This window comes from Psychromonas aquatilis, assembly GCF_038155185.1.
Classification (GTDB): Bacteria; Pseudomonadota; Gammaproteobacteria; order Enterobacterales; family Psychromonadaceae; genus Psychromonas; species Psychromonas aquatilis.
Window position 1 is genome coordinate 1 of sequence record NZ_JBAKAZ010000007.1, and the last position, 100,875, is coordinate 100,875.

Here is a 100,875-nt window from a genome sequence, read left to right on the forward strand (position 1 = left end):
TTTATTACACCTACAAGGGAGGCTGAAGCCACCGCCCCGAAGTAGCAGTTTCAATTTCTGGGGGCGGTGACTTTAGTCTCCCTGCCTGCGTCAAAATCGAAGTACATTACAGAATTCATCGAGGAAAATGCGACAAAGGGACTAGTGAAGTGCGTTCTTTTATTTATTGCACCTACAAGGGAGGCTAAAAAAGGAGTCGCAGAGTACCTTCGCTCATGAGACTCGCGCGAAATGGCAGTCACAATCACTAGTAATAATTTCAACGGAGGCAACAACTTAGGTTTGCTAATCGCTTAAAAGGCTAATTTTATTTTAGCTTTTCTTTTATATTAGTCTTGTTGAGCGAGTTGTCTTTTTAAAAGTAGAATTTGTTTGATTAGTTTAGATTTCTCTAACTTTGCTAGTTCAGTTACTTGCATATCTTTATCAATTAACTGTTGAATTTCATCTTGGTCATCTGTAACTGATTGCGTTTGAGTAAGTGAAGATACTTTTTCTTTTAACTGTTTGTTTTCACTTTTGTATTGCTGCAACTGTTTATTTAGATCATCAGACTTGGTTTTACCTGCAAAGATAAGCTGTTCAAGGGTTTGGTTTAAAGGTTGGTTTTTAGCAACTTGCTTTAATTGATCGCCTGCTTTGACGGATAAATTGAAGGTATACAGTTTTTTACCATTATCGCTGTCTCGTGACTTTTTACTGCGCCATGCTTTAAACATTTTGTTGCGTAATTCACGACCTTCTGCTGTCTGTTCTAACAGTGAACAACATTGCTTGAATTGGGCTTCATCAAGCTCCTTAATATTTACATTCATCTCTTTTATCAAGGGCAGGAGTGTTGATGCTTTAGATGATAAATAGTTGGTAACCCATTGGCTATTTTTTTGGTTCCATTCAAAGCCAGCAGGGGTGTCAACGGTGATCATATTAATATCCTTGTGAGTATGAATTCATACTTAAAGTAACACAGTGGTACTCAATTGTCATGCCACTGTGTTTTGCTAAGAATATTAACAATATTATGAATTATTTAGCAGCGTTGTTCATATACCATTCTTTAAACTCTTGTTGTTGTTCTGGCGTAGCAGATTGGTAAAATTGGATCAGTGAGTTTGTTTTCATTTTAGTAACAGATTGAATGTCCGGTGCGTTACTAACGACTAGATTATTATCTATATTATATTGTGCTACTAATGCACCGATATCGCTGTAAGGTAGAAAACCTTTACCAATTAGCTCTTCTGGATTGTCAACGGTATATGACTTTTGTTCATTTTTAACATACCAATTTAGGCCTTTACTGATTTCATTTTTGGCTTGTGAGTAGCTGTTTAATTCTTCTGTGGTTAGGGTAGTTTTTCCGGCAACATCAATATTGAATATAAAAGGTCTACTTTCTAAAATTGGTTTATCTCTAAAAGTTCTGCTATATCTTGCTACTATTTGTTGCTCGCCATCTTTTGTTGTTAATGCACCATCTTCAAAAAAAGAACTTTCAACCTCTGTTCCATTAATTGACAGTATTTGAATGTCATTAGTTGTAATTATTTCACCTGAAAAAGCTAAAGGGCTAATCGCTAAAGTTAATAATAATCCTGAAAATTTCATTTTATCTTCCTAATATCTGATCTATATGAGCGTTTAATAATAATCGCCATTAATATGACAGATTATTCACTGTTTTGGTATGTTAAGTGTTAATTTATAGGAAGTTTATTGCAATATGAGTAATACAGGAAATGAAGAAAGTGTAGTTTAAAAGCCTAATATTGTCTATTAGGCTTTATAGATAGTTTACTAAAAGCGCTTATTCTGGGTAAGCTTCTACCATCTCTTGTGCTTTTTTAACCATCTCTGCACTACCACAAATAAATGGAACACGTTGATGTAGTTCAGTTGGCTTTATTTCCATAATTCTTTGGGTGCCTGTAGTAGCAATGCCGCCTGATTGCTCCGCTAAAAAGGCAATAGGATTGCTTTCATATAACAATCTTAATTTCCCATTTGGCGCTTGTGCCGTAGAAGGGTACATAAAGATACCCCCTTTTAATAAGTTACGGTGGAAGTCAGCTACTAACGAACCAATATAACGTGATGTATAAGGGCGTTTATCTTCAGGTACAATCTCTTGACAATGTTTGATGTACTTTTTAATTCCAACTGGGAATTTTAAGTAGTTTCCTTCGTTGATAGAGTAACATGTACCGGTTTTAGGTGATTGCATGCTTTCATGTGATAAATAGAATACACCTAATGAAGGATCACAAGTAAAGCCGTGTACGCCGTTACCCGTTGTATAAACAAGCATAGTTGATGAACCGTAAATCACATAACCAGCAGCAACTTGCTCTGTACCAGGCTGTAAAAAGTCTTCAAGGATAACAGGGCTACCCACTGGACTGATACGCTTATAAATTGAGAAAATAGTCCCAACTGATACATTTACATCAATGTTTGTTGATCCATCAAGTGGATCCATTAATACGATGTACTTACTATTGACGTTACGTTTTGTATCAAATGACACAAAATCATCTTCTTCTTCAGATGCAATACCACATACTTCACCACGTGCTTCCAATGCTTGTTTAAAAGTATCGTTTGCATATAAATCTAGTTTTTGTTGTGTTTCACCTTGAATATTTTCTACGCCTGTTGCGCCGATTATATTAGCGATACCCGCTTTATTAATTTCCCTATTAACAATTTTAGAAGCTAATCGAATAGCACCCAATAAGCCAGATAAGTCACCGCTAGCCTCTGGAAAATCGTGTTGCTTTTCAATAATGAATTCGCCTAAAGTAATCATATTCTCTCCAATTTAGTATTGAAATTATTATAATGAAAATAATATTAATTGCTCACGTAAAGATGTGAGCTACCTCTATTTTATGAATTAAGCATATTGTATTACAAATCACATTGAAAAAGAAAGTTAATGTAACAGTGATACTGGCTTTAGATAAAGATACTTTACAAGTAGCCTAGTATCATTGACAGTTATTTTATGTTTGAGCTATCTAATATGTGAGAAAGAAGAGGTTATGATCGTTTATAACCGAAAGGGAATGCTTTTTTGCTGTTTAATTTATAATCTAATGAAAAACAGGCAGATAAATGATTATTTTATCTGCCTGTTATGTTTACCTTTTTTTTCTGGCTTTATTTTTTGCTTTTCGCACTACTGAAGGTTTATTTTCCTCTTTTCGTTTTGCAATCAGTTGATTGCGTTCTTGTGTTGCTTTATATCTACTTTTTTTGAAGCTTTTACCATCTTGTTGTGTTTCCGTTGCACTATCAAACTCGTATCCAGGGTAAATAATGCGTTCGAACTTACGGTTTATCAGTGACTCTATATTATCTAAAAACTGCTCGTCTTTAGGGCTCACTAACGAGACGGCATGACCGGTTTTTCCTGCACGGCCAGTACGACCGATACGGTGTACATAATCTTCTGCTAAGAAAGGTAAATGGTAGTTAACAACATGTGGCAAATCGGGAATATCTAGACCACGTGCCGCAACATCTGTCGCCACTAAAACGCGCACAGCACCTTCTGCAAATTGTTGAATCGCTTTATTACGTGCGCCTTGTGTTTTATCACCATGACAAAGTGCTGCTTTTATCCCATCAAGTTTTAACTCTTGCGCTAATAAGTTGGCACTTTCTTTGGTTCCAGCAAAGACCAACACTTGTTTCCAGTTTTTAACACCGATTAATTCTGATAATAACTCTTTTTTACGAGATTCACTGACCCAGTAAACTTGCTGTTTTACTTTCCCAGAAGTCGAGTTTTGTTTTGCTGTTTCTATGTTTTTTGGTGTATGCAGTATAGTGTTTGCAAGTGTTTTAACTTTATTTGAAAAAGTAGCAGAAAACATCAAGGTTTGGTGTTTCTGTTTGATAATCTCAACTATTTTTTGAATATCAGTTAAAAAACCCATATCAAGCATGCGATCTGCTTCATCTAATACAAGATGTTTTAAATGCGCGAGATCGACATGTCTTGCATTAACGTGCTCAATTAAACGCCCCGGAGTGGCAACCAATACATCGACGCCATTTTTTAACATAATTGTTTGCGGTGATGAGTTAGCACCACCAGTCACTACGCCTGATGTTAATGGTAAGAATTGACTGTATTGTTTTACGTTGTCAGCTACCTGTAATGCAAGCTCTCGTGTGGGTGTTAAAATTAACACTTTAATGGTACGAGATGTGCCAACATTTTCAGGTTGGTTTTTAGCTAATAAGTCTAACAGCGGTAATGTGAATGCAGCTGTTTTACCTGTACCTGTCTGCGCACTTGCTAATAGATCATGTCCCGCTTTAATAATTGGAATAGCTTGTTGTTGGATTGGGGTTAATTTTGAATAACCACACGCTTTAACTGCTTTTAAAAGATTGGCAGATAAACCTGCTGAATCAACACTCATAATTTACCCTAACTAATTAGATTGAAAATAATCGCGAAGTATAACAAAGTATCAATGTTATGGTATGTATAAAGTAAGATATTTGTTTGTGCATGTTAGTATTTTTTTATGGTATTTTAGCGGTGTTATAGGTTGTTATGGAAATAACACCTAATTACTTAACACGCTTTTTGGCGCTTCTTTAAAGATAGGTGAAATTATGGCCACTCGAAATAATTGTATTATTGCTTCTGAGCTTGATAAAAAAGTACAAAGCAAACAAACTTTTGTGTTAAACATCGTTGCTAATTGGTGCTCTGATTGTACTAAACAGCAAGAAAGTATGCCTTATTTTAAGAATATGTTGATTGAAAAAGAGGTAGCTGTGTATGAGCTTGTGGCACAGTATGAAAAGGGCGATTTTATTGATCAGCGTACTAAATCCTTAGTAGAAGCGTTAGGCGGGCATGGTTATCCTCGTACTATTTTGTTTGTTAATGGTGAAGCAGTCAGTGCAGATAATATTGAAGTCATTGATAAAGCAGAACTTTGTGCATTAGCTGATAATTTTTTAGCGATGCTTTAGCCTTATAAAGCACCTATTCCTACCTAGTAGATTGCTCAGTCAGATAAGCAAAGGCTGAGCTCTTCCGTCAGTTTTTTACTTAACACTAAGATAATCGTTAAGTAAAAACCGGGTATCACGTTAGTGGGCAATAAGCGCACTCATCCTAATTATAAAGCCAATGGATATATCAACTTCAATGTCAGCAAGCCAAACTTCAATTATCAAGCATGCAGAAAACACATCCCTTATTGATCTCGTTGCTAAAACATCTGCTATTAGTACTAAACAAGTCGAGACGGTTATTCAGTTATTAAATGACGGTAATACTGTCCCTTTTATTGCACGTTATAGAAAGCAATTAACCCAATCGCTCGATGATACGCAATTAAGGCTGATAGAAGAAAAAGTACAGTATTTTAGAGAGTTAATTGCACGCAAAGCGAGTATTTTAAAGGCTATTGAAAAACAGGGTAAATTGACCTCAGCCATTAACAACGAAATACAATCCATTGAAGATAAAGTGACTCTTGAACATAGCTATGCGCCTTTTAAAACCACTCGTATTAGTAAGTCACAGCAAGCGATTGAAGCCGGATTGTTACCTTTATCAGAACAACTGTGGAAATCTCCTAGATTACCTTTACAGCAAGTTGCTAAGCATTATGTGATTAAGGCAAAAGGCATTGAAAACACAGAGCAGGCTTTAACCGATGCCTTGGCTATTCAAGTAGAAAAAATCAGTCAAGAAGTCTCATTAATCGGATTATTAAAGAAGCATCTACAGGAGCAAGCTACATTAACATCTCGGGTTATCAAAACCAAAGTGAGTGAAGCGACTAAGTTTAAAGATTATTTCGATTTTTCTGCTCGATTAACGCGACTTCCGGCACATCGAATACTTGCTATGTTACGAGGTAAGTCGGAAGGGTATTTACGACTTAAAATAGAGCCAGATCCTTATAATAACGATAAGAAACAATATAGTTATTGCCAGACTTTGATGGCAAAATATCTTAATATTTATCTTGATAAACATGACCATGACTCTTGGCATCGACAAGTTATCGATCATGCTTGGCGAATGAAGATTTTACCGAGCTTGGAAAGACAAATGTTAGTTCATTTAAAAACCTTAGCTGATGCTGAAGCCATCAATCAGTTTGCTAATAATTTAAATGCGCTGTTAATGGCGCCACCTGCCGGCGAAAAAGTGATACTTGGTCTCGATCCTGGCTTTAAAAGTGGTTGTAAACTGGCGGTTATTAGTGGTGGCGGTGAGTTATTATCAACGGCGACTATTTACCCTCATCAACCACAAATGCAATCTGATAAAGCCAGCCAAATTGTGATCAATCTGCTTAAAAGATTTCATGTTAAGTTAATTGCCATTGGAAACGGCACGGCTTCTCGAGAGAGTGAGCATTTTATTAATAACTTGTTAACGGCTGCAGAACTAGATATTGATGCTATCTCTGTAAGTGAAGCAGGTGCCTCGGTTTATTCGGCTTCAAAGTTAGCAGCGAATGAGTTTCCTGATTTAGATGTGACATTGCGTGGCGCGGTGTCGATAGCACGTCGTCTTCAAGATCCGTTATCAGAGTTAGTTAAAATTGATGCAAAAGCGATTGGTGTTGGTTTATATCAACATGATGTGCAGCAAACCTTATTAGCTGAAAAGTTACAAGGTATTGTTGAAGATTGTGTTAATAAAGTAGGGGTTGATTTAAATACCGCCTCTCCCTACTTACTTGCACATGTTGCAGGTTTAAATCAGCAATTAGCCACTAATATTGTTGAATACCGTCATAAAAATGGACGCTTTACGGCGCGAAATGATTTATTAGCGGTTCCTCGATTAGGTGCTAAGTCTTTTCAACAAGCCGCTGGATTTTTAACGGTTAAAAATGGTAGTAACTGTTTGGATCAAACGATATTACATCCAGAGCAATATGCGCTAGCGAAAAAGGTCATCACGTTTAATCAACAATCGGTAGACGAAGTCGTCAACAACCCAGCTAAGATAAAGCTGACACTCCCAAAGGTTAATGATTCTAATATAAAACATGAGATGCTTGAGGTGATCAATATCTTGCAACAAGAAAGGCGCGATCCAAGGTCTGCTTTTATTTCTGCAAGTTTTGATCAAAATATTAATAAAATAACTGATTTAGAGCCAGGTCTTAGTTTGCAAGGTGTGGTGACTAATGTGGCGAATTTTGGGGCGTTTGTTGACCTAGGTGTCCACCAAGATGGGTTAGTACATATTTCTATGTTAAGTGATGGGTTTGTCGATGACCCCCATAAAATCGTTAAAGTGAATCAAATTGTCAACGTTAAGGTAGAGAGTGTCGATATTGAACGAAAACGTATTGCGTTAACGATGAAAAATGTAGTTCAGCCAAATTGATAATAGAGCAATAATATGAAATTAAATAAACGTTTATTGGTATTGTCTGAAATGGTTACTAAACCTTACCAGTTGGTTTGGGATTGCTGTTGTGATCATGGTTTATTAGGAATCAAAATATTATCGGATGGTCTAGTTAAACAGGTAAATTTTGTTGACCTAGTACCTGAGATCATCACTAATTTAGATAATAAATTGTCACGGTTTGGGCATAAGCTACCTGTTGATTGCCAATGGCAAACTTTTTGCCAAGATGTTGCTCTATTATCCTTAGATAACACACTTGAAAAGAGTCACGCTGATACTAAAGAATTGGTCATTATTAGTGGGGTTGGTGGTGAATTAATGCTATCGATGTTAAGCCGTCTTATGGAGCCCTATTCAGGAAAAAATATCGACTTTTTGTTATGTCCTGTGAATCATACCTATCAACTGCGTGAGGGCTTGATTAAGCTAAACTTTAAGTTGATTGAAGAAAGGTTGGTGACTGATAATGACCGCAGTTACGAATTACTACTGATTAATCAAACTGCACAGCAACCGTTGAGCTTGTTGGGAGAATGCTTATGGGTTAATGAGTCAGAGAGTCAATTGTATTTGCAAAAACTGATTGAGCATTATCAGCGTAGAGAGTCTGATCAAACAAGCACTGATTGTGTTAATCACGCTGTGTTAACTGCCTATCAAAACCTCTATCAATCACGTTATGCATAAAGCACATTGTTAATAGGGTGTTGAGCTATTGTTTGATCAATAAAAAAGCCACATAAAAAATTATGTGGCTTTTTGCTATGTGGTTCTTGCTATGTAACTTTCTACATAGATAAGTCAGTTTTATGCGCTAAGGCAATAAGACTAGATACCTAGAGCTTGACCACCACCGATTTGAACTGTTTCAGCTGTGATGAATGATGCATCTTTACTTACTAAGAAAGAGATAACACCAGAAACATCTTCAGGTTGTCCTAAACGACCTAGCATGATGCTGTCTTTCCAAGAAGCAAATACTTCAGGTTTAGTGTCTTTGATTTGTTGGTGGAATGGTGTATCGATAGTACCTGGAGATACTGCATTAACACGGATACCAGCTGGTGCAAGTTCTTTAGCAAGTGCACGTGTGAAAGTATGTACCGCTGCTTTAGATGTGCCGTAAATACCAGCGCCTGGGCCACCTGCATTCCATGCTGCATTTGAAGTGTAGTTGATGATTGAACCACCTTCCGTTTTTTTCATGAATGGGATTGCTGCACGAGAAACGAAGAATGCGCTATCTAGGTTTAATGCCATTACAAAACGGTAGAACTCAGTTGTCATTGTTTCAACTGGGCTACGACCACCTAAGCCACCAGCATTGTTGATTACAACGTCGATTTGACCGTATTTTTCACCGATAGCTGTTACGTTTGAAGTTACTTCTTCGTCTTTAGTTACGTCAAAACCGTAGTATTCAGCTTCGATACCTTCAGCAGCAAGTTCTTTTACGCGTTCTGCACCCACTTCATCTTCGATACCGTTAAGAACAACAGTATAACCATCTTGACCAAGACGTTTAGCTACAGCGAAACCAATTCCACCAGTTGCACCAGTGATTAAAGCAATTTTTTTAGACATGTTTATATTCCATTGAATCGTTAATTGATAGATATGCCATAAGGCATGCCGAGGGTTATCAATGTGAGCTAGCTAAAAACTAATCAAACCAGAGAACACCCTTAAATGAATCATATTTAAAATTAAATAAAGGATTAACTAAATTACAACCTTATTGTATTACAAATAATACAGTTGTGAATATTTTTATCAACTGACTTTAGCTAATAAATTCTGTTAATGGTGCCGATTAAAACACATGTAATTGATGTAAATATAAACAAAACCATCTATCAAATAGATTGTTTTTTATTTTTAATAGTTAATTAATTTTAATTTATCATATTGATTTTAAGTGTTTTTATTTGTTTTTAGTTCACTGGATTAATAATTTTTATCACATTTCTATTTGTTTTCTTTTTCAACAGAAAATATGAGAATAGTAGTTGAAATAATTGTGATCTAAGCCACAAGATATTGGTTTTTATTTATTATAGTCATTACATTAATATTACAAAAAGGGTGGGTTTTAGTCTTGGAGCAGTGGACGCATTAACAAAACTACATATTTGTATCAATTTTGTTTATGATGCGCTGTTTTTATTAACCCATGATTAAACCTTATTCAGGATCACCCTATGCAGCTATTAAAACGAGTCATTCATGATGCGATTACTCATCAACAGATAACACCAGAGCATCCACAATGTTTCACTCGGATAGCAACAAGGGCGATTGTTATTAGAGCTCAAAAAATATTATTGATGTATACCCAGCGCTATAACGATTATTCATTACCCGGTGGTGGGGTTGACCAAGGTGAATCACTGGAAGAGGGATTGAAACGTGAATTAAGTGAAGAGACGGGCGCTTATGATATCAATAATATTAAAGCATTTGGTCTTTATGAAGAGTTTAGACCTTACCGACACGATAAATATTATACTCATTGCAATGTGATGCATATGCTGTCGTATTGCTATACATGTGATATTGCAGAACAATTAGCAGCGATGAAACTAGAAGATTATGAGATAAAAAATGGTATGCGAGTTAGTTGGGTTGATATTGATGAGGCCATTAATCATAACTTACAGACGATGAGTCATGATCCTAAGCAAGGTTTATCTATTGAGCGAGAAACCTATTTATTAAAACAAATAAAGAACAAGTTATTTAATTAACCCCATGTCCTATTAACAAATAACCCGCTTTGAATGACGGGTTATTTTTTTATATTTTATGGGTTCATTTTAAAATAACTAATAGGAGCCTTCAATAACGTGTTTAGCAAATATCACCTTATTACGACCTGTTGACTTAGCAGTATAGAGCGCTTCATCAGCATGCTTTAATACTTCATCTATTGATTCACTTTGATATCTTCTTGCTGCGACGCCGATAGATATCGTAATTTTAATTTCTTGTTCACTATTTGCTAAGTAAGTAATGCTATTTTCCATCTCGGCACGTAATTTTTCTGCCGCAAGATAAGCTTCATCTGCATTGACATCTGGTAATAACACAACGAACTCCTCTCCACCTAAACGTGCTTTTAATGCAGCTTCACTGAGCGATGATTGCATGGTCTTTGCAATCATTTTCAGGACATTATCTCCCACATCATGCCCATACTGGTCATTAATATGCTTAAAGTGGTCGGCATCAATCATGAATAAGTAGAGTGATTTTTCTGATGCAAACTCAGGCTCTGCTCGTTTAAAGAAGTGACGTCGATTACTCATATTGGTTAATTCATCTGTATTGGCAATATAAGCGAGCTTTCTCTCTAATATTATTCTGTCTGTAATGTTGAAAGAAGATGTTCGAGCGACAGCAAAATGCCCATTACCGGAAATAGAAGTCGCTGAGGTAGAGACAAAAAACGTATGATTTTGTTTACATTGAATCTCCAATACAACACCTTCAATTTTACTCTGGCTCTTAAGGCTTATTAGGAAATTAGTAAATGTTTCTTTACTTTTTGGGGTAAGAAACGAAGCAAAGTTCTTACCTAATACTTCTTCTTTCGTATAACCCAACCATTCTAGCTCTGTTTTATTGATTTTAATGATGGTGCCGTTCTTATCTAGGCTATGGTAACCACAGGGCGCATTTTCATATAAATCGGTTAACTGATCTTTGATTAAAGCATCATAAGTATATTTACGGCGTTTTTGTTCTTGTAGTATTAATAGTAATAATAAAATGGCGGCTGTGAATACAAACAAAGCGGTTAAGATAACCCTCCCTGCTGGCGCATAGAAAAATGACGCTTCCTCAATAACCCCGTTGGGCAGGAAAATAATCAGCTTCCAATCATTAATTTTTTTGGATTTGTCTAAAATATGAAATCGTTTTTGTTCATCCTTGGTTTTTTGACTAATGCTATTAGTGCCAAAGGGTTTAATTGATACATGTCTAAATAAGCCTTTGTCTGTTTTAAATAGGCCACTTTCATTGTCTCTAACTGTTTCCCATGCCTCTGGATAAAGGTCTTCAAATTTATATTCTACATCAGGTAAACTTCCTCCCCATTCATTGGATCTTTGATGGTTACTGATCCAATAACCTTGAGGGTCAATAAGCATCCCTTGACCTTCGATTCTTAATTTCATTTTTGCTCTAAAGTCATTTAATAGGTCGGTAGCTAAATAATTAATGACAAAATAACCCGCGGGTTTGTTATGACTATCATTAATAAGCGTTACAAAACGGATCACGGGTTTGTAGGGGATTTCAATCTGACCATGTTCTTCATTTAATTCTATTGCAGAAATAAATACTTCACCCACTTTTAAGGTTTTTGACTCCTTATAATAATTTCTTTTTTGCTTATCTTGTAAGCCTTCTTGTGGGATGACTCTTGCTTGTCCATCATCATAATCGACACGTATTCGCTCAAGGCCATCTAAGCTGAGTAATCTTACTTGATTAAACCGAGTGAAAGTACTGGATAAATTTTTGAATAAAACACTCAAATGTTCGCGATTTTGTTGCGATGGTTTCTCTATAAAACGAGCGAATAACGGAGATTTTGTGGTCATCTCCATCACTCTTAATTGAGTTTGTATTTCTGTTTGTAATGATTGTTTTGTGGAGGCGATGAAAACCTCTTCATGCAGCATGATCTTTTTTTCTAGGTTGTTAGTGTAGTTTTTAAATACAGTATAGATAGAAGCAGCTAATATCACGGCAATAAAAGTGTAAAAGGCCAAAAAGCGTTTTGTTACCCTTTGCCAGTTCAGTTTATTATTAACAACGGGGATATCACTTAATTGTTTTTGATGCATTGAATACTCTTTAAACAGCCTAGTTCTGGCGTTTTATAATAGCGTGTTTAGTTGAAGTAGAGAAGTTATTAAGAGCTTGGTATTGAATGCTTACAGACTGCTAATACTTAAGAGGTATTTATTTTTCAATTGTTTCTGTCTTTTACAGTAGATCTACCCAAATTAATAAATCTGGGTAGATTAAGAGCAGACTAGTACTTTTGTCATTAACTTTGTTTAACTAGCTCTGGTAGAAATTCACCATCGTTATGAGGATAAACAATGTATTCGCCGTGATATTTCACTTTTGATTTATAGTCTGTGACTTTATGTAACAGTAATGTATTAGCATAAGCACTTCGTAAAGCCACTGCAAAATCACCACGAATGTATAAACTAATTGGCTTAATTAATACACCGTTTTCAAAATGTGAATCGAATTGTGAGTTACAAATAATTAATGATGATTTCCCTGCACTGTGTCGATTAAGCTTATCTTTTACTTCAAGGTCTGTGTTAACGACCCAATCAGCTTCGTTTAAGTCATTGCATAATGCAGTGAGTTGATCTTTTAAGATTATTTTGTTTTTTAACGCTTGATCAAAAACATGTTGGTAATTTTCTTTAATCGTATTAAATGTTTCTACTAAATTAGCATTTTTACCTAAACTACGTGCTTTACGTTGCCATAATTGTAACGTAGGGACGACATCAGCTTCAAAACGCTTTTTTTTGATTGAGTTAGTTGTCCATGCAGCTAAAAAATGTGTTTCACTAAGTGGATTACGAGGAATTTTACCCTTTGCTTGCGCTTCACTTAAATCGATTAAAGCTGTGCTGACAACTTGGTAAATAGAGGTAGAGAAAGTAGCCATATTGATCCTGATCTAAAAAAATAAGGCATAGTCTAACAGTTAAACACTATAAGTTAATTGAATAATTAAGATTGCTTGAAGATTAGAAGCAAATAATTCTAAATTCAATTAGATTGCTATTTGAAAGCTTCATAAAAACAGTAAAGTTAATTACACTCAATGTAAACTATCTACCGAGTCAAATGGATATGCAAGTGAATGAAGCAATAGCGGGTAATAAAAATATTTCCCTAGTATTAGGCAGTGGCGGCGCAAGAGGGCTTGCTCATATTGGCGTAATTAAATGGCTACTAGAGCATGATTACCATATACAGTCTATTTCTGCTTGCTCAATTGGTGCGTTGATTGGTGGCGTTTATGCAGCAGGTAAACTTGACGATTTTGAACAATGGATATGTGGCTTAAGTAAGTTAGATGTTATTGCCTTGATGGATATTTCTTGGGCAAAGAGTGGTTTATTAAGAGGGGATAAAATCATTAATACCCTAAAAGACTTGCTTGGAGAGCAAACTATCGAGTCATTACCGCTCAACTTTACGGCGGTTGCTACGGACATTAAACATGAAAAAGAAGTTTGGATAAATTCTGGGTGTTTATTTGATGCGATCCGGGCTTCAATTTCTTTACCGCTGTTTTTTACACCTGTAGAGCACAATGGTTTGCAATTAATCGATGGCGGGGTGTTAAACCCAGTGCCTATTGCGCCGACATTTGGTGACAAAACTGATTTTACTATTGCAGTTAATTTGGGGGGCGTTGTAAAAGATGAAACTAAAAGCCCCGTTAAATTAACGGAGGCGGTGGATTCTCCATTATCATTGCCTCTACACCATAAAATTGCACTTTATATTAAGAAGTTAAGTACTAACTTAAATATAAAAAATGCAAAACCTGCTTTGTTAGATGCTTACGATGTAGCAGATCAGTCTTTTGATGCCATGCAAAGTAGTATTGCGCGTTTAAAGTTAGCTGCTTACCCAGCTGATTATAATATTGTTATTGCGAGAAATGCCTGTGGTACATTAGAATTCAACCGGGCTGAGGAGCTCATCGCATTAGGTTATAGCCAAGCACATAAAGTGTTAAAACATAGAAAAGATTAAGAGAAAATATGAACGTAATTAGTAGTACTGAAGCTTGGGTTAAAAGTGTGATCGTAAAATACAATATTTGTCCGTTTGCAAAGCGTGAAATGGACCGTGGCAGTATTCGTTATATCGAAGAAAAATCGCCAGAAGTAGAGCAAGTGCTTGAGGCGTTAATGAAAGAATGCCAGTTTCTTGACGAGAATGAGGAAACTGAAACGACTTTATTAATACTTAGCGAAGCATGTACTGACTTTGAAGATTTTTTAGATCTGGTGTATCTATCTAATCATTTTTTACAAATGAATCGTTATGAAGGGGTTTACCAATTAGCGCATTTTCATCCTCAATATTGTTTTGAAGGTGACGCGCAAGAGGCCGCGTCGAATTATACTAATCGTTCTCCTTTTCCAACCTTACACATTATCAGAGAAAGCAGTATGGAAAGAGCGATTGAAGCGCACCCTGATATAGATGGAATACCCGACAGAAATATCGCTTTTCTGAATAAAAAAGGCAGTGCTTTTTTCACTGATTTATTGGCTAGCTGTTATTTAAATAAGTAGACAGATGCTGGTATTTAACCGTTAGAAATTGCGACTGTAGGCTTGCGACAGCGCTGATAGCAGTGTTTTTGTATAGTTAATACGCAATTAAGAATGTTAAAGCCATATCTTGCTTTAAACAAGTCGACAAAATTCATCAAGAAAGCTAAATTGTAGCCTTTTTCATGTTTATCAATCTAACTTTTTCGATTATCTATTGACTGTTTTAAACACAGTGCAATTATCGACTTCAATACTGTTTCATTTATAATAACCGACTACAACCCATTTTCGTTATCAAGGATTTTTCATGGCACAACAAGCTTATCAGTTATTACGTATTATTATTATCGATAGCTTTTGGAAAGGACAAATTAACGAACTTGATTTATCTGGCCATACCCAACTTGAAGGGACTAATGGCGCAGGTAAAACCTCATTAATGCGTTTGTTACCTCTTTTTTATGGTATGCGCCCAAGTGAAATTGTCAGTAAAGTCGATCAAGCTAAAAACTTTGCCGATTATTATCTTCCTCGTGACTCAAGTATGTTGGTTTATGAGTACCAACGACCAAATGCACAAACCTGTATGGTCTTAGCAAGCTCTGATGGTAGGGGCGTGCAGTTTAAATTTATTGATAGTGGATTTGACAGTGGCTTGTTCATCGGTGAGGACAAAGTGCCTCTTCGTGTATCTGAAGTTGAGCGCGTTTATCGAAACCTAGGCGTTGAGTGTTCTGTTTATTTAGGGGTTGATAAATACCGTCAAGTTATTCAAAACCTACGTAGCGGACGTAAAGTAAAAGAGATCCGTCAACTACAAAATCGCTTTGCTTTTACAGATTTAGCGGCACCGCATTTAGATAAAGTGGTTAACGGAACGATCGAGAAAAATTTAGACTTTGATGCTGTAAAACAGATGCTGGTGGCTATTGCAGGCGATCACTTGGCACGAAGTGTTGGCCAAGAAAAAGAACAAATTACTCTGAATAAAGAAGATATTAGTATCTGGCTTGCGGATATTCAGGCGAGCCGTTCAATTCAACGCGTTAGTGATAAAATAGCGCTGTGGCAAAGTGATTTTACACAGTTAGATAACTTATTGATTAAGCTGCAACACTTACATGCTGAAACCTTGGTTCACCATCAAAAGATTAATGATTTACAAACTGAACGTAAGCAACAAAAGCTGCAGCTGAGAGAAGAAATAACTGCGCTCGATAAACAATTAAAAGAGCAGAGCGAGCAGCTACAAACAGAAATTAGTCAATTATCCGCACAAATAGAAGCGGATCAAAGTCGTATTGATCTATTAGATGAAGACAAATTAAAGTTCGATGAAAATGATGCCGCAAGTTTCCAGCTGCAAGCCGATAATGCAGGGCGTTATCAGCAAGAACTGAATGAAGTGAATAGCATTATTGAAGCATTTGAAGGTAACTTGAATAAAGTACAAGCTAAATTTGATTCATTATTACAAACGCTGACACTGCAAAAAGTAAAAGATGAAGCCAATAATCGCGATCAAGTGGCTAATATCAAAGAAACGACTAATACACAGTTATCAGTGATTGCTGAAACTTACCAAGGCCAACTAAGTAAGCTCAACGAACAGCTTAATGAAAGTTATCTCAAGCTTAATATGAATTTACAAACGTTCCAAAGCCAATTGAAAATGGTGACGTTAGAGCAACAGAGCATAAAAGTTGAAAGCGAGCTGCAGGCTGAGATTGATCAAAACAGAAACAATATGTCTGATGCAAAAGATTCGCTTAATGATTTATTGCAAGTGATCAGCTCTGATAATCAGCAATTGAATCATCTTGAAAAACAACGCACTGCACTGTTAGAGCAACACAGTAAAAATAATCGCATTTTAGAGCAAACTAAAAAGTCACAACAGCAGATCCAGTTACAGCTATTGCCTGAAGTGGATTCATTGCATCATTTTCTGGTTAATGAAGCAGATGCCGAAGGCTGGAAAGACAATATAGGAAAGGTTTTATCTGCTGAGCAATTAGCACGTAAAGACTTACACCCAGAATGGATCGCGCAAGGCAATAACACCAGTAGTTTATTTGGGTTAAAGATCAATTTAGATCAACTTCAAGATAACGATCTGCAGTTAAATGAAAATGAGCTGCGTGAAAAACTCGATATCGAAGACGCTAAAATACAGCAGTTGAATACTAAAAATGAATCGTTAACTAGTCAGGTTGCTGAATTAACAAAACAAATAAATCAACAAACCTTATTGATTTCAGAACATAAACAACGTTTGCAAAACATTGAGTTAAAACGCGATCAGTTTAAAACGCAACAGGAAAACTTAGCCGTTAAAAAGCAGCAGTTTTTAAAACAAGCCGCTTCTGGCTTTGAGGAAAAGATTAAAAGCTTAAACAGTGAAATTAAACAGCAGCAGTCGGCCTTAGATGCGTTCAAAGAGTTACAACAAGAACAACGCCTTGAATTAAATAACCAAATGCTAGATCAACGTATGGTTGTTGAATCTGACCGAGATAGTCAGTTAGAGCAGTTGTCAGCACAATTTGCAGCGATTCAAGAAAGTGCCAAAAAACGTCAAAAAGATTATAAGCATCAACGTAACCAAGCCTTAGAGAAATTAGATCCCGATGGTGAAGTGGATAAACGCATTAAAGAACGTGCTGTTTTAAATGAAAAACTAGCTGAATGTGCTGTTTGGGCACGTAAAGCACGAGAATATCAAGTGTTTATGAATGAACGTTATATTCATCGTGATAAATTAGTTGAGAAAAATCAGAACCTTGAAGTTCAAAAGCGCAGTCTTGAAAATAGCTTAACGGATTTAAAAGTTGATAAAAAAAGCGCCATTAATGAAAAACAAAAACACCTTAAAAAAGTAGTTCAGCAAATAAATGACAATGATGATTTGTTATTACAGCTGGCTAAAGTTAAGCGTGAGTGCGAGCAATTTGGTATCGAGGCGTTAACCGCTGACAGTGAACCAAGCAATAGTGCTGACTTAACGGTTACTTTTTGTGGTGATTGGTTAAAACAGTTCAGTGTTATTGAAAAACGCTTAATGAGCCAGATTACACAGTTTACTACTTCTTTTGCTAAACATAATGCCAACAGTGAGCTATATGAAAACTGGGTAAAATTGGTGTCTGATAATGATGTTTACAAAGGTGCACGCAGCTTATTTAAATATCAAAACCCAATTGCAGATTTGTTGAGCAGTGCCAGCCAAAAACAAAAGAATACATATCAGCTAGTGACGGTTAATGCGAATATGATCAATGAGTTTTATCAACATATTGAACATTTCGGACGACGCATCAAAGCGATTGGTAAGCAACTTTCACATAATGTGACTAATTTAGCGCATTTTGAAGCATTGGCTGACATCAATGTTAATACGGTGATGAAGCAAGAAGAGTTAGATTATTGGGGACCTTTACAACAATTCGCAAAATTATTTGAAAAGTATCGTGATGATTTGCGTGATGGTGTGGGTGATATTCCAGATGATTTAATTGTGGCAATGCAGCAATTATCACGTTACTTACCAAGTGATGGCTTTGCATTAGCGCATCATCAATTATTTGATATCGAGTTTACTATTTCAGAGAAAGGGCAATTAAAACATGCTCGTAATGCTCGACAATTGAAAAAAATAAGCTCTACAGGTTTATCTTATTTGGCCATGTTATCTTTATATGCTGGTATCTTAGGGATGTTAAGAGGTGAAAGTGAGCTTAAATCACAAATCATTTTACCGGTTGATGAATTAGGCGAATTAGCCGCTGAAAATATTGATCTGCTATTGAGTATGTTCAATGATAATGCGATCACCATGTTATCGGCTTCACCTTCAACAGATCGTCATATCTTATCCTTATATCAACGACATTATAAAATTAAAGATAAAAAGATATTCCATGCGCATATTCCAACGTCTCGCTTAGATGAGTTGTTGTCGCAGCGAGCGCAAGTCGCAACAAACTTAACGCCTGTATCTGATTCAGATGATACACAAACCGAACAAGAAGATGATGTTATTGAAGTGGAGAATGTAAATGTTTAAACAGACAGTACAAAACCTATTAACTGGTAACATCATTTGTGAAACCGCTTTTTCTGATGAGTTTTTATTTTTACAAGCTCAGTCTAACCAAGATCAAGTGGCGGATTTCTTATCGAACTTAGACCGTCAATTAACGTATTTAGACAGTGCGGATGCCTATTATTGTACTTTTAAAGAGGTCGATAGTAGCAACACTTTAGAAATAAGTGCTTTGTTTACCGATATCAGAAGTATGTTTCGCCCGATGGTGGAATTCTTAGAGTTAATTTTAACGGCAAGTCACAGTGATTTACCTATTCACGCAAAATCGATTATTAACATTAATGAATTATTTGATCCCTTTGAACACGATCAAACATTGCGTGAGCAGTTACGTCATTTGACGTCTATTCGTCCTTTCAAAACTAATAAATTAGAAAGCCGTGAACAACTTGTATTTGTTTTTAATAAGTTAGAAGAGCTAGGTTATTTTGTTCGTAAAAATGCCGGTAGTAGCCGTTATTTCGCCACTGCGCGCTTTGATCTTATTTATTTATTGATTGAATTCCTTAATGATTCAGAGCGCATTGAATTGCCAGATACAGTAGAGCAACAACAAGAAGAGTTATTGTTTTAATGGCCGGTTATGATGCAAAAGATGTCGCTGAGTTATTACGTCAGCTAGGTACCCATGACCAGTTACTGGCAGAAGCTTATGTTTTTGGCTCAGTGCAAGGTGATGGCGATGACGCAAGAAAAATTGCAGCCTTACATAAAAAGGCGTTATTAAGACCCGATGATGAGCCAGGTGACTTTCGTGTTAGTGCTGAACTAAAACGGATGCTTAACCGCTTGATGCGTAAACAAAGCAGTTACCGTCAGTTGACTGATATGAGCAAGGTCATCGATATTTTAGAAGAGACGGTTAATGATTATCGTGTTTCCATTATTGCAGACCAACAAGAAGACGCTGAATATTATTTAGATCAGTTAGATGATCTTTTATATGAGGCTAAAGATAACTTAAATGTGAGTTTGGATAATATGCATTACGCTATTTCCAGTCAGTTTGGTTTTGTATCGACGATTAGCGCCAAAGTCAGAGAAAATGAGCGCGCTTTGGCCTATGCGCAAAAATTATTGACAGAATTACAACAAATTGACCCTGAAACTTGCTATGAATGGATGAACTGGGCGTGTCCAGTTGAGTTGGCGAGAAAGATCAGTGGTTTTATTTATTGGTTTAACCAAACCTTACCAAGATTACGTTTCATCATCGATAATATGCGTTTGAGCTTATTTAAACTGCGTCGAGATGAAAAACAAGCAAGCCTTTTACGTAATATGGCTCGTTACTTACAAAAGCATCCTGAGTTCGAAATTGGTGAGGGGATATTTGAAGATAAAAATCTTCCCGATACACTTCGTTTTGCTGCGCCTATGAAGCTTAAATCCTACGTGGATGTGAGACAAACATCTGACGAACATAGCCTTATTGCAATAGTGCAATCTTTACGTAAGTTAAATAATCAAAGTAGTCGCGCGGTACGCGAGAAATCTGCCGTAGACCTAGTAGAAAATGAAGCAATGAGCTTTAATTATGATTACTTTGAAGAACAAACAGAACGCCTATTTGAATTAGCGATCACTAGTAATGAACCTATTTCAGCGATCAGTTTTTGGCAAAGTTCGTTAAATGATTGGCATACTCTGCAACAGCATATTGAACCTATCGCTTGGGTTGAGTTAGTGTTCAGTAGTTATTGTAAACTTACTAATGCGCAACAAGCCTTAATTGATATAAACCCGAAAGGAAAGCAGTTACCTGGTATTTCCCATAACTGGTCCTATAGTGATATTGTCATCAAACTAAATTAACATGCCCGGTCATCTTTAGTGTGAGATAGGGTTTGTTAAGTAAATTAATTTGACCTGATGACTATAATTAGAACTACCAATATAAGTAAAGTATCGAGTAATACCAATTATATTAAATAAGTGATCTAAATTTTGCGCAGAAAAAATGACTGAGTTCAAGGCGTAATTTGAGTTAAATAGTTGTTCTATTTGCGAAAATTACAACGAAGAAATAAGTTATTTTAACAAGTAAAATAGATCAGTTAATTAGTGTGATTGGTATAATAGTATAGAAAAACCTCAATACTGTTTAAACATACAGTTTTTGGGTTAGGTAAGTAATAGTATCCATTTTTAAGGAATTTTTATGAAGCGTGTTTCATTGTATAGCATGGCCAATTGTCCTCATTGTAAGACCGCAAAACAGTACTTACAGCAGAACAAAATTACGTTTAGAGAGGTTGATGTTAAAAGTCCAGCAGGTCAAAAAGAATTTGCTAAGACAGGATACCGTGGCGTGCCAATTTTAAAAATAGGTGATCAGTTTTTAAATGGATTTAGTGTTAAAGGATTTAATGCTTTGTATAAGGGTTAAAATTTTAAAATAATAAGTGGTGTCACTATATGGTATCACTTATAGTTTGTTAGGTTGTTGATACACAAAGATTGCTAGCGAACCCGTTTAGGTTTACAGTGAGAGGGCGTTTTATATATTAATATTGATAACCAAAAAACATTTATTCAGTATCTACAATACTTGATAACTTTATTTTAATGGAGGTTAATTATGAGTCTCATTAAATCTACTCCTTTTCTTCCTGCTGAAGTTATTTCATTGCCTACAGAAAGTCATAATCATGCGCATGATCACCATCAATTAGTGATTGCAACTAGTGGCCACTCAGAATTCAGTATTGAAGGTTTGCAAAGCCTGATCATACCGGGTCAAGGTTGTGTGGTTACCACCTCATCAGAGCATGCATTTAATGGCCTTGGAAATTCCGAGATATTAACACTTAACTTGCCTTCGGAAGATGCATTTGATGTCTATACTAATGAATGTTTTAACTCCATCTTTACTCAAAACCAATTTTTTAAATTAGATGTACAATTTCAAAATTTACTGACGTTATTGGTGAAAGAGATTCGCGTATTACCTGCTGATCCTCTTGTTGCTGAAGCCTGTAAAAATACCATTATCGCATTACTTAAACGTCATATGTATACCGACTTACCTACTAAAATGTTGAAAAGAGTGCGTATTAATATGGACATTATCGATGCTTATATCCATAAACATATTGCTTCTAAAATTACTATTTCTCAATTAGCAGGTTGCGTATTTTTAGGGGAAAGTCAGTTTCACTCTTTATTTAAACAACAAATGAGTATTACTCCTCATCAATACATTTTAAAACTGCGCTTTAATTTTGCTAAAGCACAGCTTGAAAACAATGCGCTGACCTTATCTGAAATTGCCACTCGAAGTGGTTTTGCTAACCAAAGTAGTTTTACTCACGCCTTCACCAAACTCCAAGGTATTTCTCCTTCTAAATATCGATCATAAATAATGTGATCTTAATCACATTAAAATTTTAATCGTACTTTTTGACAAATAAATCGTAGTTTTTGATAAGAATTTAATTTGATTTATTACTACTATCGATTTTTAGTCATATTTACTTAACATAAATGTAACGTCGTTACCGTCTTTAGGAGAAATGTTATGCCTTCATTTAACGCAGTAGAGGTATTATCAAGTCACTTTATTGAATCAGATTTATCCACGCTTTGGTCACATATATCTCCATTGTATATGGCTGATGAATCAACTTGGTTAAAACAGCTACTTCCATTGGCAACCGCTTCAAAGGATGAGCGCGATAAGATTGAGCAAAGTGCAACAGAATTAATTGAACGTGTACGCAAAGATAAAAATGCGATACATATGATTGATGCTTTATTAGTGGAATACAGTTTAGATACAAAAGAGGGGATCCTCTTGATGTGTTTAGCTGAAGCATTAATGCGCGTACCGGATAAAGCGACGGCCGATGCATTAATTAAAGACAAGTTAAGTGTGGCTGATTGGAAATCGCATTTACAAAAATCAGATTCTTTGTTTGTTAATGCGTCTACTTGGGGATTATTACTGACAGGTAAGATTGTTAATATAGAAAAAACTAGCAAAAAATCGCCTATTAGTGCGATTAATGGGTTAGTTAATAAATTATCTGAGCCTGTGATCCGTAAAGCAATGAATCAAGCGATGAAAATAATGGGTCATCAATTTGTACTTGGCCGAGATATTAATGAAGCGCAAAAAAATGGTTCAGAGTTCACAAGCAAAGGATGTAGTTATTCCTTCGATATGCTTGGTGAATCGGCATTAACAAAAGTAGATGCTAAAAAGTATTTTGATGACTATATGTCGGCAATTATTTCCGTTGGAGAAAAGACCTTAAATAAAGGGCAGAAATTCAATGCAGCTACTGTATCAATCAAACTATCTGCACTGCACCCACGTTATGAAGTCGCTAATACTGATCGTGTGATGACAGAGATGTTCGATACGGTTTTATTGTTAATTGAAAAAGCACGTAGCCTGAATGTTGGTCTAACCATTGATGCTGAAGAGGCTGACCGTTTAGAGCTTTCTTTAAAGCTATTTGAGAAATTATATCGACACCCAAGTGTTAAAGGATGGGGTAAATTTGGCATAGTTGTACAAACATACAGTAAACGTGCATTACCTGTATTAGTTTGGTTAGCTGCTTTATCTAAAGAGTGTGGCGATGTTATCCCGTTACGTTTAGTAAAAGGAGCATACTGGGATACTGAAATTAAATTATCTCAGCAAAATGGTTTTGCTGCGTACCCTGTATATACGCGAAAAGAATCAACTGATGTTTCATACTTAGCCTGTGCGCGATTCTTACTCTGTGCTCATATTGAAGGATTAATTTACCCTCAATTTGCGACACACAATGCTCATACTGTTGCCGCAATTTCAGCGGTTGCTGAGCATAAATCCTATGAGTTTCAACGTTTACATGGCATGGGTGATGCTCTATACCATCATGTGATGGAGTTATTTGGCAGTAATGTACGTATCTATGCGCCAGTGGGTAATCATAAGGATTTATTACCGTATTTAGTAAGACGATTATTAGAAAATGGTGCCAATAGCTCTTTTGTTCATCGATTAGTTGATGCGGAGTGCCCAATTTATGAATTAACTGAGCATCCTGTTGATACATTATTAAAACGCCCAACGTTGCATAATAGTTTAATTGTTTTACCAACAGCTATTTTTGCTGATAGAAAAAACAGTTACAGCATCAATATTGATATTGAAAGCGAACTGCATCCTTTAGAAAAACAGATCCATGCTTTTGATGGACAATTTTGGGAAGCAGGTCCAGTCGTCGCCGGAGAACATTACACAGAAGCCTCTGATGACAGTGTGGTACAACAATGCCTAGCACCATATGATCGTCGCATCAGAGTTGGGTCTGTTATATTCTCTACGCCGGAAATGATTGAGACTGCTTTAGATAGCGCAGAAGCTTTTTATCCGCAGTGGAATGATACTGCTGTAGAGCAACGTGCACAGTGTTTATATAACTTAGCTGACTTACTTGAAAAGAATATGCCTGAGTTGATCGCGTTATGTCATCACGAAGCGGGTAAAACTATTCATGACTGTATTGATGAGGTACGAGAAGCAGTTGATTTTTGTCGTTACTACGGCCAACAAGCGATTTATAACCAATCATTTAGTGAAGCTAATGTGAGTTTTGATAACATCATTCAGGAAGTAAGCCGTCAAGGGAAAGGGGTGTTTGTTTGTATCAGTCCTTGGAACTTCCCGTTAGCGATATTTCTTGGTCAAATCAGTGCTGCCTTAGTAACGGGTAATACCGTGATTGCCAAGCCTGCAGAACAAACCTCAATTATTGCTTCGCGTGCTGTGATCTTAATGTTAGAAGCTGGCTTCCCTAAAGAAGCGATTCATTTACTATTGGGTAGTGGTGCGAAGATCGGATCTTTATTAACTTCGGATCCACGTGTTTCGGGTGTTGTATTTACTGGATCAACTAATACCGCGCAGGTGATCAATCAACAATTAGCTAAACGTGAAAAGCTGCCGGCTACTTTTGTTGCAGAAACGGGTGGTCAGAATGCCATGATTGTTGATAGTACTGCATTACCTGAACAGGTTGTACGTGATGTTATTCGCTCTGCTTTTGCCTCTGCTGGTCAGCGATGTTCAGCGTTACGTGTGTTATTTATACAAAGTGATATTGCTGAGCGTGTGATTGAATTAATTAAAGGTGCAATGCAAGAATTAAGGGTTGGTTTACCTTATTTACATAGCACAGATGTCGGGCCGGTTATCGATAAAACTGCAAAAGATAAACTGGCGGCGCATATTTTAAAAATGAAGACTGAGCATAAATTAATAGCACAAGTTGATCTTGAAGAGGTATGCCAACATGGGGATTTCATTGCACCAACTGCGATTGAAATTGCACACCTTGGACTGTTAACGGAAGAGCAGTTTGGGCCAATATTGCATATTATTCGTTATGAGGCTGCTGATTTAGAATCAGTGATTGGTCAGATCAATCAAAGTGGTTTTGGTTTAACCATGGGCGTACATAGTCGTAATGAAACAACTTATACGCGGATAGCTAATGCAAGTCGAGTTGGTAACTGTTATATCAATCGTGACCAAGTAGGGGCTGTGGTAGGTGTTCAACCATTTGGTGGTCAAGGATTATCAGGTACCGGTCCTAAAGCTGGTGGACCTCGATACCTTGCAAGGTTTACCAAGCAAGTTTTGAGTTCTGTGGTAATGGACACAGACACTACAGACCCTATTGATCTAGATACAATTTAAAGGAGTTAAACATGCCACATACAACAAATAAATCATCAGCAGCTGTTATAGATAAAGCCGTTTCAGCATGGTTAACTTGGAATGATATCGAAATTGATGAACGCTTGGAATTGATTAACCAATGGAGTGAACTGTTAAAGCTACAACATAGCTTAGGTTTGCTACCCGCTCAAATGGTTGATTTTCATGCTGAGCATGCTCCACCGTTACTTTCAATGGGTGAAGAAATGCCTGGACCGACAGGTGAAAGTAATGTGTTAAGTACAGCAGGACGGGGGCCATTTGTGATAATCGCAGAGCCCGATGCTTCTATTAATGGTTTTATTGCTTTACTGAGTTGTGCGCTGATTGCTGGTAATAGTGTTATTGTTGCTCCTTTACCAGAGCATCAAGACATTATTAGTACGTTACAGCAGGTTTGTGATTTTTCTGATGTTGTTATGCCATTACTGACTGAAGATGCTGATAAATTACGTAATGAGATAATCAAAGATGGTGCGGTCGCTGGTGTTGGCTTTGTAGGAACGCAAGTGGAAGCGATGGAAATTAACCGTACTTTAGCGAACAGAGAAGGGCAAATCGCAGCCTTTATTGCAGAGACGGATCCGGATGAGTTAACAACAGTACGTGATCAACAGTTGGTATTACGCTTTATTACTGAAAAAACACTGACAACAAATGTAACGGCTGTTGGCGGTAATGCAACACTGTTAGCATTAGGTTGTGGGGACGTTTAGTCATTGAGCTTTATGTAGCTACAAAAAAGCCATGAGTGATTGCTCATGGCTTTTTTATTGAAAAACTGTTTATTGACCTTTATTCAGGTAATACAGCATTGTGATAAACATTTTGTACATCATCACAATCTTCTAACATATCTAAAAACTTCTCAAATTTTTCAACATGTTCTTCAGTGATCTCTGTATCTGTTTGTGGAACGTAAGTGATTTCTTCCACTTCCAGTTCAACGTCAGGGTAAGTTTCATGTAAAGCCACTTTCGTGTTGTTAAATTCAGTGTGTGGGCAGAATACTGAGATTTTGCCGTCTTCACTCACAACATCAGTTACATCAATATCAGCCATCATTAATTCTTCTAATACAGCTTCATCATCTTCGCCTTCAAAAACAAAAACAGCTTGATGTTCAAACATGTGTGCTACAGTACCTGGAGAACCAATTTTAGCACCTGTTTTATTGAAACAGTTACGTACTTCAGTCCACGTACGATTACCATTATCTGTTAAACAGTCAACAATCACAGAACATCCACCTGGGCCAAAACCTTCGTAACTTGCACGTTCATAATCTTCACCGCCGCCGCCTTTTGCTTTATCGATGGCACGTTCTATTACATGTGTTGGTACTTGGTCTTTTTTAGCACTATCGATTAAACGACGTAGAGTAAGGTTACCATCAGGGTCAAAACCACCATTTTTCGCTGCTACGTAAATCTCTTTACCGTATTTAGAATAAACTTTAGTTTTTGCGCCAGCTGTTTTCGCCATCGACTCTTTTCTGTTTTGATATGCTCTTCCCATCTGAATGCTCTCTTTTTTTAAATTATTACACGGAAAAATTAATGCACAGAATTTTAGCCTTTAATTAGGGCAGGTACTAGGGGGAGTTGTTATTTTTATCTAGTTAATGGGTATTATTTACTTTCTATTGACAAAATAGGGCATTTTAAGACAAAAATAAACGCTAATATGGAAATTGATATTGATTTTAAAGGGCTAAGTGAAGAAGTATTTATCAAAAAATAAATGACTAAGTGGTGCCGCTTAGTCATATTAGGTGGCGAATTAATAGGTTATTTCACCACCTTTATTTGTTTTATTTAACTGCTGCGATAACTGATATTTCTACTAATAAAACATCACGAGCCATACTCGCTTCTACACAAGCTCGTGCAGGTGCATGACCTTCTGGGATCCAAGCATCCCAAACTGCATTCATACCAGCAAAGTGTAATGCCATATCTTTAACGTAAATCGTTGCAGATAGAATGTGCTCGCGTGAGCTACCAGCTTCAATCAATAACTGATCTACTTTATCTAGCATTGTTTGTGTTTGCTCTGTGATGTCTTTAGTTGCATCTTCACAAACTTGACCACATAAATATACAGTTCCGTTATGTTTAACAACTCGACTCATTCTTTGCTTAGTTTGCTGGCGTTCTATCATATTATCTCTCTATATTAAGGTTAAGTGATTAAAAAATTTATTGTAACGCCTGTTTTAAAAAAGGCGAGCTTTTTACTGTTCAATAATTTGTATCTTTTTGAATTTCTGTTAATAAAATAAAAAGTTTACTTAAAGTGCATTTATCGTTTATTACTTAAATTAGTCGATTCCTGTAATCCAAGCTTATTTTGTTGTTAAGCTTTAGAAAACAAACCTTTTTTCAAAGCGCCGATAAGTTATTTGAAGACGGCTTGTCTGATTGCGCTATAATTATTTAATTTTAAGGTTTTGTTATGTCTAACGCTTCGCTATCGCAGAATAAACTTAAGTATCTGTCTGCTTATTCGCAGAAGGTACAAGACCAAGTGAGTACTATGCTTGCAATGGATAGTTTAGGTGAGTTTATTATTAAAAAGTATCCTAATGTACATAATATTAAAAATGACAAGTTACTGAGGCAATATGTGTTGGACTTAAAACAACGTCATCTAAAAAAATCAGCGCCATTGAGTAAAGTTATTTATGATAAGAAGATCCATGTTGTTAATAATGCGTTGGGGTTACATACTTTTGTGTCACGTGTACAAGGCAGTAAATTAAAAAGTAAAAATGAAATCCGAATAAGTGAGATGTTTAAACAGGCTCCTGAAGCTTTTTTAGAGATGATAGTCGTGCATGAATTATCACATATTAAAGAAAAGAATCATGACAAAGCATTTTATCAACTATGCGAACATATGTTGCCAGAATATCATCAACGTGAATTTGAAATGCGTTTGTACTTAACGCAACTAGAGTTTAAAGGGGCAATATATTAACTCTAGTCAACATTAAACGTACTTATTGTGCTGGTAAATATTATGTATTTTTATAAGTTGTTTGGTTATGTTTCGAACCCTATTTTTGCTCTGATAGGAACTGCATACCTTGCTCAATAGAGATTAGAGGTTGGTAACCAAAGTCTTGTCTAGCAGCGCTAATATCAAAGTAATGGCTTGTAGATAGCTGTTTAGCGACAAATCGGGTCATTATTGGTTCATCGGTTTTACGGGTAATGCCATACCAACACTCTAATAAGCCACCAGCAATATATGCGATTGTACTTGGCACTCTCACTGTAACAGGAGGGAGGTTTTGTGTGGCTAATATTTGATTAAGCATATCCGCCATTAGAATCGGTTGATCGTTACTTAAAAAATACGCTTTGCCGGCACATTTAGGTTTATCATGAAATAACTCATTGGCGGCTAAAATATGTGCATGGACAGCATTATCAATATAGATAGTGTCGACTAATTTATCGGTTTTACCCACTAACTTTAGTTTTCCCGCTTTAGCACGAGAAATCACTCTCGGTATTAGATGTTGGTCACCAGGGCCCCAGATTAAATGTGGTCTCAGTGCAACAGTTTGTAAGGATTGTGAATTTGCACTTAAAATATGCTGTTCTGCAATCGCTTTAGATAGTCCATAATAATTCAAGAATTTTTTTGCGTAGGGCTGTGTTTCATTGATACCGGATTCATCTGTGCCATCGAAGGTAACACTTGGTGTACTGGTATAAATTAACTTTTTAACCTTATTCTCTTCACAGGCGGTAATTACATTATTAGCACCGGTGACATTCGCATCAAAATAACTTTGCTTAGTGCCCCAAACACCTGCTTTTGATGCAACATGAAAAACTAGATCAGCTCCTTTCATCGCTTTAGTAAGCGCAGTAACATCTTTTAAGTCACCTTGTACCTGTGTAACGCCTAGTCGTTCAAGGTGTGGATAATAGCTACGTGAAAAGCCAATCACTTCAATCTCTACTGCACGCAAAAAGCGACAAAGCGCCGTCCCTAAAAATCCACCAGCACCGGTTACAAACACACATTTAGTATGCTCACTTAATACGTTTAAGGCATCTCGTTGCTGTGCTAGTAAATCGTTTGAGTGTAGAACATTAGTAGGGTTTAGTTTAGACATGTTGTTGTGCCCATTGCGCTAATTTTTCACGAAATATTTTGGCATTATGTCGAATATCCATGGGAAACTTTTTATGGATAAAGAACAGTGAAATACCTTGGGTTTGAGTATGTTGTTCAGCAAGCTCTGTTAACTGTGAAAAAAGGCTGGTTTGGCTGATATTCGATTGTGGCTCAATACAAATAGCCGGCGTGACTTTTTCGTTTATTAACACATTTACCAGGGCACTTCGTTTAACGCTTTTGTGTGTATTAATAATACGTTCACAAGGGATCGAGTAATAAGCTTTTGGCTCTTTTAAGTGCGTGGACAAAACCTGATGCGCTTTACGGCCACACATCCAAAGTTTGCCATGCTCATCTAAATAACCTAAATCCCCCATACGGTGGCGCTTAATAGGCCCATCTTGAATTTTGGCTTGTTCAGTTGCTTGCTCTCTGCGGTAGTAAGCTTGGCTCACTTGTGCTGCTTTCACTACTATTTCACCAATTTCAAAAGGGGCTAATGCTAAGCTATCATCCCACTGAGTAATCACCTGATCTGTGATAGCAATGATTTTAATATCTACATTCTTGACCGCTTCACCAACACAAATGCCACCACCTTGGTCAGTAATGGAGGTTGTTTTTAATAGCTGTTTACTGCCTATTTTACTGATAGGTAAGGATTCTGTTGCACCATATGAGTTAATTACTTGTGCATCTTGCGTTAGCATTTCACTAAATAATTTGATTGAGCTAATGGTAGCCGGTGCACCAGCTGAAATCACACGTTTTAAACTAGGCAAGCTAAGTTGTTTTTGTTTACCTGCTTGACCTAATAAAGACAATAATGCGGGATTAGCAAATAGATTAGTACATTGGTAACGTTCAATGGCAGCAAAAATATAATCAGGATTGGCTTTTATAGGTTGGCTCGCATCCATATCAGGGACAATAGAAGCCATGCCTAGTGCTGGTCCAAACAAAGAAAATAAAGGGAAAGTAGCTAAGTCAGCTTCACCAGACTTTATACGATAGTCTTTTTGTAATACTTTGATTTGTGCTTCGAACATATGATGGGTGTATTCAACACCTTTTGGAATGCCTGTGCTGCCACTTGTAAATAAGATCGCTGCTAATTGATCTATCTTTAGTTGTTCTATCTTAAAACGTTTAGTACGTGGGTATTTTTTTAAAATAGTATTAAGTTGCTTACCGCCAAAGCAAGCAGGTCCATCGACATTAATAATGTATTTTAAGGACTGTTTACCCCATGAGAATAAAAGTCGCGCTAGGTGTGCTTTAGGAATACCAATAAAGGCATCCGGTTGAGACTCTTCAAAACATTGTTTAAGGTTTTTTACACCCATACCTGGGTCAACTAAGATGGGAATGATGCCGGCTTTAAATAAGGCAAATGTTAAACAGAAAAAAGCAATGCTCGGTTTAACCATTAATACGGCTTTATCACCAGGCTTTAGACCATACTCAGTCAATGCATGAGCTATATCGTCACTGCTATGGTGTAACTCTGAGAAAGTCATTTCTTGATAGGTTAGTTGTGAAAATGCTTTTTTCTGGACACTAACGGCTAACTTTTTAGGTGTTTTTTTAGCGGCTGTTTGCAGATGGCGACATAGGTTACCATCTGCTTGTTTACTGGTTGTTGGTGTTACGTTGTTTTTGCCCATTTATGGATGTTTACTCATAAAGGATTGCACTAGATTGATCACTTCGTTGCTTGCATCTTCAAGAATATAGTGACCACAATCGGCAAATTCATTTACTTCTGCATGTGGCATTTTTTGCTTCCACACATCTAAAAAGCTTTTATCAAATACAAAGTCTTTTAGACCCCAGCAAATAAGCGTTGGGACATCTTGAAACTGTGGTAGGCTTTGATCAATGCTTTCAACTAATTGATAGTTTCTATCCGTTGGCGAAAGCGGAATATCTTGCACAAAACGTAATGTTGAAATACGATTTTTCCAAGAATTAAAAGGGGCTACGTAAGCTTTTCTAACCGCTTTAGACATAGGTTTACGTTTAACACCGACATAAGAGGCAATAGATGAAAATGCATTAAAGCCACGAACTAAAACCGTGCCTAAATAAGTATTTCTACATATCCATAAAGGCAGTGGAAACTTTTTTGTTGAAGGCAAGTTAAAAGATCCGGTATTTAAAATAACTAAGCGTTTTATGCGTTCTGGATATCGCGCTGCGTACCCCATACCAATCATTCCACCCCAATCATGAACCACTAATGTAATATTCTCTTTAATTTGCAAGTGGTCCAGTAATGACTCAAGATCATTAATTCGTTGGTTTAATGTATAATCATACTGATCATCACCGGGTTTTTCTGAAAAACCACAACCAATGTGGTCAGGGACAATACATTGATATTCGTGGCTTAACTCGGTCACCAGATTACGGTAGTAAAAAGACCAACTTGGGTTGCCGTGCACCATGACAACGGGTTCACCTTTACCTTCATTTAAGTAATGGTATTGATGACCGTTTAAGTCTAAAAAATTTCTTCTAAATGGAAACAAAATATCCAGGCTCATACTACCACTCCAATCCAAGCATTATACAATTCAAACCACTACCTATTCCTAGGAAGCTCACTTTATTTCCTTTTTTCAGGAAGTCTTGTTCATCAGCAATAGCTGCTGTGATAGGCAAGGATACTGTCCCCATGTTGCCTAATTTTTGGAAAGTAGGGAATTCTTTCTGCGGGTCAATATTAAGCGCAGTAAGCACCTGTTTTTGATTAGCTGAACCAACCTGGTGACAAATCACTTTATTAACATTATCAACTGACCAGTGCATTTTTGTTAAGAAATCAGACCATGTATCACGTGCCAGTGCGACGCCTTCTTTTAATAAAGGCACTGCATTGGTACGCATAAATTCTTTATGTAATTTCAAACCAACTTCTTGGAGGCCCCAATGGCATAGGTCATGGTGTTGTGGTGCTGAAAGTTGACTTGCGCCTAATAATTTATGTTGTTTGTCAGTATTTAAATCTAAAGAGCCGTCAGTTAACAAGACTGCAACAGCGCCTGAACCGCCGGTTAATGTTGCTAGAGACTGTGAGAAGTTTTGAATACTTGGATTAGAAATCATATTATCGATTGTGATATCAACAATGTGGCGTGCAGACTCACATGAAACAACTAAGCCCGCTTTAATTTGTCCTAGCTCAATACGATTCGCTATATCTAATATACCTGACAATACACCTAAGCAAGCATTACTTATATCGTAGACTGCAGCGTGACTTTTTACGCCGATTTCAGCGGCTATACGACAAGCGGTTGCCGGTTCGTGTTGGTCACGACAGACTCCGGTATAGATCACCGCGCCAATATCATCAATATTGACATTCGCTTCCTCGATTGATTTTTTTGCGGCTTCAATAGCACCATCAGAAAGGCGATGATTTTTAGGCCACCATCTTCTTTCTTCGATACCTGTAAGCGCTGCAAGTTGTCCTGTAGGAATACGTAACTTTTGATATAAGGGGGTAAGGCGAGATTCTAAGTCTTTACTTGAAACCACTTCAGGGGCTAATTGATAAGCCATACTATTGATATAAACGCGGGAATATTTCATTAAGCTGTAATTTTTCTCGTTAACTTTTAAAAAGGCATACTTAAACCTTAAACCGGAAGCTTAGATTAACGTAAATTCACCTTTTAAAAAAGGTGAATCCTATACGCATGATTAAATAGTTGATAAATTTATTAAAAATGATTATTTATTAAACTTTTAAGGGTTTATTTTTATTGATATAAGCAATCCATTGTCGAGGGATTTTAATCTTTTCATTAATTTCTTTTGAAATAGGCAAACTTTCATTATTGATTTTACTCGCGATCACTTCTGCTAATAAAGGCGCACTGCATAAACCTCGAGAGCCTAACCCTGTAAATAAATAAATATTCGGCAAGTCAGTGACGGTTTTAGTACCCATTTGATAATCACTTTTCAGTGTTTGATAATCAGTTAAAGCGCCGACGTAAGGAAAGTGATCTCTGGTGGTACAGCGGATCCCGATATGTGCTTGGTCAGTTGTGTTAATACTGTCTACCCAAGATTGCTTAACACACTTTTTAAGTTTATTGGTATTGTCTGCCTGTTCAGATTCTCGGTATTGTGTATTTTCGTCGTGGCGTTTAAAGGTTGCCCCCATACAATGCTGCCCATCAATGCCCGGTGTCAGGTAACCTTCATGGCAAAGTGTGATATTTAATTGTTGTAAGTTTTGATTGGTTGGAATATGACTTACCTGTCCTCTCGCGGCAGATAATGGTACTGCTTTACATTGTTCAAACTTAATACTATCAAAACCTGCGGCGATTACGACAGTATGGTGGTTATGGGTAGTAGGTGTTTCGTCGCAAGTTGTTAATTGCCATTGTTTCGATGTCTGCTGGTAGTTAACGCTTTCTATTTGTTGATTGTATTGGATCGTTACCTGTTTAAAGGTTTGTAACTGTTGCAATAACGATTGTATTAATTGGCGAGGGCTCAACCAACCGGCCGTTGGATAATACAGGGCAGGTGTATTGATTGGTATTCCTGCTAATTGATCCGTTGTTTCGGGAGTAACCCATTGTAATAATTGATCTGGCAGTGAGGCCTTCATTATTTTTTGTAACTTAGTGGTGGCGCTTTGGTCATAGGCTAATTGTAATAAGCCATTAAAGTTATGCGCAAAAGGGTACTTTGTATTAAGTTGTTGATAGAAGTTTAGTGCAAATAAATAAGCATTAGTAAACAGTTGGCTTAATGGGCTATGCTGCTCATTGACTAAGGGGTAAAGTGCACCTTGTAAGTTTCCTGATGCGCCTACGCCTAAGGTTTTGTCTTTACAGTACACTGTAACCTTATAATTTCGCTTTGCTAATGAAAGGGCAGCCGTTAATGCCGCAATACCGCCGCCTACAATAGCAATTTCTTTTATTGTGCTGGTTTGTGTGCTGGGTTTGTTCACCTTACCCACTAACATTTCACGTTTTTTACCATAACCTTTACGCTTGCTCATGATAAAGCCTGCTTCTATTAATGCTCTTCTTACAAAACCTGCTGCTGTAAATGTTGCTAATGTGGCATCTGATTTAGTCAGTTGATACATCTTCTTAAATAAAGGTAAATGCCACATATCAGGATTTTTATGCGGGTTGAAGCCGTCTAAATACCATGCATCTACTATTTCAGGTTGCGATGCGTTTAGCTGTTCAATTTGTTCATTCACATCACCAAACCATAAATCTAAAACAATGTGACCTTCATTTAATATTAAGCGATGACAACCCGTTAATGAAATAGGGTACTGCGCAATCAGTTGGTCAATCGTTTGTTTAAATTGTGGGAATTTTTGTAACGCTATAATTAAGTCATTTTTAGCTAATGGGTACTGTTCGAAGCTAATAAAATGTAAATGTTGAAGGTTAGCGTGTGGATTTTTTTGTTGAAATAGACAAAATTGAGACACGGTATTGATAAAATTAAGCCCAGTGCCAAATCCTGTTTCTGCGATACAAAAAGTATTTGTAGGATAAGTTAACCAGCGATTTTCTAGCGTATTACCCTCACAAAAAACGTATTGTGACTCCTTAACTCCTTGATTATTATTGAAATAAATATCATCAAATTGCGTAGAAAACGGCTCTGACTGATCTGACCAGTCGAGTTTTGCATGGGTAATAATATTGTTTTTAGGTTGATACAAGTTATATTCCTTAATATATTTCAATATATTTTATAGCACTTAGAGTTATTTAAGAATAATATTCCATTCTAAGTTAAAATATAATAATTAGTCCCTCAAGCAATAAAGGCTTAACAATGAAAAGAGCAGTAATTACAGGTATCGGTATTGTTTCTAGTATTGGTAACAATAAAGAAGAAGTTTTAGCTTCACTCAAAAGTGGCAAGTCAGGCATCACATTTTCTGAGCAATTTAAAGAAATTGGTATGCGCAGCCAAGTTTGGGGTGATTTAAAAATGACACCTTCTGAACATATCGATCGTAAAGTAATGCGTTTTATGGGTGATGCAGCTGCATACACTTACCTTTCAATGCAAGAAGCGATTGAAGATGCTAAATTATCTGATGAGATGGTTTCAAACCCTCGTACAGGTTTAGTGGCAGGTTCAGGCGGTGGTTCTTCAAAAAACCAAGTTGATGCATGTAATATCATGGTAGAAAAAGGTGTTCGTCGTGTTGGTCCTTATATGGTTCCTCGTACGATGGCGAGTACAACGTCTGCATGTGTTGCAACGCCTTTTAAAATAAAAGGTATTAACTACTCAATGAGTTCTGCTTGTGCAACAAGTTCACACTGTATTGGTCATGCACTTGAACAAATCCAGTTAGGTAAACAAGATATTGTTTTTGCTGGTGGCGGTGAAGAACTAGATTGGACAATGGCTTGTGAATTTGACGCAATGGGCGCATTATCAAGCAAATACAATGAAACACCTGAAAAAGCTTCTCGTACTTATGATGCGAAGCGTGATGGATTTGTTATTTCTGGTGGCGGCGGTATGGTTGTCGTTGAAGAATTAGAGCACGCACTTGCTCGTGGCGCAAAAATCTATGCTGAAATTGTTGGTTATGGCGCAACGTCAGACGGTTACGATATGGTTGCTCCATCTGGTGAAGGTGCTGTTCGTTGTATGGAACAAGCATTATCTACTGTTGAAGGTAAAGTAGATTACTTAAATACACATGGTACATCGACGCCTGTTGGTGATGTGAAAGAATTAGAAGCGATTAATGCAGTATTTGGTGATGATGCACCAAAAATCAGTGCAACTAAATCGCAAACTGGTCATGCACTAGGTGCAGCTGGTGTTCATGAAGCAATTTACAGCATGTTAATGATGGAAAATGATTTCATCTCTGCATCTTGTAACATTGAAGAAGTGGATGAGAAAGCAACAAATCTACCTATCGTTAAAAATACACCTGAAGCCGCTAAACTTGATACTGTGATGTCAAATAGCTTTGGTTTTGGTGGTACGAATGCAACATTAGTATTCCAACGTTATAAATAAGCGTTACTGTGTATTCGTTAAAAAGGAGCCTTGGCTCCTTTTTTTGGTTATAAAATAAAGTGTGAACTTAACCTATGAAAATTTATGTAGATGAGAATATGCCTTATGGCAAAGAATTTTTTGGTTTATTCGGTGAGGTTATTTCTTTTGCAGGACGTGATTTATCTGCAGAAGCGGTTAAAGATGCGGATATTCTACTCGTTAGGTCGATTACCAACGTTAATTCAAGATTACTCGCGCTCAATGAGAACATTAAATTTGTGGGTACAGCAACGATTGGTACTGATCACATCGATTTAGATTATTTAAAACAACGTAATATTGGTTTTAGTTCATCCCCTGGTTGCAATAAAGTATCTGTTGCTGAGTATGTGTTAAGCTCATTGCTTGTATTAGCTGAAAAGCAGCAATTTAACCTAACGGATAAATGTGTTGCGATTGTTGGCGCGGGAAATACAGGGAGTGCAGTGCATAAAGTGCTAACGGGCTTAGGTGTTAATTGTATTTTATATGATCCTCCTTTAGTAGCTGCAGGCGATCAGCGTACATTTTGTGAATTTAATGACGTTCTTGAATCTGACATTATTAGTCTTCATGTACCAAAAGTTACATCGGGTGAATACAAAACGACTCATCTTTTTGGTCATGAGGTGTTGGCTCAACTAAGCTCAGAGCAAATTTTAATTAATGCTTGTCGTGGAGAAGTCATTGATAACCAAGCGCTGTTAACCTTAGCCAAAGCTAATAAAGCACCTTGTCTGGTATTAGATGTCTGGGAAAATGAACCTAATATTGAAACACAACTATTACCTTACGTTACATTAGCGACACCACATATAGCAGGCTATAGTATCGATGGCCGAGTACGTGGCACAGAAATGCTTTATCAAGCATTATGTCAGTTCCTTGGCGAAGAGCCTGTTCTATCCAGCCGTCAGTTAATGGCGAAACCAAGTATTAGTGAGATTACAGTCGATGCACCATTAACAAGTGACTTGGTAAAGTCTTTAATTCACGTTATTTACGATGTACGAAGAGACGATGCGTTATTTAGAGAGAAAGTGAATAATGCCAATGGATTTGATCATATGAGAAAAAATTATCCTGAACGCAGGGAACTTTCGACTGTTACGATTAATCTATCAGATAAAAATTATAAGATGGTAAACCCAATTAATTTAAGCAAGATTGGTTTTAACATTCACATTAAATAAAAGGCTTAAAATGAATAAAGAATATAATGTTGCGCTCGTTGGTGAAATAGATGGTTGTATAGAAACCACGTTAGAAGTATTACTAAAGCGTGACTTTGCAATTAATAATGTTTTTCCAGTGAGTACAACTGAATGTGAAACTAACTCTGTTATGTACTCAGGGAAGCCTGTTGATGTGCAAGAGATTGAAACATTTGATTGGCAACAAGCGGACATTGCACTATTTTTATCAGACCGTGCTATTGCAGAGCAATGGATTCCGATCGCTAAGGAACATTGTGTTGTTATCGACATTAGTGGTTACTACTTAGAAGCTGCCGATGTTCCTTTAGTGCAAACAGGGATTAATGATGATGATATTTCACGTTATGTTGAATCAAATATTATCGCAATTCCAAGTCCTGAAACAGCACAGCTAACGCTTGCAATTAAACAGATTCACCAAGAAGTTGGTATTAAACGCGTTACTGTTGCAGGCTATCAATCGGTCTCATCGATAGGTAAGAAAGGCGTAACAGCATTAGCGGGTGAAACGGCAAGGTTACTGAATGCTAAAGAGCCTGAACAATATCAGTTTGGTCAACAAATTGCATTTAACGTTGTACCACAACTTGATGATTTTAACGTAGATGGTATTACTTTTTCTGAATTACGTTTGGCAGCAGAGACAAGACGTTTGTTAAATGATCCTGAAATGGTTGTTTCGACTACACAAGTGGTTGTGCCGATGTTTTATGGATGTTCACAAGCGGTTCATGTTGTAACCCATTATCCAGTTGAATTAGAAGAGGTGGCAAACGCATTACACCACAGTGATAATATTGTGCTTTCTGAATCTGTTGATGCCTATGCAAATATGATTGATGACGTGGTGGGTAATGTTGAAGTGCATGTTGGTCGTTTACGTAGGGATACCTGTGACGCGGCTGGTATTAATTTATGGGTAAGTGCAGATAATGTGTATTACGGTGTTGCCACTAATGCAGTACTTGTTATGGAAAAGTTAGCATATACTTATTTATAAATTATCTACTTAAGTGTTAAAGTAGGTAATAGATAATTGATTATCTACTTTAATACAATGAGTTAGTTAAAACATTGTAGTTAATAGTTTATATAATAGTTTTCCGCATAATACTTTGCTATTCCCTTACAAGGATCGTTTATGAATCGCATTTTGCTTAGTTTTGTTTGCTGTACTGCGTTAATCAGTACTGTTAATGTTTATAGCGATACATCATCTGCAGACAATCAATTTCAACATTATGTTACCAAGCAAACATACGGTCCTATTACTACCTACGAAACATTGTGGTCAGTGTCTAATAAACTGCGCCCTAATAAAGACGTTTCTGTATATCAAACACTCCTTGCTATCTACAAAACGAATCCATCAGCGTTTTTAAATGGCGATATTAATAAAATAATCATTAATTCAGTGATTGATATTCCCTCAACAGCTTTCATAGCAGAGCAACGAAATGCTGAAGCACTTAAGTTATTAAATATTGGTCCTAATAAAGTATCTCATCTTAGTAATGTAAAAGCACAAGCTGACTTAAACATAAAAGATCAAGATAATAGTGAGCAGTTAGCCTTAGAGCCTACAACACAGAATACAGATGAGCTTCCTGTTGATAATGTAACGACAGTAGCACCAACTGACGCTAAATATTACCTTCCTGACATAGCGACTATTCAACAAGCAAGATCTCAAGATGAGGCAGAAGATACAGATCAGGGAATGATATATCTTTCTGACTTGCCTTCTATTAATGAAAAATCCGACACTCAGGAACAGACAAGTGCATTAGATAAAGAAAATGATGTCGAAGAGTTAAATACAACAAGTGTACCTGAATCATCTATTATTGATGAAGCTTCTACAACAGAATTATTAAATGAAGAAGATCAAACAGGAGCTAATTCTGAAGAGGTTTTAGTCGTCGCTGAAGACAAAGTCTCTGTGAATGATCAAGCTAACCTAGTAGAAGGTAATACTAAGGTTACAGATGTTGAGAATGAGCAAACTGATCTTACAGAAGACGAAGCGTCATCAACTGCAGATCTTCAAGTCAATTTAACAGTAGGCGAAGATACGACGAATCTAGATGCGCACGTCGATTTATCGGAAACTCAACAAACAACAGAATTGGATAAGAAAGAAGCACTGGTTACAGACGTAGAGCAAGAGGTTGAAACTGATCCATCACTTGCTGAAGAGAACGTTTTTAATAATGTAGGTCAATCTGTTCAATCAGAAGAAGTTAATGATGCTAAACAGGTTAATGAAAATACAGCAAGTCAAGAGAACGATGACATTGTTGATTTAAATACGGGTGATGAGACGGGTAATAATCAAAGCATCGCTGAAGAATCTGTTAAAACAAGTGAAACTGAACAAACAACTGATTCTGTTGCGCAAGCACTTATTGAAGAGATGGAAGTTGAGCAGAAAGAGTCTAACTCACTCCCAGCCCCTTTTAGCGAAGCAGAGCTGCAAAATCAAGCGCAAACAGAAAAGACGCAATCTGATATCGATAAAGAATTAGCGTTGCTATATGAGCAATTAAATACAGTTACAGAAGCAAATAAAGTATTAAAACAACGCTTACAACCTTTAAGTGAGCAAATAACACTTTTGTCTAATCAACTTAACAAAGGTGCAAGTGTTGAAGATGAACTGCAAAGTTTGGTTGAAGAGTATAAAGCAAAAATAGAAAGTTTTGAGCAATCTCCATATAGCGGTGAAGGCTTTCACAATGCAATTTTTCGTTATATTACAGATTCTCCTATTGCTTTAATTTCTGCCATTTTAGTGCCATTGATTCTGTTGACAGCGATTTTTTTATTCTTGTTACGTCGAAAAAACAATCAAGATAGTCTACAGGCTGAAGATCCTAACAAATCTGAAATAGCGGGCAGCGAGCTAGACGGCTTAGATGAATTAGATGATTTTGATATCTTGCTATCTGAGCTTACTGTTTTAAAAAATGATGATGAAATAGAGGTAATTAAAGACAAGCTTGAAGCGATAGATAATGATCTAGAAGATTTCGTTGCGAAAACAATTGTCTTATCGGATATTGAAGAATACTTAGATTCTGAGGATAGGTTAAGCGCAAGTAAAGAATCAGTTGATGAACATCTTGTAGAAGCGACCGACTCATCTGAACATGTACACGGTCTACCTGAAGCACTTGATACAGAAAATGAGCAACAAACTGACAAAGTTGATTCGTTAACAATAGGTGACGAGCAAGAACAGACGAATAAAAAAGTCGTAGAAGAAAATACGCACAGGGCTGAGGCTGAAAATAGTCAAGTTGAAGAAGCTGGTGGAGGTCAAGTAGTCACTGATGGCCCTCACGATAAAGCTTTAGAAGCCGGTGGATCTAAAGTTATTACTGATGATCCGCAGGATAAAGCTTCAGAAGTTGATGGAAATACAGTTGTCATTGATGATCCTCAGGATAAAGCTTCAGAAGCTGATAGAAGTACAGTTATCACTGATGATTCCCTGCATGAAGCTAAAGAAGCTGCTGAAAGTAAAGTTGTCATTGATGATCCTCAGGATAAAGGACAACAAGATCATGCTAGTACAGATGACGATAAAACAGATCAAGATTATATAGCGATAGATTATCTTTTATCAAATAACGACGGTAATGAAGTGTCAGAAGAGGAGTTTGATTTAGATTTTGGATTAGATGAATTTCCAGATGTCATTAATGCAACAGACTTTGATACTGACGCTGACCGTATCTCTGCGCAATTAGATTTAGCAAGAGCGTATTTAGAGATAGACGAGAAAAAAAATGCAAAAGCGATCCTCGTTAAACTATTAGATGCAGACGAAGATAAATTACAAGAAGTGCATAGGTTATTAGAAAGAATAGGTTAGTCAGCCTATCTACACTGCATCTATTATATTTTACAATATAATATTTGTATCATTGAGTACCTAAAACCAGCATTGCTGGTTTTTTTAAATGGAAAAAGAAAATGCGTCCAGTTATTTTAGATGTTGAAGGTTATTGCTTAACCAATGAAGAAAAACAGTACTTAGCGCATCCTTTTGTCGCAGGTGTTATTTTATTTACAAGAAACTTTGATAATGTTGTGCAATTAAAAGAATTGGTTGCTGAGATACGGTTTTATGCACAAAATCAGCTTATTATTAGTGTCGACCATGAAGGTGGAAGGGTACAAAGGTTTAGAGAAGGTTTCGTTAATCTACCTTCGAGTGGGTCATTAGTTACTCATTCAGAATCAAAGGAAGAAGCATTAACGTTAGCAAAAGCCAGTGCTTTTGTGATGGCCAGTGAGCTCATTGCTTGTGATATTGATTTGAGTTTTGCGCCTGTTTTAGACATCAATGGCATCTCTGATGTGATTAAAGAAAGGGCATTCAGCGCTAACCCAATGGAAGTCGAGACATTAGCCTGTGCATACATTGATGGAATGCGCTTAGCCGGCATGGCAAGTACTGGAAAACATTTCCCAGGTCACGGTAGCGTTAAAGCAGATTCTCACGTTGATTTACCAGTTGATGCTAGAAGTTTTGAAGATATTACAAAAAACGATATGCAACCCTTTGAAGCACTTATTAAGCAGCAAAAATTAAATGCGATTATGCCTTCGCATGTTGTTTATTCAGAATGTGATGCTTTACCTTGCGGGTTTTCAGCGTATTGGTTAAAGACTGTTTTAAAACAACAATTGGGTTTTAAAGGGGCGATTATTAGTGATGATATTTCGATGCATGGAGCCAGTTTTGTAGGCAATCATTTGTCTAGAGCAGAAAGTGCTATTGAAGCTGGATGTGACTTGATTTTGGCTTGTAATGATACACCTTCTGCGATGACCATCTTAGATGGGTTACAGCAACCTGCTGTTAGCAATGAAGCGATTATTTCAAGCTTATTACATCGTAAAGGCGCTTTAGCTTTACCCTTAAATAAGAACCCTATCTACTTACAAAGTAAGCAGTTATTACTAGAGTTTGTAGAGCGAGTCTAATTAGTGCGGTGCAGTGCTTGCACAATTAAGCAATTTACATAAACTGGTAGTACAGCTACGTTAACAAATAATAATTATAAGGTGGAATGTTTCATATGATCATTTATTTACACGGTTTCGATGCAACAAGTCCTGGCAACCATGAAAAAGTGATGCAGTTAAAGTTTATTGATCAAGACGTGCGTTTTGTCCATTACAGCACAATCCACCCGAAACTTGATATGAGCCATATCCTTAAAGAAGTACATAGCCATATTCGAACCAGCGACGATAAGAATCCCCTAATCTGCGGCGTTGGTTTAGGCGGTTATTGGAGTGAACGTATTGGTTTTTTATGCGGTATAAAACAAGTTATTTTTAACCCTAATTTGCATCCGGAAGATAATATGGTGGGGCGCATTGAATGGCCTGAAGAATATTTTGATATTGGTAGTAAATGTAGCGAAGACTTTAGAGAGAATAATAAGCATCAATGTTTATGTATCCTGTCTACTGTTGATGATGTGATCGATAGTAAACTGAGTAATTATGAGTTAACTGATTATTACCCAATTATCTTTGATGATAAGCAAGGGCATAAATTTAGAGATATTGCTGTGCATTTACCGACGATTAAAAAATTTAAAGCGGAAGGTAAAATATAAAAACTGTGTTTTCATTGTTAATAAAGATCAGCTAATAGATTTTATTTATCTGATCTTTACCTCTCTTAAATAACCAATATTGAATATTTACTTGTTTAGCTTCTCATTTTAAATAAATTTTCGTGACTAAGGTCTCCTTTTTTTATATTCTTCTACTCCAACAAATGAGATCTAGATCAAGTTTTTTATAAAGTATATTTATCTTATACTCAAGCAACCTATTAATGTTATGTTTTGATCGTTTGAAATAACTACTTTTCAGCGTTGAAGCAATAGAATTGATACTGCAATGAGTAAGATTGATTAAATTATTATTAGTGTCTTTTGTAAAAAAACTTAATAACAGAGGTAATCATGAAAAAGGTAGTCATAGTTGGTGGTGGCGCAGGTGGTTTAGAGTTAGCGACTAAATTAGGTAATAAATTAGGTCGTAAAAATAAAGCACATATCACATTAGTTGATAAAAATAGTACGCATTTATGGAAACCCTTGTTACATGAAGTAGCAGCGGGATCGTTAGATGATGGTATTGATGCTGTTAGTTACCGTGCTCATGCAACAAATCATTCTTTTCATTTTAAATTAGGTGCGATGCGCAACTTAGATCGTGTTGCCAAAACCATTTCTATTGACCCTATCTATGACGAAGAAGGCTGTATGATACTGCCTGAAAGTAAGCTCGAATACGATATTTTGGTGATGGCATTGGGAAGTGTTAGCAATGACTTCAACACTAAAGGTGTGAGCGAACACTGTATCTTTTTAGACAGTCCTGACCAGGCAAAAAAATTCCACCATAGAATGCTCAATAAATATTTGCAGCTAGGTGTGAAAGAAACGAATTCAGTGAATGTTTCTATTATAGGTGCGGGTGCAACAGGCGTAGAGCTATCTGCAGAGCTATATAATTCACTTAAACAAGTGTCCAGTTATGGTTTTTCTCACATAAAAAGTGCCGATTTACATGTTAATTTGATTGAAGCAGGTAGTACTATATTGCCAGCACTTCCTGAGCGTATCTCTGCCTCTGCTCATCAAGAGTTATTAAAATTAGGGGTTGATATCCGTACTAACACCATGGTGACGGAAGCAAATGAAAAGGGCTTAATAACTAAATCTGGTGAGCTAATTAAAGCGGATTTAATTGTTTGGGCTGCTGGTATAAAAGCGCCTGATTATCTTAAAGAATTAGCAGGTTTAGAAACGAATAGAATCAACCAACTGGTTGTAAAACCTACATTACAAACAACTCAAGATGATGATATTTACGCAATCGGCGATTGTGCAAGTTGCGCATTGCCTGTAGGTGGCTTTGTTCCTCCACGTGCCCAATCTGCTCACCAAATGGCTAGTTTGGTTGGTAAAAACATTATGGCGACATTAAAAGAAAAACCATTATCAGAATATAAATATACTGACTATGGCTCACTTGTATCATTGAGTAATTACAGTACTGTTGGGAGTTTGATGGGTAACCTGATGCGTGGTTCAATGATGGTTGAAGGGCGTTTAGCTAAAGTTGTGTATGTGTCGTTATACAGAATGCATCAAGTTGCATTACATGGTTATATTCGTACTGGATTAATGACGATTGTAGAAAAAATTAATCGCGTGTTACGACCAAGATTAAAACTGCATTAAGATATAGTAAATTAAGTTAGTAAATTCAATGCCTCATTTATGAGGCATTTTTATATCTACATATTCACTATGAGGTGTTTCGCGAGGCTCCTTATTAATTAAAATTTTTTAACGATGCAAATAAGTCGCTCATCATTGTAAATAACGCACTAGTTTTTAATATCATTACTTATTACTTAGTCGCAGTAATTGATTTGAAACTATCTTTAAATCGTTGGCTTTTGACAATATAGATTAGGCTCCATAGTGTAATAACGAGCTGTATAGAAGCTGTTAATGAATAATGAAAATGAATAGTTGATAAATAATAAACCTGCAAGATACAATCTAAGATAACCGCTGCCCAGATCATAAATAAACAAAATGGCCAGCACTTGTGCGCCCATTTATCTTCTGCATGTCTTCTTCCATAAATAGCAAAAACAATGATCGCTAAACAACCAATCAGTAAACCTTGATAAAAATGTAATTTATTGGGATAGAATATGCTAAGTAATTGATTCCCTGTTTGTTGAGAAACCAATGAGATGCTCAATAATGCCCAAGTTCTGGCTAAAAATAATAAAATTAAGATCAGTAGAGTAGGGGCTTTTAAATTACCTGACTCGGTGTAATTATCTAAAGGGTAAATATTTTTTGTCATGAGGGACTCTAGAGGTAAACACCTCAGCATCATTAAGAAAACCGAGGTGTTGCTAATTGGAAATATATTTTAATAATACATCACTATTGAATTTGGCAAACAGTACAATAGATGTATTGGTTTTTAGGGTCATTGATTCGCGTCATGAAATCAGTTTGTTGTTGTAACTTTTCAAACATTGAAAATAAAGCGGGTTGCTGAATAATGCCTGTTGGTAAGTAGCTGATCGATGCTGACAATACTCTATGAACAAATAATTGTTTGGGGGTCATTTCTGGTTGTATTGACACTGTATCGAATTTATCTAACTCAGCTAGCTGAGCAGCAAGTGCAATGGCATCTTGTAAATTCCCAAGCCCATCTACTAAGCCATTTTCAATAGCGTCAATACCAGTCCATACACGCCCTTGAGCAACATTATCAACCTCTTCCTTAGTCATATCTCTCCCTTCAGAAACCACACTGAGAAAGTTCTCATAACCACTTTCAATGCCTATTTGAAAAATTTCTGCTAATTCAGGTGTTAAAGGCTGTGTAATACCGATATTTGCAAGTTCATTGGTTGAAACTCCATCTTGATAGACACCAATCTTATTTAATGACTTATCAATGGTTGCGAACATACCAAAAATACCTATTGAACCCGTTAATGTAGTCGGTGAGGCAATAATTTTATCTGCAGCTGAAGCAATCCAGTAACCGCCTGAAGCTGTTACAGAGCCCATAGAAACAATCACTTTTTTATTGGCTGTTTTTAAAGCAAGTACCTGTTGGCGAATATTTTCAGAAGCAAACGCACTGCCTCCAGGTGTATCCAAACGTAACACAACAGCTTTAATCCGTTTGTTGTTAATTGCTTGTTTAATTAATTTATTAAAGTTTTTGTCACTAATAGCGACGCCTTGCGCATAGCCTGACACAATTTCGCCTGAGCCATGGATAACGGCAACTTGATCATTCACCCCTGTTTCTTGATAACGAGAAGGGATGGTGCTGCTATAGAAATGATAATTAATGATATGAGATGTTTTATTTTGCTCTTGTTGTGGTGATTTCAAGTTTTCAATAAAGCTATCAACATAGGCTAATCTATCTACTAAACCGACAGATTTTGCATACTTGCTGGCATCACCAGATGCATTTAGTAAGTTTTTCTTAAGTGTTGCTAGATCAGGATTGATCGAATCAATATTGATCAACGGATTTTTATCACGGTTAGCTATTACACGTTCTATGTAACTCTGCCATATTTGATCAAGCCAATGTTGATTAGCTTGTTTACTATAATCAGACATTGAAGTTTCAGTGAACGGTTCAACAAAGGATTTATAGGTACCGACTTTAAAAATATGGGGAGTGATCAATAACGAGTCTAATAAATCTTTAAAGTATAATCGATTAACTGCATAACCCTGTAAAGCAACCATGCCATTAGGCGCTAACGTAATGTCGTCAGCAAAACTGGCTAGGTAATATTGTGACTGACTATAATTATCAGAATAGACAGAAACAGATTTTCCTTCATCTTTAAATTCGCTGATCGCTTCCCCAATATCAGTAAGCTGATTTAAACTGGCAGGCTGAAGGTTAGTGAGATTAATAGCAAGCGCTGAAATGTTATCATCTTTCTGTGCATGTTTGATGGTATTAATAACCTGTTCAACTTCATATTCCTGTGTTGTGTTAGGGTTGCTAGCTGTTAGTTGTTTAGATAACGCTTGTGATAAATCAATGGGTTGTTTTTGTTCTACAAGCCGACCATTAAAATTAATTAATAACGTTGAGTTATTTTCAACAATAATCGGGGTTTCTTCAGTGGTCACTGAGAAGTAAAAGAACAAAATAACGGCAATAAATATAACATTAACGATTAACAAACGAATGAAATTGATTAGTTTCGCGGCTTTTACAAAAACATTTTTAATAAAACCAAATAGGCGGCCCATGACAATCCTTATACGGTGTTGATTTATAGAAATTTTGGATAAAAAAAAGCACCAATTACTTTTTCAATAATTGGTGCCTTAAATGATAATCAATTTTTGCTTTAGAAGCTTGAAGTATCTACAAATAAACCTACTTTCAAATCTTCAGCTGTGTAGATAACTTTACCGTCTACTTCAACCACACCATCAGCAATACCCATTACTAATTTACGCATGATTAAACGTTTCATAGTAATACGGTAAGTTACTTTTTTAGCCGTTGGTAAAACTTGACCAGTAAATTTAACATTACCTACACCTAGTGCACGACCTTTGCCTGGACCGCCGCTCCAACCAAGGAAGAAGCCAACAAGCTGCCACATAGCGTCCAACCCTAAACAGCCAGGCATTACTGGATCATTTGGGAAGTGACATTCAAAGAACCACAATGCTTTATCGATATCTAATTCTGCAATTAACTCACCTTTACCATGCTCGCCACCGTCTTCAGTGATAGAAATGATACGGTCTAGCATTAACATATTGTCAACTGGAAGTTGGCAGTTACCTTCACCAAATAACTCACCTTGACCACATTTGATTAATTCTTCTTTGTTGTAAGAGTTTTTACCCAACTCTTTTTGGGATACGATTTTAGTCATAATTTCTTTTCTTAAAAATTTGAGAAGGTGAAGTATTAAACAAAAAAATAACTTAATACTACGGAATACTAAGCGGCACACTTTATATGACGCGGTTTAAACAATCAAGAATTATAAAATACATGATTTTTTAAGACGCTTTACCCTTAGCTAAATAATGCATTTTTTAGACGAGACAACAAATTAAAATCCGAGTCATCTGCTTCATCTTTATTTGTTTCTTCAATTCTAGCATTAATCGTTGTAATCACTTGTTTAAAGCTTTTGCCCAATAAAATCGGGAAAGCTTGGTGACAATGAGCAATAGGGTAAACAACAATTTTCCCTGTTTCTATTAACGCTAATGTTGCTTGGTTTAAGGTTAAGTTTAGGATATTCGCACTTGGCATCAAAACTTTAACTGGATCAGATAGCAAACCTAATTCAAATAAACGTGTTACCGATTCAATTTTTTGATTAATCCCGCCAATAGGTAATACATTACCATGTTGATCTAATGAACCAGTGACAAATACATTTTGTTGAACAGGGGATTGTGAATAACAAGAAATAACAGCGATTAAGATAGCTAAAGAAGCACTATCACCATCACTTTCTTGATATGACTGCTCAAAGACTAAATTACATGAATAGGGGAAAGCAGCAATATGACTGAAAAAATGATTCAAATAACCCTGAACGATTAAGGTACTTTTTGCATGAATATTACCCGCTAACTCTACTTTACGCTCTACGTCGATAATTTCACCATCGCCAATCATGTCACTTGCTGAAATTCTAAAGATTTCACCAAATTCGCATGGGTAACCTAACAATTCAACGACAGATAACCCATTGATTTGACCAATCTTCTCGCCAGATAATTGTAGATTAATCTGGCCTTCAAGTATTGATTGCTCACTGTATTTTTTTGCTAAAGATTGTGCTTTATCAATTTCATCAAAATAACAAAGTAAATCATTGTCACTGACTTCATTATTTTCTGTATAAAGATTGGCATATTGTAGCATCTGCTCAATGAATTCAGGTGAGAATAGTAGTTGCTGTTGATGTTGGCATTGCATGCTTAAGTGATTAAATAAAGCCAGTAAAGCTTGTTCATCTAATGGCTTTATATTCAATTCTTGACATTGTTTGTGGCAATAGTTGATTAATGCATTAATGTTACTTTGTGATACGTGCACTTGGCTTGGTAGCTCACAAAACAATGAAGATACTTGTGTATATTCAGGATCAATCTGAATTAATTCTTCTAATTGCATACGACTTGCCACTAAAATTATTTTAGTGTTGATGAAGCAAGATGAAAGGTTTGGTAACGCTATTTTTATTTTTTCTGCGTTGACTAAATCACTGGCTTGTAAATAACCACGTTGTAACAATGATTTCAAACTAAACCAAAGACTAGGATCAACTAATAAAGGGCTAATATTAAGTGTTAGCACACCATCATTGCGTTTAATCAATTCACCTTCTTGAATACTCAATGTGTGATTTTGAGCTTCAGAAATACGACCAAACAGTGATTCTTTATCATAACTTAATAAGTAAGCGCTATTGCTTGGCTCTGGCATTATTTGTTGTAGCAATTTTTGTGCACTTTGCCAATGTCGGCTGTTAATCAGTAATAATGAAGTTGGTAGTTTTAAATAATGGTCAATAATAGCAACAGCTTCAGGGAACAGTGTTAACAGCTCTGGTTCCTGTGTTTTTTTATATGCTGCAATAAGTGGTGCAAAATCACTTGTGCATTGCTGTTTTATTAAAGGTTGTAAATTGTCCGCGACCAGTTCAGGTTTATTAGCGACATCGTTTGAAGTTGTAGAAGAAATATTGTTGGTCAAAGTGTCTGCTCTAGTTAAAGTAAAAGGAGGCAATTTAACATAGTCCTCCCTATAAAGTTAACAAGAATATGCTTATAGTTTATAACCTTTCACTTTTTGTTGTTGATATTTCGTTTCGCAGCCCTGACAGCGTTGTTTAGTCGGGCATACGAGTAACTCGTCAATGGTCAGTGGAGCTTCACAATCTGAGCACAAACCATAGAGTCCTAACTCTATTCCTTGCAGTGCCGCATCAATGCTTTGAATTTGTTGTTTGTATAAACTAAGGGAGTGGCTTTCACTTAACATTAAATTATCGATTAATACGTCAGCATTCATATAATCCACTTGATCAACTAAATCGTTCAAGTACTTTTTTGAAGAAACGGCTAATCTTGTTTTCACTTTCTCTTTGATTTTTGAAAGCTCTATTAATAATTGTTGTTGTAAAAGAACTTGTTGTTCAGATGTAATCATTTGCATAACAGGCCTCATAAATTTTTTGTTTATTTATCATAATACTTACCACTCTACAGTTAATGATTTATATCAAGTTTGTTTTATTTGAATGACTTATTCAGTCCTATGATGCTAAATTAATTCATTATTTTACGGTTGGCAGAAGGGGACAGGACTCATTTAATTCTTGGAGAGTTTTAGATAATTAAGCAAATATAAGCGTTAATAATAAAAGACTTTTATAAGTAAATTAAAAAGGATAGTTTTTGATTATATAACTCTGTTATAATTAAACGTTATAAGCACTCAATAAATATAAGCTGATAAATTTATGAAATTGCAACAATTACGATATATTGTCGAAGTCCTCAATCATAACTTGAATGTCTCTGCTACTGCTGAAAATCTTTTTACCTCTCAGCCGGGCATTAGTAAACAAGTTAGAATGTTAGAAGATGAACTGGGTATTCAAATTTTTGAGCGCAGTGGTAAGCACTTAACTAAAGTGACGCCAGCGGGACAAGAAATTATCCGTTATTCAACGGAAATACTAGGTAAAGTAGAGAGTATTAAAGCTGTTGCTAATCAATATACCATGCCAGATCAAGGTACATTAAATATTGCCACAACGCATACGCAAGCGCGTTATGCATTACCTGAGATCATCAATGGCTTTATTAAGCGCTACCCTAAAGTGTCTCTACATATGCATCAAGGGACACCAACTCAGATAAGTGAATCTGTAGTTAAAGGTAAGACAGACTTTGCAATAGCAACGGAAGCGTTACATCTTTATCAAGATTTAATCATGCTGCCTTGTTATCACTGGAATCGCTCGGTAATTGTTCCTAAAGATCACCCTCTGGCTAAAGTTGATAAGCTAACGATAGATGATATAGCACAGCATCCTATTGTGACTTATATTTTTGGCTTTACAGGGCGTTCAGAACTTGATGAAGCATTTAATGCATCAGGTTATAAACCAAATGTTGTGTTCACCGCAACAGATGCAGATGTAATTAAAACGTATGTCCGATTAGGCTTAGGTGTGGGGGTTATTGCAACAATGGCCATTAATGATAATGATGATTTCTGTGTATTGGATGCGAGTCATATTTTCAAATCCAGTTTAACCAGTATTGGCTTTAGAAAAGGCTCTTTCTTAAGAGATTATATGTATGATTTCATGGTGCGCTTTGCACCGCATTTAACACGACCTTTAGTGGAAAAAGCAATTCAACTAAAATATACCGCAGAAGTAAATAAGTTATTTGAAGGGATTGAGTTACCTGTCAGATAATCATGTCATTGCTTAACTTATATTAGCTATCATCATGTTATACAGATGGTTGTTATGTTACTCATTATTCTGATTAACCTGGTAAAATAGTGTAATAAATATTTGTTTTTAAAGTAAGCGATGAATCATTTCACTTCAAATGCTATCGCGTTTTCTCACTATTGTGCTCAGTTATACCAGCTATATTAACAACTAAGTGGTGTTATTGCTGGTCTTCGCAAGCCTATTAGTGTTATATGAATAAAAAGGTGTTATGTGAATAAAAAGCCACTCATAAGAATGGCTTTTATTTGATTCAGAGTGATGAGTTTGTTCCTTATTGCTATGCTGTAGCTTCATCCACTAGGTACAAAATAGACTGATAAGGAATGCCACTGTGATGTGAAAGGCCTATTTCACAGGTGCGACTATTACTAAATCCTCGTTTACAATCCTCAGGTACTTGATCCTTAAGTGTGTGTACTGCTGCGGCATTTAATTCGGGCGTGGTAAACCCTTTATCTCCTGCCCACCCACAGCATTGAATATGTTCAGGCACAATCACTTCCTCAGCACAAGACTTAGCTAATGTGAGCATGCTATTTTCTAAGCCCATTCGTTGTGCGCTACAAGTAATATGTAACATTACTGTTTCTTTTATCGGTGCAAACTGTAAATGCGGTGATAAATATTTAAGTACAAACCCAGTCGGCTCTAATAGTTCCATAGAGTGTGTAAACTTATCAATACTTTGTTTTGCACAGGGACTAGTATCCATTAAGATTGGCCATTTCCCTTGTTCACTCGCTTGCCATAGTGCGGCTTCTAACTGCTGTGATTTTTGTAATGCAAGTTCACTCATGCCTTTACTGTCATAGGGCATACCACAACATTGATCAGCTAAAGCATCTGGAACGATAATCTCAAAACCTGCTTTTTTAATTAATGATTCCGTAATTTCAGTTAATGATCGGCTGTCATTATTATCGGCTTGTTGCCCCATTGTACGAGCGGCGCATGATGGAAAATAAACGACTTTTTTACTGTCTTTATTTTGGCTAAAAGTGCTGCTCACTTTATGTTTGTTGGCGGTCGGCATTTCTGGAATCCACTGCGGTGTTTTCCCTGCACTTAAGCTACGTACCTTATTCGACACTGTTGAAATTGCTTTTTTACCTAAGGCTTTTTGAGCAACATTGCTTACTTTTAGTCCTATTTTTGCCATTTTAGTCGTTGTTCTAAAATGCTCTGCAGTCCAAGATGCGATTGGAGTAAATTTCTTATATTTACTGGTGCGTAATTGTTTAACTAAATCACCTGTATTGATGCCAACAGGGCAACGTTCAGAACATAACCCTGTTGCAGCGCAGGTATCAATTCCCTGATATTCAAAAACATCTCGTAATACCTTAGCATTTTCCGTTTCATTATTATTCTCTCTGCGTTGTAGTTCTCGATATAAGACAATACGTTGGCGAGGAGATAAGCTGAGTGTTCTTGAAGGGCAAACGGGCTCACAAAAACCACATTCAATACAGCGGTCAATTAAGTCATCAGCTTTAGGCATTGGCTTTAAGCTTTTAAGGTGTGACTTTGGGTCATCATTAATAATGACACCTGGATTTAGTATGCCATGCGGGTCAAACAATGCTTTAATTTTTTGCATTAAATCATAACCATCTTTACCCCATTCTAGTTCAACATAAGGTGCCATATTACGGCCTGTTCCATGCTCTGCTTTTAATGATCCTTGGTATTTAACGGCTACTAATTGTGCTACAGCATCCATAAAGTCACCATAACGCTTTATTTCTTCTTGCGCATCGAAACTTTGAGTAAATACAAAATGTAAATTACCTTCCAGTGCATGTCCGAAAATAATGGCTTCATTGTAATTGAATTGCTCAAATAGTGCTTGTAAGTCATGTACCCCTGCGGCTAAATGTTCAACTGGAAAAGCGACATCTTCTATAATCACGGTGGTACCGACTTCTCTTACTGCGCCAACGGCAGGGAACATGCCTTTGCGAATGCCCCATAAGGTAGCCACAGTATTGGCATCGGTAGTAAAAGAGACTGACTCAATAACATTAAACTTAGCAATTGTTTGCATAATAGCCTGACATTGTTGATCTAATTGCGCAGTATCACTTGCTCTAGACTCAATTAATAGTGTCCCTGCTTGTAAATCTAATGTTTTAAGGAAACTTGGCATACCTGGTTTATCGGCAACTGAACGCATTGCTCGACCATCCATCATCTCAACTGCCGAAACAGGCTGTCTTGTTAATGCGGTTACCGCTTTACTTGCTTCATCAATGTTATTAAAAACAATTAAAGCTGATGCTTTGTGAGGATGCTCTACAACAGTGTTATAGGTAATTTCAGCAATAAAACCGAGCGTTCCCTCAGATCCGATCATTAAATGTTCAATCACTTCAATAGGGTCTGCATAATCGACTAATGAATTGAGTGAATAGCCAGTGGTATTTTTAAGGCGATATTTATGATTAATACGCTGTGTTAATTCAGCATTGTTGGTGACATCGGCGCATAAACTTTCAATGCCTGCAATTAACTCGGATTTATTTAATTTAAAATCCGCAATACTATCCTTATCAGCTGTATCAAGTAATGTGCCATCTGAAAAAACTAACTTCATACTATCAATAGTTCGGTAGGAATTTTGTGCTGTTCCACAACACATACCACTCGCATTATTTGCTGCAATACCACCGATTTTACAAGCGTTGATAGAAGCAGGGTCAGGTCCTATTTTACGCCCGAATGAAGCAAGGTATTTATTAGCATCGGCTCCAATCACTCCTGGTTGCAGTGTGATTTTATGTCCATCATCATGGATTTTATGACCACGCCAATCATCGGTTAATGTAATTAATACCGAATCTGATACTGCTTGACCTGATAAACTGGTACCCGCCGCACGGAATGTACAGGCAATGTTTAGCTCGCCGCATAATTTAATGGCAAAGATCACTTCATCAATGTTTTTTAATCGTAATACCATTTTCGGGATTAAACGGTAGAAGCTAGCGTCAGTACCATAGGCAAGTGTTAATGCTTGATCGGTAAATATTCTATTTTGGTCAATCTGTTGCAACAACAATGATTCTAATTTTTGGTAGGGGGTTTGACTGTTTTTCATTATAGTTCCTCAAGATAATTAGCAACGAATTGACTTATAATATAGCTGCGAGAACGAATTAATTATTCAATGTCGATGACAACAAGCCAACTGATAATTAAGACAATAATCGTTACATGGTATTTTAATGTTTTATTGTTTACTTAAGTTCGCCCCACAAAGTTAACCTTAGTATTCCAGATAAGGTAGGTCGTTGTGAGCAGTTAAAGTAGATGCGCGGGTTAATACTTAACCCGCTTAAAAATGTAATTTATTAGTTTATTTTTTTAATTTATGATTTCTAAATGTAATATTATCAAGTCATGGTTAACCACCTTGGGCTGACATTAAACTGTCACTTACATTAAAACCATAAATGATAACTAAGCCAATAATGCCAGTGACAGCAACATAATAGAATGTAGGGATAATAGTCTTACGTAGAATGATTCCCTCGCGGCCTAATAAGCCAACTGTCGCGGAGGCAGCAACCACATTATGAATGGCAATCATATTGCCCGCTGCAGCACCAACGGCTTGTAGAGAAACGATCGCGGTACTTGATACTGCTAACGTTTGTGCGACTTCAAACTGGAATTGGCTAAACATCATATTCGAAATAGTGTTTGAACCTGCGATAAATGCACCTAAGGCTCCGATGAAAGCACTAAGTGCTGGAAATAAATCACCCACGAGATTTCCTGCAAAATTAGCGGTAGTCACTGGCATACTTGCTAATTCAGCTCCATTAATACCGGAGTTAATAAAAATGCGTACCATTGGAATTGCAAAGATTAAGACGAATCCAGCACCCAGTAATGTTTTGCTTGATTCTTTAAATGCACAGCCTAGTGGTCTAAGGCTATTAGATTGTAATAACACCGCGAGTAGGGCGACAAACACTAAAATCCCGCCGGGTAAATAAAGAGGCTCAATCGCTGAGCTTATTCCTGTTTCTCCTAAAATATTAGTAAATGATAAGCTAACACTTCTTAAGAAGTCTTTAAATTCGACACTAATACGGCTAAACACTAATATAATGGCTAGTAATAAATAAGGTAACCAGGCCAAGGCCAAACTTATTTCCTTTTTCTGTTTTGTCTTTTTAAAGTCATCTTTTAAATTCATCTTGAGTGAGCCTAACCATTCCTTAGGCCATTGATATTGTGCTTCAAAGTCCCACACTTTTTTAGGAACAAGAAATCCTTTTTTAGCCGCAGTAACAACAATAGTAAGGCTGATTAGCCCGCCCATTAAAGATGGAAATTCAGGGCCAAGGAAAGCACCTGTTAAAGCGTAAGGTACTGTAAATGCTAAACCAGCGAAAAGCGCAAAAGGTAATATGTTTAAGCCTTCTGTCCAATTTTTGTTCTTACCAAAAAATCGCGTTAACATCATTGCCATTAATACTGGTATCAATGTCCCCACAATGCCATGAATAATAGCGACATTACTGGTTATTTCTTGTAAGTAATGCTCCCACGTAGCGCCACTTGAAGCTAATGTTTCTGAGATATTGTGAGTATCAAGACCTTTATTAACACCGACTATGATCGGGGTACCGACAGCACCAAATGAAACCGGCGTTGATTGAATCATCATACCAATTACTACCGCGGCTAGGGCAGGAAAACCAATAGCAACTAACAGTGGGGCAGCGATAGCGGCTGGGGTACCAAATCCAGATGCACCTTCAATAAAGGAACCAAAACACCAAGCGATAATGATCGCTTGAATACGTCGATCTGGTGAGATGTTGATGAAACCATTGCGAATAACATTGATGGCACCGGTATGTTTTAAGGTATTGAGTAAAAAAATAGCACCGAATACAATCCATAATACCGACACTGTTATCATTAATCCCTGTAGAGAAGAGGCAATAATACGTGTTGACGACATGTCCCAAACAAAGAAAGCAATGATGGCTGTTAATAAGAAAGCGACGGGCATTGCTTTTTTAGCTGGCCAATTGAGGCCGACTAATAAGATGGCTGCCATTACGATTGGTGAAAATGCAATTAATGCAAGTAACGTACTATTCATTCCTTTTCCTTTCCTTTTGAATACGATGGTTATGCCCTCATGACTAAACACACAGGCATTGCTTAATTTCTCTTTATTGTTAATCACTTGTTAATGGTTTGTGACGATACTCCTTTGCTTTTTCTCTATATATAGAGATAATGATAAACATTATTTCCAAAACAGGTGCAATGATGGTAAAAGCTGATGATTTGATTCTATTCGTACAAGTGGTCGACCATGGGTCTTTTAGTAAAGTGGCTGAATTAAATTCCCTTACAAATTCAGTAGTTAGCAAACATATCGCAAGATTAGAAGAAGAGCTTGGGGTACAACTTTTATATCGAACAACACGAAAATTAACCCTCAGTGAAGCTGGTAAGTTACTTTATCAAGGTGCTAAAAATGTGAAGCAGGCAGCAGTTGAGGCGATTGACGGGATATATGGGTATGCTGAAAGCATGGTGGGTAATATTAAAATGTCCGTCCCAACCATTTCAGGAGACCTTTTATTAGCGAATACTGTTGCTGAGTTTTGTAATATGCATCCAGGGCTTACAGTTGAAATGTCGATGGAGAATTCTTTTGTAGACTTGATAGAAGGTGGTTATGATTTAGTGATAAGAACAGGGGAAATGAGTGATTCAAATTTAATTGCTCGTCATTTAATTGACTCCCAATGGGTTATTTGTGTTTCTCCCGCTTATATTGAGCGTTTTGGCAGGCCTGTTTCCCCATTAGAATTAGTTAATCACAATTGTTTACAATACGCCTATCAAACAACAGGGGCATCGGGTTGGGAATTTAAGGGCGAAAATGGTAATTACATCATTCAAGTTGCAGGAAACTTCTCAACGAATAATGCAGGCTCATTACGACAAATCGCATTAGGCGGTAACGGGATTGCTTATGTACCGAGGTGTTTGGTTTATCAAGATATTTTGCAAGGCGATTTAATTGATATTTTTCCAGATCAGGTTGGTAAGAAGTTAGGCATTTATGCGGTATATCCATTTACACGCCAAGCCCCGCTTAAAATTCGTTTGTTAATTGATCATATACGTGAAAGCTATGCAGCCATTGGGGAATCATTTAGTGCTCGAGTTTAATTAAGGAATTTATATTTTTAATTAAATAGCGCGTTAATATAATGAACTGAGCGACGACATTTATTTTCATCAGTGTCGGTATTCCCTATCTGTTGAACTGGGGCTGCTTTTTAAAAGTGATCGGTCATCATAAGTGAGGGATAGAGATAATTATTTTGTTGGATTCTGCTTATCAATACTTGCTAATTAATGTTTGCTGATCTTAACGATGAAGCTAAGAGTCAAAGATCAGTGATTTATGGTTGTAAAAGTTTAATAGCTAAGTAGATTTAAAAGCAGTAAATACAATAAGTCTTAATGATTGGCCTTATTGTATTTACTTTGTTATTTTTTAACTGAAAGAGACTGGTTATCTTTTACGTTAAGGCTGCCAAGACCGGCAATATTTTACTTACTTTATCAAAACATTCTTGGTATTCATTTTCTACTATTGAGTCCGCGACAATACCGCCACCTGCCCAACAATAAATATGACCTTGAGTACAAACTAATGTTCTAATGGTGATACTACTGTCCATATCACCATTCCCATTGATGTAGGCGATGCTACCGCAGTAAATTTCACGGAAATATTTTTCTAATTCATAAATAATTTCCATGGATCTTATTTTAGGGGCGCCTGTGATCGAGCCTCCTGGAAAACAAGCCCTCAGTAAATCTTCACATGTATATTCAGGAGCAAGTTCTCCCGTCACTGTGCTCACTAAATGGTGAACAGCAGGGAAGCTTTCTATATTAAATAGTTTGGGTACTTTGACAGTGCCTGGTTTAGATACTTTACCGATATCATTACGTAGTAAGTCCACTATCATTAAGTTTTCTGCTTGGTCTTTTTCAGAATTTGACAGTTGTTGTTTATTGAGTAAATCTTGATGCTCATCTAGACCACGGGGCATAGTCCCTTTAATAGGTTTAGTTTGGATGACACCTTTGTCCAGCTGTAAAAAACGTTCAGGAGATAAAGAGATAATCGCTTGATTAGGTAAGCGAATAAAGGCGGCAAAAGGTGCTTTATTTTCCTCAAGTAATGTTAAGTATGCGTTGTATTCATTGCCTGTATATGTAGCTTGAAAGCGTTGTGCTAAGTTAACTTGGTAACAATCACCACTTAAAATATACTCTTGAATTTTTTTGAATGAATCGCGGTACTCTTGTTCAGTGTAATTTGCAAGCCACTGTTCAGATAAACGAAAGGCCTTCTCATTTTCAATCTGACCATGACCTAGGTCTATTAACCATTGTAATCGCTTAGTATAAAGTAAATTGATATCTTCAGTTTGATGCTTACAACGTTGTTGTACTAGATAGTATTGTTCAGTTTCAACATTAAATAGAATGGCCCAATCGTAAAAACCACAGTAGTAGGGTGCTAAACCTAAACCATTATTGCTTTCCTGATGGTTGATGTTTTCAAACTTTTCACCCATTTCATAATGATAAGTTGCCATTACACCACCTACAAACGGAAACTGTTCAATTTGTTGGTCATGAAAGAATTGTTTACGGATCCTACTTTGCGCTTTTAGAGGATCATTTTCCATGACCTTAGTGATGTCTGTTAATCGATCATGGAAAAGGGTTTGTCGGTCAATATCGGTCAAGGTGGCAATAGGATCGGCAGTGTAAATTGACCAATTACTATCCACATGTTGAGTGTTAGATGATTCCAAAAGAAATGACCATTCTAAACCAGAAAGCTGCTGCTTAATGATACTGATTATCGCTTCGCTAAGATCGAGGGGTTTTATGATGATGTTCGCTGATTTATAAGTCATTTTTTCGTATTTATGCAACATTTTTATAACAAAAAATTAGGTGTATAAGGCGTTCAATATTACCATTGTTTTATGGAAAACGGTTTACTATTTATTGGGAGCGACTGATGACAGTCATTAAAGAGTTAGATTTTATTAATAGTGTAAAAAATTCACTTCAATTTATTTCGTATTATCACCCGTTAGATTTTATCCAAGCAATGGATAAAGCTTACCAAGCAGAAAAAAATCCAGCCGCAAAAGATGCGATTGCACAAATTTTAATTAATTCACGTATGTCAGCAGAAGGGAAACGTCCTATCTGTCAAGATACTGGTATTGTGACTGTATTTGTAAAAATTGGCATGAAAGTTAGTTTTGATTCTGAGTTAACGGTTCAAGAATTAGTTGATGAAGGCGTCCGTCAGGCATACAACGAACAAACAAACCCACTACGTGCTTCAATTGTTGCCGATCCAGCGGGTGCTCGTAAAAATACCAAAGACAATACACCTTCTGTTGTACATGTAGAGATGGTAAAAGGCGATAAAGTAGAAGTAATGGTTGCGGCTAAAGGTGGCGGCTCTGAAAACAAATCTAAAATGGCAATGTTAAACCCATCTGATTCAATCGAAGATTGGATTGAAAAAACAGTACCGACAATGGGAGCGGGTTGGTGTCCACCAGGTATGCTTGGCATAGGCATTGGCGGTACGGCAGAAAAAGCGGCGGTGATGGCAAAAGAATCATTGATGGAGCCAGTTGATATCTATGAGCTGCAAGAAAAAGAGAAAAATGCACCTGATAGTTTATCGACAGATGAAAAACTACGCTTAGAAATATTTAAACGTGTTAATAACTTAGGAATAGGCGCACAGGGGCTTGGCGGGTTAACAACTGTATTAGATATAAAAATAAAAAGTTGCCCAACACATGCTGCATCAAAACCTGTTGTAATGATTCCAAACTGTGCCGCAACCCGACATGCCCACTTTACACTTGATGGTACTGGCGAAGCGACATTAACACCACCATCATTAGATCAATGGCCAGAAATTACACGTGAAGTAGGTGAAAACGTTAAACGTGTTAACGTTAATGATTTATCTAAAGCCGATATGAGCGATTGGAAAAGTGGCGACACATTGCTTTTATCAGGAAAAATACTGACTGGACGCGATGCGGCGCATAAGCGTATTCAAGAATTAATAAAAAGTGGTGAAGGTCTTCCGGAAGGCGTTGATTTCAAAGATCGATTCATTTATTACGTAGGTCCTGTAGATGCAGTGCGTGATGAAGTGGTAGGTCCAGCGGGTCCAACAACGGCAACACGTATGGATAAATTTACTGATTTCATGCTCGAAGAAACAGGTTTACTTGGAATGATTGGTAAATCAGAGCGTGGTCAACAAACGGTTGATTCAATTGCTAAACATCAATCTGTGTATTTGATGGCTGTCGGTGGCGCTGCTTACCTTGTTGCTAAAGCGATTAAGAAGTCTCGTGTTGTTGCTTTTGCTGACTTGGGAATGGAAGCTATTTATGAGTTTGATGTTGAAGATATGCCTGTTACCGTTGCTGTTGATAGCAAAGGAAATAACGTTCATCAACAAGGTCCAGCGATTTGGAAAGCGAAAATTGCTGAATTAGACAGCAAAATGTCAGAATAATGCTTAAAGTGATTGCTTGAAAAAGTAGTAGTGGTATAAAAGCACCTATAGAATTTTTTCACAATCAATAAAGGAATAAATATGTTTGAACAAGTGAGTATGGCACCTGCAGATCCTATCTTAGGTTTAACAGATGCATTCAAAAAAGACAGTCGTGAAGATAAAATCAACTTAGGTGTTGGTATTTACAAAAATGAAATGGGACAAACCCCTATTTTAGCGACTGTTAAAGAAGCTGAAAAACGTCTACTTGCTGAAGAAACCACCAAAAGCTACCTAACCATTGAAGGGATTGCTGCATTTGGTGAAGCAGTTCAAACATTATTATTTGGTCAAGATGCAGAAATCATTGAGTCTAAACGAGCTCGTACTGCACAAGTTCCTGGTGGAACAGGTGCATTACGTACCGGTGCTGACTTTGCTGTTAAAAAACTAGGCATTAAAAAAATCTGGGTAAGTAATCCAACATGGGCGAACCATGGCAATGTTTTTAAAACGTCTGGTTTAGAAGTAGTGACTTATGATTATTACAATGCAGAGACAAAAGATCTTGATTTTGATGCAATGCTAGCTTCATTACAGTCAGTTGAAGCGGGTGACATGGTCTTATTCCATGGTTGTTGTCATAACCCAACGGGTATTGACCCAACTCAAGAGCAATGGGAGATCTTAGCAAAATTAATCGCTGAAACAGGTGCAATTCCGTTCTTTGATTTTGCTTATCAAGGTTTTGGTAAAGGCGTTCAAGAAGATGCACAGGGTTTACGTGTATTTGCTGAGCATAATACTGAGCTATTAATTGCTAACTCATTCTCTAAAAACTTTGGTTTATATAATGAGCGTGTAGGTGGTATTACGCTTGTTGCTAAAGACAGTGATATTGCAGATGCTGCATTTAGTCAAATTAAAGCTGGTATTCGTTCTAACTACTCTAACCCACCTGCACATGGTGCGGCAGTGGTAGCAACGATACTAAATGACAAAGCACTTTATGCACAATGGGAAGAAGAAGTAGCAGTAATGCGTAACCGTATCCAAGAGATGCGTGACCTATTTGTTGCAACTCTAAAAGAAAAGGGCGTAGAAGGGGACTTTAGCTTTATTAGTCGTCAACTAGGTATGTTTTCTTTCTCAGGACTAACGGTTGAACAAGTAAACACACTGAAAGAAGAGTTTGGTGTTTATATTGTTGGTTCAGGCCGTATTTCTGTTGCTGGTATGACTAAAAACAACATGCAACCATTATGTGATGCGCTAGCAAAAGTAATATAATTTAATGATTTGTATAATAACCTCAGCAATTGCTGGGGTTATTTTATTTTTAGCCGACAATATTAACTGTCAATGAAAAGATTTTAATTAGTTTATTGATTTTGTTATTTTATGGAGTAATAAAATCAATAGTCTACTTGCATCGAACTGCTTTAGTTTACGTTCGTTTTTTAAATAGTAACTTGGATAATAAAAATAAAATATTATGAGCATAAAAATAAATCAAAGCCGTTCATTTTTAACTAAATTGAAAAAGCTGCCAATCTCTGCTGAAAATGTAAATTGTTTATTTTCAACGAAAGCATTTAAAGAAGAACTATTTAAGAAAATAAGTACCGCGACTAAAAGAATCTACATTACTGCTCTTTATTTAGAAGCAGATCAAGCGGGTGAAGAGGTATTAGAAGCCTTATACACTGCCAAAGCAAAGAATCCCCAATTAGATATTTATGTTGTTATTGATTTTCATCGTGCTCAACGTGGTTTAATTGGTGCAGATAAAGGTGGTGATACTAATACTACTTGGTATCAAAAAGTTGCTTCAATCAAAGGCCAAGGTATCCATATCTTGGGCTTGCCTGTGAAAAAGAAAGAACTTTTTGGTGTACAACACCTTAAAGGCTTTATCTTTGATGATACGGTTTTTTATAGCGGCGCTAGTATTAATAATATTTATTTACATCAACTAGATCGATATCGCTTTGATCGTTATTGGTTAATTAAAGATAGCGCGCTAGCGGATTCGATGGTTGATTATTTACAAAATATTATTATTGCCAGTGATGCTGTTGTTAATTTGAATGTGCCGTTAGTACCAAAATTTAGTGCCCTTAAAAAACCGCATAGGCAGCTCAGCAGTAAATTAAAAAATGTGGGTTATAAATTTAATTCAATGGAGACACATGGTTTATCTGTACGTCCTTTAACTGGTATTGGCACTAAAAATAATAAATTAAACAAAGTTATTCGTGCAATATTCCAATCTACACAAGAAAGTGTGGTTATTTTTACGCCTTATTTCAATTTACCTAAAGCTATCGCAAGGGATGTTTCTGCTTTATTAAAACGTCAAGTTGATGTCACGATTGTTGTCGGTGATAAAACTGCGAATGACTTCTATATACCAGAAGATAAACCTTACAGAACCATTGGTGCATTACCTTACCTGTACGAGGTGAACTTACGTAACTTTGCGAGAAGACACAACGCTTCTGTATTACAAGGGAATCTTAAAATTCATTTGTGGAAGCATGAAACTAATAGTTTTCATCTAAAAGGGATTTATTCTGATAACCGATTTTCATTATTAACCGGGCATAACTTAAATCCAAGGGCTTGGCGACTTGATTTAGAGAATGCCTTATTAATAGATGATCCTAATAAAGAACTATGTTCTTTGATTGACCAGGAATTATCTAATTTACTCGCACACACTCAGTTAATCGAAAGCTATAAAGATATCGATGAAATCGTAAGCTACCCTAATAAAGTTAAACGCTTTTTATCTCGATTAAGAAAAGTGAAAGCAGATAGGATCATTAAAGGCATCATTTAATACAGTACATCAACAGCGTTTTACTTAGCCTTGTTCTTTTATATGAGAAAAATAAAAGGGTAGGTTATGTTTAACGCCCTCTAATCAGCGCTTTATAGTAGTTCATGATTAAAAATAACCTCCAAAAACATATAAAACGCAGATAATTTAATCACTTAGAAATAAATTAACATTTAATGATTGAATTCTTATTAGGCTTACGTATAATTCTTCGCATCAAGTGTTAAGACTTGATGCAGTGACAATGGTAGGCCTCTTGGTTTCTCGCATTGACAACTTATTAACCAGGTCAGAGCCGGAAGGCAGCAGCCATAGTAAGTGAATCAAGTGCCGAGAGTTTGCTGGGAGGTCTGCCACCCACCCCTCTATTAAACCTCATTATTAGCTTCCAAAGGCCTAATTATGAAAGAATATAATTCCCGTTTTGACACATCTCTAAAACCTGCTCATTTTATGCCAAAGTATTGGTTAACTTGGTTATCTTTAGGTTTTCTATTTATTTTTAGTTTTATTCCTGTTAAGCCAAGAGATGCCTTTGCAGCCTGGGTTGCCAACAGATTATACAATGCAAAATTTTTAAATAAGCGTAAAAAGATTGCATTTACTAACATCGGACTGTGTTTCCCTGATTATACAGAACAACAAAAAGATGCTTTGATGCGTGAAAACCTTCGCTCTGTTGCACAAATTGCACTATCACTGGGTGAAATTGCCTTTCGTAGTCAATCATTCCTAGTGAAAAGAATTAATTTTATCGGGGAAGAATACGTTAAGGAAGCTGAAGCGAATGGACAAGCTATTATTTTTCTAGCACCGCATTGTTATGGTGTTGATTTTGCGGGTGTTGCAGCGATCTCTGCAAGAGGTTACCCGTTATCAAGTATGTTTAATGATTACAAAAACCCAATCTTTGATTGGTTTGTAACAAACTACAGAACACGCTTTAGTCGCTTGCACGAAAAAGGCACATTGTATCACCGTAGTGAAGGCTTAAAACCGTGCATTAAGAGTTTACGAGATAAAGCACATTTTTATTACTTACCCGATGAAGACCATGGGCGAGATAAAAGTTTATTCTCACCTTTTTATGCAACACAAAAAGCAACGCTCCCTGTGATAGGTCGTCTCGCTAAGTTGGGTCGTGCAGTGATTATACCGACTTATACTTCTTATAATGCTGAAACAGGCAAGGTTGATGTGATCTGTCATGCTCCATTAGCAGGTATCCCAAGTGCTACAGAACAGCAGGATACGGATATAATGAATGCTGCGATTGAAAAAGTTGTTGATGAAAATAGGGCGCAGTATATGTGGACATTGAAGTTATTTAAGACACGTCCGGAAGAGGATTTAAAAATCTATTAGTTTTGATAGGTTTAATAAAGGCAGCATTAGCTGCCTTTTTTTATGCCTAACGTTTTTCTTGTGCATTAAAACGTTGTCCAGTTATATCTACACTCTCATCACCTAATAAGTAAAGGTAAATTGGCAAGATTTCATCAGCTGTTTTTAAAACTTGAGGATCTTCTTTAGGATAAGCATTTGCACGCATAACGGTTCGTGTAGCCCCAGGATTGATGGCATTAAAGCGCATAGCGCTGCTTTGATACTCATCAGCAATGGTTTGCATCATTCCTTCTGTAGCAAACTTAGAAACGCCATAGGCTCCCCACAATGCTCTGCCTTTAAAACCAACACTTGAAGTAGTAAAAATAGTACTAGCTGCTTCTGCTTGCTCTAGCAATGGCATTAAATGCTTTGTTAATAAAAACGTTGCATTAACATTGGTTTGCATCACTTCATTCCAAGTTTCATTGTCAATGTCTGTGAAAGGGCATATCTCACCTAAATAACTGGCATTATGAACCAGGCCATCTAGCTTTTTATGTTCAGACATTAACTTTTCAGCAAGTGCTTTATACTGTTGTTCATTTGCGGTATTTAAATCCATGCTAATAATTGCTGGAGTCACGTTATTCAAAGCACTAATTTTTTCAGAAACGGCTTGAAGTTTTGTTAGTGTACGTCCTAATAGGATCACTTTAGCGCCAAGCGATGCGCATTTGATAGCTAAAGATTTACCGATACCATCGCCAGCACCAGTAATTAAAATTGTTTTATTAATTAATAAATTCTCAGGGGCTGTATAGTTCATTTGCTCTTCTCATATTATAAAAAAAGGGCATAATAGCTTTTTTTTGAAAAAAAACTCAAACTCTTTTGTAGGTTGAGACATTTTTTGTCATTATGAGCGCAATATTTTACTACGAGGAGTTATTTTGGAGTTTTTATCTGAATATGGGTTATTTTTAGCCAAAGCCGTCACTGTTGTTATTACTATCGTTGCTATTTTGATTGCAATTATTGCTTTAACAAGTAAACAAAAAGCGAAAAAGGGTGAGTTAGAAATCACAGATGTTTCTGAGCAAATTAAAGACAACAAAAAGTCTATTGCGCAGCAATTACTAACAGAATCTCAATTAAAATTAAAAAATAAAGAAGAAAAGAAATTACAAAAACAAAAAGCAAAAGAAGAAAAAGCAGCTGCTAAAAATAACACTCAAAAAAAATCAACACCGCAATTATATGTCATTGATTTTAATGGTAGTATAGATGCAAAAGAAGTTTCTTCATTACGTGAAGAAGTGACGGCAATTATCAGTGTAGCCAATGAAAATGATGAAGTCTTTGTTCGTCTAGAAAGTGGCGGTGGTATGGTACATGGGTATGGCTTAGCAGCATCACAATTACAACGCTTAAAAGACAACAATATTTCATTGACTATCTCTGTCGATAAAGTGGCTGCAAGCGGTGGTTATATGATGGCTTGTGTCGCAGATAAAATTATTGCTGCACCTTTTTCTATCATTGGTTCAGTTGGCGTCATTGCACAAATACCTAACTTTAATAAACTATTGAAAAAACACGATGTTGAGTTTGAACAATTAACAGCTGGACAATACAAACGTACATTAACGATGTTTGGTGAAAATGATGACTTAGGTCGTGAAAAATTCAAGCAAGAGCTGGAAGAAACACACCAATTATTCAAACAATTTGTTAGCTCGCATCGACCACAACTTGATATTGATAAGATTGCCACGGGTGAGCACTGGTACGGTACTCAAGCATTGGATTTACAATTGATCGATAAAATTCAAACAAGTGATGATTACCTTCTTGATCACTTTGAAGGTAAACACATTGTGCAAGTTCGTTATCAGAAAGCTAAAAAGTTAGCTGACAAAATTGGTAAAAGTGTTGCGGCAAGTGTAGAAACAAGTTTATTAACAGTTTTACAAGGTAATGTATCAAGATTTTTTAAGTAATTATTTGATATTAAATACTAATAAAAGCCGTCTATTTCGAGTCGGCTTTTTTATTTAATTTTATAAAAACTAAAAAATAGGTTGCTATTAGGTAAAACTTTGGATTATATAAAAAAGAGAAATTCATTGGGAAACACAATTTTCATTCTAGTCTGACTATATATTAGGTAACAAAGCAATATGAGCAAATCTCTGGTTATCGTTGAATCACCTGCAAAAGCGAAAACAATTAATAAGTATTTAGGCAAAGACTTCATTGTCAAATCGAGTGTCGGTCATGTGCGTGATCTACCAACGAGTGGCAGTGCAAAAAAAACAATTGATGCAAAAAAGAAAAAATCGTTAGCGGGTTTAACACCTGCACAAAAAGCGAAAGAAACAGCAAAACGTACCCAAGCTGCATTAGTGACAAGAATGGGGATAGACCCAAATAATAACTGGGCAGCAAATTATGAAATATTACCTGGGAAAGAAAAAGTTGTTGATGAATTAAAAAAATTAGCTGCTGATGCTCCTACTATCTATCTCGCAACCGATTTGGATAGAGAGGGTGAAGCAATTGCTTGGCACTTAAGAGAAATTCTTGGTGGTGATGACAATAAATATCAGCGTGTTGTATTTAATGAAATTACTGAAACAGCAATTCAAGAGGCATTTAAACATCCCACTGAACTGAACATTGATGGTGTTAATGCACAGCAGACACGTCGCTTTTTAGATCGTCTTGTTGGTTTTATGGTATCGCCATTATTATGGAAGAAAGTGGCTCGCGGTTTATCTGCAGGCCGTGTTCAATCTGTTGCGGTTAAATTATTAGTTGAGCGTGAACGTTTGATTAAAGCATTCAATCCTGTTGAGTTCTGGGATTTACATGCACAAACTATTTCGCAAGATAAAACCGAGTTACGATTAGAAGTATTCAAACATAACAATAAAACTTTTTCACCGGTAACGGAAGAAGAAACTAATGTTGCTGTAGAAGCGTTAAAATTAGAAACTTTTACCCTTGAGTCTAGAGAAGATAAACCTACAAGTAGTAAAGCGAGTGCGCCTTTCATCACCTCTACTCTACAACAGGCTGCTAGTACACGTTTAGGGTTTGGTGTTAAAAAGACAATGATGTTAGCGCAACGTTTATATGAAGCGGGTTACATCACATACATGCGTACTGACTCTACTAACTTGAGTAAAGACGCTGTTGAATCTGCACGTGATTTTATCGGGAAAGAGTTTGGTAGTAATTATTTACCAAAACAAGCGGTATCATATAGTAGCAAAGCTGGTGCACAAGAAGCCCATGAAGCAATCCGTCCATCGGATGTAAATCAACGTGCAGAAATCATTGATGTCGTTGATAAAGATGCAAAACGCTTATATGAATTAATTTGGCGTCAGTTCTTAGCATGTCAAATGTTACCTGCATTATATGATTCATCGACATTGGTGATTAAAGCTGGCGACTACAAATTACGTGCTAAAGGCCGTACATTACGTTTTGCTGGTTGGACAAAAGCACAACCTGTGACTAAGAGTAAAGCGGATGAAGTTCAACTACCTGATTTAAAAGTAGGCGAAGCATTAACGCTTGTTGATTTAGAACCTCTACAACATTTCACTAAACCGCCTGCACGTTTTACCGAAGCAGCGTTAGTAAAAGAGTTAGAAAAGCAAGGTATTGGTCGTCCTTCAACTTATGCAAGCATCATCTCAACGATTCAAGATCGTGGTTATGTGAAGGTTGATAAACGTCGTTTCTTCGCGGTTAAAATGGGTGAAATTGTTACCGATCGTTTAAGTGAAAACTTCACTAACTTAATGAGTTATGATTTCACTAAAGCAATGGAAGAAACATTAGATTCAATTGCAGAAGGCAAAGCAAATTGGCATTCAGAATTAGATTCTTTCTATAAAAACTTAACAACGCAACTTGATAAAGCTGATTTACCAGTAGAAGAAGGCGGCATGCGTTTAAATGATCCTGTGATCATTGACGATGTAACTTGTCCAACTTGTGATCGTCCAATGGGTATTCGTACTGCAAGTACTGGCGTATTCTTAGGATGTTCTGGTTACGCCTTACCACCTAAAGAGCGCTGTAAAACGACTATCAACTTAGTTGATGGTGAAGAAGTTGAAGACATTCTAAGCTCTGAAGATTTAGAAACTGCTGCATTAATGGCTAAACATCGCTGTCCAAAATGTGACACTGCCATGGATAGTTATTTAATCGACGAAACGCGTAAATTACATGTTTGTGGTAATAATCCACTTTGTGATGGGCATATCGTTGAAAAAGGCGAGTTTAAAATCAAAGGTTACGACGGGCCTGTTGTTGAATGTGACAAATGTGGTTCTGACATGCAGCTTAAAGATGGTCGTTTTGGTAAGTATATGGACTGTACTAACGACGACTGTAAAAATACGCGTAAAATTTTAAGTAATGGTGAAGTTGCTCCGCCTAAAGAAGATCCAGTTCATTTACCGGAATTAGAGTGTGAACAAAGCGATGCTCACTTTATTTTGCGTGATGGCGCATCGGGTATCTTTTTAGCAGCAAGTACTTTTCCGCGTTCTCGAGAAACTCGTGCCCCTAAAGTCGCTGAGTTAGCACAGTTTAAAGATAGAATTTCACCAAAATTCTATTATTTAGCTGATGCGCCGCAAAAAGACCCTGATGGTAATTTAGCAGTGGTTCGTTATAGCCGTAAAAATAAAGAACAATACGTGATGACGGAAATTGATAAAAAGGCAACAGGTTGGACTGCAAAATATATCGACAATAAATGGGTAGAAGAAATACCAAAGAAAAAAGTCGCTAAGAAGAAAGCAACTAAAGCAAAAAAATAAATCGACAAATATAAAAATGGCAGTATTTACTGCCATTTTTTATACCTCGTATTTATTGCATGATTTTTGGACAAACGGCAACTTAGTTAAGTGCTTGTTAGTTTAAATCGTTTCACATTTGTATATACTAGCATTTTTTAAAAAGGATGATTTTTGAATGCGAATTGCTTTAGGTATTGAATATGATGGTGCTAATTATTATGGTTGGCAAAGACAAAAAGAAGTTAACTCAGTTCAAGAAGAATTAGAAAAAGCATTATCTAATATCGCTAACCATCCTGTGACAGTAAATTGTGCTGGTAGAACCGATTCAGGTGTTCACGGTACAGGTCAAGTGGTACATTTTGATACTGATTCTGAACGTCAGATCGGCGCATGGACCTTAGGTGTTAATGCAAAATTGCCTGACGATATTTCCGTTCGATGGGTCAAGCAAGTCGATGATTCTTTTCATGCCCGTTTTAGTGCAACAGCACGACGTTACCGATATATTATTTACAATGGCGTTTATAGACCTGGCATATTAAGCAAAGGATTAAGTCACTATCACTGTGATCTAGATGCATCGTTAATGCACGAGGCTGGCCAACACTTAGTCGGCACAAAAGATTTTACGTCTTTTAGAGCATTACATTGTCAAGCAAATAGTCCAGTGAGAACAATTCATTATTTAGACGTTACTCGTCGTAGTGATTTCATTATCATCGATATTAAAGCGAACGCGTTTCTTCATCATATGGTTCGTAATATTGCAGGTAGTTTAATTGAAATAGGGCAGGGTAAACAGCCGACTGATTGGATCGTAACGCTGCTTGATTATAAAGACAGAGCAAAGGCCGCTGCAACAGCTAAGCCAGGTGGTTTATATTTGGTTGAAGTTGATTACCCTGAACAATTCGAATTACCGAGGCCTGCATGCGGTCCTTTATTTTTAGACATTTAAGTAGAGTTAATCCGTCATGACAACAAACACATTATTTACAGCCAACAATTTAGATACTTGGTTAGCACACCTTGAGCAATTGCACCCTAATGCAATAGAGCTAGGACTAGGAAGAATAACAACCGTTGGCGAGCGCTTAAATTTAATCGAGCTCGATGCCACTGTGATCACAGTGGCGGGTACTAATGGTAAAGGCACCACTTGTGCTTTTTTAGAGCAAATATTGGTTGATGCAGGTTATAAAGTTGGTGTTTATAGCTCTCCGCATATACATCGTTATAACGAACGCCTTAGAATTAACTTTAAAGAACTGAGTGATCAACGTCATTGCGATGCCTTTGCGATGATTGAAGAAACACGTAAAGACGTTTCATTGAGCTATTTCGAATATGCAACACTCGGCTGCCTGTATTTATTACAACAAGAAAAATGCGATTTTATCTTACTTGAAGTCGGTTTAGGCGGACGTTTAGATGCGACCAATATGGTTGAATCAGACCTGAGTGTGGTTACAACTATTGGTATTGATCATATTGACTGGTTAGGTAGCGATAGAGAAAAGATTGGCTTTGAAAAAGCGGGCGTATTTAGAGCAAATAAACCAGCTATTTGTGGTGATTTAGATGTGCCAGACTCAGTTATAGAGCATGCTAATAATATTTCAGCACAATTAAAATTGGTCAACAAAGACTACCGATATGAGCGTATCGAACAAGACCAATGGCGTTGGATTGGACAAAAAACACTGTCGCCTATTAAACAAACATTGATGCCGATTCAAAATGCTGCCACTGCACTCGCGGTAATTGAATCACTTGATCTTGATATTAATGCACAACGTCTTATTGATTCTATTGAACAAGCCTCGCTAGCTGGTAGACTGCAACCGATGACTGGCTACCCATGCGATGTTTACATTGATGTTGCACACAACCCGCAATCTGCTGAATATTTAGCATCACAATTACAGCGAATAAAAACAACTAAAGGTGAGAGTTGTAAAGTGCATGCTGTTGTTGGTATGTTATCTGATAAAGATATGACTGCTACATTATCTGCAATCAATCATAAAATTTCAGATTATCGATTTGTCAGCTTAGATTGTTACCGTGGAGCAAGCGCAGATTTATTATTTGAAGCTTATCAAAAAAGTGAAAATAATAGTCATAATGTCGTTAAATTCTTAAATGTGGAAAGTGCTTTTGAGGATGCCATCAAAGATGCTGATACATCTGATATAGTTATCGTATTTGGTTCTTTTCATACTGTTTCTGATATTTTAAAAAAATAACAAAGGTATATTGTGACTCCTCAACTCAAAAATCGTCTCGTTGGTCTTATCATTTTAGTAGCGCTTGTGGTTATCTTTTTGCCGTCGATTATTGATGGTAAAAAGACCTCTTACCAACAGGAGTTTGTTAGCACCCCGATCACACCTGAACTAAAACAACACAGTAACGATTTTCCTGAGCAAATAGAGCTGCATAGCCAAGATCTCGTGGTTGAAAACGAACCTGCACCAGAAGTTGAAAGCAAAGTTGTCGTTATCGATAAACAACAAGATAAACCGGTTGAATGGAAAGTTGAAACGGTTGCGCCTGCGGTTGATGTTAAACCTGTACCTACGCCTAAACCTAAATCAGTTAAAAAGCCAGTGGTGACTAAACAAAATCCTGCTTGGACCATTCAAATGGGCGCGTTCAAGAATAAAGCAAATATTAATGCCTTAATCAAAAACTTAAATAAAGCAGGGTATAGCGTCCATACAACCCCTAAATTAGTGATTGATGGTCAACTGACGCGCGTGTTTGTTGGGCCTGATGTGTCTAAGGCTAACTTAGAAGCTAAGCTTTCTAGATTAAAGGCGTTAACACAGTTAAACGGAAAAGTTGTGCCATTTGACCCTAGTAAGCATTAGTTTTTAAAGCGTTTTAAAATATTCTCTGATAGAATGCGTGCGTTAAATTATCATTACTTAATTTTAGGAATTGTATGAATTGGTTTGATTACACGATCCTCGCTGTTATTGGCTTGTCTGCATTAATCAGTGTAATGCGAGGTTTCACCAAAGAAGCAGTGTCTCTTGCTACTTGGTTTGCTGCATTTTTCGTTGCTAGTAATTTTTACCCTGAAGTGACACAATTCTTGACCGGTATCGAAGATAGTAAGTTACGAAACAGTGCTGCTATTGCCATCTTATTTATTGCCACATTATTAGCCGGCGGCTTAATCAATTATATTATCAATCGCCTTATCGCAGTAACCGGTTTGTCTGGAACTGATCGATTATTAGGCGCTATTTTTGGTGCCATTCGTGGGATACTTATTGTCAGTGCTTTATTGTTTTTCATTGATTATATGACCTCATTCAATGAGCAAATATGGTGGAAGGAAGCACAATTACCACCTCATTTTTCTTTTATAATTTCATGGTTTTTCGAACATTTAGAAAGTTCATCAACTTTTTTAAAAGATTTACAAACAACAGTTATTTAATCGTAAATTAGAAATAAATAATCCTAATTTTAAAGCACAACAAGTGTTTTTTTAATGAACAATCTTAAAATGGAAAGGCGTTAATTTATGTGTGGAATAGTCGGTATAGTTGGTTCAACTCCTGTTAATCAAAGTATTTATGATGCTTTGACCGTCTTGCAACATCGTGGTCAAGATGCAGCAGGTATTGTGACAACTTACAATGGTAACTTTAAACAACGTAAAGCAAATGGTTTAGTGAAAGATGTATTTGAAACTAAACACATGCAACGTTTAAAAGGTAATAGTGGTATTGGCCACGTCCGTTACCCTACGGCTGGTAGCTCAAGCGCTGCTGAAGCTCAACCGTTCTACGTTAATTCACCTTGGGGTATATCGCTAGCCCATAATGGTAATTTAACGAATTCAAAAGAGTTACGTGAAGCGTTAATTAAATCACGTCGCCACATTAATACAACGTCAGATTCTGAGCTATTACTGAATACTTTTGCTGCGGAACTGGCAAAAAGTAAATTAGATAAGTTATCGCCACAAGATATTTTTGACGCAGTTAAAGCTGTTCATAAACAGATCAGTGGTGCTTATGCAGTGACATCATTGATTATCAATCATGGTCTAGTTGCTTTTCGTGACCCTGATGGGATTCGTCCATTGGTATTAGGTTCTCGCAAAACTGAAGAGGGTGATACAGAATATATTGTTGCTTCAGAAAGCGTAGGTTTAGATACTATTGGCTTTAAATTCATTCGTGATGTTGAACCAGGCGAAGCTGTTTACATTACTGAAGACAGACAATTACATACTCAACAGTGTGCTGAAAATACGACATTGACGCCTTGTATTTTTGAATACGTTTACTTTGCACGCCCTGATTCAACGCTAAATGGTATTTCAGTTTATGAAGCGCGTTTAGAAATGGGCCGTAAACTAGGTGCTAAAATAAAACGTGAATGGTCTGATGTTGAAATTGATGCGGTTATCCCTATTCCAGAAACATCAAATGATATCGCATTAGAAATCTCAGTTGAATTAGGTTTGCCATATCGTCAAGGATTTGTAAAAAATCGTTACATTGGTCGTACTTTTATTATGCCTGGTCAAACTCAGCGTCGTAAATCAGTACGTCGTAAATTAAATCCAATTACAGCTGAATTCAAAGGCAAAAATGTATTGCTTGTTGATGATTCAATTGTACGTGGTACAACATCAGAACAGATTATTGAAATGGTGAGAGAAGCCGGTGCGAAAAAAGTATACTTAGCATCTGCAGCACCAGAAGTACGTTACCCAAATGTACACGGTATTGATATGCCAACACCAGAAGAGCTAATCGCTCATGGTCGTAATGCAGAGCAAATCAGTGATTGTATCGGTACTGACAAACTTATATTCCAAGATCTTCAAGATTTAAAAGATGCGGTTTGCAAACAAAATCCGGCGATTAAAGATTTTGAATGTTCTGTTTTTGATGGCAACTATGCAACACCGAACATCAATAAAGAATACTTTGATTATCTAGCTAGCTTACGTAGCGAAGATGCAAAGAAAATTCAAACGCAAAAAGAAGAAATTGCAAATTTAGAAATGTATAACGAAGCCTAAATTATTTCTATATTAAAAAGCACAATTTAGGTTGTGCTTTTTTGTTTTAGTTAAGCAATTTATACCAATCACACTAATTAACTGATCTATTTTACTTGTTAAAATAACTTATTTCTTCGTTGTAATTTTCGCAAATAGAACAACTATTTAACTCAAATTACGCCTTGAACTCAGTCATTTTTTCTGCGCAAAATTTAGATCACTTATTTAATATAATTGGTATTATTTAACGCTTTGTAAAATTTTTATTAAATTTAAAGCCAAAAAAAACCAGCAATTAAGCTGGTTTTTTTATTAATACTCAGGACACACTTTAAAATTCTGCTGTGCCGGGTGCTCTTGGGAATGCAATTACATCACGGATGTTTTGTACACCTGTCACATAAGATACTAATCGCTCAAATCCTAAACCAAAACCTGCATGTGGAACCGTTCCATATTTGCGTAAATCACGGTACCAGCTGTAGTCTTCTTTATCTAATCCCATTTCATCAAGACGTTTGTCTAATGCAGCAAGATCTTCTTCACGTTGACTACCACCAATGATTTCACCGATCCCAGGTGCTAAAACATCCATTGCAGCAACAGTTTTACCGTCTCCATTAAGTTTCATGTAGAAAGCTTTAATGTCTTTAGGGTAGTTTTGTAAAATGATCGGTGCGCCAACATGCTCTTCAGCAAGGTAACGTTCGTGCTCAGATTGTAAATCAACACCCCATTCAACAGGGTATTCAAAGGTCTTATCACAGTTTTGAAGAATATCGATTGCTTCAGTGTAATCCATACGTACAAATTTCGAACTAACCATTTTTTGTAAACGCGTGATAGCTTCTTTATCAACACGTTGAGCAAAGAATGCCATGTCATCTGCACGTTCTGTTAATACTGCATTGAAAACATATTTAAGCATATCTTCAGCAAGTTGTGCTGCGTCAGCTAGATCAGCAAATGCAATTTCAGGCTCTACCATCCAAAACTCAGCTAAATGGCGCGTTGTGTGTGAGTTTTCCGCACGGAATGTTGGGCCGAAAGTATAAACATTAGTTAATGCACAAGCGTAAGTTTCTGCATTTAATTGGCCTGATACCGTTAGGAATGTTTCTTTACCAAAAAAGTCTTTTTTGTAATCGATTTTTCCAGCGTCTGTACGTGGCAAGTTCTCTAAGTCTAATGTACTCACTTGGAACATTTCACCGGCACCTTCACAGTCACTACCCGTGATAATTGGCGTACTGATCCAATTAAAGCCACGTTCATAAAAGAAATTATGGATTGCATGTGATAAACAGTTTCGTACACGTGTCACGGCACCAAACATATTTGTACGTGGGCGTAAATGTGCATGCTCACGCATATATTCGATACTATGACGTTTCGCTGACATTGGGTAAGTTTCAGGATCTTCTACAAAACCTAATACTTCAACTTTAGTTGCTTGAATTTCAAATTGCTGTCCTTTTCCTGGGCTTTCTACTAATTCACCCGTTACAGCGACACTACAACCTGCTGATAAGCGTAATACATCAGATGTATAGTTAGTTAATTCAGCAGCGACAACTGCTTGGATAGGATCAAAGCATGAACCATCATAAATATTTAAAAAAGAGATGCCTGCTTTTGAATCACGACGTGTACGTATCCAGCCTTTAACCGTTACTTGGCTGCCTAATGCAAATTTGCTGTTGAAAATATCAACAATGGGTGTTTTTGACATCTTTAATGGTGCTCCATGATCACAGTAATAACTGTATTTACTCTAAAAATAATAATAGCTGCATATATTACCTTGGCTAGTTTCAGATACAAGCCTATAAACTTACTTAATAACAGTTATATAGCATTGTTTGCTTAATTAAGGGACTCACATACAGAATATATGGCATCTGTTAATTTGCTTAATTGCTCTGCTGTGGCGATATACGGCGGCATAATATAAATAAGTTTGCCAAAAGGGCGGATCCAAACACCAAGTTCCACAAATTTTCGTTGTACAGAAACCATATCAACTTCTTGGTTCAACTCCACGACACCAATCGCACCTAATACTCTAATCTCTTTTACGGAGTTTAATTTTGTACACCTTGCCAACTCTTGATGCATTTGATTACTAATAGTGGAAACAGCCTGTTGCCAATCATAGGATAACAATTTCTGTAAATTGGCACTGGCTACGGCACAAGCTAAAGGATTACCCATAAAAGTAGGCCCATGCATAAATACACCGGCTTTGCCTTCACTGATAGTGTTCGCAACTTTATTGGTAGTCAAGGTTGCTGCAAAACTCATATATCCTCCGGTAATTGCTTTACCGAGACATAAAATATCGGGTGAAATATTGGCGTGTTCGCAGGCGAATAACTTGCCCGTTCTACCAAACCCGGTTGCAATTTCATCTGCGATTAACAGAACATTGTATTTATTACATAATTGTCGTGCTGAGGTTAAATATTGAGGGTGGTAAAAGTGCATACCGCCGGCGCCTTGAACAATCGGTTCAAGTACCAAGGCAGCTATCTGCTCTGCATTATTTTTTAGCAGTTCTTCTAAATCTTGGATAGCACTATCGTTCCAAGCTTGCTCATATTTAATCTTTGGTTGCTCTGTGAATAGATTTTTAGCCACAAAATCTTGATATAGTTCATGCATTGAACCTTCAGGATCGGTCACGCTCATCGCGGCAAAAGTATCACCGTGGTAGCCTTTTTTAAGTGCAACAAATTTAGTTTTGCTTTTACCTAGCGACTGCCAGTATTGCAGTGCCATTTTTAAAGCAACTTCTACAGCAACACTCCCTGAATCACTAAAAAAGACTTTATCTAATCCAGAAGGTGTTATTTCCACTAAGGTTTTAGCCAAGGTAACAGCGGGTTGATGGGTTAAACCACCAAACATGACATGAGACATTTTTGACAACTGATCTGTAGCAGCTTTATTTAATTCAGGAACATTGTAACCAAACAAACACGCCCACCATGAGGACATACCATCAACTAACGACTCACCTGATTGTAAATTAATCATGCAACCAGATGCACTCTCTACGGGATAACAAGGAATCGGCTTAGACATAGAAGTATAAGGGTGCCAAATGTGCTGCTTATCAAAATTAATATCACTGTTCAGTGTTTTACTATCTTTATTGCTCATTAAATAATCACTTGTAAAGTTAAATGGTGTTTATAAGTTGACAGTGTAAACTTGAATATTAAACTAACCAAATATTTTTTAACTGGGCGTGGACAAAATGGACAATACATTAAGCAATACATCATCAATACGACATGACTGGACAGTGAAAGAAGTAAATGACTTATTTGCAATGCCATTTATGGACTTAATGTTCAAAGCACAAACTGTACACCGTCAACACTTTCCTCATAATGAAGTGCAAGTGAGTACGTTGTTATCGATAAAAACCGGGGCTTGCCCAGAAGATTGTAAATATTGTCCACAAAGTGCGCGTTATGATACTGGTCTTGAAAAAGAAACATTAATGGAAGTTGAAAAGGTCATTAAAGCGGCGAAAGAAGCCAAAGCAACCGGATCAACCCGTTTCTGTATGGGCGCTGCTTGGAAGAACCCAAAGCAACGTGATATGCCATATCTAGTAGAAATGATTAAAGAAGTGAAATCATTAGGGCTGGAATCATGCATGACATTAGGCTCTTTAGATGATCAACAAGCGCAACAGTTGTCTAATGCTGGGCTAGATTATTACAACCATAACCTCGATACGTCACCTGAATATTATGGTGAAATCATTACCACTCGTTCATATCAAGAACGACTAGATACCTTAGATAACGTACGCAGTGCCGGCATGAAGGTATGTAGTGGAGGCATTGTTGGTTTAGGTGAAGAGGGCAAAGACCGTTCAGGTTTATTAGTGCAACTTGCTAACATGCCTGTACAACCAGAAAGTGTTCCTATCAATAAATTGGTTAAAGTAAAAGGCACGCCACTGGATAATGTGGAAGACTTAGATAATTTCGAATTTATTAAAACCATTGCTATTGCACGTATTCTCATGCCTAAGTCACATGTACGTTTGTCAGCTGGCCGTGAAGATATGTCAGAACAAACACAAGCATTGTGTTTTATGGCTGGCGCTAATTCTATTTTTTATGGTTGTAAATTATTGACGACAGCTAACCCAGATGAAAACTCAGATATGCTTTTATTTAAAAAGTTAGGTATCAATAAAGAAGAGATTCATAACTCGCCATACGAAACTGAAAAACAAGTTGATGCAGCGATTATTCGTCATGCAGAAAAAGATGAACTGTTTTACGATGCGACAAGTAAACTTAATTAATGGCTTTTTCTTTTATTGAACCTGCACTGCAGCAACGTCAATCTGAGCATTTATATAGAAAATTAAATACTGTGCAAAGTAAACAATCACGATATGTTTATATCAATGGAAAGCAGTATCTTAATTTTTCCAGTAATGATTACCTTGGTCTGGCCTCAGATCCCGAGATGATCAAAGCTTGGCAAAAAGGGGCGGAACTGTATGGTGTTGGCAGTGGTGGTTCATATTTAGTCACTGGCTATCACCAAGTTCATCATGATCTAACACAGCAATTAAAAGAATGGTTAGGATTAACGGATCTTTGTTTTTTTAGCTCAGGTTATTCAGCCAATCAAGCGATGGTCTCACTGTTACTAAATAAACATGATTTATTGATTCAAGATAAATTAAATCATGCTTCCTTAATGGAAGCGGGGCAGCACAGTACAGCTAAAATGTCTCGCTTTAAGCATAATGATCTTAATCATTTATCTCACTTGTTGGAAAAACAATCACAGATTGACAATAAATTAGTGATCACCGAAGGCGTATTTAGTATGGATGGCGATAATTCACCGGTCACTCATATTAATAGGCTTTGTAAGCAACATGATGCTTGGTTAATGGTTGATGATGCGCATGGAATTGGTGTGTTAGGCGAACAAGGTAAAGGTAGTTTAAATGCACAAGGTATGGACAATACCGATTGTGAAATTTATATGGGCACCTTTGGTAAAGCATTAGGTGTGGGAGGGGCTTTTGTCTCTGGCAGTCCACAACTTATTGACTATATAACAAACTTTTCTAAGCACTATATATATACAACGGGTTTATCTCCAGCCATGGCTTACTGCATCGGTGAAGCGGCAAAAATGGCTCAACAACAGCAATGGAGAAGAGATCATTTAATGGCATTAATTGATCAGTTCAAACAGCTTGCTGGGCAATTCGAGATTCCATTAATGCCGTCCAATACGCCGATACAGCCGGTTTTAATCGGTAACAGTGAGACAGCATTAAATGTGGCTAAGTGCCTTAAAGAAAAAGGGATTTGGGTGACGGCGATACGTCCGCCTACGGTGCCTGAAAATAGTGCTCGTCTACGTATCACTTTAACAGTAAATCATACTAAGCAAGATATAACGTATTTAGCTCAACAGTTGCAAAGGGCAGTTAATGCAAATTCAAATTGATAAACAAGCAGTAAAAACCTCATTTTCTAAAGCTGCGACTTATTATGATAAGTTTGCAGATTTACAACGTGAGATTGGCTTTGAGCTGATGTCTTTACTGCCCAAACAAAGTAAACAAGCTAATAGTGTGCTGGATTTAGGTTGTGGTACTGGTTATTTTTCTTATCAACTCAACTTGTTTTGTAATGATGCAAATTTAACTTGCTTAGATTTATCGCCTGCGATGTTGTTACAAGCAAAAACGAGAGTGATTACAAATGCGCAATTCTTACAAGCAGATATTGATCAGCTTCCGGCGATGGATAGAGAATTTGATCTGATTTTTTCTAACCTAGTGTTGCAATGGAGTAGCCGTCTAGATTTGTGTTTACTTAATTTAAAACCGCTTTTTAATCAGCAGACGACTTTTGCATTTTCTACATTATTAGAAGGCTCACTTTTTGAACTTAAAAATGCTTGGAAAAGTATTGATAACGAACAGCATGTTAATCAGTTTTTAACATTAAGTGAGGTTGAAAAAGGAATAAAAAAAGCTGGTTTTACAAAGGCTAGGCTAGTGACTGAAACACGCGTTAAAAAGTTCAGTAATGTTATTGCGATTATGAAGGCATTAAAAGGAATAGGTGCGAATCATGTTCATCGTGATAGCAATAATACTAGCACCAATAAACAATTATTATCGAGATTAACTCAAGCTTATCAACCTTATCTTGATGAGGACGGCCAATATAACTTAACCTACCAAGTATGTTATGCGGTAATTGAGTCTTAAATAGGATCTTAAATGAGCAACAAAATTAAATTAAACCAAGCTATCTATTTTATTACCGGTACGGATACTGATATCGGTAAAACCGTTTGTACTAAAGCATTACTGCAAGCAGCAAATAAGCAACATAAAGCGACGCTTGGCTATAAACCTATTTCTGCAGGATGTGAAGTAACTATTGATGGGTTACGTAATGAAGATGCGCTTATCTTACAACAACACAGTAGTATCCAATTACCTTATTCAATGATTAACCCTGTTGCTTATCAACAACCTATTGCACCACATATTGCTGCAGCTGAGATTGAACAAGCCATTGATATTAATTTAATCGATAAAGGGCTTTCGCAGCTAAAACAACATAATCCTGATTTATTGTTAATTGAAGGAGCAGGCGGCTGGCATTTACCCATTAATAATAAACAGCTACTTTCAACATGGGTTGTTGAGCAAAAAATACCCCTTATTGTGATTGTAGGGTTAAAGTTAGGCTGTTTAAATCATGCATTATTGACCATCGAGTCAATTCGTCATTCAGGCGGCGTGATAGCAGGGTGGATTGCTAACCATTCACAGCAAAATATGCCTTATGTTAATGAAAACATAGCGACTTTAAAATCATTTATTGCAGAGCCTTTATTAGCTGAGATCCCTTACATGGATAATATTGATCAGCAAAATTTAGCAGATTTATGTGATATTGAATTTTAAAAACAACGAAGCGCTTATCTACCCTCAGTATTATCTAACAACATTTATAGATAATACTGAGGCTCATTATGTCTGACGTTATTGAAAGATTTAGAGTAATTTATTGAATATTGCTCTTAGTAAGCCATTTTTTCCAGGGTAAAGGCATCATAGGAACCACTATTAATAAAATACCCAGGGCGGTTAATAGATCTGGTACTTCATTAAACCACATGATGCCAAATAGCGTAACAAATGCTAGCCCAGAGTACTCTGCTAATGCAATATTACTGACATCAGATTTTTTATATGCAATAACAACTAAAGCATGATATCCCAGCACAAATATATTTATGGCTACTATCCACAATAGGTGCGTAAGCGTAATCGGTTGCCACTCTGGTATTGCTAATATTAAGGCTAAAGGCAGTGTCATCAAGGTTGTCCAAAATAAAGTCGATATTAGGTGTTGTCCTTCAGGTATACGACGTATGAACACATTACAAAAAGCCATCGTTAGGGCACTACCAAGCGCTACAATCGCGGCCCAATGAAATTGTTCAGGCCTTAATACAATTAATACACCAATGAATCCAATTGATGTTGCAATATATTTGCTGAGCGGCGGCGTCTCTTTTAATACTAAGATTGACATCGGTAGCATCATCAAAGGCGCAACATAAAACATAGCATTAGCAGTGGCAAGAGTTAAATGAGTGATGGCGACCATTGCACAGGCGCTTCCCCCGACAATAAATTGAGCTCGCCAGAAGGTGATTTTATCGTAACCATCCTTATAATGTTTTTTGGGGAGCCTTATCCATAAGGGAAAAATAAACAATAAACTTATCAATTGGCGAATAAACACATATTGAAAGGTAGGTACTTCCCCGTTTAATACTTTTAATGACACATCTGAAAGAGATGCAAGTAAATTAGCTAATACTAATAATAAAATTGCTTGAGATACTGACTGCTGTGGCATAGAGGTTCCGAAGGGAGGTTAAGGGCAAAATTGGGCGGGGCATTATACCTAAAATTCATCAATGACCTAACTTTAATAAATACGATTTATTACTCTTTTCCCTACAACTATTTATAAACTGCTATTAATCCATCTTATTACCACTAAATCGACTAATATTTACTATATGAAGAAAATAACCATGTTTATTTGTATTACTTAATGCGAGTTTGCAATTGAATTTTATAATTAAAATAAGTCATACATAAAGTGAATGTTAGTTAAAGTAGATTATAAAGGTACTGTTGCTGATGGTAATTAAATTACCTTTTCAATAATCTATTCTATTGTTCATTTGTTGTACGAATGATTGGCTTGTAAGTGGGTATGGTCATAATTTGTTTAGCTTTTATACGACTATTATGTCGGTTTGATCATGTTTTTTAATGATTTACTCCTAAAAATGAGAGCTTGTTTAGGTTTTAAATCAATCATAGGGACTTCAGGATTTAAGTTAAGTTATTCTTGATGGCAGAGATTAACGAACCGCTCATTAGTATTATTAATAGCACTACTGAGCAACCTGTAAAATATATGATTATAATCATTAAATAGTATAATTAAGGATTAAGATGAATAACGGTAAATTAAAATTATTTTTATCAGCATCTATCGCAGCAGCACTAACTGCTTGTGTAACAACTGATGAGCCTTTGGGTCCAATTAATTTAGCAGGCACTCAAGCACCTTTAGCAGTTGTTGAAGCAACTTCAAGTACACATGATGGTAATGGTCCAAATAACTTAATTGATGGAGACTTATCGACACGTTGGTCTGCAAGTGGTGATAACGCTTATGCTGTACTTGATTATGGTCAAGTGTCAGAGTTTGATGCGGTCCGTATTGCCTTCTCTAAAGGTAATGAACGCTCAAGTACCTTTGATATTTTAGTTAGTGAAGATGGTAATACATGGACAACCGTATTAGAAGGTAGCACATCATCAGGATTGATTAACTCTATTGAACGTTTTCCATTTGCTTCTGTGAAAGCACGTTATATTAAATATGTTGGTCACGGTAACACTAAAAATATGTGGAACAGCGTGACAGAGTTTTACGGTGTGAATTGTGCTGTTAATACTTGTTTAGCAAATGAATTTGCAACAGATGAAGTGATTGCAGCTGATCAAGCAGCAAGTGCAGCAGCTAAAGAAAAACAAAAAGCAGAAAAAGCGAGAATGGCTGCGTTACGCCTTGGTGATTTCGGCACGCCTGTTGAATTGAAATGTGAACCAACAGTATCTGATTGTAGTAAATCTGTGTGGTGGGATGTACCACTAAAACCACCTGTTATCCCTGAAGTGCCAAAAGCAGGTAATAAACCGGGTCAAAACTTTGATTTAACAACTTGGTACCTATCTCAACCATTTGACCATGATAAAAACGGCAAGCCAGATGACGTTTCTGAATGGTACTTAAACCAAGGATATGAACAACCTGAATTATTCTACACTGGCGATGATGGCGGCCTGGTTATTAAAACCTTCATTAAAGGGACTCGTACTTCTAAAAATACTAAATACACACGTACGGAAATGCGTGAGATGCTTCGCCGTGGTGATAAATCTATCCCAACAAAAGGTGTTAACAAAAACAACTGGGTATTTAGTAGTGCGCCAGAAGCTGACTTAAAAGCAGCAGGCGGTATTGATGGTGTGTTAGATGTTACAATGAAAGTAGACCATACAACGTCTACAGGTGAAGCAGGTCAAGTCGGTCGCTTTATTATCGGTCAAATTCATGATCAAGATGATGAGCCAATCCGTCTTTACTACCGTAAGTTACCAAACAAAGACACTGGTTCTGTGTACTTTGCACACGAAAATACATTAGAAGGTTCAGATAACTACTACGATTTAGTGGGTGACTTAAGTGGTGAAGTAACAGATGGTATCGCATTAGGGGAAGTTTTCTCATACCAAATTAAAGTTGTTGGTAATGAAATGACGGTAACTGTAAAACGTGATGGTAAAGAAGATGCTGTTCAAGTTGTTGATATGAGTGAAAGTGGTTATGACCAAGGTGGTCGTTACATGTACTTCAAAGTTGGGGCATACAACCAAAATAATACTGGTGATGCAGATGACTATGTACAAGCAACTTTCTACAAAATCAAAACATCTCATGACCAATACAATAAATAATATTGGTTAATTAAATTTATTGATGTCATGTCTAAATCCGCTACGTTTTGTAGCGGATTTTTTTGTTACAGCTCTTCTTTATTTTAGACTCATTCAGAAAGTTCTTACCTATTTTTCTTCTTAGATAATTTTACTAATTACGACCATTAACATCTGATTAATAGTTAACTTGTTTAATATCCTCTATACTTGCCAGCTATTTTTGTTTTCAATGTTAATTGAATATCTTATTCATCTAAAAACAGCTAAATATGGAAGCTATTTATGCAAAAAGGCAAATTTGTTAGCGGTAATATTTTTAAACATATTATTGTGATGTCATCTACTAATGCGATTGGTCTAACAGCGTTATTTCTAGTCGATCTTGCTGATTTGTATTTCATAAGTTTACTGGGTGAAACTGAACTTGCGGCAGCGGTTGGTTATGCAGGCACAATTGCATTCTTTACGACTTCAATCAGTATTGGTTTATCAATTGCAATGACGGCATTGGTTTCAAAAGCAATTGGTGAAGAAAACAAAGAAAAAGCACGACGATTAGTGATCAATATCTTAGTGACAGGCTTTTTAATTTCTTCTCTTGTGGCAGGTTTAACTTGGATATTTTCACCTGAACTGGTGTCATTAATTGGCGCAACAGGTGAAACACATGACCTTGCAGTCGGTTATCTGAAAATCTTATTACCATCATTACCGATCCTATGTATTGCAATGAATGCGGGCGCAGCATTGCGTTCAGTAGGGGATGCAAAAAGGGCTATGTATTCAACATTAGCCGGCGGTGGTGTTAACGCAATTCTCGATCCTATTTTTATTTTCACATTTGGCCTTGGCTTACATGGTGCCGCAATTGCCTCGGTTATTGCCCGTTTTGCTGTGGCTTTTGTCGCTTTTTATGGCGTTATTCGTATTCATGAATTATTAGGGGTATTTAAGCTTAAAGCCTGGTTAGACGACCAAAAAGAGATCATGAATGTTGCCATTCCTGCGATGACCACTAATATTGCGACACCATTAGGTAATGCTTACGTGACTATGATGATAGCCTCTTTTGGTGATGGTTTTGTCGCGGGCTGGGCTGTGGTCGGTCGCTTGTTACCGGTTGCATTTGGGATGATATTTGCTATTTCTGGCGCGGTTGGCCCAATTATAGGGCAAAACTTTGGCGCGCTATTATTTGATAGAGTTCGATTAGCGAATAAACGCGCGCTTGAGTTCACCGCATGCTATGTTGCAGTTGTTGCACTGGTTATTTATTTGTTATGCGATCAAATCGTATCAAGCTTTAATGTACAGGGAGATGCAGCAACCATGATTACATTCTATTGTACTTGGTTATGTATTACCTTTATTTTTAATGGCTTAATATTTATTGCTAATGGGACGTTTAATAATCTTGGACATCCAACAACTTCAACCTTGATGAATATTGGTAAAGCGACGTTAGGCACCATACCTTTTGTTTATTTTGGAGGAGAGTGGTTCGGTGCTCTAGGAGTTGTTTCAGGACAAGCCGTCGGCGCGATTATTTTTGGGTTAATTGCATGGGCTTGGTCACAACACATTTTAAGGAAGCTCGGCAGAAATATCACAATTCACACTGAGCAAGAAGAGGTGAACTTAACGTCATCTTTACCATTAACGCCATTTTGTTCAAGTAAAGCTTATATGTGTGCAGATAGCGAAGAGAGTTTGATAGAACAGCAATACACAGAAACAGTTAACAAATAACTCATTTAGGTTATCAATTTATATTGATAACCTAAAATAATTTTAACTACTTAAATAAAGAGGTGAGATTAATGGTTTGATCATAACTTTTAGTGAAAAGTGGAGACGTTATTTCAAAGTGTAACGGTAGCTCTGGATTCATTAATAATGCAAATACATTGCTAAATAAATCGTTAGGTTTAACCACTAATGGCAGTGTAATTAAACTTTCACCTTGTTCGATTTCTTGACTATTTAAACTACCATTAAACAAATCACTTCCATTTGACGACACTAAATAGTCAACATCGTCTAACGGTAGGCTAAAATCGTTTTTATTATCGACTGCTAATGTCAGGACAATATCTAATTTATCAAAATCAGCGTTGATCACTTCTAAATCTGCGATAGATACTTGTGGAACATATAAGGTGGCAGATTGTTCGAAAGGAATGGCAACCCCCATGGTATTAACACTCCCTTTTATTTGATAATCAACTTTATCTTGAGTTAATAAAAGCTGTTGCATAGCAGTTAGAGTATCTTGGGTTAAACCAAGCGATAAAGTGACATCTTTATCTGAGTTTGCTGGAAGTGTTCCGATTTGCTCTGTTTGACCTGATAATAATTGCTCATTATTTAATGCTAATTGATAAGAAATATCGTCAATAGGCATGGCAAAACTATTATTGTTAGTCACATTAAAAGTAGGATTTATTTCAATTAAATCAGTTGAAACTTCACCCACCGAAATAGATTTATAATTTACTGTTGGTTGCTGCACGTAATCTTTTGCAAAGTCTTGTATCGAACTACAAGCAGACAAGACTGCAATGGAAGAAACAATTAATACATTTTTAAACATGATATTCCTAATTAAAACAATGGGGTTTACTGTAAAGGATATTAAAAAATAATACCCTTGTATCCGCATGTTACATTTAAAGCCAAACTATACATAGTGACTTTTTAGATTTTATAACGTGAAAGTTATGAGTACGCTTATGCTTTATTATTAGCTTGGTTAAAGTGCTCAATGAAGGTTGAAATTCGCTGTGCATTTACACCTCTGTCTCCACGCCCAATACGTGAAACACTGCGTATATCGATTATGCTTCCTGTTTGCCTTGCTTTTACCCTGATAACAATATCGTCGGCAAAATTAAAATAAGGGGTATGTGCTGTTCCTTCATAATGTAAAGTAACAGGATTTTCTACGACCATCGTCCAACCCATTGATTTTGCAATATGCATGGCTTTTGTAAAAGCATCTGTTGGAGAAAGAGGAGATTGAATTGATTTTATATGAGGAAAGGCGATCACTTGTTGTTTCGCAATATCATCACCACCATAAACAAGTGTATTAATTGCACCTTCTCTGTCATCAGTTAACTGCTTGAACTCTGGCGGGGTTACTGTATCGGTACTAATATCGTGGATCGGAGGATATTTAACCGTATGAGTAATTTTACCGATTAAATTTGGCCCCAGAATCGCAATACCTAAAATTAAAGAAATGATTGCTTTAATATAGCTTTGCTTAGTTGATAAAGCATAAATAACAGCAACTAATGCCACTAAAACAACCATATAGCCAACTAAATCATTGTATTGTCGACTTGCTTTAAAACCAACAATGGGTTCCCATAACCCAAGTGATGATCCAAATACCATCAATAAAGAGGTGCATAAGGCAATAACAGCTAAGACTAACGCGTATTTACCTAAATCAATTTTTTTCATAGGTGCTCCATGGTTTGTTTTATATCAATAATGTATTTTATCTGGACTGTTTGTCACTTCGTTGTGTGAGTTAAAACTTACTAGAGAAGATTGATCGTTTAAATGTATTGTTTGCTGAAGAGTAAATATGAAGAAAATGGACCAATCTAGTGTCATTGAAAAACAGTAGACTGGTCTATATAGCCATTAAGAAGGGTTATTTACCGATTAATTTTTTTAGTAAATCTAGAAAACTAACCGTTGCAGCATCAGCGGCAGCCGCTTCACTTTCAGCTTTAATAGCTTGTTTATCTTCTGGAATAGCTCTTACTAAAGTAGCTACTTTGTCACCCTCAAAAATAAAACCACTGGATTCACCTTCTTGCTCATTGTACTTATCAATTAGCAAATCAAGTAAGTTAATTAGCACGCTGACTTTATTGAGAGAACCAATATTATCAAGGACAGCACCATCACCCAATTCCAACACTCGTCTATGTGCTTTAAATTGACCTGTACGTTCGCTTAATTGTTGCCAAGTTAATGTGTTAACAGTGGTTTTTATTGAAACGTCATTACGCCAGTAAATTGCATCTCGGCCAATCACTAACCCACGATGAAACATAGTAAAAGAGGTGCGAGCTGCCATCATTACATATTCATCATCAGGTATATCTAATACAGCACGTGCATAATGTTCAATCTCTGTTGAAACCATTGGATTCATTTCAAAGCCATTTTCACCGTGGTAATAGGTTAAAATTCCAATCACCTCGTCTAGCATATCCATTTGTAACTCCTTGATAAAATTATGAGTTATATCTTACTAGAATTAACTTTGATAAACAGTATAAAAGTCCTGCAATTATCTCATTTTCAAGTTATTTATAAGCGATAACAACTTAATAAGGTTTATTTAATTAAGCTTGACTGTCCTTTGCTTGTTCACCTGCATAGTATAGAATTGCAAACAAATAATAAAACCGCCAAGTACGATTTCTTAACACATTCAAAATGATATAAAAATAAATGACTCAAATAACAATAGCGACACACAATGGTAACTTTCATGCTGATGATGTATTCAGCATTGCAGCTCTTAAATATATATTTCCTGAATTTAATTTGGTGAGAACGCGTAATTTAGAAATAATCAATAACGCAGATTTAGTGATTGATGTCGGTGGTGAGTACGATCCAGAAAAAGGACGTTTTGACCATCATCAACGTGGCGGAGCTGGGCAACGAGAAAATGGTATTCCTTACTCTTCATTCGGCTTAATTTGGCAGAAGTATGGTTTAGAAATCTGCGAAAATGATGAAAACGTAGCTCAGTCTATTGATAATGGACTAGTATCAACGATTGACGCTATTGACTGTGGTCATGTTGAAGGTGTTTCTCAAGGTATTAGCTTGAGCCAGACTATTTCTATGTTTAATCCAACTTGGCAAGAAGAAAGTAATTTTGACCGCTGCTTTGATGAAGCTGTTGAGTTTGCTTCACGTGTGCTAGCGCGTTTTATTGCAGCCGCTAGCGGTGGCATAAATGCTAAAGCTTTAGTTGCAGAGGCGATTGAAAAAGCACAAGACCCACGCGTGATTGTTTTAGATAAATACATTCCTTGGAAAAGAACTGTCCATGCCTTATCTGAGCAAGCTTTATACATGGTTTACCCATCTACAACAGGTCAATGGCGAATTCAAACAGTGCCGGTTGAACCAGGATCATTCGAAGATCGTAAATCATTACCAGCACCATGGGCTGGGTTATCAGATCAAGCTTTAAAAGACGTTACTCAATTAGATGATGCGATGTTCTGTCATAATGGTTTATTTATTGCTGGAGCAGAATCTTTCGAAAGTACAATGAAAATGGCTGCAATGGCATTAGCCTATCAGGGTTAACATTAACTGATCATTGAATTAAGTGGTTATACCAATCTAAGTAAAAATATGATCTAATTTATTTATCTATTGTGATTAAAGCGACTCAGATAGAGCATATAAAAAAGACAGATTTTAAAGTATTTGCCCGTAAGCAAACTTCATTACAAATGAAAGTGGGTTTACTGGCTTTAGGACATTTTCAAGATGGCCATTCACGAATCCAAATTGCTCAATTCCTAAAAGTGAGTAGACTTAGCGTTAATAAGTGGGTGAGTAACTAAGCTGAGTAGTATTGACGTTCGCTTCGGGGCGGTGACTTTAGTCTCCCTGCTTGCATCAAAGTAATACCAATTATATTAAATAAGTGATCTAAATTTTACGCGTAATTTGAGTTAAATAGTTGTTCTATTTGCGAAAATTACAACGAAGAAATAAGTTATTTTAGCAAGTAAAATAGATCAGTTAATTAGTGTGATTGGTATAAAAACCAAAGCAAATTTCATCTAAGTAAAATGCAACAAGATAAAGGGGCGAAGTGCTTTGTTTTATTAACAGCATCTACAAGATAGGCTGAGAAAGGAGTCGTAATAAATCGGTGAGTATCCATCTAAGGAAAGGGGGGAAAGTATGTGCTTTAGGGATTGGATGAAACTGACCAGTTAATTTTACAGATTGGTATTATCACCCCTTATCATTGAAAAGTCGAAAAAAATCGAAGTGCAAAGCTTCGATTTTTTATTTTGATGACGTCGTTAAACAGAGTGAATCGCGATCTTATTTTTAACGATAAAATGCTTCAACAGTGCCTTTTTTAGTAAGCAATAATGGCTGGCCACGACGATCTAGTGCTTTATGGTCTGCAACTTTAACCCAACCTTCACTAATACAATATTCTTCTACATCAAAACGTTCTTTGCCGTTTAAGCGAATACCAATCTCATATTCAAAAATTTCTTCTACATGGAAAGGGCTACGAGGATTACCTGAAAAGCGATCTGGTAAAGTGGGTTTAGTAGTAGTGTCGTTCATGCTAATAACCTGTAATAAATAAAAGTGGGTCATTGTAAGCAATATAATAAATCTGCTCAAGCATCGAGAGATAATTATTAATTAATTTTGTAATAAACGCCGATTAAGAATTAAATTGCGCTAGTTTAGCGCGCTTTTGCACTTTAATCGCTCATGCATACTGAATTTTATTGAGATAGGATTGGTGTTTAACTTTACCTTGGTAACGTAAAGGCGTTGTACTAACTAAACGTTTAAACTCTCTTAAAAAATGTGGTTGATCAGTGAATCCTAAATCAAATGCTAAATCAGAGAAGCTTACATTATCGCTTTGGTTTATCTTATATACCGCTGATTGACAGCGAATGATACGGCTATATACCTTAGGTGAAACCCCCATATCATCTTGGAATTTTCGTTGCAAAGTTCTAGTCGTGAATCCTGTTGACGCTTCCAAATCTTTAATTTTGATATTACCTTGATTTAGGCAGATTTGCTTAACAACGAAAGCAGTTAAGTCTGAGTGTTTTCGTTGTTGTTTTTTAGCCATGAATGTCTCAAACGCCATAATTTGTGAAGCGAAATTTTTTTCCCTTGTTATCTCATCAACTAATTGATTTGAAGTAGGTATCAAATCTAAAAGACTGTAATGCTTGTTAACCAACTCACTGGCCGCAAGGTTTAGAAAATCTGGCATTACACTAGGTTTATAACGAATCCCAAAATAACGGTGTTTCCTTGTTAAATTAATATCAACTGCTTCTAATGGTGTGCCAAAAACCTCTGCAGTAGGGTGTTCTTTATGACAGTCAAATAAGACATCAATACAGCCATCAGGAATGGCAAAAGGTGTTTGTTTAACATCGCCAGCTTCAAAGGCATAAAAATGAGAAATTACTGGATGAGATGAATTTGCTAACGAGAATTTTTTAGCTGCATTCATCACCAACCAAGGTTGCTTGTGATGGATTTGGCTTAGGTTTGTTTTTATTGTATTCGCTATCATTTCAAGTATCCACTTAGTTAACTTCATCAATAATACTCAGCAAAATAGATGCCAAATAGTTCATAAAATAAACATTTGTAAATGTCGCAAAAATACAATACCCAGTATCAGCGAGGGGATAGTATCGATTTCAGAGCAGCTAGACACATTCAACGCAAGCTAGCTGAGTAATAAATTGACTACTATTTAAAGGAACTAATATGTCAGAGAATACAAAAATTGATTTTATCTACCTATCTGAGCAGGACATGATTAAAGCGGGCGTAACTGATATGGAAAGTTGTGTCGACACCATGGAAGACATGTTCAAACTGCTTTACAAGGGCGACTACCGTATGGCCGGAGAGAATAACGACTCTCATGGGGCTATGATTACTTTTCCAGAAAAACCTGAATTCAACACTATGCCAGCCCATACCGCGGATCGCCGTTTAATGGCGATGCCAGCTTACCTTGGTGGAGATTACCAAACTTGTGGCGTGAAATGGTACGGTTCGAACATTGCTAATAGAGAAAAAGGCTTGCCGCGCTCAATCCTAATGTTCATCCTGAACGACGTACATACTGGGGCTCCATTAGCCTACATGTCCGCTAATTTGTTATCAGCTTATCGTACCGGAGCCGTACCTGGTGTAGGGGCTCGTCACTTGGCACGAAAAAATTCAAAAGTAATCGGCTTATTAGGTCCTGGCGTGATGGGAAAAACCTCAATCGCCGCTTTTATGGCTGTTTGTCCTGATATCGATACGGTGAAAGTGAAGGGACGTGGACAAAAAAGTCTCAATGAATTCATGGACTGGATTGCTAAAACCTATCCTCAAATAACTAATGTTAAAGCTGTCGATTCATTAGAAGAAGTGGTGAGAGGTTCAGATATCGTTACCTACTGTAACTCAGGTGAAACAGGTGATGTTTCAAGCTACCCAGAAGTTAAACGTGAATGGGTTAAGGAAGGTGCATTTTTATCAATGCCAGCATATTGCCGATTAGATGAGGATATGGAAAAGCCTGAAATAAGAAAAGTTTTGGATAACCCTGGTCTGTATGAAGCTTGGTTTGAAGAAGTACCTAAACCTGCACATCAATACATTCCAATTATTGGTGTACGTTTTCTAGATATGCTTGAACAAGGTTTATTGGCAAAAAATGAACTTGAAGATCTAGGAAAGATTACAGCAGGTGAAGCCTTTGGACGTAAAGATGATAAAGAAATTATTATTCTTTCTGTCGGTGGATTACCTGTCGAAGATGTGGCATGGGCAACTAAGGTCTATCGCAACGCACTTAAAAATAATATCGGGGTTCCATTAAATCTTTGGGAAACACCTGTACTGCGCTAGGCAATGTCCATTACCTTTGATCAATTTAAAAGAGAGTTAAAAAATGACAAAAATTATAAAAGTAAAAACAGGTTCAGCGACGGAAAAAATTGGTAGTTATTCTCGTGTTGTGGTAGTAGATAATTGGATTTACGTTTCAAATACGGCAGGCAGAAACCCTGAAACCAAGGTCATACCTGATGATCTCATTGAACAAACTGAGCAGGTTTTTAGTAATATCGAAAAAGCACTCATTGCCGTTGACTCTGGACTCGACGATGTTGTGATGTCACGTGTATTTATTCAAAACCCAGAAGATATACACACCACAATGGAATATATAGGCAAAAAATTTAAAGGAATTGATCCCGCTACCACTGTGACCTGTCCTCCACTTGGTTCAATGACCTACAAAGTTGAAGTCGAATTGACCGCTTTTCGTGGTGCTGCAAAAGCAGAAACATCATTAATTAATATTTAAGTCATTGAAGAAGTTCACTTTCTACTAAGTAACTAAGGATATGGAATGACAATTACTGTACAAAAAATTCAAACTGAAAATAAACTACCGAATACAACATCCGTTGTGATTATCGGTGGCGGTATTGTTGGGGTGTCTGCAGCATTAACGCTAGCAGAACGTAATATACCAGTTGTTCTAATCGAAAAAGGGCATATTGCTGGAGAACAATCATCAAGGAACTTAGGGTGGATCCGTAAAACTAGCCGTCATTATGAAGATGTGCCATTAGCACTTGCTGCCGATAAATTATGGCAAGATATGCCGCAACGTATCGGCCACGATCTTGGTTATAAACGCTGTGGCATTATGTTTCTAGCAGAAAATGCTGAGCAAATGTCAAATCATAGTCAATGGTTAAATTCAGTTAAGTCACTCAATTTAGATTCAAGATTACTGACTGCTGAAGAGGTAAAAGACTTGGTTCCTGGTGGTCAAAAAAAATGGGTGGGCGGTGTTTATACTCCCTCTGACGGTAAAGCCGAACCTGCAATTGCTGCCACTGAAATAGCGAAAGCTGCAATTAAAAAAGGTGCCATTATTATTCAGCATTGTGCAGTAAGAAAGCTCAATCTAAGCGAAGGTAAAGTAACAGGCGTTATCACTGAGCACGGAGAAATAAAGTGTAATAAAGCGTTATTAACAGGTGGTGCTTGGTCTAGACGTTTCTTAAACAATCACGGAATATCTTTGCCTACTTTACCACTGGTGTGTTCTGTTTTAAGAACAAAAGAGATGCAAGGTCCTACTAATATATCAGTAGGCGGCCCTGATTTCTCATTTAGAAAGCACCAAAACGGCGGTTATATATTAACCCAACGTGGTGCATTGGATGCCCCGATTACTTTAGATCACTTAACAATTGGCTGGCGCTATTTAAAACAATTAAAAACCCAAAGAGGTTTCTTAAGGGTATCTGTTGGCAGTGACTTTATCAAAGATTTAAAGATAAAAAGGCACTGGAAAGCAAACGAAATATCGCCCTTTGAGCAGGTTCGTACTTCAAATCCTAATAGTAATCCTGCGTTAATTAAAGAAGCGATAGATAATACGCGCAAAGCTTGGCCAATTTTTGACAATGCAGAAATAGATGAAACTTGGGCTGGAATCATAGATGTGACGCCAGACTCAAATCCTGTTATTGACCATATAAAAAAAATACCTGGATTAACAATTGCGACAGGTTTTTCTGGGCATGGTTTTGGTACGGGGCCTGCAGCAGGGCATTTGGCAGCAGACCTTGTTTCCAACCATACGCCGATCATCAATCCATCACCCTATAAATTTGAACGCTGGTAATCAATCACTTACATCATTTATAAAAGGAATTAAAATATGAACGATTTAGCAGAGTCAGCCTATCTAGGCGGTAAAAGTAAGCACAAGATGTCTAAAAAAAACACAAAGATGTCATTTACGGCAATGATTTGTATCTGTATTGGACTTGTTATTGCACAAGGGGCTATGATTTCAGCTACGCAAGGAGTTGGATTTGGGGCAACATCATTTATTGCCGCAATGATCGTGGCTTTTATTATTTCTCAGTTTAATGCAATGAGTTTTGCTGAGTTGTCTTTAATGTTTCCACATGAAGGTACTTTAGCGACTTATACTCAAAAAGCAATTGGCCATTTTCCTGCGATTGTTTCGGTATTTGCAGGTTATGTGGTCGTGGGTGTTTTGGCTATTCCAGTTGAAATGTTCCTTGTTGATGCCATGCTTGGACAGTTATTACCGGGGTTATTACCAGAAAAATTATTACCTTTTATTATCTTATTGGTCTTGACGGTTACTAATTTAATTGGCGCAGATATATTTTCTAAAGTACAAAACATATTAGCGTTTATTTTAGTAAGTGGTTTAGTATTGATTAGTGTATTGGCAGTAACAGGGTTTAGTCTTCCACATTCTGAATTAACAGGTACTGAAGTAGATTGGAGCTTTAATGGTGTATTAGATGGCAGTTTCATTGGACTTGTAGCTTTAGCAATGTGGTTAATGGTAGGGGTTGAATATATCTGCCCAATGATCAAAGAAGTGGAAAACCCTGAAAAAAATATTCCTAAAGCCATGCACCTTTCAATCTTCTTAATTTTTACTATTTTCTTATTATTTGTTGTTGGTGCTAGTTATTATTTAGATACGGAAACGATATTAGGCTCACCAATTCCATATTTAGATTACTCAAATGCAGTGTTTGGACAAAGCGGTTTACTGATTGCGACGATTTTAGGTATTGCTGCGACGTGTAGTACTATGAATACCGTTCTTGCCTCAGTACCTAGAATGTTGCACGGTATGGCAGAACAAAAACAAGCTTTTCCACAATTAAAAGCGTTAAATAAATACAATGTACCTTGGGTTGCTGTTGTAATGTTAACCGTTTTAATCTCTATACCTTATTTTACACTGGGCATTGACTCTCTAATTATGCTAGTTATCGCTGCAACAACGAGTTGGTTATTAGCTTACGTAGTTGCGCATATCGATGTGATGGTCTTACGTAAACGCCTACCAAACCATAGACGTCCATATCGCTCGCCACTTTTTCCAATCCCACAAGTATTGGGAGTTATAGCAATGTTGTATGTCGCATTAAACAATTCACCATCACCTGAAATGACACAAATGGTTTTTCTTATCAATGGGAGCATCTTAGTGACATTGAGTATTATTGGTGCATTATGGGTTAAGTTATATATGAAACGTGGTTTATTTACACCTGATATGAATTAAACATCTCCTAGATCAAAAATCCCTCTGTCGTATGAGAGGGGGATTTTTTATGTTTAAAAGCGTTTATTTAACAACACTATCTATACGATGTTAAAACGTTTTATCTGTGTGGTACTCAGTGTGAGTGATTAAAGGGAGAAAATATAATAGAAACAGCAGGCTGATAAAAACCATTAATTCTTATTAGCGGTGCTGATCTATGGTGTCTTTTAGGCGCATGTTTGTGACTAATATATTTTGGTTTTCTAACGACCTTTTTATATCTTTTTTTGTTTTTTTGGTGATGCCAATTTTGGCCCTTTTGATGCGATGATTGCGCATGATGTCTATTATCTTGTTTAGCACTAGCCGTCGAAGAAAAGGTTAGCATTATTGAAAATAGGGCGGTTATTAATAAAGTTAGTTTATATTTCATATCATTTTTCCTATTCAAGGTTAATTATACCAATCACACTAATTAACTGATCTATTTTACTTGCTAAAATAACTTATTTCTTCGTTGTAATTTTCGCAAATAGAACAACTATTTAACTCAAATTACGCCTTAAACTAAGTCATTTTTTCTGCGCAAAATTTAGATCACTTATTTAATATAATTGGTATTAATCATTTATAAAACATAGAACAACAGTAAATACGTGTACTTTTATCAAAAAAGCGATTTACTACTTAACTGCTATATCGCTTGTAGCTTATGTTTTAGATCGTTATTGACGTTACTTTATAATGATTACAGTGTTGTTTTTACTTTATGTTTTGGTTTATTTGAGTGCTTAACTGGCTTTTTTTTTACAACAACCACTTGTTTTTTTGATACTACTTTATGCTTGGGTTGTTGTTTAATTACGACAGTTTTTTTATTAACCACCTTTTTATGTTGTGGTTGCTTAACAACGACTGTTTTTTTCTGCTGTGGTTGTTTTACTACAACTACTTTTTTTGTTTGATTAGGCGAATTTTCAGATTTATGGTTAGGGGTTGCCTGTGCTGTAAAGGTCAAGCAACCCGCTAAAATAACACTCATAACAATAAAAAATTTGTTTTTCATCTTTAACCTCTTGGTGATTTCTTCTTAAATAAACTATTTTTCAATTCAGTGTGTAAACTATAGGTTATAAATGTGGAGAAAGTATGGAGAGAAAAAGAAGGTTAAAAACTGCTTTAGAAATAGGGCTTTAACAACTTCACCTATCACTATCTAGCGTAACAAAATACAAATTTGAGTTAAATATTTTATTATTAAATTAATTAACAATAGACGGCCATCGCGTTTTACAATTTGTTACTTGCTTATGATTAGAACTAACTTTAGATTTAACTGACCTTTAATCAATTTACGAGAGCTAAATTATGATAAGTATTCATACAGATGCCGCGACGCTAGACAATGCTTTCGATATTGCAATGTTAACAAATGAGCTTGGTTACATTACCAATGAAAAACAAACAGAAGAATGGTTAAAATTAATTAAGCTTTCAACTGATCATGCAGCCATCGTAGCCGTTACCAACCAGGGGAAGTTATGTGGCTGGGCCGTGGTCGAAAAAAGAATCTCTTTAGAAACAGGTAGTAAAGCTGAAATTTCTGGTTTAGTCACTGGATCCAATTTCCGACGTTTAGGTGTAGGAGCTCAACTTGTTGAAGCATGCCAAAGGTGGGCCCTCAAACATAATCTTAACAAACTAGTGGTAGCGAGTAATATTGAGCGAAATGAATCTCATATCTTTTATCAAAAAAGTGGATTCTCATTAGTAAAAACATCCCATAAGTATGAGAAAGTACTAACATAATATTAAATAAATTTTTTTAACACTATACTAATTTATATCATTACTTTTTCTCAGAAGATGTATTAACTAAATAAAGCTTAGTTTATTCACGTTGCTTTGTAGTGATTTAAATTATTTTTTAAACCTACCTTATTAATTGTAAGGTAATTCTTTATATTGCTAAAAGAATATATTGCAAAAATTAAAGTCCAGAGAAATAGGGGGCTAGTACGTACGATTATTTTTAAAAAAATTATTATAAATATGTTAATAATCATCCACTGTTCCGAAAATAGTATTTTAGAAAATTCAATTAGATAGCAATATCTTTCATTCAATAATAGTTTATAAGATTTGAATAAGTATCTTAACTCACTGGTTATTAAGTTTAATAGTTCATTAATAAATAATATTTATCAAAAATTAATTCAGTAACATCTCTAAAGTTTATATAAAATAATTTTAATAAAATAAAATATGAAATTATTTCTATAAAAAAGATAACCAGGAGTTGCACTTTATTAATTTTTATAATTAAAAAAATATAAAGTCCTATAAGTATTTTATTTTTAATATCTATAAAGAAACGAAAATTATCAGCTAATACATCCTTTTAAACAGGCTGTGTACTTTAGGAATTAAGGTAAATACTCAAATAGTTTTATAGAATGCAGCACAGAGCGTTGTCTTTTTATTCAAAAAACAATAAAGCTAATTTTAAATCAGTAAGTTAGGTTGGGTAAATGTAGTAATGAATAAAGCTTAATCTAGCCAGAATTAAATAAAAAATAGGGTAAAAGTAGAATGTTTATCAGAAAGGAAACATTTTTGTGTATTAATCATAGAAAACTTATTCATTTATGCTCAATTTTGACGCTTAAAGCCACTTTAATAATTGAACAGAGCCATTTATTAAATGATAGCGAGCTAAAATAACGGTATTTGATTTGGTTTAAACTAATATTAATACTTAAATCAATAGTTAACAAAAAGCACAAAACTGCAAAAAACATAAATAGTATAACAGTATGTTATATACTTTATGTTAAATACAATTATGTTCAATTAACCACAATAAAGCAGCCACAAAGCTAACAATCATATCTATTCCAACACTCTATTTAACATAATATACATTATGCGCAGTTGTATATGTTGTTAATTAGGATTGTGAATCCTATTCCAAGTATTCTGGTCTAATTGAACCGGACACTTTAATTCTGGATAATAATATCCACTATC

At 36.5% G+C, this 100,875-nt stretch carries 78 protein-coding genes and 1 other RNA gene; 47 read left to right on the forward strand and 32 right to left on the reverse strand.

The genetic code is table 11. The features are described 5' to 3' along the window. Positions 1-329: 329 nt before the first annotated feature. From V6256_RS02955 to V6256_RS02970, 4 genes are all read right to left on the reverse strand, one after another. Positions 330-926: a hypothetical protein gene (locus V6256_RS02955; RefSeq protein ID WP_341596567.1), complete on the reverse strand. Its 597-nt coding sequence runs from the start codon at positions 924-926 to the stop codon at positions 330-332. Between the two features lie 100 nt (positions 927-1,026). Next, positions 1,027-1,608 carry a DUF2057 family protein gene (locus V6256_RS02960; protein WP_341596568.1) on the reverse strand — a complete coding sequence of 194 codons (582 nt, stop codon included), beginning with the start codon at positions 1,606-1,608 and terminating at the stop codon, positions 1,027-1,029. 199 nt (positions 1,609-1,807) lie between these two features. Beyond that, the gene (fbp, locus tag V6256_RS02965; protein WP_341596569.1) at positions 1,808-2,809 is read right to left on the reverse strand and encodes a class 1 fructose-bisphosphatase; all 1,002 of its coding nucleotides are present in this window, start codon (positions 2,807-2,809) and stop codon (positions 1,808-1,810) included. A gap of 334 nt (positions 2,810-3,143) precedes the next feature. Next, positions 3,144-4,436 (reverse strand): DEAD/DEAH box helicase, encoded by a 1,293-nt coding sequence (locus V6256_RS02970; protein ID WP_341596570.1) that lies wholly within the window; start codon positions 4,434-4,436, stop codon positions 3,144-3,146. A gap of 199 nt (positions 4,437-4,635) precedes the next feature. On the opposite strand from V6256_RS02970, the gene V6256_RS02975 reads away from it, so the two are divergent. From V6256_RS02975 to V6256_RS02985, 3 genes are all read left to right on the forward strand, one after another. Beyond that, positions 4,636-5,001, forward strand: a complete 366-nt coding sequence (locus tag V6256_RS02975) for a periplasmic thioredoxin of cytochrome c-type biogenesis (protein WP_341596571.1) — start codon at positions 4,636-4,638, stop codon at positions 4,999-5,001. Positions 5,002-5,179: 178 nt separating this feature from the next. Then, a complete protein-coding gene (locus tag V6256_RS02980; RefSeq protein WP_341596572.1) occupies positions 5,180-7,390 on the forward strand; it encodes a Tex-like N-terminal domain-containing protein in 2,211 nt (736 codons plus the stop codon). Between the two features lie 15 nt (positions 7,391-7,405). Next, on the forward strand, positions 7,406-8,104 hold the full coding sequence (locus tag V6256_RS02985; protein ID WP_341596573.1) for a tRNA (adenine(22)-N(1))-methyltransferase: 699 nt from the start codon (positions 7,406-7,408) through the stop codon (positions 8,102-8,104). A gap of 141 nt (positions 8,105-8,245) precedes the next feature. Here the strand turns inward: V6256_RS02985 and V6256_RS02990 are convergent, their stop codons facing one another. Then, complete coding sequence (locus tag V6256_RS02990; protein WP_341596574.1) at positions 8,246-9,001, reverse strand: SDR family NAD(P)-dependent oxidoreductase; 756 nt, start codon at positions 8,999-9,001, stop codon at positions 8,246-8,248. 617 nt (positions 9,002-9,618) lie between these two features. Here V6256_RS02990 and V6256_RS02995 point away from each other — a divergent pair. After that, positions 9,619-10,164, forward strand: a complete 546-nt coding sequence (locus V6256_RS02995) for an NUDIX hydrolase (RefSeq protein ID WP_341596575.1) — start codon at positions 9,619-9,621, stop codon at positions 10,162-10,164. Positions 10,165-10,242: 78 nt separating this feature from the next. Here V6256_RS02995 and V6256_RS03000 read toward each other — a convergent pair whose 3' ends face one another. Both V6256_RS03000 and V6256_RS03005 read right to left on the reverse strand, forming a co-directional pair. Further along, complete coding sequence (locus V6256_RS03000) at positions 10,243-12,273, reverse strand: sensor domain-containing diguanylate cyclase (protein ID WP_341596576.1); 2,031 nt, start codon at positions 12,271-12,273, stop codon at positions 10,243-10,245. Positions 12,274-12,479: 206 nt separating this feature from the next. After that, positions 12,480-13,127: a DUF2913 family protein gene (locus V6256_RS03005; RefSeq protein ID WP_341596577.1), complete on the reverse strand. Its 648-nt coding sequence runs from the start codon at positions 13,125-13,127 to the stop codon at positions 12,480-12,482. A gap of 194 nt (positions 13,128-13,321) precedes the next feature. Here V6256_RS03005 and V6256_RS03010 point away from each other — a divergent pair, with 194 nt between their 5' ends. The 9 genes from V6256_RS03010 (at position 13,322) to V6256_RS03050 (ending at position 26,305) form a co-directional block, all read left to right on the forward strand. After that, a complete protein-coding gene (locus V6256_RS03010; RefSeq protein ID WP_341596578.1) occupies positions 13,322-14,230 on the forward strand; it encodes a patatin-like phospholipase family protein in 909 nt (302 codons plus the stop codon). Between the two features lie 8 nt (positions 14,231-14,238). Further along, a complete protein-coding gene (locus V6256_RS03015) occupies positions 14,239-14,778 on the forward strand; it encodes a DUF1415 domain-containing protein (protein ID WP_341596579.1) in 540 nt (179 codons plus the stop codon). A gap of 289 nt (positions 14,779-15,067) precedes the next feature. Next, entirely contained in the window at positions 15,068-18,826 is a 3,759-nt protein-coding gene (locus V6256_RS03020) for an ATP-binding protein (protein ID WP_341596580.1), read from the forward strand. Beyond that, entirely contained in the window at positions 18,819-19,442 is a 624-nt protein-coding gene (locus V6256_RS03025; RefSeq protein ID WP_341596581.1) for a hypothetical protein, read from the forward strand. Before V6256_RS03020 ends, V6256_RS03025 begins: the two co-directional genes overlap by 8 nt. Then, on the forward strand, positions 19,442-20,683 hold the full coding sequence (locus tag V6256_RS03030; protein ID WP_341596582.1) for a hypothetical protein: 1,242 nt from the start codon (positions 19,442-19,444) through the stop codon (positions 20,681-20,683). The genes V6256_RS03025 and V6256_RS03030 overlap by 1 nt, the downstream gene beginning before the upstream one ends. A 346-nt stretch (positions 20,684-21,029) precedes the next feature. Further along, the gene (locus V6256_RS03035) at positions 21,030-21,257 is read left to right on the forward strand and encodes a glutaredoxin family protein (protein ID WP_341596583.1); all 228 of its coding nucleotides are present in this window, start codon (positions 21,030-21,032) and stop codon (positions 21,255-21,257) included. Between the two features lie 192 nt (positions 21,258-21,449). Next, complete coding sequence (locus V6256_RS03040) at positions 21,450-22,229, forward strand: helix-turn-helix transcriptional regulator (protein ID WP_341596584.1); 780 nt, start codon at positions 21,450-21,452, stop codon at positions 22,227-22,229. A 159-nt stretch (positions 22,230-22,388) separates the two neighbouring features. Then, a complete protein-coding gene (gene putA, locus V6256_RS03045) occupies positions 22,389-25,568 on the forward strand; it encodes a bifunctional proline dehydrogenase/L-glutamate gamma-semialdehyde dehydrogenase PutA (RefSeq protein WP_341596585.1) in 3,180 nt (1,059 codons plus the stop codon). Between the two features lie 11 nt (positions 25,569-25,579). After that, entirely contained in the window at positions 25,580-26,305 is a 726-nt protein-coding gene (locus V6256_RS03050; protein WP_341596586.1) for a hypothetical protein, read from the forward strand. A 79-nt stretch (positions 26,306-26,384) separates the two neighbouring features. Here the strand turns inward: V6256_RS03050 and V6256_RS03055 are convergent, their stop codons facing one another. Both V6256_RS03055 and V6256_RS03060 read right to left on the reverse strand, forming a co-directional pair. Continuing rightward, positions 26,385-27,107: a YebC/PmpR family DNA-binding transcriptional regulator gene (locus V6256_RS03055; RefSeq protein ID WP_341596587.1), complete on the reverse strand. Its 723-nt coding sequence runs from the start codon at positions 27,105-27,107 to the stop codon at positions 26,385-26,387. Between the two features lie 295 nt (positions 27,108-27,402). Then, positions 27,403-27,753, reverse strand: a complete 351-nt coding sequence (locus V6256_RS03060) for a RidA family protein (protein ID WP_341596588.1) — start codon at positions 27,751-27,753, stop codon at positions 27,403-27,405. A gap of 293 nt (positions 27,754-28,046) precedes the next feature. On the opposite strand from V6256_RS03060, the gene V6256_RS03065 reads away from it, so the two are divergent. Next, a complete protein-coding gene (locus tag V6256_RS03065; RefSeq protein ID WP_341596589.1) occupies positions 28,047-28,571 on the forward strand; it encodes a YgjP-like metallopeptidase domain-containing protein in 525 nt (174 codons plus the stop codon). Positions 28,572-28,650: 79 nt separating this feature from the next. Here the strand turns inward: V6256_RS03065 and V6256_RS03070 are convergent, their stop codons facing one another. The 5 genes from V6256_RS03070 to mnmC form a co-directional block, all read right to left on the reverse strand. Beyond that, a complete protein-coding gene (locus V6256_RS03070) occupies positions 28,651-29,724 on the reverse strand; it encodes an NAD-dependent epimerase/dehydratase family protein (protein ID WP_341596590.1) in 1,074 nt (357 codons plus the stop codon). Continuing rightward, positions 29,717-31,396 carry an olefin beta-lactone synthetase gene (gene oleC / locus V6256_RS03075; protein ID WP_341596591.1) on the reverse strand — a complete coding sequence of 560 codons (1,680 nt, stop codon included), beginning with the start codon at positions 31,394-31,396 and terminating at the stop codon, positions 29,717-29,719. The genes V6256_RS03070 and oleC overlap by 8 nt, the downstream gene beginning before the upstream one ends. Further along, entirely contained in the window at positions 31,397-32,278 is an 882-nt protein-coding gene (locus V6256_RS03080; protein WP_341596592.1) for an alpha/beta fold hydrolase, read from the reverse strand. A gap of 1 nt (position 32,279) precedes the next feature. Continuing rightward, on the reverse strand, positions 32,280-33,329 hold the full coding sequence (locus tag V6256_RS03085) for a 3-oxoacyl-ACP synthase III (RefSeq protein ID WP_341596593.1): 1,050 nt from the start codon (positions 33,327-33,329) through the stop codon (positions 32,280-32,282). A 148-nt stretch (positions 33,330-33,477) separates the two neighbouring features. Further along, positions 33,478-35,451 (reverse strand): bifunctional tRNA (5-methylaminomethyl-2-thiouridine)(34)-methyltransferase MnmC2/FAD-dependent 5-carboxymethylaminomethyl-2-thiouridine(34) oxidoreductase MnmC1, encoded by a 1,974-nt coding sequence (gene mnmC / locus V6256_RS03090; protein WP_341596594.1) that lies wholly within the window; start codon positions 35,449-35,451, stop codon positions 33,478-33,480. A gap of 116 nt (positions 35,452-35,567) precedes the next feature. Here mnmC and fabB point away from each other — a divergent pair, with 116 nt between their 5' ends. From fabB to V6256_RS03125, 7 genes are all read left to right on the forward strand, one after another. Beyond that, the gene (fabB, locus tag V6256_RS03095; protein WP_341596595.1) at positions 35,568-36,782 is read left to right on the forward strand and encodes a beta-ketoacyl-ACP synthase I; all 1,215 of its coding nucleotides are present in this window, start codon (positions 35,568-35,570) and stop codon (positions 36,780-36,782) included. A 74-nt stretch (positions 36,783-36,856) separates the two neighbouring features. After that, positions 36,857-37,996, forward strand: a complete 1,140-nt coding sequence (locus V6256_RS03100; RefSeq protein ID WP_341596596.1) for a 4-phosphoerythronate dehydrogenase — start codon at positions 36,857-36,859, stop codon at positions 37,994-37,996. A gap of 10 nt (positions 37,997-38,006) precedes the next feature. Next, positions 38,007-39,020, forward strand: coding sequence for an aspartate-semialdehyde dehydrogenase (locus V6256_RS03105; RefSeq protein ID WP_341596597.1), 1,014 nt, complete (start codon positions 38,007-38,009; stop codon positions 39,018-39,020). Positions 39,021-39,161: 141 nt separating this feature from the next. Continuing rightward, a complete protein-coding gene (locus tag V6256_RS03110) occupies positions 39,162-41,900 on the forward strand; it encodes a FimV/HubP family polar landmark protein (protein ID WP_341596598.1) in 2,739 nt (912 codons plus the stop codon). 101 nt (positions 41,901-42,001) lie between these two features. Continuing rightward, complete coding sequence (gene nagZ / locus V6256_RS03115; protein ID WP_341596599.1) at positions 42,002-43,018, forward strand: beta-N-acetylhexosaminidase; 1,017 nt, start codon at positions 42,002-42,004, stop codon at positions 43,016-43,018. Positions 43,019-43,113: 95 nt separating this feature from the next. Beyond that, positions 43,114-43,662, forward strand: a complete 549-nt coding sequence (gene ycfP, locus V6256_RS03120; protein WP_341596600.1) for an alpha/beta hydrolase YcfP — start codon at positions 43,114-43,116, stop codon at positions 43,660-43,662. 354 nt (positions 43,663-44,016) lie between these two features. After that, a complete protein-coding gene (locus V6256_RS03125; RefSeq protein ID WP_341596601.1) occupies positions 44,017-45,303 on the forward strand; it encodes an NAD(P)/FAD-dependent oxidoreductase in 1,287 nt (428 codons plus the stop codon). Between the two features lie 172 nt (positions 45,304-45,475). On the opposite strand, the gene V6256_RS03130 is transcribed toward V6256_RS03125, so the two are convergent. The 5 genes from V6256_RS03130 to V6256_RS03150 all read right to left on the reverse strand — a co-directional run bounded on the left by V6256_RS03130 (position 45,476) and on the right by V6256_RS03150 (position 50,839). Then, positions 45,476-45,946 (reverse strand): DUF2919 domain-containing protein, encoded by a 471-nt coding sequence (locus V6256_RS03130; protein ID WP_341596602.1) that lies wholly within the window; start codon positions 45,944-45,946, stop codon positions 45,476-45,478. An 83-nt stretch (positions 45,947-46,029) separates the two neighbouring features. Next, positions 46,030-47,892: a signal peptide peptidase SppA gene (gene sppA, locus V6256_RS03135; protein ID WP_341596603.1), complete on the reverse strand. Its 1,863-nt coding sequence runs from the start codon at positions 47,890-47,892 to the stop codon at positions 46,030-46,032. A 101-nt stretch (positions 47,893-47,993) separates the two neighbouring features. Beyond that, positions 47,994-48,533: a bifunctional 3-hydroxydecanoyl-ACP dehydratase/trans-2-decenoyl-ACP isomerase gene (gene fabA, locus V6256_RS03140; RefSeq protein ID WP_333381774.1), complete on the reverse strand. Its 540-nt coding sequence runs from the start codon at positions 48,531-48,533 to the stop codon at positions 47,994-47,996. A gap of 146 nt (positions 48,534-48,679) precedes the next feature. Beyond that, positions 48,680-50,377, reverse strand: coding sequence for an AAA family ATPase (locus V6256_RS03145; protein WP_341596604.1), 1,698 nt, complete (start codon positions 50,375-50,377; stop codon positions 48,680-48,682). Between the two features lie 72 nt (positions 50,378-50,449). Continuing rightward, positions 50,450-50,839 (reverse strand): molecular chaperone DnaK, encoded by a 390-nt coding sequence (locus V6256_RS03150; RefSeq protein WP_341596605.1) that lies wholly within the window; start codon positions 50,837-50,839, stop codon positions 50,450-50,452. A 307-nt stretch (positions 50,840-51,146) separates the two neighbouring features. Between V6256_RS03150 and cysB the strand changes: the two genes are divergently transcribed. Further along, a complete protein-coding gene (gene cysB, locus V6256_RS03155) occupies positions 51,147-52,115 on the forward strand; it encodes an HTH-type transcriptional regulator CysB (RefSeq protein WP_341596606.1) in 969 nt (322 codons plus the stop codon). Positions 52,116-52,437: 322 nt separating this feature from the next. Here cysB and V6256_RS03160 read toward each other — a convergent pair whose 3' ends face one another. Together V6256_RS03160 and V6256_RS03165 are read right to left on the reverse strand one after the other, a co-directional pair. Further along, the gene (locus V6256_RS03160) at positions 52,438-55,260 is read right to left on the reverse strand and encodes an FAD-binding and (Fe-S)-binding domain-containing protein (RefSeq protein WP_341596607.1); all 2,823 of its coding nucleotides are present in this window, start codon (positions 55,258-55,260) and stop codon (positions 52,438-52,440) included. 306 nt (positions 55,261-55,566) lie between these two features. After that, positions 55,567-57,285, reverse strand: a complete 1,719-nt coding sequence (locus tag V6256_RS03165; RefSeq protein WP_341596608.1) for an L-lactate permease — start codon at positions 57,283-57,285, stop codon at positions 55,567-55,569. 140 nt (positions 57,286-57,425) lie between these two features. On the opposite strand from V6256_RS03165, the gene V6256_RS03170 reads away from it, so the two are divergent. Then, positions 57,426-58,373 carry a LysR family transcriptional regulator gene (locus tag V6256_RS03170; RefSeq protein WP_341596609.1) on the forward strand — a complete coding sequence of 316 codons (948 nt, stop codon included), beginning with the start codon at positions 57,426-57,428 and terminating at the stop codon, positions 58,371-58,373. A gap of 356 nt (positions 58,374-58,729) precedes the next feature. Here the strand turns inward: V6256_RS03170 and pabB are convergent, their stop codons facing one another. Next, entirely contained in the window at positions 58,730-60,148 is a 1,419-nt protein-coding gene (gene pabB, locus V6256_RS03175; protein WP_341596610.1) for an aminodeoxychorismate synthase component I, read from the reverse strand. A 107-nt stretch (positions 60,149-60,255) separates the two neighbouring features. Here pabB and V6256_RS03180 point away from each other — a divergent pair, with 107 nt between their 5' ends. From V6256_RS03180 to lpxM, 5 genes are all read left to right on the forward strand, one after another. Then, positions 60,256-61,797, forward strand: a complete 1,542-nt coding sequence (locus tag V6256_RS03180) for a fumarate hydratase (protein WP_341596611.1) — start codon at positions 60,256-60,258, stop codon at positions 61,795-61,797. Between the two features lie 81 nt (positions 61,798-61,878). Beyond that, positions 61,879-63,069: an amino acid aminotransferase gene (locus tag V6256_RS03185; RefSeq protein WP_341596612.1), complete on the forward strand. Its 1,191-nt coding sequence runs from the start codon at positions 61,879-61,881 to the stop codon at positions 63,067-63,069. Between the two features lie 205 nt (positions 63,070-63,274). Then, positions 63,275-64,624, forward strand: a complete 1,350-nt coding sequence (gene pssA / locus V6256_RS03190) for a CDP-diacylglycerol--serine O-phosphatidyltransferase (protein ID WP_341596613.1) — start codon at positions 63,275-63,277, stop codon at positions 64,622-64,624. 254 nt (positions 64,625-64,878) lie between these two features. Then, positions 64,879-64,974: signal recognition particle sRNA small type (gene ffs, locus V6256_RS03195), an RNA gene on the forward strand. Between the two features lie 52 nt (positions 64,975-65,026). After that, the gene (gene lpxM / locus V6256_RS03200) at positions 65,027-65,989 is read left to right on the forward strand and encodes a lauroyl-Kdo(2)-lipid IV(A) myristoyltransferase (protein WP_341596614.1); all 963 of its coding nucleotides are present in this window, start codon (positions 65,027-65,029) and stop codon (positions 65,987-65,989) included. Between the two features lie 46 nt (positions 65,990-66,035). On the opposite strand, the gene V6256_RS03205 is transcribed toward lpxM, so the two are convergent. Then, a complete protein-coding gene (locus tag V6256_RS03205) occupies positions 66,036-66,779 on the reverse strand; it encodes a YciK family oxidoreductase (protein ID WP_341596615.1) in 744 nt (247 codons plus the stop codon). A gap of 124 nt (positions 66,780-66,903) precedes the next feature. Here V6256_RS03205 and sohB point away from each other — a divergent pair, with 124 nt between their 5' ends. From sohB to purF, 7 genes are all read left to right on the forward strand, one after another. Further along, the gene (gene sohB, locus V6256_RS03210; RefSeq protein ID WP_341596616.1) at positions 66,904-67,953 is read left to right on the forward strand and encodes a protease SohB; all 1,050 of its coding nucleotides are present in this window, start codon (positions 66,904-66,906) and stop codon (positions 67,951-67,953) included. A 180-nt stretch (positions 67,954-68,133) separates the two neighbouring features. Further along, positions 68,134-70,800 (forward strand): type I DNA topoisomerase, encoded by a 2,667-nt coding sequence (topA, locus tag V6256_RS03215; protein ID WP_341596617.1) that lies wholly within the window; start codon positions 68,134-68,136, stop codon positions 70,798-70,800. 157 nt (positions 70,801-70,957) lie between these two features. Then, the gene (gene truA / locus V6256_RS03220; protein ID WP_341596618.1) at positions 70,958-71,743 is read left to right on the forward strand and encodes a tRNA pseudouridine(38-40) synthase TruA; all 786 of its coding nucleotides are present in this window, start codon (positions 70,958-70,960) and stop codon (positions 71,741-71,743) included. A 16-nt stretch (positions 71,744-71,759) separates the two neighbouring features. Beyond that, on the forward strand, positions 71,760-73,034 hold the full coding sequence (folC, locus tag V6256_RS03225; RefSeq protein WP_341596619.1) for a bifunctional tetrahydrofolate synthase/dihydrofolate synthase: 1,275 nt from the start codon (positions 71,760-71,762) through the stop codon (positions 73,032-73,034). A gap of 12 nt (positions 73,035-73,046) precedes the next feature. Continuing rightward, the gene (locus tag V6256_RS03230; protein ID WP_341596620.1) at positions 73,047-73,661 is read left to right on the forward strand and encodes an SPOR domain-containing protein; all 615 of its coding nucleotides are present in this window, start codon (positions 73,047-73,049) and stop codon (positions 73,659-73,661) included. Positions 73,662-73,735: 74 nt separating this feature from the next. Then, entirely contained in the window at positions 73,736-74,239 is a 504-nt protein-coding gene (locus V6256_RS03235; protein WP_341596621.1) for a CvpA family protein, read from the forward strand. Between the two features lie 87 nt (positions 74,240-74,326). Next, positions 74,327-75,841, forward strand: coding sequence for an amidophosphoribosyltransferase (purF, locus tag V6256_RS03240; RefSeq protein ID WP_341596622.1), 1,515 nt, complete (start codon positions 74,327-74,329; stop codon positions 75,839-75,841). Between the two features lie 313 nt (positions 75,842-76,154). On the opposite strand, the gene asnS is transcribed toward purF, so the two are convergent. Together asnS and bioA are read right to left on the reverse strand one after the other, a co-directional pair. Next, positions 76,155-77,555, reverse strand: coding sequence for an asparagine--tRNA ligase (gene asnS, locus V6256_RS03245; RefSeq protein WP_341596623.1), 1,401 nt, complete (start codon positions 77,553-77,555; stop codon positions 76,155-76,157). 134 nt (positions 77,556-77,689) lie between these two features. Next, complete coding sequence (gene bioA, locus V6256_RS03250) at positions 77,690-78,988, reverse strand: adenosylmethionine--8-amino-7-oxononanoate transaminase (protein ID WP_341596624.1); 1,299 nt, start codon at positions 78,986-78,988, stop codon at positions 77,690-77,692. A 97-nt stretch (positions 78,989-79,085) separates the two neighbouring features. Between bioA and bioB the strand changes: the two genes are divergently transcribed. The 4 genes from bioB to bioD are packed head-to-tail and all read left to right on the forward strand — an operon-like array spanning position 79,086 to position 82,808. Then, positions 79,086-80,156 carry a biotin synthase BioB gene (gene bioB, locus V6256_RS03255; RefSeq protein WP_341596625.1) on the forward strand — a complete coding sequence of 357 codons (1,071 nt, stop codon included), beginning with the start codon at positions 79,086-79,088 and terminating at the stop codon, positions 80,154-80,156. After that, complete coding sequence (bioF, locus tag V6256_RS03260; RefSeq protein ID WP_341596626.1) at positions 80,156-81,328, forward strand: 8-amino-7-oxononanoate synthase; 1,173 nt, start codon at positions 80,156-80,158, stop codon at positions 81,326-81,328. Before bioB ends, bioF begins: the two co-directional genes overlap by 1 nt. Further along, the gene (bioC, locus tag V6256_RS03265) at positions 81,312-82,100 is read left to right on the forward strand and encodes a malonyl-ACP O-methyltransferase BioC (protein WP_341596627.1); all 789 of its coding nucleotides are present in this window, start codon (positions 81,312-81,314) and stop codon (positions 82,098-82,100) included. The genes bioF and bioC overlap by 17 nt, the downstream gene beginning before the upstream one ends. Positions 82,101-82,112: 12 nt before the next feature. Next, positions 82,113-82,808 carry a dethiobiotin synthase gene (bioD, locus tag V6256_RS03270; protein WP_341596628.1) on the forward strand — a complete coding sequence of 232 codons (696 nt, stop codon included), beginning with the start codon at positions 82,113-82,115 and terminating at the stop codon, positions 82,806-82,808. Positions 82,809-82,908: 100 nt separating this feature from the next. Here bioD and V6256_RS03275 read toward each other — a convergent pair whose 3' ends face one another. Then, positions 82,909-83,772: a DMT family transporter gene (locus V6256_RS03275; protein ID WP_341596629.1), complete on the reverse strand. Its 864-nt coding sequence runs from the start codon at positions 83,770-83,772 to the stop codon at positions 82,909-82,911. A 611-nt stretch (positions 83,773-84,383) separates the two neighbouring features. On the opposite strand from V6256_RS03275, the gene V6256_RS03280 reads away from it, so the two are divergent. Then, positions 84,384-85,955, forward strand: coding sequence for a polysaccharide lyase family 7 protein (locus tag V6256_RS03280; RefSeq protein WP_341596630.1), 1,572 nt, complete (start codon positions 84,384-84,386; stop codon positions 85,953-85,955). A 264-nt stretch (positions 85,956-86,219) separates the two neighbouring features. Continuing rightward, positions 86,220-87,686 (forward strand): MATE family efflux transporter, encoded by a 1,467-nt coding sequence (locus V6256_RS03285; protein ID WP_341596631.1) that lies wholly within the window; start codon positions 86,220-86,222, stop codon positions 87,684-87,686. A gap of 46 nt (positions 87,687-87,732) precedes the next feature. Here the strand turns inward: V6256_RS03285 and V6256_RS03290 are convergent, their stop codons facing one another. The 3 genes from V6256_RS03290 to V6256_RS03300 form a co-directional block, all read right to left on the reverse strand. After that, positions 87,733-88,530 (reverse strand): LEA/WHy family protein, encoded by a 798-nt coding sequence (locus V6256_RS03290; RefSeq protein WP_341596632.1) that lies wholly within the window; start codon positions 88,528-88,530, stop codon positions 87,733-87,735. A gap of 137 nt (positions 88,531-88,667) precedes the next feature. Further along, positions 88,668-89,408 (reverse strand): DUF1499 domain-containing protein, encoded by a 741-nt coding sequence (locus V6256_RS03295; protein WP_341596633.1) that lies wholly within the window; start codon positions 89,406-89,408, stop codon positions 88,668-88,670. Positions 89,409-89,604: 196 nt separating this feature from the next. Further along, on the reverse strand, positions 89,605-90,177 hold the full coding sequence (locus V6256_RS03300; RefSeq protein WP_341596634.1) for a hypothetical protein: 573 nt from the start codon (positions 90,175-90,177) through the stop codon (positions 89,605-89,607). 239 nt (positions 90,178-90,416) lie between these two features. Between V6256_RS03300 and V6256_RS03305 the strand changes: the two genes are divergently transcribed. Continuing rightward, positions 90,417-91,292, forward strand: coding sequence for an MYG1 family protein (locus tag V6256_RS03305; RefSeq protein ID WP_341596635.1), 876 nt, complete (start codon positions 90,417-90,419; stop codon positions 91,290-91,292). Between the two features lie 762 nt (positions 91,293-92,054). On the opposite strand, the gene V6256_RS03310 is transcribed toward V6256_RS03305, so the two are convergent. Both V6256_RS03310 and V6256_RS03315 read right to left on the reverse strand, forming a co-directional pair. After that, a complete protein-coding gene (locus V6256_RS03310) occupies positions 92,055-92,303 on the reverse strand; it encodes a DUF3297 family protein (RefSeq protein WP_341596636.1) in 249 nt (82 codons plus the stop codon). Between the two features lie 151 nt (positions 92,304-92,454). Next, entirely contained in the window at positions 92,455-93,288 is an 834-nt protein-coding gene (locus V6256_RS03315; RefSeq protein WP_341596637.1) for an AraC family transcriptional regulator, read from the reverse strand. A gap of 200 nt (positions 93,289-93,488) precedes the next feature. On the opposite strand from V6256_RS03315, the gene V6256_RS03320 reads away from it, so the two are divergent. Genes V6256_RS03320 through V6256_RS03335 form a run of 4 tightly spaced genes read left to right on the forward strand, consistent with a single transcriptional unit; the run spans position 93,489 to position 97,863 of the window. Beyond that, on the forward strand, positions 93,489-94,628 hold the full coding sequence (locus tag V6256_RS03320; protein WP_341596638.1) for an ornithine cyclodeaminase family protein: 1,140 nt from the start codon (positions 93,489-93,491) through the stop codon (positions 94,626-94,628). Between the two features lie 43 nt (positions 94,629-94,671). Next, positions 94,672-95,088: a Rid family hydrolase gene (locus tag V6256_RS03325; RefSeq protein WP_341596639.1), complete on the forward strand. Its 417-nt coding sequence runs from the start codon at positions 94,672-94,674 to the stop codon at positions 95,086-95,088. A 45-nt stretch (positions 95,089-95,133) separates the two neighbouring features. Then, complete coding sequence (locus V6256_RS03330) at positions 95,134-96,426, forward strand: NAD(P)/FAD-dependent oxidoreductase (RefSeq protein WP_341596640.1); 1,293 nt, start codon at positions 95,134-95,136, stop codon at positions 96,424-96,426. A gap of 36 nt (positions 96,427-96,462) precedes the next feature. Next, on the forward strand, positions 96,463-97,863 hold the full coding sequence (locus V6256_RS03335; protein ID WP_341596641.1) for an APC family permease: 1,401 nt from the start codon (positions 96,463-96,465) through the stop codon (positions 97,861-97,863). Positions 97,864-98,593: 730 nt separating this feature from the next. Here the strand turns inward: V6256_RS03335 and V6256_RS03340 are convergent. Further along, positions 98,594-98,911, reverse strand: coding sequence for a hypothetical protein (locus V6256_RS03340; protein ID WP_341596642.1), 318 nt, complete (start codon positions 98,909-98,911; stop codon positions 98,594-98,596). A 302-nt stretch (positions 98,912-99,213) separates the two neighbouring features. On the opposite strand from V6256_RS03340, the gene V6256_RS03345 reads away from it, so the two are divergent. Then, positions 99,214-99,654 carry a GNAT family N-acetyltransferase gene (locus tag V6256_RS03345; RefSeq protein WP_341596643.1) on the forward strand — a complete coding sequence of 147 codons (441 nt, stop codon included), beginning with the start codon at positions 99,214-99,216 and terminating at the stop codon, positions 99,652-99,654. The last annotated feature ends 1,221 nt before the right edge of the window (positions 99,655-100,875 follow it).

Excerpts from the sequence above, each read along its gene's own strand:
- V6256_RS02955 (WP_341596567.1), bottom strand. The coding sequence starts at position 926 with ATGATCACCGTTGACACCCCTGCTGGCTTTGAATGGAACCAAAAAAAT.
- V6256_RS02960 (WP_341596568.1), bottom strand. The coding sequence starts at position 1,608 with ATGAAATTTTCAGGATTATTATTAACTTTAGCGATTAGCCCTTTAGCT.
- fbp (WP_341596569.1), bottom strand. The coding sequence starts at position 2,809 with ATGATTACTTTAGGCGAATTCATTATTGAAAAGCAACACGATTTTCCA.
- V6256_RS02970 (WP_341596570.1), bottom strand. The coding sequence starts at position 4,436 with ATGAGTGTTGATTCAGCAGGTTTATCTGCCAATCTTTTAAAAGCAGTT.
- V6256_RS02975 (WP_341596571.1), top strand. The coding sequence starts at position 4,636 with ATGGCCACTCGAAATAATTGTATTATTGCTTCTGAGCTTGATAAAAAA.
- V6256_RS02980 (WP_341596572.1), top strand. The coding sequence starts at position 5,180 with ATGTCAGCAAGCCAAACTTCAATTATCAAGCATGCAGAAAACACATCC.
- V6256_RS02985 (WP_341596573.1), top strand. The coding sequence starts at position 7,406 with ATGAAATTAAATAAACGTTTATTGGTATTGTCTGAAATGGTTACTAAA.
- V6256_RS02990 (WP_341596574.1), bottom strand. The coding sequence starts at position 9,001 with ATGTCTAAAAAAATTGCTTTAATCACTGGTGCAACTGGTGGAATTGGT.
- V6256_RS02995 (WP_341596575.1), top strand. The coding sequence starts at position 9,619 with ATGCAGCTATTAAAACGAGTCATTCATGATGCGATTACTCATCAACAG.
- V6256_RS03000 (WP_341596576.1), bottom strand. The coding sequence starts at position 12,273 with ATGCATCAAAAACAATTAAGTGATATCCCCGTTGTTAATAATAAACTG.
- V6256_RS03005 (WP_341596577.1), bottom strand. The coding sequence starts at position 13,127 with ATGGCTACTTTCTCTACCTCTATTTACCAAGTTGTCAGCACAGCTTTA.
- V6256_RS03015 (WP_341596579.1), top strand. The coding sequence starts at position 14,239 with ATGAACGTAATTAGTAGTACTGAAGCTTGGGTTAAAAGTGTGATCGTA.
- V6256_RS03020 (WP_341596580.1), top strand. The coding sequence starts at position 15,068 with ATGGCACAACAAGCTTATCAGTTATTACGTATTATTATTATCGATAGC.
- V6256_RS03025 (WP_341596581.1), top strand. The coding sequence starts at position 18,819 with ATGTTTAAACAGACAGTACAAAACCTATTAACTGGTAACATCATTTGT.
- V6256_RS03030 (WP_341596582.1), top strand. The coding sequence starts at position 19,442 with ATGGCCGGTTATGATGCAAAAGATGTCGCTGAGTTATTACGTCAGCTA.
- V6256_RS03035 (WP_341596583.1), top strand. The coding sequence starts at position 21,030 with ATGAAGCGTGTTTCATTGTATAGCATGGCCAATTGTCCTCATTGTAAG.
- V6256_RS03040 (WP_341596584.1), top strand. The coding sequence starts at position 21,450 with ATGAGTCTCATTAAATCTACTCCTTTTCTTCCTGCTGAAGTTATTTCA.
- putA (WP_341596585.1), top strand. The coding sequence starts at position 22,389 with ATGCCTTCATTTAACGCAGTAGAGGTATTATCAAGTCACTTTATTGAA.
- V6256_RS03050 (WP_341596586.1), top strand. The coding sequence starts at position 25,580 with ATGCCACATACAACAAATAAATCATCAGCAGCTGTTATAGATAAAGCC.
- V6256_RS03055 (WP_341596587.1), bottom strand. The coding sequence starts at position 27,107 with ATGGGAAGAGCATATCAAAACAGAAAAGAGTCGATGGCGAAAACAGCT.
- V6256_RS03060 (WP_341596588.1), bottom strand. The coding sequence starts at position 27,753 with ATGATAGAACGCCAGCAAACTAAGCAAAGAATGAGTCGAGTTGTTAAA.
- V6256_RS03065 (WP_341596589.1), top strand. The coding sequence starts at position 28,047 with ATGTCTAACGCTTCGCTATCGCAGAATAAACTTAAGTATCTGTCTGCT.
- V6256_RS03070 (WP_341596590.1), bottom strand. The coding sequence starts at position 29,724 with ATGTCTAAACTAAACCCTACTAATGTTCTACACTCAAACGATTTACTA.
- oleC (WP_341596591.1), bottom strand. The coding sequence starts at position 31,396 with ATGGGCAAAAACAACGTAACACCAACAACCAGTAAACAAGCAGATGGT.
- V6256_RS03080 (WP_341596592.1), bottom strand. The coding sequence starts at position 32,278 with ATGAGCCTGGATATTTTGTTTCCATTTAGAAGAAATTTTTTAGACTTA.
- V6256_RS03085 (WP_341596593.1), bottom strand. The coding sequence starts at position 33,329 with ATGAAATATTCCCGCGTTTATATCAATAGTATGGCTTATCAATTAGCC.
- fabB (WP_341596595.1), top strand. The coding sequence starts at position 35,568 with ATGAAAAGAGCAGTAATTACAGGTATCGGTATTGTTTCTAGTATTGGT.
- V6256_RS03100 (WP_341596596.1), top strand. The coding sequence starts at position 36,857 with ATGAAAATTTATGTAGATGAGAATATGCCTTATGGCAAAGAATTTTTT.
- V6256_RS03105 (WP_341596597.1), top strand. The coding sequence starts at position 38,007 with ATGAATAAAGAATATAATGTTGCGCTCGTTGGTGAAATAGATGGTTGT.
- V6256_RS03110 (WP_341596598.1), top strand. The coding sequence starts at position 39,162 with ATGAATCGCATTTTGCTTAGTTTTGTTTGCTGTACTGCGTTAATCAGT.
- nagZ (WP_341596599.1), top strand. The coding sequence starts at position 42,002 with ATGCGTCCAGTTATTTTAGATGTTGAAGGTTATTGCTTAACCAATGAA.
- ycfP (WP_341596600.1), top strand. The coding sequence starts at position 43,114 with ATGATCATTTATTTACACGGTTTCGATGCAACAAGTCCTGGCAACCAT.
- V6256_RS03125 (WP_341596601.1), top strand. The coding sequence starts at position 44,017 with ATGAAAAAGGTAGTCATAGTTGGTGGTGGCGCAGGTGGTTTAGAGTTA.
- V6256_RS03130 (WP_341596602.1), bottom strand. The coding sequence starts at position 45,946 with ATGACAAAAAATATTTACCCTTTAGATAATTACACCGAGTCAGGTAAT.
- sppA (WP_341596603.1), bottom strand. The coding sequence starts at position 47,892 with ATGGGCCGCCTATTTGGTTTTATTAAAAATGTTTTTGTAAAAGCCGCG.
- fabA (WP_333381774.1), bottom strand. The coding sequence starts at position 48,533 with ATGACTAAAATCGTATCCCAAAAAGAGTTGGGTAAAAACTCTTACAAC.
- V6256_RS03150 (WP_341596605.1), bottom strand. The coding sequence starts at position 50,839 with ATGCAAATGATTACATCTGAACAACAAGTTCTTTTACAACAACAATTA.
- cysB (WP_341596606.1), top strand. The coding sequence starts at position 51,147 with ATGAAATTGCAACAATTACGATATATTGTCGAAGTCCTCAATCATAAC.
- V6256_RS03160 (WP_341596607.1), bottom strand. The coding sequence starts at position 55,260 with ATGAAAAACAGTCAAACCCCCTACCAAAAATTAGAATCATTGTTGTTG.
- V6256_RS03165 (WP_341596608.1), bottom strand. The coding sequence starts at position 57,285 with ATGAATAGTACGTTACTTGCATTAATTGCATTTTCACCAATCGTAATG.
- V6256_RS03170 (WP_341596609.1), top strand. The coding sequence starts at position 57,426 with ATGATAAACATTATTTCCAAAACAGGTGCAATGATGGTAAAAGCTGAT.
- pabB (WP_341596610.1), bottom strand. The coding sequence starts at position 60,148 with ATGACTTATAAATCAGCGAACATCATCATAAAACCCCTCGATCTTAGC.
- V6256_RS03180 (WP_341596611.1), top strand. The coding sequence starts at position 60,256 with ATGACAGTCATTAAAGAGTTAGATTTTATTAATAGTGTAAAAAATTCA.
- V6256_RS03185 (WP_341596612.1), top strand. The coding sequence starts at position 61,879 with ATGTTTGAACAAGTGAGTATGGCACCTGCAGATCCTATCTTAGGTTTA.
- pssA (WP_341596613.1), top strand. The coding sequence starts at position 63,275 with ATGAGCATAAAAATAAATCAAAGCCGTTCATTTTTAACTAAATTGAAA.
- lpxM (WP_341596614.1), top strand. The coding sequence starts at position 65,027 with ATGAAAGAATATAATTCCCGTTTTGACACATCTCTAAAACCTGCTCAT.
- V6256_RS03205 (WP_341596615.1), bottom strand. The coding sequence starts at position 66,779 with ATGAACTATACAGCCCCTGAGAATTTATTAATTAATAAAACAATTTTA.
- topA (WP_341596617.1), top strand. The coding sequence starts at position 68,134 with ATGAGCAAATCTCTGGTTATCGTTGAATCACCTGCAAAAGCGAAAACA.
- truA (WP_341596618.1), top strand. The coding sequence starts at position 70,958 with ATGCGAATTGCTTTAGGTATTGAATATGATGGTGCTAATTATTATGGT.
- folC (WP_341596619.1), top strand. The coding sequence starts at position 71,760 with ATGACAACAAACACATTATTTACAGCCAACAATTTAGATACTTGGTTA.
- V6256_RS03235 (WP_341596621.1), top strand. The coding sequence starts at position 73,736 with ATGAATTGGTTTGATTACACGATCCTCGCTGTTATTGGCTTGTCTGCA.
- purF (WP_341596622.1), top strand. The coding sequence starts at position 74,327 with ATGTGTGGAATAGTCGGTATAGTTGGTTCAACTCCTGTTAATCAAAGT.
- asnS (WP_341596623.1), bottom strand. The coding sequence starts at position 77,555 with ATGTCAAAAACACCCATTGTTGATATTTTCAACAGCAAATTTGCATTA.
- bioA (WP_341596624.1), bottom strand. The coding sequence starts at position 78,988 with ATGAGCAATAAAGATAGTAAAACACTGAACAGTGATATTAATTTTGAT.
- bioB (WP_341596625.1), top strand. The coding sequence starts at position 79,086 with ATGGACAATACATTAAGCAATACATCATCAATACGACATGACTGGACA.
- bioF (WP_341596626.1), top strand. The coding sequence starts at position 80,156 with ATGGCTTTTTCTTTTATTGAACCTGCACTGCAGCAACGTCAATCTGAG.
- bioC (WP_341596627.1), top strand. The coding sequence starts at position 81,312 with ATGCAAATTCAAATTGATAAACAAGCAGTAAAAACCTCATTTTCTAAA.
- bioD (WP_341596628.1), top strand. The coding sequence starts at position 82,113 with ATGAGCAACAAAATTAAATTAAACCAAGCTATCTATTTTATTACCGGT.
- V6256_RS03275 (WP_341596629.1), bottom strand. The coding sequence starts at position 83,772 with ATGCCACAGCAGTCAGTATCTCAAGCAATTTTATTATTAGTATTAGCT.
- V6256_RS03280 (WP_341596630.1), top strand. The coding sequence starts at position 84,384 with ATGAATAACGGTAAATTAAAATTATTTTTATCAGCATCTATCGCAGCA.
- V6256_RS03285 (WP_341596631.1), top strand. The coding sequence starts at position 86,220 with ATGCAAAAAGGCAAATTTGTTAGCGGTAATATTTTTAAACATATTATT.
- V6256_RS03290 (WP_341596632.1), bottom strand. The coding sequence starts at position 88,530 with ATGTTTAAAAATGTATTAATTGTTTCTTCCATTGCAGTCTTGTCTGCT.
- V6256_RS03295 (WP_341596633.1), bottom strand. The coding sequence starts at position 89,408 with ATGAAAAAAATTGATTTAGGTAAATACGCGTTAGTCTTAGCTGTTATT.
- V6256_RS03300 (WP_341596634.1), bottom strand. The coding sequence starts at position 90,177 with ATGGATATGCTAGACGAGGTGATTGGAATTTTAACCTATTACCACGGT.
- V6256_RS03305 (WP_341596635.1), top strand. The coding sequence starts at position 90,417 with ATGACTCAAATAACAATAGCGACACACAATGGTAACTTTCATGCTGAT.
- V6256_RS03310 (WP_341596636.1), bottom strand. The coding sequence starts at position 92,303 with ATGAACGACACTACTACTAAACCCACTTTACCAGATCGCTTTTCAGGT.
- V6256_RS03315 (WP_341596637.1), bottom strand. The coding sequence starts at position 93,288 with ATGATAGCGAATACAATAAAAACAAACCTAAGCCAAATCCATCACAAG.
- V6256_RS03320 (WP_341596638.1), top strand. The coding sequence starts at position 93,489 with ATGTCAGAGAATACAAAAATTGATTTTATCTACCTATCTGAGCAGGAC.
- V6256_RS03325 (WP_341596639.1), top strand. The coding sequence starts at position 94,672 with ATGACAAAAATTATAAAAGTAAAAACAGGTTCAGCGACGGAAAAAATT.
- V6256_RS03330 (WP_341596640.1), top strand. The coding sequence starts at position 95,134 with ATGACAATTACTGTACAAAAAATTCAAACTGAAAATAAACTACCGAAT.
- V6256_RS03335 (WP_341596641.1), top strand. The coding sequence starts at position 96,463 with ATGAACGATTTAGCAGAGTCAGCCTATCTAGGCGGTAAAAGTAAGCAC.
- V6256_RS03340 (WP_341596642.1), bottom strand. The coding sequence starts at position 98,911 with ATGAAAAACAAATTTTTTATTGTTATGAGTGTTATTTTAGCGGGTTGC.
- V6256_RS03345 (WP_341596643.1), top strand. The coding sequence starts at position 99,214 with ATGATAAGTATTCATACAGATGCCGCGACGCTAGACAATGCTTTCGAT.